The sequence below is a fragment of the Brachybacterium sp. ACRRE genome (genome assembly GCF_022346485.1).
GTDB classification, from domain to species: Bacteria; Actinomycetota; Actinomycetes; order Actinomycetales; family Dermabacteraceae; genus Brachybacterium; species Brachybacterium halotolerans.
The window spans coordinates 1-87,985 of record NZ_JAKRMO010000009.1 but is presented as its reverse complement, the minus strand read 5'-3'; the positions used below and the strand labels follow the sequence as shown (position 1 = coordinate 87,985).

88 protein-coding genes are annotated in these 87,985 nt (G+C 71.5%); 23 read left to right on the top strand and 65 right to left on the bottom strand.

Annotation, left to right across the window (positions count from 1 at the left end; translation table 11 throughout):
- Positions 1-73 precede the first annotated feature (73 nt).
- The gene (locus MHY49_RS04540) at positions 74-391 is read left to right on the top strand and encodes an exodeoxyribonuclease VII small subunit (protein WP_239202901.1); all 318 of its coding nucleotides are present in this window, start codon (positions 74-76) and stop codon (positions 389-391) included.
- 78 nt (positions 392-469) lie between these two features.
- On the opposite strand, the gene MHY49_RS04535 is transcribed toward MHY49_RS04540, so the two are convergent.
- Positions 470-1,201: a DUF4245 family protein gene (locus MHY49_RS04535; RefSeq protein ID WP_239202900.1), complete on the bottom strand. Its 732-nt coding sequence runs from the start codon at positions 1,199-1,201 to the stop codon at positions 470-472.
- Between the two features lie 54 nt (positions 1,202-1,255).
- Here MHY49_RS04535 and MHY49_RS04530 point away from each other — a divergent pair, with 54 nt between their 5' ends.
- Positions 1,256-2,197: a carbohydrate kinase gene (locus tag MHY49_RS04530; RefSeq protein ID WP_239202899.1), complete on the top strand. Its 942-nt coding sequence runs from the start codon at positions 1,256-1,258 to the stop codon at positions 2,195-2,197.
- A gap of 220 nt (positions 2,198-2,417) precedes the next feature.
- Positions 2,418-3,815, top strand: a complete 1,398-nt coding sequence (locus MHY49_RS04525; RefSeq protein WP_239202898.1) for an aspartate ammonia-lyase — start codon at positions 2,418-2,420, stop codon at positions 3,813-3,815.
- A 337-nt stretch (positions 3,816-4,152) separates the two neighbouring features.
- Here MHY49_RS04525 and MHY49_RS04520 read toward each other — a convergent pair whose 3' ends face one another.
- The 3 genes from MHY49_RS04520 to MHY49_RS04510 all read right to left on the bottom strand — a co-directional run bounded on the left by MHY49_RS04520 (position 4,153) and on the right by MHY49_RS04510 (position 8,114).
- Positions 4,153-4,959, bottom strand: a complete 807-nt coding sequence (locus MHY49_RS04520; RefSeq protein WP_239202897.1) for an endonuclease domain-containing protein — start codon at positions 4,957-4,959, stop codon at positions 4,153-4,155.
- A gap of 580 nt (positions 4,960-5,539) precedes the next feature.
- On the bottom strand, positions 5,540-7,054 hold the full coding sequence (locus MHY49_RS04515) for a PhoH family protein (RefSeq protein ID WP_239202896.1): 1,515 nt from the start codon (positions 7,052-7,054) through the stop codon (positions 5,540-5,542).
- A gap of 301 nt (positions 7,055-7,355) precedes the next feature.
- Entirely contained in the window at positions 7,356-8,114 is a 759-nt protein-coding gene (locus MHY49_RS04510) for an isoprenyl transferase (protein ID WP_239202895.1), read from the bottom strand.
- A 180-nt stretch (positions 8,115-8,294) separates the two neighbouring features.
- Here MHY49_RS04510 and MHY49_RS04505 point away from each other — a divergent pair, with 180 nt between their 5' ends.
- Entirely contained in the window at positions 8,295-9,122 is an 828-nt protein-coding gene (locus tag MHY49_RS04505) for a hemolysin III family protein (RefSeq protein ID WP_239202894.1), read from the top strand.
- Positions 9,123-9,206: 84 nt separating this feature from the next.
- Here the strand turns inward: MHY49_RS04505 and MHY49_RS04500 are convergent, their stop codons facing one another.
- Together MHY49_RS04500 and mca are read right to left on the bottom strand one after the other, a co-directional pair.
- Positions 9,207-9,629, bottom strand: coding sequence for a hypothetical protein (locus MHY49_RS04500; protein ID WP_239202893.1), 423 nt, complete (start codon positions 9,627-9,629; stop codon positions 9,207-9,209).
- A gap of 11 nt (positions 9,630-9,640) precedes the next feature.
- Positions 9,641-10,489, bottom strand: coding sequence for a mycothiol conjugate amidase Mca (mca, locus tag MHY49_RS04495; RefSeq protein ID WP_239202903.1), 849 nt, complete (start codon positions 10,487-10,489; stop codon positions 9,641-9,643).
- A 289-nt stretch (positions 10,490-10,778) separates the two neighbouring features.
- Here mca and MHY49_RS04490 point away from each other — a divergent pair, with 289 nt between their 5' ends.
- Complete coding sequence (locus tag MHY49_RS04490) at positions 10,779-11,195, top strand: DUF4307 domain-containing protein (RefSeq protein WP_152351838.1); 417 nt, start codon at positions 10,779-10,781, stop codon at positions 11,193-11,195.
- 235 nt (positions 11,196-11,430) lie between these two features.
- Positions 11,431-11,922 (top strand): transcription elongation factor GreA, encoded by a 492-nt coding sequence (gene greA, locus MHY49_RS04485; protein ID WP_239202892.1) that lies wholly within the window; start codon positions 11,431-11,433, stop codon positions 11,920-11,922.
- A gap of 130 nt (positions 11,923-12,052) precedes the next feature.
- On the opposite strand, the gene MHY49_RS04480 is transcribed toward greA, so the two are convergent.
- Positions 12,053-13,375 (bottom strand): AI-2E family transporter, encoded by a 1,323-nt coding sequence (locus tag MHY49_RS04480; RefSeq protein WP_239202891.1) that lies wholly within the window; start codon positions 13,373-13,375, stop codon positions 12,053-12,055.
- A gap of 217 nt (positions 13,376-13,592) precedes the next feature.
- Here MHY49_RS04480 and MHY49_RS04475 point away from each other — a divergent pair, with 217 nt between their 5' ends.
- Together MHY49_RS04475 and MHY49_RS04470 are read left to right on the top strand one after the other, a co-directional pair.
- Entirely contained in the window at positions 13,593-14,432 is an 840-nt protein-coding gene (locus MHY49_RS04475) for an ABC transporter ATP-binding protein (RefSeq protein WP_239202890.1), read from the top strand.
- Positions 14,417-16,198: a hypothetical protein gene (locus MHY49_RS04470; RefSeq protein WP_239202889.1), complete on the top strand. Its 1,782-nt coding sequence runs from the start codon at positions 14,417-14,419 to the stop codon at positions 16,196-16,198. Before MHY49_RS04475 ends, MHY49_RS04470 begins: the two co-directional genes overlap by 16 nt.
- A 15-nt stretch (positions 16,199-16,213) precedes the next feature.
- On the opposite strand, the gene MHY49_RS04465 is transcribed toward MHY49_RS04470, so the two are convergent.
- The 7 genes from MHY49_RS04465 to glmS form a co-directional block, all read right to left on the bottom strand.
- Positions 16,214-16,795, bottom strand: coding sequence for a GNAT family N-acetyltransferase (locus MHY49_RS04465; protein WP_239202888.1), 582 nt, complete (start codon positions 16,793-16,795; stop codon positions 16,214-16,216).
- Entirely contained in the window at positions 16,792-17,499 is a 708-nt protein-coding gene (gene tsaB / locus MHY49_RS04460) for a tRNA (adenosine(37)-N6)-threonylcarbamoyltransferase complex dimerization subunit type 1 TsaB (RefSeq protein ID WP_370645977.1), read from the bottom strand. The genes MHY49_RS04465 and tsaB overlap by 4 nt, the downstream gene beginning before the upstream one ends.
- Positions 17,496-18,143 carry a tRNA (adenosine(37)-N6)-threonylcarbamoyltransferase complex ATPase subunit type 1 TsaE gene (tsaE, locus tag MHY49_RS04455; RefSeq protein WP_239202887.1) on the bottom strand — a complete coding sequence of 216 codons (648 nt, stop codon included), beginning with the start codon at positions 18,141-18,143 and terminating at the stop codon, positions 17,496-17,498. Before tsaE ends, tsaB begins: the two co-directional genes overlap by 4 nt.
- Complete coding sequence (gene alr, locus MHY49_RS04450) at positions 18,143-19,588, bottom strand: alanine racemase (protein ID WP_239202886.1); 1,446 nt, start codon at positions 19,586-19,588, stop codon at positions 18,143-18,145. The genes tsaE and alr overlap by 1 nt, the downstream gene beginning before the upstream one ends.
- Positions 19,585-21,174: an NAD(P)H-hydrate epimerase gene (locus MHY49_RS04445; RefSeq protein WP_239202885.1), complete on the bottom strand. Its 1,590-nt coding sequence runs from the start codon at positions 21,172-21,174 to the stop codon at positions 19,585-19,587. Before MHY49_RS04445 ends, alr begins: the two co-directional genes overlap by 4 nt.
- Positions 21,171-21,605, bottom strand: coding sequence for a holo-ACP synthase (locus tag MHY49_RS04440; protein WP_200501834.1), 435 nt, complete (start codon positions 21,603-21,605; stop codon positions 21,171-21,173). The genes MHY49_RS04445 and MHY49_RS04440 overlap by 4 nt, the downstream gene beginning before the upstream one ends.
- A 102-nt stretch (positions 21,606-21,707) precedes the next feature.
- Entirely contained in the window at positions 21,708-23,576 is a 1,869-nt protein-coding gene (glmS, locus tag MHY49_RS04435) for a glutamine--fructose-6-phosphate transaminase (isomerizing) (RefSeq protein ID WP_239202884.1), read from the bottom strand.
- A gap of 274 nt (positions 23,577-23,850) precedes the next feature.
- Here glmS and coaA point away from each other — a divergent pair, with 274 nt between their 5' ends.
- Positions 23,851-24,807, top strand: a complete 957-nt coding sequence (coaA, locus tag MHY49_RS04430; protein WP_239202883.1) for a type I pantothenate kinase — start codon at positions 23,851-23,853, stop codon at positions 24,805-24,807.
- Positions 24,808-24,878: 71 nt separating this feature from the next.
- Here coaA and glmM read toward each other — a convergent pair whose 3' ends face one another.
- Positions 24,879-26,231: a phosphoglucosamine mutase gene (gene glmM / locus MHY49_RS04425; RefSeq protein ID WP_239202882.1), complete on the bottom strand. Its 1,353-nt coding sequence runs from the start codon at positions 26,229-26,231 to the stop codon at positions 24,879-24,881.
- Positions 26,232-26,397: 166 nt separating this feature from the next.
- Between glmM and MHY49_RS04420 the strand changes: the two genes are divergently transcribed.
- Positions 26,398-29,763: a DEAD/DEAH box helicase gene (locus MHY49_RS04420; protein WP_239202881.1), complete on the top strand. Its 3,366-nt coding sequence runs from the start codon at positions 26,398-26,400 to the stop codon at positions 29,761-29,763.
- Positions 29,764-29,902: 139 nt separating this feature from the next.
- Here the strand turns inward: MHY49_RS04420 and rpsI are convergent, their stop codons facing one another.
- The 3 genes from rpsI to truA form a co-directional block, all read right to left on the bottom strand.
- Complete coding sequence (gene rpsI / locus MHY49_RS04415) at positions 29,903-30,394, bottom strand: 30S ribosomal protein S9 (RefSeq protein WP_152351821.1); 492 nt, start codon at positions 30,392-30,394, stop codon at positions 29,903-29,905.
- 51 nt (positions 30,395-30,445) lie between these two features.
- A complete protein-coding gene (gene rplM, locus MHY49_RS04410) occupies positions 30,446-30,889 on the bottom strand; it encodes a 50S ribosomal protein L13 (protein ID WP_200501839.1) in 444 nt (147 codons plus the stop codon).
- A gap of 417 nt (positions 30,890-31,306) precedes the next feature.
- Positions 31,307-32,161 (bottom strand): tRNA pseudouridine(38-40) synthase TruA, encoded by an 855-nt coding sequence (truA, locus tag MHY49_RS04405; RefSeq protein ID WP_239202880.1) that lies wholly within the window; start codon positions 32,159-32,161, stop codon positions 31,307-31,309.
- 74 nt (positions 32,162-32,235) lie between these two features.
- On the opposite strand from truA, the gene purD reads away from it, so the two are divergent.
- The 3 genes from purD (at position 32,236) to MHY49_RS04390 (ending at position 36,941) form a co-directional block, all read left to right on the top strand.
- Complete coding sequence (purD, locus tag MHY49_RS04400) at positions 32,236-33,564, top strand: phosphoribosylamine--glycine ligase (RefSeq protein ID WP_239202879.1); 1,329 nt, start codon at positions 32,236-32,238, stop codon at positions 33,562-33,564.
- Positions 33,561-34,526: a phosphoribosylaminoimidazolesuccinocarboxamide synthase gene (locus tag MHY49_RS04395; protein ID WP_239202878.1), complete on the top strand. Its 966-nt coding sequence runs from the start codon at positions 33,561-33,563 to the stop codon at positions 34,524-34,526. Before purD ends, MHY49_RS04395 begins: the two co-directional genes overlap by 4 nt.
- Positions 34,527-34,796: 270 nt before the next feature.
- Complete coding sequence (locus tag MHY49_RS04390; RefSeq protein WP_239202877.1) at positions 34,797-36,941, top strand: HNH endonuclease signature motif containing protein; 2,145 nt, start codon at positions 34,797-34,799, stop codon at positions 36,939-36,941.
- 159 nt (positions 36,942-37,100) lie between these two features.
- On the opposite strand, the gene MHY49_RS04385 is transcribed toward MHY49_RS04390, so the two are convergent.
- The gene (locus MHY49_RS04385; protein WP_239202876.1) at positions 37,101-37,820 is read right to left on the bottom strand and encodes an MBL fold metallo-hydrolase; all 720 of its coding nucleotides are present in this window, start codon (positions 37,818-37,820) and stop codon (positions 37,101-37,103) included.
- A gap of 154 nt (positions 37,821-37,974) precedes the next feature.
- On the opposite strand from MHY49_RS04385, the gene purS reads away from it, so the two are divergent.
- Together purS and purQ are read left to right on the top strand one after the other, a co-directional pair.
- The gene (gene purS, locus MHY49_RS04380; RefSeq protein WP_152351815.1) at positions 37,975-38,232 is read left to right on the top strand and encodes a phosphoribosylformylglycinamidine synthase subunit PurS; all 258 of its coding nucleotides are present in this window, start codon (positions 37,975-37,977) and stop codon (positions 38,230-38,232) included.
- Positions 38,232-38,957 (top strand): phosphoribosylformylglycinamidine synthase subunit PurQ, encoded by a 726-nt coding sequence (purQ, locus tag MHY49_RS04375; RefSeq protein WP_239202875.1) that lies wholly within the window; start codon positions 38,232-38,234, stop codon positions 38,955-38,957. Before purS ends, purQ begins: the two co-directional genes overlap by 1 nt.
- Before the next feature lie 118 nt (positions 38,958-39,075).
- Here the strand turns inward: purQ and MHY49_RS04370 are convergent, their stop codons facing one another.
- Positions 39,076-39,393: a transcriptional regulator gene (locus tag MHY49_RS04370; protein ID WP_200501845.1), complete on the bottom strand. Its 318-nt coding sequence runs from the start codon at positions 39,391-39,393 to the stop codon at positions 39,076-39,078.
- Positions 39,390-39,911, bottom strand: a complete 522-nt coding sequence (locus MHY49_RS04365) for a hypothetical protein (RefSeq protein WP_239202874.1) — start codon at positions 39,909-39,911, stop codon at positions 39,390-39,392. The genes MHY49_RS04370 and MHY49_RS04365 overlap by 4 nt, the downstream gene beginning before the upstream one ends.
- Before the next feature lie 198 nt (positions 39,912-40,109).
- Here MHY49_RS04365 and MHY49_RS04360 point away from each other — a divergent pair, with 198 nt between their 5' ends.
- Entirely contained in the window at positions 40,110-41,072 is a 963-nt protein-coding gene (locus MHY49_RS04360; RefSeq protein ID WP_239202873.1) for a nucleoside hydrolase, read from the top strand.
- Between the two features lie 86 nt (positions 41,073-41,158).
- On the opposite strand, the gene MHY49_RS04355 is transcribed toward MHY49_RS04360, so the two are convergent.
- The 4 genes from MHY49_RS04355 to MHY49_RS04340 form a co-directional block, all read right to left on the bottom strand.
- Entirely contained in the window at positions 41,159-42,415 is a 1,257-nt protein-coding gene (locus MHY49_RS04355; protein WP_239202872.1) for a class I SAM-dependent methyltransferase, read from the bottom strand.
- A gap of 74 nt (positions 42,416-42,489) precedes the next feature.
- On the bottom strand, positions 42,490-43,536 hold the full coding sequence (locus tag MHY49_RS04350) for a MaoC/PaaZ C-terminal domain-containing protein (RefSeq protein ID WP_239202871.1): 1,047 nt from the start codon (positions 43,534-43,536) through the stop codon (positions 42,490-42,492).
- Positions 43,533-44,873 carry a 3-oxoacyl-ACP reductase gene (locus tag MHY49_RS04345; RefSeq protein ID WP_239202870.1) on the bottom strand — a complete coding sequence of 447 codons (1,341 nt, stop codon included), beginning with the start codon at positions 44,871-44,873 and terminating at the stop codon, positions 43,533-43,535. The genes MHY49_RS04350 and MHY49_RS04345 overlap by 4 nt, the downstream gene beginning before the upstream one ends.
- A gap of 28 nt (positions 44,874-44,901) precedes the next feature.
- Entirely contained in the window at positions 44,902-46,293 is a 1,392-nt protein-coding gene (locus tag MHY49_RS04340; protein ID WP_239202867.1) for an acetyl-CoA C-acetyltransferase, read from the bottom strand.
- A 121-nt stretch (positions 46,294-46,414) separates the two neighbouring features.
- Between MHY49_RS04340 and MHY49_RS04335 the strand changes: the two genes are divergently transcribed.
- The 6 genes from MHY49_RS04335 (at position 46,415) to rbsK (ending at position 55,240) form a co-directional block, all read left to right on the top strand.
- The gene (locus MHY49_RS04335) at positions 46,415-47,122 is read left to right on the top strand and encodes a TetR/AcrR family transcriptional regulator (protein ID WP_239202865.1); all 708 of its coding nucleotides are present in this window, start codon (positions 46,415-46,417) and stop codon (positions 47,120-47,122) included.
- A complete protein-coding gene (locus tag MHY49_RS04330) occupies positions 47,119-49,356 on the top strand; it encodes an acyl-CoA dehydrogenase (RefSeq protein WP_239202864.1) in 2,238 nt (745 codons plus the stop codon). The genes MHY49_RS04335 and MHY49_RS04330 overlap by 4 nt, the downstream gene beginning before the upstream one ends.
- A 118-nt stretch (positions 49,357-49,474) precedes the next feature.
- Positions 49,475-51,829, top strand: coding sequence for a phosphoribosylformylglycinamidine synthase subunit PurL (purL, locus tag MHY49_RS04325; protein ID WP_239202862.1), 2,355 nt, complete (start codon positions 49,475-49,477; stop codon positions 51,827-51,829).
- 98 nt (positions 51,830-51,927) lie between these two features.
- Positions 51,928-52,860 carry a sugar-binding domain-containing protein gene (locus MHY49_RS04320; RefSeq protein ID WP_239202860.1) on the top strand — a complete coding sequence of 311 codons (933 nt, stop codon included), beginning with the start codon at positions 51,928-51,930 and terminating at the stop codon, positions 52,858-52,860.
- Positions 52,861-52,956: 96 nt separating this feature from the next.
- Positions 52,957-54,342, top strand: a complete 1,386-nt coding sequence (gene fucP / locus MHY49_RS04315) for an L-fucose:H+ symporter permease (RefSeq protein ID WP_239202858.1) — start codon at positions 52,957-52,959, stop codon at positions 54,340-54,342.
- Between the two features lies 1 nt (position 54,343).
- The gene (gene rbsK / locus MHY49_RS04310; protein WP_239202850.1) at positions 54,344-55,240 is read left to right on the top strand and encodes a ribokinase; all 897 of its coding nucleotides are present in this window, start codon (positions 54,344-54,346) and stop codon (positions 55,238-55,240) included.
- Positions 55,241-55,330: 90 nt separating this feature from the next.
- On the opposite strand, the gene MHY49_RS04305 is transcribed toward rbsK, so the two are convergent.
- From MHY49_RS04305 to ngcE, 35 genes are all read right to left on the bottom strand, one after another.
- Positions 55,331-56,818: a peptidoglycan recognition protein gene (locus MHY49_RS04305; protein WP_239202834.1), complete on the bottom strand. Its 1,488-nt coding sequence runs from the start codon at positions 56,816-56,818 to the stop codon at positions 55,331-55,333.
- A 178-nt stretch (positions 56,819-56,996) separates the two neighbouring features.
- Positions 56,997-57,689 carry a 50S ribosomal protein L17 gene (gene rplQ / locus MHY49_RS04300; RefSeq protein WP_239202833.1) on the bottom strand — a complete coding sequence of 231 codons (693 nt, stop codon included), beginning with the start codon at positions 57,687-57,689 and terminating at the stop codon, positions 56,997-56,999.
- A 33-nt stretch (positions 57,690-57,722) separates the two neighbouring features.
- On the bottom strand, positions 57,723-58,718 hold the full coding sequence (locus MHY49_RS04295) for a DNA-directed RNA polymerase subunit alpha (protein WP_200501859.1): 996 nt from the start codon (positions 58,716-58,718) through the stop codon (positions 57,723-57,725).
- A gap of 112 nt (positions 58,719-58,830) precedes the next feature.
- The gene (rpsK, locus tag MHY49_RS04290; protein ID WP_109274700.1) at positions 58,831-59,235 is read right to left on the bottom strand and encodes a 30S ribosomal protein S11; all 405 of its coding nucleotides are present in this window, start codon (positions 59,233-59,235) and stop codon (positions 58,831-58,833) included.
- 86 nt (positions 59,236-59,321) lie between these two features.
- The gene (gene rpsM / locus MHY49_RS04285; RefSeq protein ID WP_200501860.1) at positions 59,322-59,696 is read right to left on the bottom strand and encodes a 30S ribosomal protein S13; all 375 of its coding nucleotides are present in this window, start codon (positions 59,694-59,696) and stop codon (positions 59,322-59,324) included.
- 275 nt (positions 59,697-59,971) lie between these two features.
- On the bottom strand, positions 59,972-60,085 hold the full coding sequence (gene rpmJ, locus MHY49_RS04280) for a 50S ribosomal protein L36 (RefSeq protein WP_087105259.1): 114 nt from the start codon (positions 60,083-60,085) through the stop codon (positions 59,972-59,974).
- A gap of 73 nt (positions 60,086-60,158) precedes the next feature.
- The gene (gene infA, locus MHY49_RS04275; RefSeq protein ID WP_109274698.1) at positions 60,159-60,380 is read right to left on the bottom strand and encodes a translation initiation factor IF-1; all 222 of its coding nucleotides are present in this window, start codon (positions 60,378-60,380) and stop codon (positions 60,159-60,161) included.
- Positions 60,381-60,595: 215 nt separating this feature from the next.
- Entirely contained in the window at positions 60,596-61,438 is an 843-nt protein-coding gene (map, locus tag MHY49_RS04270; RefSeq protein ID WP_239202831.1) for a type I methionyl aminopeptidase, read from the bottom strand.
- 27 nt (positions 61,439-61,465) lie between these two features.
- Positions 61,466-62,104 carry an adenylate kinase gene (locus tag MHY49_RS04265; RefSeq protein ID WP_239202828.1) on the bottom strand — a complete coding sequence of 213 codons (639 nt, stop codon included), beginning with the start codon at positions 62,102-62,104 and terminating at the stop codon, positions 61,466-61,468.
- Positions 62,101-63,402: a preprotein translocase subunit SecY gene (gene secY / locus MHY49_RS04260; RefSeq protein ID WP_200501863.1), complete on the bottom strand. Its 1,302-nt coding sequence runs from the start codon at positions 63,400-63,402 to the stop codon at positions 62,101-62,103. The genes MHY49_RS04265 and secY overlap by 4 nt, the downstream gene beginning before the upstream one ends.
- A 107-nt stretch (positions 63,403-63,509) precedes the next feature.
- The gene (rplO, locus tag MHY49_RS04255) at positions 63,510-63,965 is read right to left on the bottom strand and encodes a 50S ribosomal protein L15 (protein WP_214651121.1); all 456 of its coding nucleotides are present in this window, start codon (positions 63,963-63,965) and stop codon (positions 63,510-63,512) included.
- Positions 63,966-63,968: 3 nt separating this feature from the next.
- Complete coding sequence (gene rpmD, locus MHY49_RS04250) at positions 63,969-64,148, bottom strand: 50S ribosomal protein L30 (RefSeq protein WP_214651140.1); 180 nt, start codon at positions 64,146-64,148, stop codon at positions 63,969-63,971.
- The gene (gene rpsE, locus MHY49_RS04245) at positions 64,148-64,846 is read right to left on the bottom strand and encodes a 30S ribosomal protein S5 (RefSeq protein WP_152351794.1); all 699 of its coding nucleotides are present in this window, start codon (positions 64,844-64,846) and stop codon (positions 64,148-64,150) included. Before rpsE ends, rpmD begins: the two co-directional genes overlap by 1 nt.
- Positions 64,847-64,882: 36 nt before the next feature.
- Positions 64,883-65,269, bottom strand: a complete 387-nt coding sequence (rplR, locus tag MHY49_RS04240) for a 50S ribosomal protein L18 (protein WP_152351793.1) — start codon at positions 65,267-65,269, stop codon at positions 64,883-64,885.
- 2 nt (positions 65,270-65,271) lie between these two features.
- Entirely contained in the window at positions 65,272-65,814 is a 543-nt protein-coding gene (rplF, locus tag MHY49_RS04235) for a 50S ribosomal protein L6 (RefSeq protein ID WP_152351792.1), read from the bottom strand.
- A gap of 21 nt (positions 65,815-65,835) precedes the next feature.
- Entirely contained in the window at positions 65,836-66,234 is a 399-nt protein-coding gene (gene rpsH, locus MHY49_RS04230) for a 30S ribosomal protein S8 (RefSeq protein WP_200501864.1), read from the bottom strand.
- A gap of 76 nt (positions 66,235-66,310) precedes the next feature.
- Positions 66,311-66,496: a type Z 30S ribosomal protein S14 gene (locus tag MHY49_RS04225; RefSeq protein ID WP_152351790.1), complete on the bottom strand. Its 186-nt coding sequence runs from the start codon at positions 66,494-66,496 to the stop codon at positions 66,311-66,313.
- Position 66,497: 1 nt separating this feature from the next.
- A complete protein-coding gene (rplE, locus tag MHY49_RS04220; protein ID WP_200501865.1) occupies positions 66,498-67,067 on the bottom strand; it encodes a 50S ribosomal protein L5 in 570 nt (189 codons plus the stop codon).
- On the bottom strand, positions 67,067-67,453 hold the full coding sequence (gene rplX / locus MHY49_RS04215) for a 50S ribosomal protein L24 (RefSeq protein WP_152351788.1): 387 nt from the start codon (positions 67,451-67,453) through the stop codon (positions 67,067-67,069). The genes rplE and rplX overlap by 1 nt, the downstream gene beginning before the upstream one ends.
- 1 nt (position 67,454) lies before the next feature.
- Complete coding sequence (gene rplN, locus MHY49_RS04210) at positions 67,455-67,823, bottom strand: 50S ribosomal protein L14 (protein WP_152351787.1); 369 nt, start codon at positions 67,821-67,823, stop codon at positions 67,455-67,457.
- Between the two features lie 506 nt (positions 67,824-68,329).
- A complete protein-coding gene (locus tag MHY49_RS04205; protein ID WP_239202827.1) occupies positions 68,330-70,090 on the bottom strand; it encodes an MFS transporter in 1,761 nt (586 codons plus the stop codon).
- Positions 70,091-70,560: 470 nt separating this feature from the next.
- Positions 70,561-70,869 (bottom strand): 30S ribosomal protein S17, encoded by a 309-nt coding sequence (gene rpsQ / locus MHY49_RS04200; protein WP_152351786.1) that lies wholly within the window; start codon positions 70,867-70,869, stop codon positions 70,561-70,563.
- A 20-nt stretch (positions 70,870-70,889) separates the two neighbouring features.
- Entirely contained in the window at positions 70,890-71,120 is a 231-nt protein-coding gene (gene rpmC, locus MHY49_RS04195) for a 50S ribosomal protein L29 (RefSeq protein WP_152351785.1), read from the bottom strand.
- A complete protein-coding gene (gene rplP, locus MHY49_RS04190) occupies positions 71,120-71,539 on the bottom strand; it encodes a 50S ribosomal protein L16 (RefSeq protein WP_152351784.1) in 420 nt (139 codons plus the stop codon). Before rplP ends, rpmC begins: the two co-directional genes overlap by 1 nt.
- A gap of 5 nt (positions 71,540-71,544) precedes the next feature.
- Positions 71,545-72,378: a 30S ribosomal protein S3 gene (gene rpsC, locus MHY49_RS04185; RefSeq protein ID WP_200501866.1), complete on the bottom strand. Its 834-nt coding sequence runs from the start codon at positions 72,376-72,378 to the stop codon at positions 71,545-71,547.
- A 10-nt stretch (positions 72,379-72,388) separates the two neighbouring features.
- On the bottom strand, positions 72,389-72,742 hold the full coding sequence (gene rplV, locus MHY49_RS04180; protein WP_200501867.1) for a 50S ribosomal protein L22: 354 nt from the start codon (positions 72,740-72,742) through the stop codon (positions 72,389-72,391).
- A gap of 44 nt (positions 72,743-72,786) precedes the next feature.
- Entirely contained in the window at positions 72,787-73,068 is a 282-nt protein-coding gene (rpsS, locus tag MHY49_RS04175; RefSeq protein WP_152351781.1) for a 30S ribosomal protein S19, read from the bottom strand.
- A 15-nt stretch (positions 73,069-73,083) separates the two neighbouring features.
- Positions 73,084-73,920, bottom strand: a complete 837-nt coding sequence (gene rplB, locus MHY49_RS04170) for a 50S ribosomal protein L2 (RefSeq protein WP_200501868.1) — start codon at positions 73,918-73,920, stop codon at positions 73,084-73,086.
- A 46-nt stretch (positions 73,921-73,966) separates the two neighbouring features.
- Positions 73,967-74,269 (bottom strand): 50S ribosomal protein L23, encoded by a 303-nt coding sequence (gene rplW, locus MHY49_RS04165; protein ID WP_200501869.1) that lies wholly within the window; start codon positions 74,267-74,269, stop codon positions 73,967-73,969.
- On the bottom strand, positions 74,266-74,964 hold the full coding sequence (gene rplD, locus MHY49_RS04160; RefSeq protein WP_239202825.1) for a 50S ribosomal protein L4: 699 nt from the start codon (positions 74,962-74,964) through the stop codon (positions 74,266-74,268). The genes rplW and rplD overlap by 4 nt, the downstream gene beginning before the upstream one ends.
- 5 nt (positions 74,965-74,969) lie before the next feature.
- Positions 74,970-75,650 carry a 50S ribosomal protein L3 gene (gene rplC, locus MHY49_RS04155; protein WP_152351777.1) on the bottom strand — a complete coding sequence of 227 codons (681 nt, stop codon included), beginning with the start codon at positions 75,648-75,650 and terminating at the stop codon, positions 74,970-74,972.
- Between the two features lie 11 nt (positions 75,651-75,661).
- Positions 75,662-75,970 (bottom strand): 30S ribosomal protein S10, encoded by a 309-nt coding sequence (gene rpsJ / locus MHY49_RS04150; RefSeq protein WP_050668652.1) that lies wholly within the window; start codon positions 75,968-75,970, stop codon positions 75,662-75,664.
- 612 nt (positions 75,971-76,582) lie between these two features.
- On the bottom strand, positions 76,583-77,515 hold the full coding sequence (locus tag MHY49_RS04145) for a carbohydrate ABC transporter permease (RefSeq protein WP_200501871.1): 933 nt from the start codon (positions 77,513-77,515) through the stop codon (positions 76,583-76,585).
- A complete protein-coding gene (locus MHY49_RS04140; protein ID WP_239202823.1) occupies positions 77,512-78,477 on the bottom strand; it encodes a carbohydrate ABC transporter permease in 966 nt (321 codons plus the stop codon). The genes MHY49_RS04145 and MHY49_RS04140 overlap by 4 nt, the downstream gene beginning before the upstream one ends.
- Complete coding sequence (gene ngcE / locus MHY49_RS04135; RefSeq protein ID WP_239202821.1) at positions 78,477-79,907, bottom strand: N-acetylglucosamine/diacetylchitobiose ABC transporter substrate-binding protein; 1,431 nt, start codon at positions 79,905-79,907, stop codon at positions 78,477-78,479. The genes MHY49_RS04140 and ngcE overlap by 1 nt, the downstream gene beginning before the upstream one ends.
- A gap of 295 nt (positions 79,908-80,202) precedes the next feature.
- On the opposite strand from ngcE, the gene MHY49_RS04130 reads away from it, so the two are divergent.
- On the top strand, positions 80,203-81,129 hold the full coding sequence (locus tag MHY49_RS04130) for a general stress protein (protein ID WP_239202819.1): 927 nt from the start codon (positions 80,203-80,205) through the stop codon (positions 81,127-81,129).
- 301 nt (positions 81,130-81,430) lie between these two features.
- On the opposite strand, the gene tuf is transcribed toward MHY49_RS04130, so the two are convergent.
- From tuf to MHY49_RS19180, 5 genes are all read right to left on the bottom strand, one after another.
- On the bottom strand, positions 81,431-82,618 hold the full coding sequence (gene tuf / locus MHY49_RS04125; RefSeq protein ID WP_200501874.1) for an elongation factor Tu: 1,188 nt from the start codon (positions 82,616-82,618) through the stop codon (positions 81,431-81,433).
- Positions 82,619-82,747: 129 nt separating this feature from the next.
- Entirely contained in the window at positions 82,748-84,895 is a 2,148-nt protein-coding gene (fusA, locus tag MHY49_RS04120; RefSeq protein ID WP_239202817.1) for an elongation factor G, read from the bottom strand.
- 99 nt (positions 84,896-84,994) lie between these two features.
- Positions 84,995-85,465: a 30S ribosomal protein S7 gene (rpsG, locus tag MHY49_RS04115; protein ID WP_109274669.1), complete on the bottom strand. Its 471-nt coding sequence runs from the start codon at positions 85,463-85,465 to the stop codon at positions 84,995-84,997.
- Positions 85,465-85,839, bottom strand: coding sequence for a 30S ribosomal protein S12 (gene rpsL / locus MHY49_RS04110; RefSeq protein WP_152351771.1), 375 nt, complete (start codon positions 85,837-85,839; stop codon positions 85,465-85,467). The genes rpsG and rpsL overlap by 1 nt, the downstream gene beginning before the upstream one ends.
- 503 nt (positions 85,840-86,342) lie before the next feature.
- Positions 86,343-87,644: a transglycosylase family protein gene (locus tag MHY49_RS19180; RefSeq protein ID WP_370645973.1), complete on the bottom strand. Its 1,302-nt coding sequence runs from the start codon at positions 87,642-87,644 to the stop codon at positions 86,343-86,345.
- Positions 87,645-87,985: the final 341 nt, after the last annotated feature.

The window sequence follows — 87,985 nt, the reverse complement described above, 5'->3', positions numbered from 1 at the left end:
ATCTCGCCGAATCCACCGGCCCCACCGGCCCCACCGACGCCACCGACCAGCCCGATGCCCCCGAGGAGAACCGATGAGCACCACGCCCGAGGACCCCGCGACGGACGATCCTTCGACGGACGCTCCCGCCGCGGAGAGCGCCGCGACCGATCCCGCCGCCGACCCGGCATCCGACGCCGCGCAGGAGCTCCCCGAGGACGTCGCCGCCCTCAGCTACGAAGCCGCCCGCGATCAGCTCGTCGAGGTGGTGCGCCGCCTGGAGTCCGGGCAGGGAGGGCTCGAGGAGTCGATCGCCCTGTGGGAGCGCGGCGAGATGCTCGCCCGCCGCTGCCAGCAGTGGCTCGACGGGGCCCGTCAGAAGCTCGAGGAGGCGGTCCAGGCCCGGCGCTGAGCACGGCGGCCGTCCGGCGCTGAGTGGGCGGGCGCACCTCGCCGACGATGTCGCTGCGTCATCGCGACGACCCGACGCTCAGGACCCCGCGGTGCCGCCGTCCTCGATGCTGCGCACGGTCGCCTTCGCCGCGGTGTCGAGCTCGCCGTCGTCGGCGGCGCCGTGGACGATGACGGCCCAGCCGTCGCCCTGGCACGTGATGCCGTGCTCCTCGTCCTCCCCGCTCACGCGCTGGCAGTCCGCGCCCTCGATCGTGACGTCGCCGGTCACGTCGGCCCCGGGCAGCTGCGAGGAGAGGTCCGCCGCGGACATCTCCTCGCTCTCCACGATCGTGACCAGCGAGTTCGAGGGCGAGGTGAAGCGCAGCTCCCACGTCGGCCGATCGCCCGCCGTGTAGTCCGCGGCACGAGGAGTCCAGCTGCTGCCGAGCGCGGGCTGCGCGACAGCGAACGGCGCCTGCTCCTGGGCGCGCTGCGCGCTCGCGCCGACATCCAGGCGGGAGGTCTCGGGGATCTCGCGGTCCACGCTGCGCCCCACGCCGAAGAAGATCACGCCGACCACGGCCACGCAGCCGAGCGTGAGGCCGAGCGCCCAGGCGATGTTGCGCATCGAGGCGTCGCCCTTGCTCATCGAGTACGGCGAGCGCTTGCGCGGCGCAGGAGCCGGCGCGGCCGCGGGAGCGGACGAGGGCGTGGCGTCGGCGCCTTCCTTCTCGACACCCTCGGCGCCCTCGGCACCCTCGGCGCTCTCGGGCACGGGCTCGGGCCTGTGCTCGGAGGCCTGGGCGCTCGGATCCTTCGGTGTCGGCATGCACGCATTGTCGCGCGTTCGCCCCGTGCCGCGAAAAATGCCAAGATCTATGCCGTGAAGGCCACTTTTCTCACCGTCGGAGAATCGCTCACGGACATCGTCCTGCGCCCGGGCGAGCCGCCCGCCGAGTACCCCGGCGGGTCGCCCATGAACGTCGCGGTCGCGCTGGGCCGGCTCGGGCACGTCTCGCACCTGCTCACCCGCATCGGCGACGACGCCCGCGGGCGGGACATCCGCGAGCACGTCGAGTCCTCGCGCGTCGTGCTCACCCCGGGCAGCATCGACGATCGTCCCACCTCGACCGCGCAGGCGCGGGTCGGGGCCGACGGCGCGGCCCAGTACACCTTCGACCTGGTCTGGGATCCGGACCCCTCCGGTCTCCCCTCCGGCCTCGACGCCGTCCACACCTCGTCGATCGCCGCCGTGCTCGCCCCGGGCAGCTGTGTGGTCGCGGACGTCCTCGACGCATACCGCGACTCCGCGACGCTCAGCTACGACCCGAACATCCGGCCCGACCTCATGGGCGAGCCCGCGACGGTGCGTCCGCTGATCGAGGCGCTCATCGGCCGCTGCGACATCGTGAAGTCGAGCGATGAGGACATCGCCTGGCTCTACGGCACCGATGACGTCGAGGACGTCGCCGCCTCCTGGCGCGACCTCGGCCCCAGTGTCGTAGCGATGACCCGCGGCGGGGACGGAGCGGTCGGCTTCGGGCCCGACGGTCGGATACCGGTGGATCCCGTGCGCGTCGACGTCGCCGACACCGTGGGCGCGGGCGACACCTACTCCGCGGGGATCCTCGACGCCCTCGCATCCCGCGATCTGCTGGGCGCGCGTCGGCGAGAGGCCCTGGCCGCGGCCGACACCGCGGTGCTGCAGGACGTCCTCGGTCATGCCGCCGCCCTCTCCGCCGTCACCGTCTCGCGGCCCGGCGCGAACCCGCCCTGGGCCGACGAGCTCGAGGACCGGACCGACGGCAGCCCCCTGCCCCGCTGACCGCGCACCGCCGGTCGCCCGTCGCCGGTCGCCGGTCGCCGGTCGCCGGTCGCCGGACTCACCGATTGCGCTGCACCCACCGATCTCACTGATCACCGCGTCACCCGAACGCCCCATCGGCCACCGCGCCGTCACCTCGGTCGGATACGGTCCGAGGGTCACCATCGATCACCTCGCGGGGCCCGGCCCTCGCAGCACCGACGAACGAAGGAGTTCCTCCATGACCCAGCCCGAGTACCGCATCGAGCACGACACCATGGGTGAGGTGCGCGTCCCGGTCGACGCCCTGTACGGCGCCCAGACGCAGCGCGCCGTCGAGAACTTCCCGATCTCCGGCCAGGGGCTCGAGCCCGCCCACATCCACGCGCTCGCCCAGGTGAAGAAGGCTGCGGCCCGCGCGAACGAGGATCTCGGCGTGCTCGACGCCGCGATCGCGGACGCCATCATCTCCGCGGCCGACGAGGTGATCGCCGGCTCGCACGACGACCAGTTCCCGATCGACACGTACCAGACCGGCTCGGGCACGAGCTCGAACATGAACATGAACGAGGTGCTCGCGACGATCGCGTCGACGGCGTCGGGCCAGAAGGTCCACCCCAACGACCACGTCAACGCCTCCCAGTCCTCGAACGACGTCTTCCCGACCTCGGTGCACGTGGCCGTGACCAGCTCGGTCGTGAAGACCCTGCTGCCCGCCCTCGAGCACCTCGCCGCCTCTCTCGAGGCGAAGGCCGAGGCGTGGAAGAGCGTCGTGAAGTCGGGCCGCACGCACCTCATGGACGCCACCCCGGTGACCCTGGGCCAGGAGTTCGGCGGCTACGCGGCCCAGATCCGCTACGGCATCGAGCGCGTGCAGGCCGCGCTCCCCCGCACGGCGGAGGTCCCCCAGGGCGGCACCGCCGTCGGCACCGGCATCAACACTCCCGCCGGCTTCCCGCAGAAGGTCATCGCGAACCTCGCCGAGCAGACCGGGCTGCCGCTGACGGAGGCCCGCGACCACTTCGAGGCGCAGTCCGCGCGCGACGGCCTGGTCGAGATGTCCGGCGCGCTGCGCACCATCGCCGTCTCGCTCACGAAGATCTGCAACGACCTGCGCTGGATGGGCTCGGGCCCGAACACGGGCCTCGGGGAGATCGCGATCCCCGACCTGCAGCCCGGCTCCTCGATCATGCCCGGCAAGGTCAACCCCGTGATCCCCGAGGCCGTGCTGCAGGTGTGCGCGAAGGTCATCGGCAACGACGCGTCCGTCGCCTGGGGCGGCGCGCAGGGCTCCTTCGAGCTGAACGTGCAGATCCCCCTGATGGGCACGAGCCTGCTCGAGTCGATCCGCCTGCTCGCGAACGCCTCGAAGGTGCTCGCCGACAAGACGGTCGACGGGCTCATCGCGAACGAGGAGAAGGCCCGCTTCTACGCCGAGGCATCCCCCTCGATCGTCACCCCGCTGAACAAGCTGATCGGCTACGAGAGCGCCGCGAAGATCGCCAAGCACGCCGTGAAGGAGCAGGTCTCCGTGCGCGAGGCGACCATCGCCCTCGGCTTCGTCGAGCGCGGCGAGCTCACCGAGCAGCAGCTCGACGACGCCCTCGACGTGCTCTCGATGACTGCCCCGAAGGCCTGATCCGCCCAGAGGCCGGACCGACGCCGGAAGCTGCATCGACGCCGGGCGCCCATGTTCGTCAGAGGGCCCGCACTCCGTCGCGGAGTGCGGGCCCTCTGGTCTGCTCGGTGAACGCCGGAGACCGGCGACAGGTGTCGGGATCCCGCATGTCGGCCGCTGGGCATGCGGTCGGAGACGGGGCCCGCCCCCCCTCCCGCCGTCCCTCGCCATATCTCCAGGTACCGGTTGCGGACGGGCCGATGGTGAGGAGCCGTGGCGATATTGCCACAGCTCCTCACCATCGGCCCCTCGGTGACAGCGAACCCGTCCTCTCGCAGGGCCCCTCCCCCCGTTCACATCACGCCCGCAGCGGGCGGCGGTGCTCGCGTCGACGCAGCATCGCCAGCAGCATCTGCTGCGTGTTCTCCCAGTCGATGAAGACCTGCTCCCAGGTCAAGCGGGTGACGCGGTAGCCGAGCGCAGCAAGCGCCAAGTCCCGGCGTCGGTCCTCCCGATACTGATCGGGATCATCATGGAACGTCCGACTGTCGCATTCGATCACCCAGTTCGTGCCCACCAGGATGTCGACCCGCACTCCGGGCAGCAGCTGCACCTGGGTCCGCACCGAGACCTGCCGTTGTTCGAACCACCAGCGCACTGCCGTCTCGGTGCCGGACTGTGCGTCGCTCCGGACCCGATGCAGCGGTCCGCCGAATCGATGTGGAAGCCCGGCCAACAGCCCCTCGAGCGCGAATGAGTCGAGGACGTGCTTGTTCAGTGCCGACTCGATGAGGATCGCGGCATCCACCGTGTCCAGGCATCGTGCGGCGTGGTCCAGGGTCCGCCCGATGTCCGGCACCGGCTCCAGGTCCGGCCACGCACGCTGGCTGGGAGTGTGGAGGACGAGGGACTGACGCCGTCGAGGTCGACCTCGACTGTCCGCTTCTGGCGGCAGGACGAGCTCTCCGGTCCGGGGGTCGAGCCGTCGGCGGATAGGCAGCAGCTGAGGCCCATGGGGATCGCCCTCGACGCAACGGGGAGCGAATGCATGGACCCCGTCCACCAGCGGTGTCCAGAGGCCGTGCAGCGCCGCCGCATCGACGCAGGTGGGACGTACACCCTGCTCAAGCACCGCGACGAGGTCCTCCGGTGCCTCCGGTGTCACGTACCACGATCCAGCGGAGCGAAAGGCCCCTCTGCGCCGAAGAACCCTGCGCTCACGCGGGTCTGGATAGAGCCTCCCCAGGTCCCGTTTGTGGATGACGCCCCGTATTCGCATACCCCGATCGGACCAGCAGTCCCACGTGCGCGGCAGTCCGCTCGATCGAATGTGGATGACCGCGCCATGGGGAGGAACGAACGGGAGTTCGCCCCCGACAGAGTGCATCGCCCGAGGCCGCAACAACGACTGCGACTGCGACCGCGACCGCGACGACGCACTCAGCGTGGTCCGCTCCCAGATCCGACGGACGGCCTACGGTGCCGTGTCCCGGGCGGCCCCAGGGGGCATTTCGCGAACGGTCCGGCGGGGGCGTTGTCACGGACGGGCCTGTGGTGAGGAGCCGTGGCGATATTGCCACGGCTCCTCACCACCAGCCTTTCGGTGACACCTCCGAAGCCGTCAACGACCCGCGCACCTGACGCGGCCCGCGGACTCGGCCCCTGCGCCGTGGCCGCGCGACCCCACGCCCCCGCGACGCGCCCGCGCCCGCCGCCGCGACGCGACCGCGACGACGACCGCGACCTCACATCACCGGCGCATCCAGCACGTGCGTGACCAGCTCGGCGACCTTGGAGCGCTCGGAGCGCTGCAGGGTCATGTGGGCGAAGAGCTCGCTGCCCTTGAGGGCCTCGACCACGCTCGCGATGCCGTCGTAGCGGCCCACGCGCAGGTTGTCGCGCTGCGCGACGTCGTGGGTGAGGACCACGCGGGACTTCTGGCCGATGCGCGAGAGCATGGTCAGCAGCACGTTGCGCTCCATGGACTGGGCCTCGTCGACGATCACGAAGGCGTCGTGCAGGGAGCGCCCGCGGATGTGCGTCAGCGGGAGCACCTCGAGCATGCCGCGGCTGAGCACTTCGTCGATCACGTTCTGGCTGACCATCGAGCCCAGGGTGTCGAAGACGGCCTCTCCCCAGGGCCCCATCTTCTCGCCCTGGTCGCCGGGCAGGAAGCCGAGCTCCTGGCCGCCCACCGCGTAGAGCGGGCGGAACACCATGATCTTGCGCTGCGTGCGCTTCTCGAGGACCGCCTCGAGCCCGGCGCACAGGGCGAGCGCGCTCTTGCCCGTGCCGGCGCGGCCGCCCAGGGAGACGATGCCGATGGACTCGTCCAGCAGCAGGTCGATCGCGATGCGCTGCTCGGCGCTGCGTCCGTGGACGCCGAAGACGCCCTGGTCGCCCGGGACGAGCCGCACGCTGCCCTCGCGGGTGACGCGTCCGAGGCCGCTGCCGCGGGGGCTCGTCATGGTGACGCCGGTGTGGACCGGGCGATGGGAGACCTCGGGGATCTCCACGTCGCTGCCGTCGTAGAGCGCGGTCATCTCCTCCTCGCCGACGCTCGCGGTGACCATGCCGGTGTATCCGCGGTCGCGGGCGAGCTCGGCGCGGTACTCCTCGGCGTGGATGCCGCAGGCCGATGCCTTGATGCGCATCGGAAGGTCCTTGGAGACGAGCACGACGCTCTTGCCCTCGAGCTGCAGGTTCTTGGCGACGGCGAGGATGCGGGTGTCGTTGTCGCCGAGCCGGAAGCCGTCGGGCAGCGAGCGGTCGGAGGAGTGGTTGAGCTCGACGTGCACGTGGCCGCCGTCCTCGCCGATCGGCAGCGGGACGGAGAGGTTGCCGTGGCGATCGCGCAGGTCGTCGAGGATCCGCAGCGACTGCCGGGCGAAGAATCCGAGGTCGGGATGGTGGCGCTTGGACTCGAGCTCGGTGATGACGACGATCGGCAGGACGATGTCGTGCTCGGCGAAGCGGACCAGCGCCTGCGGGTCCGAGAGCAGCACGGAGGTGTCCAGCACGTAGGTGAGAGTGCCGACCTCGAGGTCGGGCAGGGCCTCCTGGGCGCCCCCGGGTTCGAGGGATCGCACCACGGCCACCGGATGGCCGCCGTCCCCCTCCGCCCCGAACGGGTCCTGCCCGGCCTCCCGCGCGGCGGGCCGCGCGGTGTCGATCGTGGTCGGGCCCTGCTCGGCGAGGTGCGCCTCGCCCGGATCCTGCGCCGTCGTGCCCTGGGGGGCGGTCGTGGTGGTGTCGGTCATCGGGAGCCTCCGTCCGTGATCAGCCCCGTGCGGTCTGCCGCGTCCCCTCGGAGGGGAAGACTGGGGATGCGGCCCGATCGGAGCGCTTGCCGCGAACCTACTCCGCGCGAGGTGTGACGCGCGGCACGACGCGCCCGGCGGCGTGTGCGCCGCCGCAGCATTCACGAGGCCGTCATCGTCCGTTCGCCGATGGGCCGGTCCGACGGGGCGCGTCCGTCCGCCGACGCGTCCGTCCGCCGACGGCTCCCTCCGCCGATGGGTCCGCCCGACGACGGGTCCGCCCGACGGCGCGGCGCCCGCCTCACGCGCCGAAGCGGCGCTCGCGCTGGCAGTAGTCGCGCAGGGCGCGCAGCAGGTCCACGCGCCGGAAGCCCGGCCAATTGGTCTCGCAGAACCAGAACTCCGAGTGGGCGGACTGCCACATGAGGAACCCGGAGAGCCGCTGCTCGCCCGAGGAGCGGATGATGAGGTCCGGGTCGGGCTGGCCGCGCGTGTAGAGGTGCTCGCCGATGCCCTCCATGGAGATGGCCTCGGCGATCTCATCGGGGCTGCGGCCCTCGGCGCCGAGGTCGCGCACGAGCTCGCGGACCGCGTCGACGATCTCCTCGCGGCCGCCGTAGCCGATCGCGACGTTCACGGTGAGGGACTTCGACGGGGTCGAGCGCTCCTGCACGGCAGCCACGCGCTCCCGGGTCGCCTCGGGCAGGGACTCGACGGATCCGGCCAGGCGCACGGTGTAGCCCGCGCCCGCGATCGACTCGACGGTCTCGGCGATGATCTCGAACAGCAGCGCGAGCTCGTCGGCCCCGCGGCGCAGGTTGTCGGTGGAGAGCATCCACACGGTGACCAGCGGGATCTCGAGCTCCTCGCACCAGGTGAGGAACTCGGTGATCTTCGCTCCGCCCTGGCGATGACCCTCGGCGGTGGTGATGCCCGAGGCCTTGGCCCAGCGCCGGTTCCCGTCGACGATGACGCCGAGGTGCTGGGGCAGCTGGTAGGCGTCGAGCTCCTTGATCAGCCGCTTCTCGTACACGCGGTAGAGGATCCCGTCATCGTCCACGACCAGCTCCCCCTCTCGCGCGTCCCGACTCGTCTGCCCGTCGTGTCCGCGCCCGCACGGCGAGGACGCTCCATTATCGACCATGCGCACCGGTGGTGCGGCAAGGACGCGGCCGCTCTTCACAGCACCGCCACAGACGGCGCACTCCCCACTTACGGAACCGTAGGTTACGCTCACGGCATGGCCCTGGCACCCCACCGCTCCCCCGACTCCGAGACCCATCGCGACAGCGTCTCGGAGGCGGCTCGGCGCCCGATCACTCCGGCCGGGCCGCCGTCGGTCCTCGAGGACGACCAGATCCCGACTGCGTCGACGCATCCCTTCGCCCCGCGCGAGCTGACCCGCCAGATGGCGCGCCGCGCGAAGGAGCTGGGACTGGCCCTGCCCAAGCCCCGCCTTCGCGGCGTGCTGCACATGCTCGCCCTGCCGGCGGCGCTGATCGCCGGGCTGCTGCTGGTCGCGCTCGGCGACGACCTGCCCACCCGGCTCGCGTGCGCGGTCTTCGTGCTGACCTCGTGCCTGCTGTTCGGCGTGAGCGCGACCTACCACCGCGGCACCTGGCGCGCCGAGCACGCGCTCATGCTGCGGCGCTTCGACCACGCCAACATCTTCCTCATCATCGCGGGCACCTACACGCCGATCGCCGCATCGATGCTGCAGCCGCGCTCGGCAGTCACCCTGCTGGTGATCTGCTGGGCGGGCGCCCTGATCGGCGTGGGCTTCCGCATCTTCTGGACCAGTGCGCCGCGCTGGCTCTACGTGCCCGCGTACGTGGCGCTGGGCTGGGTGGCGATCTTCTACATGCCGCAGATCATCGCGGGCGGCGGCTGGGCCGTGGCCTGGCTGATCATCGCCGGCGGCATCGCATACACGCTCGGCGCGCTCGTCTACGGCCTCAAGCGGCCCGACCCGTCACCGGCGTGGTTCGGCTACCACGAGATCTTCCACGCGTTCACGATCGCGGGCTTCGTCTGCCACTTCGTCGCGGTCGCGATCGCGGTCATCTGACCCCGGTGGTCGTCTGACCCCGGTCGTCCGATCCCGGTCGACGACGAGCGACGGGGCCGACGGGATGACGGGATGACGGGCCGCTCAGTCGCGCGGACGACCGCCTTCGCCGCCCTCGGAATCCCCGTCGTCCGACGGCGCCTCCCCGTCGGCAGGCCGGTTCTCATCGGCAGGCGCTGCCCCGTCGGCAGGCCCTGCCCCATCCGCAGGCTCAGTCCCGTCCACAGGCTCGGTCGAGTCCGCAGGCTCGGCCCCGTCGGCAGACCCGGCGCCCTCGCCCCGGCCCTCCTCGGCGAGATGCCCCTCGGCGCGCGAGCGGGCCTGGATGCGGCGCACGCGGCGCGTCATGTCGAGGGCGAGCAGCACGATGGCGGCGGCCAGCACGAACATCACGATGAAGGCCGGCAGGCCCGGCGTGACGGTCGTCGCGGTCATGTCCCCGGAGTCCGAGGGCGCGGCGAGCAGCCGTCCGCCCGACGTCGCGAGCCCGATCGTCCCGGCGCTCATCAGCCCGGCGCTCATCGCAGACCCGCGAACAGGTCGGTCTCGGGCAGGGTCACGCCGATGCGCGAGGTGCGCAGCTCGTAGTCGTCGGTCGCCCAGTGCGACTCGCGCAGGACGTCGTTGGGGATGTGGAAGAAGAAGCCCTCGGGATCCACCTGGGTGGCGTGGGCGCGCAGCGCGGCGTCGCGGATGTCGAGCTGGTCGCTGATGTCCACGCGGGTGGTGACCAGGCGGTCGGCGCCGCTGGGGAAGCGCTGGGCCATCTCCTCGAGCTGCTCGTCCGGGGTGCCGCGTCCGCGCAGGAAGTCGGCGATGCCCTGGAAGCGGCTGCGGGAGAAGCCGTTGATGTAGTACATCTTCGAGACCTCCCACGGCTCGCCGAGCTCGGGCGCGTACTCGGGGTCCGCGGCCCGCTCGAAGGCGAGCACGCTGATCCGGTGGCACTGGATGTGGTCGGGGTGCGGGTAGCCGCCGTTCTCGTCGTACGTGGTGAGCACATGCGGACGCAGTCGGCGGATCGCGGCGACCAGGGGCCGCGCGCCCTCCTCGACGCTCACGCGCGCGAAGCATCCCTCGGGCAGCTCGGGGCGGGGATCGCCCTCGGGCAGGCCCGAGTCGACGAACCCGAGCCACTCGTGGTCCACGCCCAGGACCCTCTGCGCGGCGGCCATCTCGGTGCGGCGCACCGCGGGCAGGTCCGCGAGGATCTCCTCGTCGTCGGCGAGCTTGGGGTTGAGGATGTCGCCGCGCTCCCCGCCGGTGCAGGTGATGACGGTGACCTGCGCGCCCTCGCGCACGTACTTGGCCATCGACCCCGCCCCCTTGCTCGACTCGTCGTCGGGGTGGGCATGCACGGCGACCATGCGCAGCCGGTCGTCGCTCTCGGGCTCGAGGTCGGGCACGTTTCCACCTTCACCGGGTCGGGGTCGGACAGCTCTGGTCCCGTCGGGCGGGACGGGTCTCGTCCCGTCGCTCGGACGGGTCCGCGGGCGGGGCTCAGGGCCTCGCCGCGGGCGGGGCCGACGGCCCGGGATCGGGCGCGTCTCCGCACCAGCCGAGGGTACGCCACCTGCCTGGTCCCGGACTGGGGCGGAGGCCGAGACCCCCGCCACTCGCGCGTCGGGCCCAGGTCCGATCTGGGAGGATGGGCGCATGGACGCGCACGCTCCGAGCACCCCCACGGGATCCACCGATCCGCTCGCCTCCCGCTACGGTGGCCCGCTGGTGCCCCGGCGCACCGCGCGCGTGCTGTTCGTGATCGGGGCCGTCGTGTTCCTCGCCGTGCTCGCCTTCGTCGGCTACCGCTTCGCGGACCAGCCCGTGACCGCGAAGGACGTCGGCTACGACCACGTCGACGACGACACGATCTCGCTGACCTTCCAGCTCACCCGCAGCCCCGGCGTCGACGCCACGTGCACGGTGCAGGCGCTGAACGCGGGTCGTGCGCAGGTGGGCTTCCGCGAGGTGGAGATCCCCGGGGGCCCCGAGCGGCAGGTCGTGCGCACCGTGGACATCGACACCCAGGGCGAGGCGGTCAGCGCCGAGGTCATCAGCTGCCAGAAGGCCTGATCCTCCGCCGGCCGGGATCGCGGCACCGGGGCCCGCGACCGGGCCCGGATCCCAGGTGTCCGACGCGCCGCACCGTTGGGGGCGCCGGTCGCATCCGTTGTACGATGCTCTGATACCGACAGCGCGTCGGTCTTCATCACCCGCACACGGGGCGCATGCGCAACATGTGCCCCGTGAACTGTGTCGGGCGTCCGCCGAGGGCGGCCGCCCGCGACAAGACATCAGGAGTGTTCGCATGAGCAGCCAGCCCACTGGTTCCTGGCTCACCCAGGACGCCTACGACCGCCTCACCGCGGAGCTCGCCGAGCTCGAGGGGCCCCGTCGCACCGAGATCGCCGAGCGCATCGCCGCGGCTCGCGACGAGGGCGACCTCAAGGAGAACGGCGGCTACCACGCGGCCCGCGAGGAGCAGGGGAAGAACGAGGCTCGCATCGCGGAGCTCACCCACCTGCTGAAGAACGCGGTCGTCGGCGAGACCCCGAAGGACGACGGCGTCGTCGAGCCGGGCATGGTCGTGAAGATCTCGATGGCCGGCAAGGACCGCACGTTCCTGCTGGGCAACCGCGAGATCGCGGACGACGGCGAGGACCTCGAGGTCTTCTCGACCGAGTCCCCGCTGGGATCGGCGATCAACGGCTCGAAGGTCGGCGAGAGCATCGACTACGAGGCGCCCAACGGCCGCTCGCTGACGATCGAGATCATCTCCGCGAAGCCCTACCGCGCCTGAGCCATCCGTCGGGCGCCCCGTGCGCCGCGACGGACGACCGGACGACGAAGGCCGGGTCTGCGTGCCGGAACCCCATGGTTCCGACGGCAGACCCGGCCATCTCCGTACCCGGCGGTCCGGTGCGGCGGAGTCACTCCCCTGCGCGGGGCTCCTCGCCGTGCTTCGGGGCCGCGCTGCTCGCGACCTCCTCGGCCGACTCCTCGCGCAGCGCGGCGGCCTGCGCCTTCGAGGACTCGGCCTTCGCGCGGCGCTTCGCCTCGCGGGGGGACTCCTCGTGCTTCTTGGGCTGCGGCGGGGCGGTGAGCTGCGCGTCGACGGTCTCGTCGAGGCCCAGGTCGGGTGAGGGGTCGCGCCCCGTCATGTACAGCAGCGTGGCGTTGACGAAGGCGATCACGGGGATCGCGAACAGGGCGCCCGCGATGCCGGCGATCATCGCGCCCGAGGCGACGCCCAGGAACACGGCCAGCGGGTGCAGCTCGACGGCCTTGCCCATGAGGAAGGGCTGGAGGACGTTGCCCTCGATCTGCTGCACGGCGATGACCACCGCGAGCATGATGATCGCGAAGACCCAGCCCTTGAGCACCAGCACGATGAGGATCGCGATGGCGCCCGAGAGGATCGCACCGACCAGCGGCACGAACGAGAACAGGAACACGAGCAGCCAGATCGGCACGGCGTAGGAGCCCACGCCGAGGGCGATCATGCCGATGCTGATGCCGGTCGCGTCGACCGCGGCGACCATGATCTGCGTGCGCATGTACGCCGACAGCGCCTTCCAGCCGCGGCGGAACGCCTCGTGGGTGGGCACGCGCGCGGCCGGGGGCAGCAGGCCCACCACCCAGCGCCAGATCGTCGAGCCGCCCGAGAGCAGGAAGAACAGGGTGAACAGGGCGATCACGATGCCCGTGACGACGTTGCCCACGGTCGAGACCGTCGAGAAGGCGCCGCTGATCAGGGAGTCCGTGTTCTCCTGCACTTTCGCGAGGATCTCGTCGGTCGCCTTGTTGATCATCGAGTCGTCGAGGTTGAACGTGGTGTTCGACCAGTCGATCAGCGTCTGCACACCGGTGAGGGCCTTGGCGTAGATGTCGCCGGCCTGCGCGAACAGCTGGCGGCTGGCCAGCGTGAACATGCCGATCACCACGATGATCAGGGCCACCAGGGCGACGCCGCTCGCGGCCGCCCGCCCCAGGAAGGTGTGCCGGGTCAGCAGGCCCACCAGCGGGGAGAGCAGCGAGGCGACGAGGATCGCGATCAGCACCGGGATCACGATGGCCGTGATCTTGAGGATGCCCCAGATGATCAGGGCGGCCGCGGCGGTGATCACGATCAGCCGCCAGGACCAGGCCCCCAGGCGTCGGATCCCGATCGGGATCTCCGCGACCTCGCGCGGGGTGCTCGGTGATTCGTCGGCGCCCTCGGCGTCCGCGAATCGGCGACGGGGTGTCGTCATGGGAAGGTTCCCCTCTCGGATGTCGGCACTCGGCCAGGTTGCACTCTATCTGCTCGCTCCCGGCGCACGGGCCCGGCGCTCAGACGATCGGCCGATGCCCGCGCCCCGCACCGCGGTCGATCGTCCCGGTCGCCCGCGGCGTCACCGACTTAGGTCGGGTGCGCGCACCGCCGACGGATGGTCGAGCCTCCCGCGGCCTCCCCCGTAGTCTTCGAGCATGAGCCAGCCCACAGTCCCGGTCCACGAACCGAGTGCCGCCGCGACCGGCGGCGCGAGCCCCGCATCCACCGCCCCGCCCGGCGCAGAGCCCGCTCTGCACGTCGACGGTCTGCGCAAGTCCTTCGACGGCACCGAGGTCGTGCACGGCATCTCGCTGTCGATCCCGCGCGGTGCCTTCTACGGGATCGTCGGCCCCAACGGCGCGGGCAAGACCACGACACTGTCGATGGCGACCGGCCTGCTGCGGCCCGACGGCGGCAGCTCGCACGTGCTGGGCGCCGACATGTGGAGCGAGCCCGAGCGCGCCAAGGCGCAGATGGGGGTGCTGGCCGACGGCCTGCGCACCTTCGACCGCCTCACCGGGCGCGAGCTGCTCACCTACGTCGGCCTGATCCGGGGCATGGACCCCGCGATCGTCGACGAGCGCAGCACCTCGCTGCTGGAGGCCATGGACCTCGCCGGGGAGGACGGCAAGCTCGTCGTCGACTACTCGGCCGGCATGACGAAGAAGATCCTGCTGGCCTGCGCTCTCATCCACGCCCCTCGCCTGCTCGTGCTCGACGAGCCGCTCGAGGCCGTGGACCCGGTCTCCGGGCAGCGGATCCGCCAGATCCTGCGCGCCTTCGTCGCCGGCGGCGGCACCGTGGTGCTCTCGAGCCACGTCATGGAGCTCGTCGAGGAGCTGTGCTCGCACGTCGCGATCATCGCGCGCGGAGAGATCCTCGCCGACGGCACGCTCGAGGAGGTCCGCGCCGGCGGCAGCCTCGTGCAGCGCTTCATGGACCTCGTCGGAGCGGGCGAGGTCGAGGAGGGGAGCCTGTCATGGCTGCAGTCATGAGGACCGACGAGCACGGGGCGCCGGCGGGAGGCCCCTTCGGCGCCGCGGACAGCGCCCGCACCTCCGGGGCCTCCGGGACCTCCGACATCACCACCGCAGGAGGCTCCCTGCACGGCAGCGTGCGCGGCATGGCGCTCGTGCGGCTGCTCATGCGGCTGAAGTGGATCCTGTGGCGCCGCTCGTTCCGCAAGAACGTCGGCAAGATCGTCGGCACCGTCTTCGGCGGCCTCTACGGACTGGGCGGGATGGCCACCCTGGTCGCCCTGGTCGTCGCGACGGTCGTCATGGACGCCGACGGGTCCGTGTTCCCCACCGCCGTCCGCGCGCTGGGCACGGCGCTCGTGCTGGTCTGGCTGCTGCTGCCGCTGTTCGCCTTCGGCGTCGACGACTCCCTGGACCCCCGCAAGCTGGCCCTGTACCCGCGCACCGCACGGGAGCTCCAGCCGGGGATGCTGGCCGCCGGAGCCATCAGCCTGCCCACCCTGTTCACCGTGCTCGGGGTCGCGATCACGAGCGTCGGCGTCATCATCTGGGCGGCGATGCATGCGGCCGGGCCCATCTGGATGGTCCTCGCGATCATCGCCCTGGTCCCCGCCCACCTCGCCGGCATCGTGCTCTGCCTGCTGCTGCCGCGCGCGGTCCTCGCGCACCAGGCCTCGCGCTCCTCCTCGCGGCGCGGCCGCGAGGTGGGCGGCGTGATCGGCATCGTCGTCATGCTGGGCGCCCTCTACGGCATCAGCCTGCTGGGGCAGTCGCTCGACGGCGCGAACATCTCCCTGTGGTCGAGGGTGCTCGCCACCGGGGCGCAGATCGGGGCGTGGACCCCCTTCGGCGCGCTGTTCTCCGTACCCGTCGACCTCGCCCAGGGCGCCGTGCTCCCCGCGCTCGTCCGCGCGGTGATCGGAGCGGCCACCATCGTGCTGGTGTGGCTGTGGTGGCGCCGCAGCATCGACCTGGCGATGCGCGAGGCCCTGGTCGGCGATGCCTCCTCCGGCAGCGCGAAGGTCTCCGCCCTGGTGCCGCGCTTCGTGCGCTCGAGCGCGTTCGGCGCGGTCATGGGCCGCTCCCTGCGCTACTGGCGGCGCGATTCCCGCTACCTCGCCTCGGTCGTGATCATGCCGGTCATGCTCGTCTTCTTCGTGGCGATGGGCCTGATCAACGAGAACAACCGCGTCACGCCGTTCATGGGCGTGCTGCTGGTGGCGGCGATCAGCGGGATCACGCTCGCGAACGAGATCGGCTTCGACGGGCCCGCGGGCTGGGTGAACATCACCGCGGGGGTCCCGGCCCGTGCGAACCTGCGCGGTCGGATCGCCGCGATGGCCGTGTTCACCGTGCCGTTCCTGGTGCTCGCCGCGATCGTGATCCCGATCCTCATGGGCCGACCGGACCTGGTGCCCATGATCCTGCTCGGCGCGCTCGGGCTGATGATGGGCGGCTGGGGCGCGTCGTCCCTGATCGGGACGATCATGCCGTACCCGACGGCCGCTCCCGGCACGAACCCGATGAAGGACCGCTCGTCCTCGAACGCGAGCGCGATGCTCGCGATGGGACTGGCGACGGCCGCCGTGTTCGTCCCGCAGCTTCCTGCGGTCGGCGTCGCGATCTGGGGGCTCGTCGTCGACGGGCCGATGATCCTGATCGGCGCCGGGGTGCTCTCCCTGGTGATCGGGGTCGTGGTGCTGCTGGTGGGCCTGCGGCTCGCCGAGCGTCGGCTCGAGGCGCACTACGTGGACGTCTTCCAGCGGGTGCACCACCACGTGTGATCCCGGGCCCTCCGGTCAGTCCCCCGCGAGCTCGCGGATCATCACGCGGGCGTCGACCGGGCCGTGGGGTCCCGGGTAGTAGCCGGGCCGTCGGCCGATGTCCTGGAAGCCCGCGGCCTCGTAGACGGAGCGAGCGCGCGCGTTGTCCTCGCGCACCTCGAGCACGAGGGCGCGCGCGCCTCCCTCGCGGGTCGCGCGCAGCGACCAGTCGAGCAGGGCACGACCGATGCCGCGGCCGGGCAGGGTGGTGCCGATCGTGTGGAGGTCGGCCGAGTCGCCGAGGAGCATGACGCCCGCGTACCCGACGATCTCGCCGGGGGCGTCGGGCTCGTCGGCGGATCCGCCGCTCGGGGGCCCGCTCCCCCGCTCGACGACGACGAAGCGGCGGGAGGGGTGCGCGATCTCCTCGCGCACCATGTCGAATGTCCAGGCGTCCTCGGGGAACAGCCGCAGCTCGAGCTCGGCGATCGGCAGGGCGTCCTCGAGGGTGGCGATGCGCAGGCGCATCCCCTCGGGCAGCCGCGTCTGCTCGGGGAAGTCCTCGGGCTCCGGTGCGGACGATCGCTCGGCGGCGGGTCCGGGCGCGGGCTCGGTCACCGCCGCCCCAGGGCGCTCTTGCGCGCCGACGGCTTCTTCGCGTCGGGCTCGCGCAGGTAGAGGGGCTCGGTCGAGGACAGGTCCTCCCCCGCGTCGAGCCGGCGCCACGCCTCGCGCAGCAGGGAGCCCGCGTCGACGTGGGCGAGCGCGGAGTTCGGATGCAGGATCTCGCTGTGCAGGAGGGCGCCGGAGCCCGCGACGACGTCGCAGGCCATGAGCTCCTCGGCGACGTCCGCCGGGGCCGAGACGGAGGGACCCTCGACCCGCTCGATGCGCGATCCGGGTGCCGCCGGCGACTGCCCGTCGGTCCGCTCGTAGCGCGCCCAGTAGACCTCGCGGCGCCGAGCGTCGAGCGCGATCGCGAGGCTGCGGGCCTCGGGGGCCTTCTCGGCGGCCTGCAGGGCGAGCGCGTCGAGGGAGCACAGGCCGTGCAGCGGGATGTCCAGGACGAACGCGATCTCGCGCGCGGTCACGAGACCCACGCGCAGGCCCGTGAAGGGGCCCGGGCCGCGTCCGGCGACGACGGCCTCGAGATCGGCGCGTCCACCGCCCGCCCGGCGGAGGGTGTCGTCGATGAGGGCCATGAGCACCTCGTCGTGGTGCCGCGCACGGTCGTCCTGGCCCACGGCCAGCACGCGCCCGCTGTCCCGGTCCCCGACGGCCACGCCGACGGCTCCCGAGGTGTCGATCCCGAGCCACATCATGCCTCGCGCCCTTCCGTGGTCGTGGTGGATGCCGCGCCCCCGAGGGCCTCGCGGACCGCGCGGATCCGCGCGTCGTCCCAGCGCGGCCCGACGAAGGTGAGGGTGAGCGCACGGGGCTCGTCGAACTCCTCGCCGTCGCCGGCGGCGATGTCCTGCTCCGGCTGCGCCGGCTGTGCCTGTTGCGCCTGCTGGAGCGGCTGCGCCGGCTGCGCGTCCTCCGCGCCGGTCGCGCGGGAGAGCTCGACGAGCAGGTGCGAGTCGCTCAGCTGCTCGACGACGTCGCGTCCCCACTCGACGACCATGACCGCGTCCGAGAAATCGGAGTCGAGGTCGAGGTCGTCGATGTCCGCGCCGCCGCCGAGCCGGTAGGCGTCGACGTGCACGAGGGCCGGCCCGCCCGCCTCGCTCGGATGGACCCGGGAGATCACGAAGGTCGGGGACGCGACGGGGCCGCGCACCCCCAGTCCCTCGCCGAGGCCCTGGGTGAAGGTGGTCTTCCCCGCGCCGAGCGGTCCGTCGAGCACGAGCAGGTCGCCCGCACCGAGGCGTCGGGCGAGCCGTCGCGCGAGATCGCGGGTGCTCGCGGCGCCGGTCGTGGTGAAGGTGAGCGACGCGGCGCCCGGTCCGGCCACGGCGCCGCTCATCAGCGCTGCTCCCGCGGCACGCGGTTGGAGACCGAGGTGAGGATCTCGTAGGGGATGGTGCCCGCGGCTGTCGCCCAGTCGTCGGCGGTCGGGACACCGGGATGGTCATCGGGGAGAGTGGGCTCCGCGGCATCGAGGTCCGCGAGGGCGGGGGCCGACGGGGCCTCGTCGCTCGCCTCCGCGGGCTCGGTCTCCTCGGTCGACCCGGTGGACTCGGCCGTCTCCGGCTCCGCGCCGTCCCGGGACTCCGTCGGACCGCCCGTGCCCGCCGCGGCATCCGGCTGCTGCGCGGGCTCCTGCTCCGGCTCCGGCTCTCCCTCAGTCTGCGCGGAGGCGACGAACTGCGGGGTCACGGCGACCTCGGACGCGTCGTCGTCCAGGGGCGCGAGCGCCTGGGCGGCTCCGAACAGCACGACCTCGTCGCCCGCGCGGGCCCGGGACTCCGATCCCAGGTCCACCACGATCTGGTCCATGCTGATCCGCCCGACCTGCTGGGCGCGGTGGTCGCCGTCGTCGGAGCGCACGAGCACGCTGACACCGCCGGAGGCGGCGCGCGGCAGCCCGTCGGCGTAGCCGATCGGCACCAGGCCCAGGCGGGTGGGCGCGGGGGTGGTGAAGCTGTGGCCGTAGCCGACGGTCTGGCCCGCGGGCACGTCCTTGACGAGGGCGAGCCGGCTGGTGAGCGTGAGCGCCGGGCGCAGATCCAGATCGGTCGCGACGGGCGGGTAGCCGTAGAGGCCGATGCCCGGTCGCACGATGTCGCGGTGCAGGTCGCGCCGGGTGAGGGTCGCGGCGGTGTTCGCGAGGTGCTGGAGCGGGATCGGGCCCGCTTCCTCTTCGAGGGCCTCGCAGGCGGAGTCGAAGATCTCGACCTGCTGGTCGGTCATCGGGTCCTCGGGGTCGTCGGCCGCGGAGAGATGCGTCCATGCCCCGCTGAGGCGGATGAACTCGTCCTCCCTGGCGGCGGAGCCGATGGCGGCGAGCTTCGCGGGCAGGGCGCCGTTGCGTCCCATGCCGGTGTCGATCTTCACGTGGACGCGGGCGCGGCGGTCGGCCTGACGGGCGGCGTCGGCGACCATCTTGAGCATCGCGAGGCTGCCCACGGAGATCTCGACGCCCTCGGCGACGACGGCGGGGAGGATCTCGGCGGCGGTGCGCGGCTCGTACAGCCAACTGAAGATCGGCACCTCGATGCCGGCGCGGGAGAGCGCCAGGGCGGAGGCCGGATGGGCGACGCCCAGCCAGGTCGCTCCCCCGGCGACGGCCGCTCGGGCGGCGCTGAGCATGCCGTGCCCGTAGCCGTCGGCCTTGACCACGGCCATCAGCGCGGTGTGCTCGCGCAGCGAATCGGCGATCACACGCGTGTTGTGCGTGATCGCCGAGGTGTCCACGACGGCCCTGTTGGGCACGTGCCGAGGATCCTCTGCGGGGATCGGGATGCTCATGCTCCTCCTGCCTCGTCGGCCGGCGGTCTCCGGTCGGCCCCGGCAAGGATAGTCGCGACGGCGCGCGGGAGGTGCTCGGCGACGTCCAGGGCGGCGATCGGCGCCGCTCCTCCGAGGGCCGCGTCACGGGCCGCGCGGCCGTGCACGAGGGCCGCGAGCGCGGCGGCGTGCGGTCCGGGCAGACCCGCCGCGAGCAGGGATCCGAGCACTCCGCCGAGCACGTCGCCAGCGCCCGCGGTGGCGAGCTGCGAGGTCGCGTCGTCCTGGCTCAGCAGGGGCTCCGAAGGATCCGACGGGGCGATGATCGTCACAGCTCCCTTGAGCAGGACGGTCGCCCCGGTGGCCTCGGCGAGCGCGCGGGCGAGATCCGGCGCGGGTTGCTCGGGGTCGGTGCCCAGCGCCCGCGCGAGCCGCGCGGCCTCCCCGGCGTGCGGGGTGAGCACGACGCCGGGGTGGAACCCGTTGAGCGCGCCGTCCCCATTCCCGTCTCCCCCGCGGTCCCCGTCGCCCGTGCCCACGGCGCCGAGGGCCCCCGCGTCGACGACGCCGGGCAGTCGCGTCCGCTCGTGGGGCCGGTGCCCGGTGCGCAGGTCCTCGAGGGCGCGCGCGAGGCGCGGATCGTCCTCGGGAACGCCGGAGCCGACCACGCGGGCCTGGTGCTTCCCCTCGCCCCCGACGACCTCGGGCCGACGGGCGAGCACGAGGTCGAGCACGCTGCGCGGGGCGTCCAGGCGCACCATGCCCGCTCCCGCCCGGGCGGCGCCGCTGACCGAGAGCACCGCGGCACCGGGATAGGTCTCCGAGCCGGCGGCGATCTCGACGACGCCGCGCGAGTACTTGTCGTCCCCGCGGCCCGGCGTGGGCCAGAGCGCCGCGGCGTCGGCCGTCTCCAGGCGCTCGAGGGCGGGGCGCTCGGGCAGGTGCGGGCCCAGGCCGATGTCCACGAGGTGCACGGTCCCGGCGAGGTCGGCGCCGCCGGGCAGCAGCAGACCCGTCTTCACGGCCCCGAAGGTGACGGTCTCGCGGGCCGCGAGCGCACCGGGATCGGCGGCGCCGGTCGTCGCGTCGATGCCGCTCGGCACGTCGACCGCGAGAACGGGAGCATGGAAGTCGCGCACCGCATCCAGCAGCTCGCGCAGCGCGGGCGAGAGCTCGGGACGCCCTCCGATGCCGGTGATCGCATCGAGTACGAGGGAGATCGGGCCCCGCGCGGGGAGCTCGTCGAGGCGCGTGAAGACACGCCCGCCGCTCGCGCGCAGCGCCACGGCCCCGTCCTCGTGGTGGCGTCCGAGGACGGCGAGCGCGTCGGCGGCGACCCCGCGGCGACGCAGCAGGGCGGCGGCGAACAGGCCGTCGCCGCCGTTGTCCCCCGCCCCGGCCAGCACGAGCACGCGCGCGCCGGCGGCGGTCCGGGCCCCCGTCGGCCCCGCGTCCCTCTGTCCCGCACTGCCCTCGCGACCCCCGCGCAGATGCACGAGAGCCCGCTGCGCGAGCGCGAACGCCGCGCGCTGCATGAGCGGCTCCCCCGCCCCGAGCAGCGGCGCCTCGGCGGCGCGCACCTGATCGGCGGTGAACGCGCGGATCATGCGGGCACCGTCCGGGGTGCGGTGCCGCGCTCGGCGACGACCACGGCGGTCGCGACATCGGCGTCGTGGGAGAGGGAGAGGTGCAGGTGGGCGACGCCCTGGCGCTCGGCGGCGGCGAGGGTCGCCCCGGTGAGGACCAGGTAGGGCCGGCCGGCCGCGGTGCGCTCGACGGTCACGTCCTGCCACGAGTAGTCGCCGGGGGCGCCGAGCGCCTTGCCCACCGCCTCCTTCGCGGCGACGCGGGCCGCACGCGAGGCGGGCGAGAGCCCGCGCTCGGACGGCGCGAGCAGACGATCGAGCAGGGCGGGCGTGCGAGCGGCGAGGGCGTCGAGGCGGGCGATGCCCACGACATCGACGCCCACGCCGACGACGACGCCGTCCTCGCGCGGCGCGAAGGCGCGCGAGGACGGCGGGAGCTGTGCGGGGGTCACCCCGGCAGTATCACATCGAAACGTGCGCGGGAGCGGAGCGGGCGCCGTGCGGGCGCAGTGCGGGAGCAGTGCAGCAGCAGAGCGGGAGCCCGGCCCCGCGCCTCACTCGACGGTGACGGACTTCGCGAGGTTCCTCGGCTGGTCGACGTCCAGGCCCTTGGCGGCGGCGAGCTCGCACGCGAAGATCTGCAGCGGGATCACCGTGAGCAGGGGCGCGAACAGGGTCCGGGTCGCGGGCACGCGCAGCACCACGTCGGAGTACGGGAGCACGTCGTCGTCGCCGTCCTCGGCGATCACGAGGGTGCGGGCCCCGCGGGCGCGCACCTCCTGGATGTTCGAGACGACCTTCGAGTGCAGGGAGTCGCGGCCGCGCGGCGAGGGCACGATCACGAAGACCGGCTGCCCCTCCTCCACGAGGGCGATCGGCCCGTGCTTGAGCTCGCCGGCGGCGAAGCCCTCGGCGTGGATGTAGGCGATCTCCTTGAGCTTGAGCGCGCCCTCGAGGGCGGTCGGGTAGCCGACGTGCCGGCCCAGGAACAGCACGCTGGAGACGTCGGCCATGGCGCGGGCGAGGTCGCCCACCTGCTCGGCGTCGTCGAGGACGCGCTGCACCTGCGCGGGCAGCTGGTCGAGGTCCTCCATGAGCGCGGCGATCTCGTCGGGGTAGAGGTTCCCGCGCACCTGCGCGAGGTAGAGGCCCAGCAGGTAGCAGGCCGTGATCTGCCCCAGGTACGCCTTGGTGGAGGCGACAGCGATCTCGGGGCCGACGTGCAGGTAGAGCGCGGCGTCGGCCTCGCGCGGGATGGTCGAGCCGTGCGTGTTGCAGATGGCCACGACCTTGGCCCCCTGCTCCTGCGCGTGGCGCATGGCCATCAGGGTGTCCATGGTCTCGCCGGACTGGGAGATCGCGACCACGAGGGTCTTCTCGGTGACGATCGGATCGCGGTAGCGGAACTCGTGGGCGAGCTCGACCTCGGTGGGGATGCGGCACCAGTGCTCGATCGCGTACTTGGCGACGTTGCCGGCGTTCGCGGCAGTGCCGCAGGCGACGACGATGATCTTGTCGACGCTGCGCAGCACCGAGGGGTCGATGCTCATCTCGTCGAGGTGGAGCTTCCCGGACTCGATGCGTCCGCGCAGGGTGTCGGCGACGGCGGTGGCCTGCTCGTGGATCTCCTTGGCCATGAAGGAGTCGTGGCCGCCCTTCTGCGCCGCGGTCACGTCCCACTCGATGGTGAAGCGCTTGGGCTCGGGCACGAGCTCGCCCTCGAAGGTGGTGACGACGACCTCGTCCGCGGTGACGGTGACGATCTGGTCCTGGCCGATCTCGAGGGCCTCGCGGGTGGAGTCCACGAAGGCGGCGACGTCGGAGCCCAGGAAGTTCTCGCCCTCTCCGAGGCCGACGACGAGCGGGGAGTTGCGGCGGGCGGCGACCACGCGGTCGGGGGCGTCGCGATGCACCGCGAGGAGCGTGAAGGCGCCCTCGAGGCGGGCGACGGCCGCGCGCATCGCGTCGGTGAGGTCACCGGTGCCCTGCATCTCGCGGGCGACCAGGTGCGCCGCGACCTCGGAGTCGGTCTCGGAGCGGAACGCGAAGCCCTCGGCCTCGAGCTCGGCGCGCAGGGCCGCGAAGTTCTCGATGATGCCGTTGTGCACGAGGGCGAGCTCGTCGTGCTTCCCGCCCAGGTGGGGGTGGGCGTTGCCGTCGGTGGGGGCGCCGTGCGTGGCCCAGCGGGTGTGGCCGATCGCGACCGGGGAGGTGGTGTCCTCCTCGCCCGCGAGCGCGTCGCGCAGGTTCTGCAGCTTCCCGGCGCGCTTGGCGACACGGACCGAGCCGTCGTCGATCACCGCGATGCCCGCGGAGTCGTAGCCGCGGTACTCGAGGCGCGCGAGGCCCTGGAGGGCGACCTCGAGGGGACGGGGAGAGGGGGAGGCGGGGGCGGAGCCCACGTAGCCGACGATTCCACACATGGCCCCGACGCTAGCGGGCGCGGACCCCTCGGCGCCCCCTGCGGCGCGGGTCCGAGGGAGGCCTCGCTCACCTTCGCCGGGGCCCGTGCACGGCCCTGACGGGGAGTGCTCACGACCTGTCAGATTCGCGCACCGACCCCTGCGCGGTCCTGAGCGGAACGGTCATGCGGTGCCGCTCGTCCGCGTCCGTCGGGTCCCCGTGCCCCACCGTTCGCCTCCGCGACCCGGCCATTCGCGCCCGCGGGCCCCGCGGCCGATGGAACAATGGCTGACCATGAGATCCCATGCGGTCCACGGATCGTTCACCCCCTTCGACGAGATCCGCCGCGAGGACTGGGCCCGGTTGTCGGACCAGACGCCCCTCCCCCTGACCGCCGAGGACGCCGAGAAGCTGCGGGGGCTGGGCGACAAGCTGGACCTCGCGGAGATCGACGCGGTCTACCGCCCCATCACGCACCTGCTCAACATCCAGGTCGGCTCCGCGCAGGAGCTGCGACGGGCGCGCAGCGGCTTCCTCCACCAGGGCCTGCAGCGCACGCCCTACGTGATCGGCGTGGCGGGCTCCGTCGCGGTCGGCAAGTCCACGACCGGTCGCCTGCTGCGCGAGCTCATGGCGCGCCGGCCCGACACCCCGAACGTGCAGCTGGTGACGACCGACGGGTTCCTGCTGCCGACGGCGGAGCTCGAGGCCCGCGGCATCCTGCATCGCAAGGGCTTCCCCGAGAGCTACGACCGCAAGGCACTGCTGCGCTTCGTCGCGGAGGTCAAGGCGGGCACCGAGCGCGTCGAGGCGCCCGTCTACTCCCACCTCGTCTACGACATCGTGCCCGATCAGAAGGTGGTCGTGGAGCGTCCCGACGTGCTCATCATCGAAGGCCTCAACGTGCTGCAGCCTCCGCGGCCGCGCAGCGACGGCCGCCTGGGCGTCGCGGTCTCCGACTACTTCGACTTCTCCGTCTACGTCGACGCGCGCACCGAGGACATCCGCCGCTGGTACATCGAGCGCTTCCTGCGTCTGCGGCAGACCGCCTTCTCCGATCCGCGCTCCTACTTCCACCGCTACTCGCGCCTGACCGACCAGGAGGCGCGCGCGACCGCGGAGCAGATCTGGGACGACGTCAACGGTCCGAACCTCGTGGAGAACGTCGCCCCCACGCGCGGCCGGGCGGACCTCGTGCTGCGCAAGGACGCCGAGCACCGCGTGCGCAGCGTCCTGCTGCGCAGGGTCTGAGAGCCGCGGGAGGACGGAGAGGGGGCCGACGGGACAACCCGACGGCCCCCTCCCTCGGGCCCTCAGAGCATTCAGGCCCTCAGTGAGAGGCGCTCGCGCACGACCGCCGCGAGCTTCTCGGCGGCCGTGGTCGCGACCTCGTCGCTCGGGGCCTCGACCATCACGCGCACCACGGGCTCGGTGCCCGAGGGACGCAGCAGCACCCGGCCGCTCTCGCCGAGCTCGGCCTCGGCCGCAGCGACCGCGTCGAGCACGCCCCGGTCGATCGAGGCACGGGCCTTGTCGACCCCCTTGACGTTGATGAGCGCCTGCGGGAGACGGGTCATGACGTCGGCCAGCTCGCGCGCGCTGCGGCCGGTCGTGGCGATGCGCTGCAGCAGGTGCAGGGCGGTCAGCTCGCCGTCGCCGGTGGTGGCGTGCGCGGCCATGATCACGTGCCCGGACTGCTCCCCGCCCAGCGAGTAGCCGCCCAGGTTCATCTCCTCGAGCACGTAGCGGTCCCCCACGGAGGTCTGCCCGAGGGTGATCCCGTGCTCCTTCATGGCGATCTTCAGGCCCAGGTTGCTCATCACGGTGACGACGAGGACGTCGTCGTGCAGCTGCCCGCGCTCCTTGAGGTCCAGGGCGAGGATCGCCATGATCTGGTCGCCGTCGATCTCCCGCCCCGCGGCGTCGACCGCGAGGCAGCGATCGGCGTCGCCGTCGAAGGCCACGCCGACATCCGCCCCGTGCTCGACGACGGCCGCCTGCAGCTTCTCGAGGTGCGTCGAGCCGCAGTCCTCGTTGATCTGCTTGCCGTCGCTGCGATCGCCGATCACGTGCACGGTCGCGCCGGCGCCGCGCAGGGCGGCGGGCGCGGTCTCGGAGGCGGCGCCGTTCGCGCAGTCGGCGACGACGGTGAGTCCGGTCAGCGGGCCGTCGAGCGTCGAGACCAGGTGCTCGACGTACTGCTCGACCGCGCCGCCGTAGTCGCGGATGGTGCCGACCTCGGTGTCCAGGGGCCGCTGCCACTGCTCGCCGAGGCGGGCCTCGATCGCGTCCTCGACCTCGTCGGGCAGTTTGGTGCCGCCGCGCGCGAAGAACTTGATGCCGTTGTCGGCCGAGGGGTTGTGGGAGGCGGAGATCATCACGCCGAGGTCCGCGCCCGAGGTCTTCACGAGATGCGCGAGCCCGGGGGTGGGGAGGATCCCGGCGTCCTCGACGTCGACGCCCGCGGAGGCGAGGCCCGCGCAGACGGCCGCGCTCAGGAAGTCGCCCGACGGGCGGGTGTCGCGGGCCACGATCGCCCGGGCGCGGGCGCCGTCGAAGGCGCCGAAGGTCGCGAGCACGTGGGCGGCGGCGACCGAGAGGTCGACCGCGAGCTCCGCGGTGATGTCCACGTTCGCGGTGCCGCGCACCCCGTCGGTGCCGAACAGTCGTGCCACAGGGGTCTCCTCGGAATGGATGCTGGAAGCCGGGTGCCGGCGCGAGGCGCCGCTCGGGCAGGGTACCGCGATGGGCTCGCGGTCCTCTGGGCGACGCCCCCGACGTGGCGCGTCGCTCGCTGTGGACGGGCGCCGCGGGAGCCCGTGCGGCAGTAGCCTGGAGGGTATGCCCACTGCGGACCTGCTGCCCCACGTGCCGCCCACGGTGATCACCCACCAGGTGGGGAGCCGGGCCGCGGGCCACGGTCTCGCCTACGCCCGCGAGGGCCGCGTCGAGGATCTCATCTGGGACGCCGACAGCGGGACCGTCTCGGCCGACGTCCAGGGCAGCGCGGGCTCCCCCTATCGCACGGTCGTCACCCTCGCCGAGTACGAGGAGGACGCGGTCTCCCGCCGCTTCCTGCCCGCCGAGCCGGGCGGGCTGTGGCGCCCCCGCCGCTCCCGCTGCTCGTGCCCGATCGGCGCGGACTGCAAGCACGTCGCCGCGGTGCTCTACCACCTCGACGACCTCGGCGCGGCCGAGGAGAGGCGCGAGACGCCCGCCGAGTGGCGCAGCGTGCTGCGCCCCCTGCTCACCGAGTCCCCGAGCGAGGAGGTCCCCCAGCCCCTCGCCATCCGCTTCGACCTCGAGGTCTCGCGGGTGGGTCCCGGGGTCTCCCGCCTGCGCCGCGAGGCCGCGACCCCCGCGCTGCTCGCCGAGGGCGGCGACCTCTGGCTGGGCCTGCGGCCGATGACGATGGGGCGCAAGGGCACCTGGATCAAGGGCGGGCTCTCCTGGCGCACCTTCGAGTTCCGGATGGCCGGCCGCGCCTACCACACGGGCCACGCCGAGGCCCTGACCCGCATGTTCGCCTCCGCCACGGCCGAGCGCTCGTACGCGAGCGGTTCGATCGAGCACCTCTGGCTGAACTCCATCGGCTCCCCGCTGATCTGGCAGTCCCTCGCCTACGCCCGCGACGCCGGCGTCGAGTTCCTGCCGGGCGACGGCCTGCGCGCGATCGAGCTGGCGTCCGTCGGCGCGGTCGAGGTGGACCTGCGCATCCCCGAGGGCGGCAGCGACCTCCAGGTCCTCCCCCGCATCACCCTCGAGGGCCAGGACGTCGCGCAGGCCCGGCCGCTGGGCACCGCGGGCGTGATCGCCCTGGACGACCCCTCGGCGCCGACGGACGACGGCTCGCGCCCGCGCGCCACGGGCTTCTCGGCGCGCATCGCGCCCGTCGGCTCCCCGATCCCGACGGCCCTGCAGCGCCTCTTCCAGCGGCCCGAGCCGCTCGTCGTGCCTGGAGAGGACCGCGAGGACTTCCTCGAGGACGCCTACCCGCGCCTGCGCACGGTCACGCGCGTGACCAGCAGCGACGGCAGCGTCGAGATGCCGGCGATCGAGCCCGCGACCCTGCACCTGGCCGCCGCCTACGCCCCCGACGACCGCCTCTCGCTCACCTGGACCTGGCGCTACCACGACCCGGCCCGCACCCTGCCCATGGACCAGCGCCAGGGCGTGCGCCGCGACGTGGCCCACGAGGACGAGGTGCTCGCCCGGGTGCGGTCCCTGTGGCCGACGGCCGGGGGCGACGCCCCCGAGCAGCTGAGCGGCCCGGACACGGCCCGCTTCTCGGAGCACGTGCTCGACGAGCTCGGCGAGCTTCCGCACGTGCGCACCGAGATCGTCGGCACCCGCCACGCCTACCGCGAGCTCGACGGCGCCCCGAAGGTGCGCATCGCCCAGCAGCAGTCCCCCGGCAAGCACGACTGGTTCGACCTGGGCTTCGAGATCACCATCGACGGCCGGCAGATCCCCTTCCCCACCCTGTTCGTCGCGCTCGCGCAGGGCAGGACCCGGATCATGCTCCCGGACAAGACGTACTTCTCCCTGGACAACCCCGCCTTCGACGCCCTGCGCGAGCTCATCGCCGAGGGCGAGGCCCTCGCCGAGTGGGACCCGCAGCAGCAGTCCATCAGCCGCTTCCAGGTCGGCATGTGGGAGGACCTCGAGGAGATCGCGGAGTCCGCCGAGGCGAGCGCGGAGTGGGAGCGCACCGTCGGCGCCCTGCAGGACGCGGGCGACCTGACCCCGCCCCCGCTCCCCCGCGCCCTCACGGCGGACCTGCGCGACTACCAGCGCGACGGATTCTCCTGGCTCGCCTTCCTCTTCCGTCACGGGCTGGGAGGGGTGCTGGCCGACGACATGGGCCTGGGCAAGACCGTGCAGACCCTGGCCCTCATCGCCCACGCGCGCGAGAGCGCTCCGGTCGTCGTCGACGGGGCCGACGGCTCGGTCTCCGACACGCCGCCGCCGTTCCTCGTCGTCGCGCCGTCCTCCGTGCTCCCGGTGTGGCGGGCGGAGGCCGAGCGCTTCGCCCCCGACCTCGACGTGCGGATCGTCGACCGCACGTCCCGCGCCCGCGGCGAGGACCTCGCCGAGACGGTGCGCGGCGCGGACCTCGTGGTCACGAGCTACACCGTGCTGCGCATCGATGACGACGAGTTCGCGCGCGAGCAGTTCCAGGGGCTCGTGCTCGACGAGGCGCAGTTCGTGAAGAACCGCCGTTCGCGCACGCACCAGGCGGCGAAGAACGTGCGCGCCTCCTTCCACCTCGCGATCACCGGCACGCCGATGGAGAACTCCCTGGACGACCTGTGGTCGATCCTCGAGATCGCCGCGCCCGGCCTGCTGGGCCCCGCGATCGGGTTCCGCCAGCGCTTCACCCTGCCCATCGAGAGCGGCGAGCACCCCGAGCGGATGGACGTGCTGCGCTCCCGGCTGCGGCCGTTCATGCTGCGGCGCACCAAGGAGATGGTCGCCTCCGAGCTCCCCGAGAAGCAGGAGCAGGTCGTGAAGGTCGAGCTGGGCCCCGAGCACAGGGCACTCTACGACTCGGTGCTCCAGCGAGAGCGCAAGAAGGTGCTCGGCCTCATCGACACGGACCTCGATCGCAATCGCTTCATCGTCTTCCGCTCCCTGACCCTGCTGCGGATGATGGCGCTGGACCCGTCGATCGTCGATGCCGAGGCCCACGGCGATGTGCCGAGCTCGAAGCTCGAGGCGCTCTTCGACCGCCTCGAGGAGGTCCTGGGCGACGGCCACCGGGTGCTGCTGTTCAGCCAGTTCACCTCCCACCTGCGGCACGTGGCCGACGAGCTCACGATGCGAGGGGTCGACTTCAGCTACCTGGACGGCTCGACCCGCGATCGCGACGCCGCCGTGCGGGAGTTCCGCGAGGGCGATGCGCCGGTCTTCCTCATCTCGCTGAAGGCGGGCGGCTTCGGCCTGACCCTCACGGAGGCCGACTACGTGTTCCTGCTGGATCCGTGGTGGAACCCGGCGGCGGAGAACCAGGCCGTCGATCGCGCCCACCGCATCGGCCAGGAGCGCCAGGTGATGGTGTTCCGGATGGTCGCCGAGGACACGATCGAGGAGAAGGTCCTCGCCCTGCAGCAGCGCAAGGCAGCCCTCTTCGACTCCCTGACCGACGGCGGGAAGGCGTTCCGCTCGGGGATCACCGCGCAGGACATCCGCGAACTGCTCGAGTAGGGGCCGGCGCGGCGCTCCCCGCGTTCCCCCACCCACCCGCGACGCGAAGAACCCCGCCACCAGCAGGTGACGGGGTTCTTCGGTGCGGAGCCGGCAGCAGGGCCGGGGCTCTCCGCGTCGATCGCGGTGATCGGGTCGATCAGCGCTTCGAGTACTGCGGGGCCTTGCGGGCCTTCTTGAGACCGGCCTTCTTGCGCTCGATGACGCGGGCGTCGCGGCTCAGGAAGCCGGCCTTCTTGAGCGCGGGACGGTTGTTGTCCCGGTCGATCTCGTTGAGCGCGCGGGCCACGCCCAGGCGCAGGGCGCCGGCCTGGCCGGAGGCGCCGCCGCCGTTGATGCGGGCGACGACGTCGAAGCGGCCCTGGAGGTCGAGCACCTTGAAGGGCTCGTTGACCTCCTGCTGGTGCACCTTGTTCGGGAAGTACTCCTCGAGGCTGCGGCCGTTCACGGTCCAGGTGCCGGTGCCGGGCACCAGGCGGACGCGGGCGACGGCCTGCTTGCGGCGACCGGTGCCGCCACCGGGGGCGGTGATCGACTGGCCGGTGCCGACAGCCGCCTCAGCGGTGGACTCGGTCGTGAAGTTGGTCGGGGTCTCGTCGAGGGTCTCGACGGTCTCGGTGGTCTCTGTCACGGTTCTCCTCAGTATGTTCCGTGCGGCAGGGCGAGCGCGGGGCGCGCCCGCTTACTGCGCCACCTGGTCGAAGGTGAATTCGGTGGGCTGCTGTGCCTTGTGGGGGTGCTCCGGGCCGGCGTAGACCTTGAGCTTCTTGAGCTGCTGGGTCGCCAGCTTGTTCTTCGGGAGCATCCCGCGGACAGCCTTCTCGACCGCGCGCTCGGGGTAGGTCTCGAGGAGCTCGGAGTAGGGGATGGCGCGGAGGCCGCCCGGGTAGCCGGAGTGGCGGTATGCCAGCTTGGCCTCGCGCTTGTTGCCGGTCAGGGCAACCTTGTCAGCGTTGATGATGATGACGAAGTCGCCTGCATCCACGTGGGGTGCGAAGACCGGCTTGTGCTTTCCCCGCAGGAGCTGAGCAGCCTGGGAAGCGAGCCGGCCGAGGACGACATCCGTTGCGTCGATGACGTACCAGGAGCGCTCGACATCGTCGGGCTTCGGGGTGAACGTACGCACTCGTGCCTTCTTCTCTCGTCGTGTGTGCCCCGCATGGATCAGGGGCGCGCGGATGCACGCCCCCCGGGGGCACGATTCGATCTGGACCGTGGACACGCTTCCTTCGGTTAAAGCATGGCCGTCTCGTCGCGCCTGGATCCCGCCCCGTCGGTCGCGGGCCGCGGTGATGAAGCGCGGATCGCTGCTGACGGTGAGACCCTCGATGTGTGTGAGGACCCCTGCTCGCGCCGGCGTGAGCTTCGGCTGCGGTTCGGGTGCACATCTGGGCACGACGACTCGCCATGATAGCCGGGCGGATGAGGGCCGGTCAATGCCGCGCGTGCCTGCCGACCTGCGAGAACGCTCGCTGTGGTCGATTCCACTCCGAGCTGTCGCCCGCGCGGCCGCCGGGCCGTCTCCCGCGCAGCCGCCGGGCCGTCATCCGCGCAGCCGTCGGGCCGCCTCCGCCTGCGCGGCGAGATCGCCGTCGGCCGGGTACTCAACGCTCTCGAGAGTGAGCCCCTCCGGCGGTGCCATCGGGGCGGCCCCGGGCGCCGTGCGGGTCGCCGCCTCGCGGGTGCGGGCGCGGAGGATCTCGAGCGGCCAGTCGGTGCCCCGTCGACCCTCGCCGACGGCGAGCATCGCGCCCACCAGGGAGCGCACCATGTGGTGGCAGAAGGCATCGGCCCGGACGGTCGCGACCACCAGGTGCTGGTCGCGCCGGCCCTCGCCGGGTCGCTGCCAGGAGAGCTCGCGCAGGGTGCGGATCGTGGTCGCGCCCTCGCGGGGGCGGCAGAAGGACAGGAAGTCATGCTCCCCGAGGAGGGCCGCGCTCGCCTCCCCCATGGCGTCGACGTCGAGCGCGCGCCGATGGCGCAGCACGTCGCGCCGCAGCGGGTCGTGGACGAGCGGCCCGTCTGAGATGCGGTAGCGGTACACCCTGGCGAGCGCCCCGAAGCGCGCGTCGAAGGCCTCGGGGACCTCGCGCGCGGAGCGGACGACGACGTCCGCCGGCAGCACTCCTCTCAGGCGCGCGACGAGGGCGTCGGCCGGAGCGCGGTCGCTGCGCCCGGGAAGCGCCGCGACCGCCCGGTCCGGGAGGTCGAGGTGGGTGACCTGCCCCTGGGCGTGGACCCCTGCATCGGTGCGCCCGGCGACAGTGACCTGCACCTCCGTGCGCGTCACGCGCTGCAGCGCCTCCTCGAGCACCCCCTGCACGGTGCGCTGCCCGGGCTGGGCGGCCCAGCCGTGGAAGTCGGTGCCGTCGTAGGCGAGATCGAGGCGCAGACGCATGGGAGCGAGCGTAGTCGTCCCGCTCCCCGGCACCGCCCCGGGCCGGTCACCGGTCGGCCGGTAGGGTGTGCCGCGTGAAGATCCTCGTCATCGGCTCCGGGGGCCGCGAGCACGCCATCGTGCGCCGCCTCTCCCGCGACTCCCCTGCCCCGGTCCTCCACGCCGCTCCCGGGAACCCCGGCATCGGCGACCACGCGACCTGCCACGACGTCGCGCTCGACGACCACGAGGGCCTCCTGGCCCTCGCCCGCGAGCTCGAGGTCGACCTGGTCGTCGTGGGTCCCGAGGCGCCGCTGGTGGCGGGCCTCGCGGACGTGCTGCGCGAGGACGGCATCGCCGTCTTCGGCCCGTCCGCGCAGGCGGCCCGCCTCGAGGGGTCGAAGACCTGGGCGAAGGAGATCATGGAGGCCGCGGGCGTGCCCACGGCCCGCTCCGTGTCCGTCTCCTCCGGCGACGAGGTGCTCGCGGGCCTGGACCGGGTGAACCCGCTGCGCGACGTGCCCTTCGTGGTGAAGGCCGACGGCCTCGCCGCGGGCAAGGGCGTCGTGGTCACCGACGACATCGAGCACTCGATCGCGCACGGCCGCGCCGTCATCGGCGCCGGCGGATCCGTCGTCGTCGAGGAGTACCTCGACGGCCCCGAGGTCTCCCTCTTCTGCGTGAGCGACGGAACGCGCGTGGTGCCGCTCGCGCCCGCGCAGGACTTCAAGCGCGCGCTCGACGGCGACGAGGGTCCGAACACGGGCGGCATGGGCGCCTACTCGCCCCTGCCCTGGGCTGATGCGGACCTGGCCCGCGAGGTCGTCGCGACCGTCGCCCAGCCCACGATCGACGAGCTCGCCCGACGCGGCACGCCCTTCGTCGGCATCCTCTACTGCGGCCTCGCGCTGACCGCTCGCGGCGTGCGCGTGGTGGAGTTCAACGCGCGCTTCGGCGACCCGGAGACGCAGGTCGTCCTCGAGCGCCTCACCAGCCCCTTCGGCGAGCTGCTGCTCGCGGCCGCGCGCGGCGACCTGGGCGCCGTCGCCGAGCCCACCTGGTCCGACGACGCCGCGGTGACCGTGGTCCTCGCGGCCCCCGGCTATCCCCGTCGCCCCCGGACCGGTGACCACATCTCCGGCTTCGACGAGGCGGCCGCGCAGGGCGCGGTCGTGATCCACGCCGGCACCGACGTCGACCCCGAGGGCCACCTGGTGAGCTCCGGCGGGCGCGTGCTCTCGGTCGTCGGCGTCGGGCCGACGCTCGAGGCCGCGAGGACGATCGCCTACGCGGGCATCGACCGGATCGACCTGCCCGGCTCGCACCACCGCACCGACATCGCGCAGCAGGCCGCCGCGGACGAGGCGGGCAGGTCTGAGGGCGCCGCGGACGAGGCGGCCGGGTCAGAGGCGGCGGGAGCATGAACCCGTCGGCCTCGGAGGTCCCGTCGGCCCCGGACCACGCCCCGCGCTCCGCGCCGCTGATCACCGCCCCGGTCCTGCCGGGCTGGGACCACGTGGTGAGCGGCAAGGTCCGCGAGCTCTACGTGCCCGCGGGCGAGGACCTCGCCGAGGCTCGCGAGGTGCTCGTGGTCGCGACCGACCGCATCAGCGCGTACGACTTCTCCCTCGCCCCCGGCATCCCCGACAAGGGACGCGTGCTCACAGGGATCTCGCTGTTCTGGTTCGAGCAGCTGGCGGACATCGTCCCGAACCATGTGCTCTCGGCCGAGGACGTCCCCGAGCAGGTGCGCGGCCGCGCTCTGCGCTGCCGCGCGCTGGACATGGTCCCGCTCGAGTGCGTGGTGCGCGGCTACCTCACGGGCTCGGGCCGCGCGGACTACGAGCGCGACGGCGCCGTGGGCGGCCACGCGCTGCCTGCGGGCCTCGTGGAGGCCTCGCGCCTGCCGCGCCCTCTGTTCACCCCGTCGACCAAGGCCGAGCAGGGGGAGCATGACGAGAACATCACCGTCGACCAGGCGCGCGAGCGCCTGGGCGGCGAGCTCGTGGACCGGCTGGACGAGCTCACGCGCGCCGTCTATGTGCGCGCGCAGCAGATCGCGGCCGAGCGCGGGATCCTGCTCGCGGACACGAAGCTCGAGTTCGGCTTCTCGCGGGCCGACGGGACGCTCACGCTCGGCGACGAGGTGCTCACCCCTGATTCCTCGCGCTTCTGGTCGGCCGACGCCTACCGCGAGGGCCTCGCCCAGCCCAGCCTCGACAAGCAGTTCGTGCGCGACTGGCTGACCTCCGACGCCTCCGGCTGGGACCGGACCTCCGGCCAGGAGCCCCCGGAGCTGCCGGCCGACGTGGTCGCGCAGACCCGCGACCGCTACGTCGAGGCGTTCGAGCGCCTGACCGGCCGGGAGTTCGCCTCCGAGGGATGAGGAATGGGAGGTGAGCGAGAGGCGCGCCAGTCAGACCGCCGCCCGCTTCACCTCCTCGTCCCGCACGCCCCGAATCGCTCGACTCCCACGTCGTTCCGTTCCCAGGTCGCCCTCCCCTGACGCCGCTCCAGCAACTTCAGGTATGTGACGTAGTTCACATTTCGCATCCCCGTCCTCGGCGCTTCGTATGTCGGTGCCCCCGAGGAGCATGGGTGCATGGACGAGGAAGACCGGAGCGCGGCGACCGCGCGGGCGCCGAGGAGCAGCGGGATGACCACCGCCCCCTCGGCCTCGGTCACGGCCGACGGTCGGGTGCTCCTGCATCCCCGTCCCGTCGCCTCGACCGAGGTCCCCTTGACCGACTTTCCGCAGACCGCTGACGCGGGCGCCTCCACCCACGAGCGGGTCCTCGACCTCGGTGCCGTCGCCGACGCGCTCGGCCGGGTCGCGCTCTCGACCGACGCGTCCTTCACGGGCACCGGATCCGGCCTCGATGCCGCAGCGCTCTCGCAGATCCTCTCCGTGATCGACCGCGCGCACTCGGCGCTCTCCGCGCTCGAGATGCGGACCATGACCGCACTCGACACCGCCGTGCGCGGTCAGGACATCGCCGAGGGCGCGCCCGCCCGCGACCAGGGCCGCCGCACCGCCGACGAGGTCCGGATGGCATCGCGCATCTCCCCCGCCCTGGCCTCCCGCCGCCTGCGCGCCGGGGAGCGCCTGGTCCGGGAGATGCCGCGCATGTTCGAGGCCCTCGCGACCGGTGCGATCACCTCCGAGTCCGCCTACGCGATCGGCCGTGCGGCCGGTCCGGTCCAGCCGGATCTCCGCTGCGAGGTCGACGAGGTCCTGGACCAGCACCTGCCTGACCTCGAGGGCGCGAGCACCTCGCGCTGGTCCCGGGAGGTCGATGCGCTCGCACAGACCCTCGATCCGCGGGGCGCTCCGCGCCGCCGCCGTCGCGCCGAGCAGGAGCGATCCGTGACCGTGCGCGCCGGAGCGCACGGGATGGGCACCGTGACGGCGCATCTCTCGGGGCTCGACTGCCAGGCGATCCGTCGGCGGCTCTCGCTCGAGGCGGAGAAGATGCGCGCCGCCGGCGATGACCGCACGCACGGCCAGCTCATGGCCGATCTGCTCTCCGACACGATCCTGGGCCGCCACGGCACCGTGGATCCGGTGACGCTGCAGATCGGCGTCGTCATCTCCGAGCGCGCCCTCTTCTCCCCCGCGCACGGCGAGCCCGCCATGATCGAGGGCTACGGAGTGATCGACGCCGGCCAGGTGCGCGACCACGTGCTCGGCCAGGACATCGATACCCGACGCGAGCGGGCGCATCATTCCCTGCTCGGCGATCCGCAGCAGGCCGAGTCCGAGCAGCCGACCCTCGACGAGGACCTCCCACTGCCGGACGCGATCGCGGACCTCACGGACCTCGAGACGCCCGCGCAGCGCCGCACGCAGCAGGTCGACGCGATCACGGCGCACCTGCGCGCGGCGCGGGGCGCCGCGCCCGCGGAGGATCTGCGGGCCCAGGGCCCGCCGGGGTCGGAGTCGTCGGCGACAGAGCCGTCGAACGACCGCCCCTCCCCCTCCGACGCTTCGCATCCGGACGCGGGCCGCTCCGGCACCGACGCCGCCGGGCTCAGCCCCGGCGAGCGATACCGGCGCGCGCTCCAGCTGCTGGAGGCCGAGGAGGGGATGGCCGACGAGCTGCGCCGGCTGTACACGCACCCCACCACCGGCGAGCTGGTGGCGATGGAGTCGCGCTCACGCGCCTTCCCACAGGGTCTCGCTCGCTACATGCGCATCCGCGAGATCCTCTGCGGCGGGCCGTACTGCGACGCCTCGATCCGGCATGCGGACCACATCCGCCCCCACGCCGAGGGCGGGCTGACCAGCGCGCTCAACGGACAGGCGCTGTGCGCGCACTGCAACCTGACCAAGGAGACGCTGGGCAGCGCCGAGCATGTTCCCGCCGAGGACGGCAGCCACCGCGTCACCTGGACCTCCCGCCTCGGCGCCACGGCGACCGTGACACCCGGCGCCCAGACCGGGCTTCCGATGTCGCGGATCGCCGTGCAGGCGCACGCGCTGGACGCGGATCCCCGGCCCTGGTTCGATCGCGCCGTGGTCGACGGCCATTCCCGCGGGAAAGGCCGCTCTCACCTGCGCCTTCTCATCGAGGAGCCCGAGCTCGAGCCCGTCGAGGGCCTCATCGCGCGCGATCCCTGCGCGGGGCGCTCCGCCTCCGACGAGGACCGCATGCACCAGGCGGCGATGGACGCCTTCGGCCCGGCCTTCTCCGGCTGCGATGACGACTGGGACGAGCTCGACATCCTCGATGAGCTCGACCGGCTCGACGCTCTCGGCCGGCCCGACGACGACCTGGGAAGCCTCCGCTCGTCGGCCTGAGCGCCCAGCAGTCGGGTCCGGTGCCCAGCACGGCGGTCCGACGGCGCGACGCCGAGTGAACGACGCGACGCCGACTGAACGGCGCGACGCCGACAGAGGAACAGGGCCTGCTCCCGCACCGCGTCCCAGTCTCCGTCCCAGTCCCACCCCGAGAACCGGTCACCCCGCTGCGGTGACCTCCACGACCCGATCGCCCTCGGGCCAGTCGCGGACCTCGGTGCCCTCGGGCGCGAGGTTCGTGGACTGGGCGATGAAGATCGTCCGCCCCTGCGGGCTGACGACGCTGTCATGCACCGGAAGCGCAAGCACCGGACGCACCGCACGCAGGAAATCGATGGTCTCCTGCATCTTCGACCAGGGGGCGACCACGGCGAAGGCGAGCACGTCGATGCCCGCGAACTCCGGCACCACCTCGAGGGAATCACCGGTCACGCCGAGCCGCGGCTCGCCCGGAGCGGAGATGACGAGGCCCGAGTTGCCGACGCGGGGGATGTCCGGGTGGATGATCGCGTGCTCTCCGCCGACGGCCCCCACCTCGACCTCGCCGACCGTCTCCACGGCCCCGGCGGGCAGTTCGACGAGCTGATCGGCACCGAGCGCACCCTCGAACGCGCCTCCCGGCAGCTCCCGCTCCCCGCGCAGCCCCGCCGCGGTCTGCGGCTCCGCCAGCACGCGCGCCTCGGGCGAGGCCTCGAGCACGCGCGCGAGCAGCGCGGGAGCGACATGGTCGGCGTGCTGGTGGGTGATGGCGACCGCGTCGTACGGCCCCGCGGCCAGCACCGCGTCCGGATCGCTGAACGAACCGGGGTCCACGAGCAGCCGCAGGCCCCCGGTCTCGACCGCGAGGCAGGAATGTCCCAGGTGACGGATCTTCATCATGTGCTCCTTCGACGTTCTGGCGGACGCCCCGCGGACACCATGCGCGTCCGCGGCCCGTGCGCCTCTAGGATGAAGGCTCGCACACCGCCGCGCGGGCGCGCACGTGCGCGCTCTCGCTGGTCCGCCGGAGCCCGCCACCCCGACAGGAGAACCCATGCCACGCGTCGTGGTCCACGTCATGCCGAAGCCCGAGATCCTGGACCCGCAGGGCAAGGCGGTCGCCGCCGCCCTCCCCCGGCTGGGCTTCGAGGGGATCGCCTCCGTGCGACAGGGCAAGCGCTTCGAGCTCGAGCTCGAGGGGCCGGCCGACGAGGCCGCGCTCGCGCGGGTCCGCGAAGCCGCCGAGACGCTGCTGTCGAACCCCGTCATCGAGGACGTCGTCGCCGTCGAGACCGTCGAGGAGCAGGCCTGATGCGCATCGGCGTCGTCACCTTCCCGGGCACCCTGGACGACCGCGACGCGCTGCGCGCGATCGCGCAGGTGGGCGGCGAGCCCGTCGCGCTCTGGCACGGCGAGGACTCCCTGCGGGACGTCGACGCGGTGGTCCTGCCCGGGGGCTTCTCCTACGGCGACTACCTGCGCGCGGGCGCCATCAGCCGCTTCGCCCCGGTCATGGACCGCGTGGTCGACGCCGCGAACGGCGGCATGCCGGTCCTCGGCATCTGCAACGGCTTCCAGATCCTCTGCGAGACGCACCTGCTGCCCGGCTCGATGATCAAGAACGCCCACCGCGCCTTCATATGCCGCGACCAGCCGCTGCGCGTGGAGAGCACGGCGAGCGCGTGGACCTCGGAGTTCGCCGAGGGCGAGGTCATCCGCATCCCCCTGAAGAACCAGGACGGCCAGTACGTGGCCGATGAGCGCACCCTCGCCCAGCTCGAGGAGGAGGGCCGCGTGGTCTTCCGCTACGTCGCCGGCGCCACCCACGGGCCCGAGGGCTTCGAGGAGAACCCCAACGGCTCGCGGCACGGCATCGCCGGGGTCCGCAACGAGCGCGGGAACGTCGTCGGCCTCATGCCGCATCCCGAGCACGCCGTCGAACCCGGCTTCGGGCCCGACGAGCCCGGCCGCGGCACCCGCACCGGGACCGACGGCCGTCGCTTCTTCACCTCGGTGCTGGGGTCGCTGGTCGCCTGAGCGCACGAGTGCCGCCGCGACCGCCTGCGTGAGGTCGCGAGCGAGGAAGGGCGCCGACGGATCCCACGATCCGTCGGCGCCCTCCTGTCTCTCCCTGACTCCCCCGGCTCTCCCCGGTTCACTCCCCGGGCGACCCCGCGATCGCCCGCAGGTTCGCCAGGTGATCGCGCCAGCGACGCAGCCCGTCCTTGGTGAGCGAGAGGGTGGTGCGCGGGCGCTTGCCCACGAATCCCTTCGCGGCCTTCACGAATCCCGAACCCTCGAGCTCGGCGATCTGCTTGGAGAGCACCGAGTCGCTGACCTGCAGCTCGTCGCGCAGCTCGCCGAAGGCGATGGACTCGACGGAGGCGAGCGCCGCGACGATCGAGAACCGCACCGGGTGCGCGAGCTCGGACTCGAGGCGGAAGCGGGGGTGGTCCTTCGCGGTCGCGCTCATCGCGCCCGCACCTCCCCGCGCCCGGCTCCCTGACGGCTCCGCGCCTTCAGGGCCGCCGCCTCACCGGTGACGGCGACGACGAACAGGACGAAGAACAGCGGGGCGATGACGAAGGCGAGCGTCGTGGTCGCGAGGAACATCCCGGCGATCCAGAGCACGCCCCAGACCGCCATCAGCGCGATCCAGCGACGGCCGAGCCCGCGGCGCCAGCGGTCGCGGAAGATCCACAGCGGGACCATCGCGACCCCCACCCAGACCAGGGAGAACACGAGCACGAGCAGGTTCGGGGCGACGTCGGCCGACTCGGGCACCAGCGCCGCCAGATGCAGCCCGATCACGGCGAAGGCGCCGATCACGCACAGCATGCCGAAGGTGATGAAGGCCGCCGGGATCGCGGCCGGAAGGGTGCGGGAGCGACCCTCGGCCTCGGCGAGGAGCCGACGGGCCCGGTGGTCGTCGGGCGCGCCCGACGCGCCGCTCGGGACGGTGTCCGGGTTCCTGTCGTTCGTGGTGCTCATGGCTGGTTCCTCTCGTCTCGGTCCTCCCGCGCCCTGGGTCGGGGCTGCGGCGTCATCGCTCGGGGTCTCTCGACCACCGATGCGTACATCACATCAAGTACTTTCCATTTCGTCAAGCACTTTCTTGCGATCACTTCGTGGGTGCGCGCCGTTCAGGTCCCCACAGGACTCCCGGGATGCGGCCCGTACGATGACCCCGTGACCTCCCCTCGCATCCCGCTCCTGCTCGACTGCGACACCGGCATCGACGACGCCATCGCCCTGACGTACCTGGCCAGCAGGCCGGAGGTCGAGCTCGCGGGCATCGTCTCGACGGCGGGGAACGTGACCACGGAGCACGTGCTCGGCAACAATCTCGCGCTCGCCGACATGCTCGGGCTCGACGTCCCGATCGCGCGTGGGGCCGACGCCCCGCTCGCCCAGGAGCTGATGACGGCCGAGGACACCCACGGCCCCACGGGCATGGGCCACGCGCGGCTGCCCGCGACGACCCGCGCGGTCGATGCCCGCAGCGGGGCGCAGCTCTGGGTCGACGCCGCTCGCGCGCATCCCGGTGAGCTCGTCGGCCTGGTCCTCGGCCCGCACACGAACCTCGCGCTCGCCCTGGAGATCGAACCCGAGCTGCCGAGCCTGCTCTCGCGACTGCACATCATGGGCGGCGCGATCAACCACCGCGGCAACACCCTGCCCACCACCGAGTGGAACATCGCCGTGGACCCCGAGGCCGCCCAGCGCGTGCTCGCAGCCTTCGCCTCGGCGCCGCGGAGACCGGTCCTCGCGCCCCTCGACGCGACCGAGTCCGTGCGCTTCACGCAGGAGACCCTCGACGCCCTGCGGACGATCTCCGACCACCCGGTGATCACGGCGCTCGCAGAGGCTCTGCGCTGGTACTTCGAGTTCCATGAGGCCGACGGCTTCGGCTGGATGGCGCACGTGCACGATCCGCTGGTCGCGGCGCACGCCCTCGTGCCGGAGCTCGCGCGGACCACTCCGCTCGCCGTCGACGTCGAGCTCGAGGGCACGCTGACCCGGGGCCAGACGGTCGGCGACTGGCTGGGCCGCTGGAACAGGGAGCCGAACGTCGATGTGATGACCGAGGTCGACGCGGACTGCTTCGTCGCGCACCTGCTGGCGGTGCTCCGGGCGCGCTTCGGTGCCTGAACCGCGGGGATGCTCCCCGCGCTCGGACCAGCCGCGCCCGGACCAGCCGCGCCCGGATCAGCCGCGGCGGCTCCCCTGCGCCCCGATCAGCCGCGGGTGGCCTGCAGCACGGTGAAGCGCCGGTCCCGGGCGCGCTGGCGGACGGGGCCGACGCGATGCTCGACCTCGCTGCGGTAGCGCAGATGGGAGTTGTGGACGAACCACAGCTCGCCACCGGCGCGCAGCACGCGGGCGACCGCGTCGAGAAGTCCGTGCACGAGCGTCGCGTCCACGGCGGTGCCGTCGTGGAACGGCGGATTCAGCAGAACGAGGTCCGCGCTGCCCGCCGCCTGCGCCGCGAGCGAGGACTCCCAGAGCACGCGCACGCCGGGTCCTGCAGCCACGTCCGCATCCGCCTCGAGCGTCGCGCGCGTCGAGGCGACGGCGTCGAGGTCATCGTCGGTCGCGAGCACTCGCGCGTCGGGGAACGCGCGCCGCAGGTAGACGGTCATCAGTCCGTTGCCGCACCCCAGGTCGACGGCGGCGAGAGCGTCGGTGCCCGCGACGCCCGGCGCGTCTGCCGTGCCCGGCGCATCCGGCGCGTCTCCCACGTCCGCCGCGTCCGCCGCCCTGGGGACCTCACCCGCGACCACCGCGCGGTCGAGGGCCTCGAGCAGCAGCAGGCTGCCCGCATCGGCCGACGCTCCCCCGAAAACCCCGCCGACGCCGCGCAGCGGGACCCGTGCCTTCTCGCCGCGGATGCGGATGTCGGCGCCGCCCTCGAGGACGGTCGCCGACCGGTCCTCGGCGCGCGGACCGCGGCCGACCAGCGCCCGGGACTTGCCGATGCCGCGGGTCGCGTGGACCTCGTCGAACGCGCCGGCCAGGACCTCGTTCTGGGCGCGCGTCATGTGCTTGACGCGGCCTCCCGCGACGAGAGCGGGAACGCCGGCGCGGGCGAGGGCGTGCGCCCGGTGGTCCAGGGCGGCGAGCGCTTTGGGCAGGCGCGCCAGGGCGACCTGCGGGGCGCTCCCCTCGAGCAGTCCGCCGAGGTCCTGGGGCGTCCCGTCGAGTCCCGCGATCACGAGCCGCCCCTCCCGGCGCGCCGCCGGGTGCGCCTCGGCGAGCGCGAGCGCCCGCTGCGCGGAGGCCTCGTGCACGAGGACCCGGAAGGCTCCGCCCGCGATCTCCTCCAGGGCGGCGGAGCTCAGGGCACCCGTCGCGTCGTCCAGGACCACCAGGTCCCCGCGGTCCAGCGGCCCCAGCTCCGCCCGGGCGCTCTCGAGGATGACGCGATCGGTCTGATCTGCACGGTCGTCGCCGGGAGCGGACGGGGCAGAGGGTGCGGGAGAGGTGGAGTCCATCCGGTCAGTCTGTCGCCTCGGTGGACCCGGGTCCACTCCCGCGACCCGGCCGCCGGCGGGAGGTGCTCAGGCACTCATCCGCGGTCGGCCGGACTCACCTCGAGGGTGAAGTGCCGACGGGCGGGCTTCCCGCTGCGCGCCGACTTCCAGCCCACGCAGCGGGTGGTGCCGTCCTCGTCGTCCTCGTAGCGCACGAGCACGGTGCCGGGCAGCGTCACGGGCGCCTCGAAGCGCACGTCCCACTGCAGGGGCCGGGTGAGGTCGGGACGCGTCTCGGTGAAGGCGCGCGAGGCGGTGAACATCCCGTGGGCGATCGCGCGGGGGAACCCGAAGGCGCGTGCCGAGAGCGCGGACATGTGGATCGGGTTCGCATCGCCCGAGACCTCCGCATAGCGGCGTCCCGTCCCCGCATCGAGGTGCCAGCGCCCCGTCGGGGTCGGCGGCACGAAGTCGCGGCGCGAGCGGCCGGAGGACCCGTCGCCCGATCCCGACCGGCTCCCCGATCCCGACGCGCCGCCGAAACCGGATCCCTCGCCGGAACCCGAGCCCCCGCCCTTGGCCAGGTACGTCGAGACGTCGGTCGCGACGATCTCGCCGTCCGCGGAGAGGAACGTCGTCACCGCCTCGAAGGTCCGACCCCGGCGGTGGGGCCGCAGATCGCGGGTGCGGCACTCGACGTCCACGAGCTCCCCGACCCGCACCGGCCGATGCTGCAGCAGGCGGTTCTCGGTGTGCACGAGTCCGAGCAGACCGACGGGGAAGTCCGAGCGGGCCATCAGCGAGAGGCTCACCGGGAAGGCGAGCACGTGCAGCACGCCCGGGTGGACCAGGTCGGTCGCCGCACCGCCCATCAGGTGATCGAAGGCCGCGGCCCGCGCCGGGTCGATCCGCACCCGGCGCACGCGGTGGGCGACCTCGGGCAGCTCGTGCGAGCGCCGAGCGCCCGGCCGGCGGCTGAGCGCCGCCGCATAGACGGCGGGGAAGGACGGGACGTCGGCGAGGTCCCGGATGCGCTCCCCCTGCTGCAGAGCGTCCTTCCCCTCCCGCGCGGTGCTCTCCGTGCCCTTCGAGCGGTCCGCGCTCTTCGAGCCGCCCGTGCTCCTCGTGTCGTGCGTGCTCATCGGCCCACCAGGTTCTGGCCGCACACGCGCACCGTCTGGCCGCGCACGCCGCCCGCGCCGGGCGAGGCGAGGAAGCCGATGGTCTCGGCGACGTCCAGCGGGAGGCCGCCCTGCTGCAGGGAGTTCGCACGCCGGGCGACCTCGCGCTGCAGCGGCGGGATCTTCGCGGTCATGTCCGTCTCGATGAAGCCCGGCGCGACGGCGTTCGCGGTCCCGCGCTCGCCGAGCCGGTGCGAGAGGGCGTCGACGAAGGCCATCACGCCGGCCTTCGAGGTCGCGTAGTTCGCCTGTCCGCGGTTGCCCGCGATGCCGCTCGTCGAGGCGAGCGAGACCACCCGGAGATCCGGGCCGACGACGGACTGATCGGTGGACAGCAGCGCCTCGGCGAGCGCGATCTGGCTCGAGATGTTCACGGCGATGACGGCGTCCCAGCGGTCCGGCGTCATGTTCGCGAACATCTTGTCGCGGGTGATGCCCGCGTTCAGCACGAGCACGTCGAGCACGATGCCGCGCTCGCGCAGGAAGGCGATGACGCGGTCGCCGGCCTGGGGCGAGGTCACGTCGAGCTGCAGCGGGGTCGCGCGCAGATCGTTCGCCACGGCGCTCAGCTCGCTGCCGGAGGCGGGCACGTCCAGGAGCACGAGCTCGGCGCCCAGATCTGCCAGGGTGCGCGAGATGGCCGCGCCGATGCCGCGCGCGGCGCCGGTGACCAGGGCGGTGCGGCCCGCGAGGGGCCGCTCCCAGTCCTCGGGGAGGGCGCCGTCCTCGCTCGCGACGCCCACGAGCTGCCCGTCGACGAAGGCGCTGCGGGCCGAGAGCAGGAAGCGCAGGGTGCTCACCACTCCGGGCGCGGTCAGCGGCACGCCGTCGGCGACCTGGATGCCGTTGGCGGTGCCGCCCTTGCGCATCTCGTGGCCGAGCGTGCGCACGAACCCCTCGACGCCGCCGCGCGCGGCGTCCCGGGCGAGGTCCTCGCCCGTCGGCGGACGCGAGATGGTCACCACCCGTGATCCGGGCAGCAGGGAGCGCATGGCGCCCGCGAGCGGCAGCACGATCGTGCCGAGGTCGGCGGGCTTCGCCAGGTCGTCGAGCACCACGACCACGGAGCCGACGGTCGAGGTCTCCTCGAAGCGTCGGCGCACGTCGGCGCCCCAGTCCAGGAGCAGAGCCGCGACCTCGTCGGCCCCGGGCGATCCGCCGAGGACGACGACGGGGCCGAGGACCGGCTGCGGTCGGTCGGCGTGGCGCGGGAGGCGCGGCGGGTTCGGCAGCCCCGTCCGCTTGACGAGCGGTCGCCCCAGGGCGGAGCGGGTGAATCGGGTGTAGGCGTCGGTCATCGACGCTCTCCTCTCTGTGCGGGGCGGGTCACTCGCCGTCGGACTCGAGCAGGACCACGGTCCCCTGCCCGCCGGCGGCGCACACGGAGACCAGGCCCCGCTGGACGGCGCCCTTCTCGCGGGCGCGGGCGTGCAGGAGCTTCGCGAGGGTCGCGATGATGCGGCCGCCGGTCGCGGCGAAGGGGTGGCCGGCGGCCAGGGAGGATCCGGCGATGTTCAGCCGACTGCGGTCCACGATGCCGAAGGCGCCGTCGCGGCCGAGGCGCTCGCGCCCGAACTCCTCGGACTCCCAGGCGGCGAGGGTGGTCAGGACCGTCGAGGCGAAGGCCTCGTGGATCTCGATCAGGTCGAGGTCGTCGAGGGTCAGACCGTGCGCGTCGAGCAGGGCGGGGACGGCGTAGGCGGGGGCCATGAGCAGCCCCTCGTCACCGTGCACGTAGTCGACGGCGGCGACGCGCGTGTCCACGATCCGCGCGAGCGGCGCGTGCCCGTGCTCGGCCGCCCACTCGCGGCTGGAGACCAGCACGCTCGAGGCGCCGTCGGACAGCGGCGTGGAGTTGCCGGCGGTCATCGTCGGCTCGGCCACGGCGGGGTTCGAGGTGCCGAAGACGGGCTTCAGCTTCGCGAGCTTCTCCATCGAGGAGTCGGGGCGCAGGTTCTCGTCGCGCCCCAGCCCGCGGTATCCCGTGACCAGGTCGTCGAGGAGGCCCGCCTGGTAGGCGGCGGCGAGGTTGCGGTGGCTGGCGAGCGCGAGCTCGTCCTGCGCCTCACGGGTGATGCCCCACTGGGAGGTGGTGATGGCCTGGTGCTCGCCCATCGACATGCCGGTGCGCGGCTCGGCGTTGCGCGGAGGCAGCGGGGCGAGGTCGCCGGGGCGGAGCGCCGCGAGGGTCTTCGCGCGCTGCATCGGCGTGCGGGCGCGGCTCAGGCGGTGGAGCAGGCGGCGCAGGCGCACGGAGACCTCGATGGGGGCGTCGGACGCGGAGTCGACGCCGCAGGCGACGCCCACGTCGATCTGCCCGAGCCGGATCCGGTTGCTGACGTGCATCACCGTCTCCAGGCCCGTCGCGCACGCCTTCGACATGTCGATGGCGGGGGTGCGCGCGTCCAGCGGCGTGCCCAGCACGCACTCGCGCGTGAGGTTGAGGTCCCCGGCGAGCTTGAGCACGGCACCGCCGGCGACCTCGCCGAGCTGCGCGCCCTGGAGGCCGAAGCGGGCGACGAGACCGTCGAGCGCGGCGGTGAGCATGTCCTGCTCGGAGACGCCCGCATAGGCGCCTCCGGAGCGGGCGAAGGGCAGGCGGTTGCCGCCGAGGACGACGGCGTCGCGCGGGGATCCGGCGGACCCGGATCGGGCGGAGCCGGAGCGGGTGGCGTCGCTGCGGGCGGAGTCGGTCGGGGACGCGGGAGCGTCGGTCACGGGACACCTCTTCGGGTCTGCGAGTCGGGAGCGGCGCCGTCGCGGGCGGACGAGTGTCCGCACCGCTGCGCCTCGACGAAGACTTTACATGCAACCGCCGGTACTTGATACCTTTGGTTTCGTGAACGCAAGGATGCACGCGGCCGAGGCCGCCACGACGCTCCCGACGGTCCCGCCCGCCGGGGGCTCCCCCTCGGCCGCCTCCCCGTCGACCGACTCCCCGTCGGCCTCGGCGGAGAGCGACGGGCGCACGGCCCGCTGGGCGCGCCATCGCGAGCAGCGCCGGGCCGATCTGCTCGACGTCGCCCGCCACCTCATCCACGAGCGCGGGCCCGACGTGACCATGGAGGAGATCGCGTCGGCCTCGGGCACCTCGAAGTCCATCATCTACCGCTACTTCTCCGACAAGGCCCATCTGCAGCGGGCACTGGGCCTGCACATCCTCAGCGCGATGCAGAAGCGCCTCACCGAGGAGGTGCGGGAGCTCGCGAGCTCCGCGGCGAGCGCGGGCGAGCGCGGCGTCTCCCCCGAGGACCACCTGCGGGCGATGATCTCCACCTACGTCGACACCGCGCAGCGCTCCCCGCACGTCTACGCGTTCGTCACCCGGCCCAGCGACGGGCTGAACCATTTCCTGGACTCCGCGACGCGCCTCGCCGCCGCCGCGCTCCCCGCGGGCCACCCCGCTCCCGGCATCTGGGCGGCCGGCGCCGTCGGCTTCGTCGAGCGCGCCGTGGACCGCTGGATGCGCGGCGAGGACGACTCCCGTCCCAGTGCCGACGATCTCTCCGACCACCTCGTGACATGGCTGATGAAGGGCATGCGATGACCACCTCGACCCGGAACCACACCCAGAACCCCATCGATCCCGCGGATCCCGCCCAGGGCCCGACGCAGGGCGCGGCGACCGGCCCGACGCCGCGCTCGACCGCGGGGCGCGCGGCGGCGCGGTCCGCCACGCCGACGGGGCCGATCCCGGTCCCCCGCGACGGCGACCCGCGCCTCGACGTCGACGCCGTGACCCGGGCGCTGCTCGGGAAGTGGGCGGAGACCCGCCTCGAGGCCCGCGAGCGCGCGGCGCGCCCGGAGATGCACCGGCCGCTGGACGCGACCGTCGCCGAGCACCGTGAACGGGTGTTCGGGCAGCTGCGGACACTCGCCGAGGAGCAGGTCTCGCTGCCCATGCTCCCCGAGCACCTGGGCGGCCCCAACGACAACGGGGCGAACGTCGCGGGCTTCGAGGAGCTCGTCGTCGCCGACCCGTCCCTGCAGATCAAGGCCGGCGTGCAGTGGGGACTGTTCACCTCGGCGATCGTCCAGCTCGGCGACGAGGACCAGCAGCGGCGCTGGGTGCCCGGGGCCATGAGCCTGGAGATCCCCGGCGCGTTCGCGATGACGGAGATCGGCCACGGCTCGGACGTGCAGTCGCTGGGGACCACCGCGACCTTCGACCCCGAGGGCGGGGACGACGGGGAATGGGTCATCCACACGCCCTTCCGCGCCGCCACCAAGGACTACCTCGGCAACGCGGCGGTCCACGCGCGGGCCGCGACCGTGTTCGCGCGCCTGATCACGCGCGGCGTGGACCACGGGGTGCACTGCTTCTACGTGCCCGTGCGCGACGAGGCGGGCGAGATGCTCCCCGGCGTGCGCAGCGAGGACGACGGCGAGAAGGGCGGCCTGAACGGGATCGACAACGGACGCCTCGCCTTCGACCACGTCCGCGTGCCCCGCACGAACCTGCTGAACCGCTACGGGGACGTCGCCCCCGACGGCGCCTACTCCTCCCCCATCGAGTCGCCCGGGCGGCGCTTCTTCACCATGCTCGGCACGCTCGTCCAGGGCAGGGTCTCGCTCGACGGCTCGGCGAACCGGGCGAGCCAGCTCGCGCTCACGATCGCGCTGACCTACGCCTCCCAGCGCCGGCAGTTCACGGCCGCCTCGCCCACCCAGGAGACGGTGCTGCTGGACTACCAGAGCCACCTCGCGCGCCTGCTCCCGAAGCTCGCCGCGACCTATGCGGGGGCCTTCGCCCACGAGCAGCTGCTGCAGGCCTTCGACGACGTCTTCTCGGGCCGCGGGGACACCCCCGAGGGCCGCGAGGACCTCGAGACCCTCGCGGCCGCCCTCAAGCCCACCTCCACCCGGCTCGCCCTGGACACCATCCAGGAGTGCCGCGAGGCCTGCGGCGGGCAGGGCTTCATGGCCGAGAACCAGCTGGTGGGCCTCCACCAGGACCTCGACGTGTACGCGACCTTCGAGGGCGACAACACCGTGCTGCTGCAGCTGGTCGCCAAGCGCCTGCTCGCCGACTACACGAGCGAGCTGCGCAGCATCGACCGCGCCGGCATCGGCCGCTTCATCGCGCAGCGGGCCGACGTCCTCGCCCACCGCCACACCCCCTGGGGGCGTCTCGTGCAGACCGCCTCGGACGCGGGCAACGCCCGCCGGTCCTCCGAGACGCTGCGGCAGGCGGACGTCCAGGAGCACCTGCTGGCCGAGCGCGCTCGGGTGAAGGTCGAGGAGGTCGCGCTCGCGCTGCGCCCCGGCGCCCGGATGGATCCGGCCGACGCCGCCGCCCTCGTGAACAAGCACCAGGTGGAGATGCTCGATGCGGCGCGCGCGCACGCGGACCTCGTGCGCTGGCGGGCCTTCACCGCGGGCATCGACTCCCTCGAGGACGAGGGATCGCGCGAGATCCTCACCGACGTGCGCGACCTCTTCGGCCTCTCCCTCCTGCAGGACGATCTGGCCTGGTACCTGCTCAACGGCCAGCTCTCCGCGCAGCGCGGCCGGCAGGTCTCGGCAGACATCAAGCGCCTGCTGTGGCGCCTGCGCCCGCACGTGCTGGACCTCGTCGACGCCTTCGACGTGCGGCCGGGGCACGTGCGCGCCCCCATCGCGCTGGGCGCGGAGCAGGAGCGCCAGGACGAGGCGGCGGCCTTCTTCCGCGCGCAGCGCGCGTCGGCCGATGCGCCGGTGAGCGAGAAGGCGCTGCGCGCGAAGGAGAAGGCAGAGAAGAAGGCCCGGGACAAGCAGGCGCCCAAGGGCGCCCGGCGCTGAGGCGAGCCGCGCAGGAGACCGATCCCGTGCGGTGGGCGGGCGCGCCCGCCGCACGGGCGCGCCCGTAGACTGGCCGGGTTCCCTCCACCGTGCGCGACGAACGGACGCAGACGAAGCGATGACCGCCCCAGCACCCCTCTCCGAGCACCACGACCCGCATGACCCGCTCGATGCGGCCGATGCCCGCTCCGACATCGACACCGTCGAGGATGCGGTCACGACGCCCGCGCAGGAGCAGCCCTTCGCGGCGCTCGGCCTGAAGGACGACGAGTACGCGCGCATCCGCGAGATCCTGGGCCGCCGTCCCACCAACGCCGAGCTCGCCATGTACTCGGTCATGTGGTCCGAGCACTGCTCGTACAAGTCCTCGAAGATCCACCTCAAGACCTTCGGCGACCACATCACGCCCGCCATGACGGAGCACCTGCTGGTGGGCATGGGGGAGAACGCGGGCGTCGTCGACATCGGCGACGGCTGGGCCGTGACCTTCAAGGTCGAGTCCCACAACCACCCCTCCTACGTCGAGCCCCACCAGGGCGCGGCCACGGGCGTCGGCGGCATCGTGCGCGACATCATCGCCATGGGCGCGCGTCCCGTCGCCGTCATGGATCAGCTGCGCTTCGGCGCGATCGACCACCCGGACACCGCGCGCGTGGTGCACGGCGTGGTCTCCGGCGTGGGCGGCTACGGCAACTCCCTGGGCCTGCCCAACATCGGCGGCGAGACGGTGTTCGACGCCGCCTACCAGACGAACCCGCTCGTGAACGCGCTGGCCGTGGGCGTGCTGCGCCACGAGGACATCCACCTGGCCTCGGCCACCGGCACCGGCAACAAGGTGGTGCTGTTCGGCGCCCGCACCGGCGGCGACGGCATCGGCGGCGCCTCGATCCTCGCCTCGGAGACCTTCGAGGAGGGCGGCCCCGTCAAGCGCCCGAGCGTGCAGGTGGGCGACCCCTTCATGGAGAAGGTCCTCATCGAGTGCTGCCTCGAGCTGTTCCACGGCGGGGTCGTCGAGGGCATCCAGGACCTCGGCGCAGCCGGCATCTCGTGCGCGACCAGCGAACTCGCCTCCAACGGCGGCTCCGGCATGCACGTGGACCTCGAGAACGTGCTGCTGCGCGACCCCACCCTGAACGCCGGCGAGATCCTCATGAGCGAGTCGCAGGAGCGCATGATGGCGGTGGTGACGCCCGAGAACCTCGAGGCCTTCCTCGCGATCACCGCGAAGTGGGACGTGGAGACGGCGGTGATCGGCGAGGTCACGGGCGACGGCCGCCTCACCATCGACCACCACGGCCGCCGCATCGTCGACGTCGATCCGGTGACGGTCGCGCACGGCGGCCCGACCTACGACAGGCCGTTCGCCCGCCCCGACTGGCAGGACGCGCTGCAGGACGACCGCGCCGAGGACCTGGCGCGGCCCGCCTCGCCCGAGGAGATCGGCGCCGCCCTGCGAGCGCTCGTCGCCTCCCCGAACCTCGCCTCCTCCCACTGGGTCACCGACCAGTACGACCGCTACGTGGGCGGGCAGACGGCGCTCGCCATGCCCGACGACGCGGGCGTGCTGCGCGTGGACGAGACCACGCACCGCGGGGTCGCGATCGCGACCGATGCGAACGGCCGGTACACGAAGCTCGACCCCCGCACGGGTGCGCGCCTCGCCCTCGCGGAGGCCTACCGCAACGTCGCGACCGTGGGCGCACGGCCGCTCGCGGTGACCGACTGCCTGAACTTCGGCTCCCCCGAGGACCCGGGCCCCATGTGGCAGCTGGTCGAGGCGATCCACGGGCTCGCCGAGGCGTGCGAGACGCTCGGCGTCCCCGTGACCGGCGGCAACGTCTCCCTGTATAACTCGACGGGAGAGGCGGGGCGCATCGACTCCGCGATCCACCCGACGCCCGTCGTCGGCGTGCTCGGCGTGATGGACGACGTCACCGCGCGCACGCCCTCGGGCTGGCACGAGGCCGGTCAGTCCGTCGTGCTGCTGGGCGCCACGCGCGAGGAGCTCTCGGGCTCGGCGTGGGCGCAGGTCGCGCACGACCACCTGGGCGGGATGCCCCCGCAGGTCGACCTCGAGGCCGAGCGGGCGCTCGCCGAGGTGCTGATCGGCGCCGGCACCAGCGGTCTCGCGGCCGCCGCGCACGATCTCTCCGAGGGCGGCCTCGTCCAGGCGCTCGTCGAGTCGACCACCCGCTTCGGCGTCGGCGCGCAGGTCGACCTCGCGGACGTGCTCGCGCGCGACGGGATCGACCTGTTCACGGCGCTGGTCTCCGAGTCCCAGGCCCGCGCCCTCGTGGCCGTCGACGCAGCGCGCGAGAGCGAGCTGCTCGACCTCGCGCGCGAGCACGGCGTGCCGGCGCTGGTCATCGGCACCACCGGCGGCGAGGACCTCTCGATCGCCTCCCTCGCGGCGCTCCCCCTCGCCGAGCTGCGCTCCCTGCGCGAGGGGACGCTGCCGCAGCACTTCGGCTGAGCACGATGCACGGGGCCGACGGCAGGGCTTCCGACAGCGGGGGCTCGTCCGGCGGGGTCTCGACCGGACGGGTCTCGTCCGGCGGGGAGCAGCCGCCGTTGAGCGCCCGTGACGCCCTCGCCCTGGATGCGGCCAAGCTCGCCCACGGCCGCGGTCTCTCCCAGCAGCGGATCGCCGAGGCCCTGCACGTCTCCCGTCCGCAGGTCTCGAAGCTGCTGGCGACCGCGCGCGCGAAGGGATTCGTGCGCACCCTCGTGCTCGACCCGCGGGAGTCCGACCGCGCCCTCACCCAGGGCCTGCGCGAGCGCTTCGGCCTGGGCGACGTGCGCCTCGTCGTGCCCGCGGGCCGCGGACCCGCCGATCTGGACCATGCCCTGGGCGTCGGAGCCGCCGAGATGCTCGACGCCGCCGGCGCCCTGGAGGACGCGGCGCTCGCGGTGTGGTGGTCGAGCGCCGTGCGCGCGACCCTCGAGTCGGCGCTCGGGCGCCTGCGTGCGCGCCCCGGCTCCCTCGTCGTGCTCGGCGGCCAGGGACGGGCCGACGGCCCCGACCCCGCGTTCGAGGCCTTCGCCGCCCGCACCGCGTTCCCCGTCCACCGCGGGCCCGCGGACTCCGTCCACGCATCGCTCGCCGCGCGGATCGCCCGCGAGGAGGAGGCGGACGCCCGGGCGCACGAGGCGCTCGTGCGCGAGGCCGGCGTCCTCCTGTTCGGCGCCGCAGCCGCGGATCCGCGGGCGCTGGCCCGTCCCGACCTCCTCACGGACGAGGAGCGCGCGCAGATCCGGGAGCACGCGGTCGGCCGGATCTGCGGGCGCTTCCTCGACACCGACGGGCGCATCGTCGCACCCACGCTGAGCCAGCGCACCGCGGGCCCCACCCTCACCGACCTGCGCAGGAGGGGCCACGCGGTGCTCGTCGCAGGCGGCGCGGAGCAGGTCGGCGTGATCCGGGCCGCGCTCGCCCGGCGCTACGCGCACCACCTGGTCACGGACCTCGCCACGGCCAGGCAGCTGCTGGCGGACGAGGGCTGACGGCCCCGCCCCCGCATCGGCACATATGTGCCGCTTCGTCGTTGCACCGGTGGGCAGGGGACACCTTCACTGAGGTGTCCGAACAAAGGAGTTGGAATGACCACCGCGAAGACCGCCGTGGGCGAGGAGGGCGTGCCCAACACGTCCTGGGGCATCATCAAGGATCGCTCCCGTCAGCTGAAGGACGGCTACCTCGACCGCACGCCGCTGTTCCAGTTCATCCTGCTGTCGATCTGCTTCCCCATGTGGGGCATGGCGGCCAGCATGAACGACATCCTGATCACCCAGTTCAAGGCCGTCTTCACGCTCTCGGACTTCGCCTCCGCCTTCGTGCAGTCCGCGTTCTACGGCGGCTACTTCCTGGTCGCGATCCCCGCCAGCCGAGTGATCCGCCGCACCAGCTACAAGACGGGGCTGCTGATCGGTCTCAGCGTCTACGTGCTGGGCTGCGTGCTGTTCTTCCCCGCCTCGCAGGTCGCGACGTACTCGGTGTTCCTGTGCTCGCTGTTCGCGATCGCCATCGGGCTCTCGTTCCTGGAGACCTCGGCGAACACCTACTCCTCGATGATCGGCCCCCGGCGCCGCGCGACGCTGCGGCTGAACATCTCCCAGACCTTCACCGCCTTCGGCTTCCTGGGCGGCGCGCTGCTGGGCAAGTTCCTCGTCTTCACCGACGGCGACGCGCTGCACGAGCGCGTCGCGAACGCCTCCTCGCAGTCCGAGCGCCTGGCGATCACCTCGGAGGCGCTCGGCCGCACGCTCGAGCCCTACAAGGTGATCCTCGTGCTGCTGCTCGTGCTCGTGGCGCTCATCGCGATCACCCAGTACCCCCACTCTAAGCCGCTGCGGGACGACGCGACCGAGCAGAAGGCCTCCATCGGCGAGACCCTCGCGTACCTGCTGCGCAACCGGATCTTCTGCGCGGGCATCGTGACCCAGTTCCTGTACGTGGGCATGCAGACCGCCCTGTGGTCCTTCACGATCCGCCTGGCCCTGGTCCTCGACGACTCCCTCAACGAGCGCGCGGCCGCCTCGTACCTGATCGCCGCGTTCATCGCCTTCTTCGTCGGCAAGTTCGTGGCGAACCTGCTGATGACGCGCTTCGACGAGGACCTCGTGCTCATCGTCTACTCGGCGCTCGGCATGCTCACGATCCTCTACGTTGTCACGGCCCCGAACTTCACCTCGGTGTACGCGGCGATCGTCGCCTCCGCGCTGCTGGGCCCGTGCTGGGCGACGATCTTCGCCCGCAACCTCGACGTCATCGAGGACAAGCGCTTCACCGAGACCGGTGGGGCGATCATCGTCATGTCGATCATCGGCGGCGCCGTGATCCCCGCCGTGCAGGGGCTGATCTCCGACACCACGGGCTCGATGCGCTTCAGCTTCATCGTGAACCTGTTCTGCTTCGCCGCGGTGCTCGTGTACTTCCTGATCCTGCGTCGGCGCGGCCGTCGGACGACGACCGGCGAGGAGAACTGAGATGGCGCACGAGGCGAGGATCGCCGTCGTCGGCTCGAACATGGTGGACCTCATCTCCTACATCCACCGGATGCCGGGCGAGGGCGAGACGGTCGAGGCGCCGGACTTCCGCATGGGCTGCGGGGGCAAGGGAGCGAACCAGGCGGTGGCCGCGGCGCGGCTCGGATCCGAGGTCGTGATGGTCACGCGCGTGGGAGACGACGTCTTCGCCGAGACCACGCTGAAGAACTTCGAGGAGAACCGCATCGGCACCGAGCACGTGCTGCGCACACGGGCCTCCTCCGGGGTCGCCCCGATCTTCGTGGACCCCGAGTCGCGCAACTCGATCCTCATCATCAAGGGGGCGAACGCTCTGCTCACCCCGCAGGACGTCGAGGACGCCCGGGACGCGATCGCCCGCTGCGAGCTCATCGTCCTCCAGCTCGAGATCCCGTTCGAGACCGTCGCGGCCGCGATGGCCCTGGGTGCCGAGCTCGGCATCCCCGTGCTGCTGAACCCGGCCCCCGCCTCCCCCGACCTGGACCTCTCCCGCATCACCGGGGTCGAGTTCCTGGTGCCCAACGAGTCGGAGCTCGAGCTGCTCACCGGCATGCCGGTCGACGGCATCGAGGACATCCAGCGCGCCGCCGAGGTGCTGCTCGCCGCGGGGATCCGCAACGTCATCGTCACCCTGGGCGCGCGCGGCGCCCTGTGGATCCACGAGGGCGGTCGCGAGCTCATCGACGCCCCTGCGGTGCAGGCCGTCGACACCACGGGCGCCGGAGACGCGTTCATCGGCTGCTTCGCGACGCAGTGGGTGCGCACGCGCGACGTCGCCGGGGCGATCCGCGCCGGGACCGCCTACGCGGCGGACTCCGTCACCCGTCAGGGCACGCAGTCCTCCTACGCGTGGGCCTGACGTCCTGTGCGCGCGCCTGACGCCCGAGCGCGGGCCTGACGCCCACGCGCGGGCCCGGCCCCGGGTCGCCCCGGCGCACGTGCGATCCGCTCAGGAACGGGTGAAGGTCTCCTTGCCGTCCTCGCGCACGGCCTGGCCGTTCGAGAAGTCCTGGATGCGGCGGCCGTCCACGACCCGCGAGGCGGCGAGCGGGAGACCCCATGCCGTCGTCCAGGTGCGGAACTGGGTCGCCCTGGCATCCTTCGCGCCGGACGCGCTGGAGACGACGAAGCCCTTGGTCAGCCGCGTGACGTAGTAGGCCCCCTCGACGTGGACGAGCTGGGTGACGGTGCCCAGCGTCTTCTCCCCCGGGCTCGCGAAGGCGTCCAGGTGGAGGCGCCACGCGCTCGAGATCGCGGAGGTCGTCGCGCTGCGCATCCCGGAGAGCTTCGGGTAGAAGGCGTTCCCCGGGCACTCGGTCGCATTCACGTCCCGGTGGCCGAAGATGCGCCGCAGGTGCGCCGTCTCGCCCTCGTCGTACAGGCTGCCGCCGCCGGTCACGGTGGAGACCCAGTCGAACTGCTGGCTCGCGTTCGTGCGAAAGGCGCCGAGCAGCTTCCAGGCGGCGACCTTCTGCACCGCGGAGATCGCGGCGCTGGGCGGAGCGCTCGAGGTGAAGGTGCCCATCACGCTGACCCCGCAGCTGAAGGTGTTGAAGCCGTAGGCGTGCGCTCCGATGATGTGCTTGTGCAGCCCGCCGTGGCGTCCCTCGTAGATCGTGCCGTAGCGGTCGACGAGCAGGTTGTAGCCGATGTCCGCCCAGCCCAGGGTCTTCGTGTGGTAGCTGAGGATGCCGCGCAGGAGCTGGGGCGCGTCGGCCTTCGCGTAGGAGTTCGAGCCCGCGGTGTGGTGGACGACCACGGCCCGCAGCTCGCTCGCGGAGCTCACCGAGCCCACGAGCGACTCGTCGGCGCCCCAGGCGCTGCGGCGCACGATCGTGGGGGCGCCGGGGCCGAGCTCCACGGCGTCGCCCGCGGCGACCGCCCGGGTGCTCATGCGCGTCAGGGCCGACGGGGCGGCGCCGTCCTTCTCCTCCTCGCGCGGGGAGGTGGTGAGGACATGGGCGGTGAGCTCGTCGCTGACGTCCTCGCCGTCGCGGACCGCGACCAGCTCGATCTCGTCGGCCGCGCCCAGCCAGGCGGGCTCCGCGGCGCCGAGGGACGTCCCGTCCTCGGGATCCTCGGCGATCTCGAGCGGGAACCAGGAGGTCCATTCCGCACCGCTCGCGCGGCCGCGCACCCGCAGGACGTCGGGCTCCGCGCCGCTCCAGCTGGCGCCGACCATCGTGGCGGCGGCGTCCGCGATCACGCGGGCTCGGGCGCCCTGGTCGCTCGCGCGTCGTGGCAGGTCCGCGAGGGGCACGTCGCGCGTGCGGGTCTCGCCGCCCGTGACCGAGGGGTCGGCGTGGACCGGCGCGGCGAGGGCCAGCGCGCCGCCGCCGGCGAGCGCGAGGGGAAGGGTGAGGGCGCCGGCGCGCAGCAGTCCGCGGCGGTCGATGCCCGGTGTCTTGGGCTCAGGGGTCGTGGGACGCGGGGTCATGGCAGGTCTCCTGGGGGGAAGGGATCCGGCTCGGACACCGCCCACGCTAGCGGACCCGGACGACGCGGCGCCGCCCCTGGGACGACCGCGGTCGGGCGCGGGATGACGAAGGGCCCGCCGAGCAGCTGCTCGGCGGGCCCTTCGTGCGTCGGACGACGCGGACTCCTCGGGGCCTGGATCAGGCCTCCTCGGACTCCTCGTCGGCGTTCTTCACCGCGTTGACGAAGCCGGCCTTCTCGGCGGCCTCGGCGGTGCGGAACCAGACCTCGGCGACGGTGCGGCCGTACCAGGGCGAGTCCGGGGCGTGGAACTTCATCGAGTCCTCGTTGCCCTTGATGTCGAAGCCCTCGGGCGGGTTCTCCCCGCGGAAGGAGTCCTCGCCGTAGGGCGCCTCGGTCGTGGCGTCGGCCGCGGGAGTCTCCGCGGCGGCGTCGTCGGCCTTCGCGTCGTCGGCCTTCGCAGCGCCCTTGGCGGCGCCCTCGGCCTCCTTCACGACGGCCTGCTTGGGCGAGTACGCCTCGCTGACCAGCTCGATGACGGCCATGGGGGCGTTGTCGCCCTTGCGGGGGCCGACCTTGGTGATGCGGGTGTAGCCGCCGGGACGCTCGGAGAACGTCGGGGCGATCTCCTCGAAGAGCACGTGCACGACGCCGCGGTCGCGGATGGTGCGCATGACGCGACGGCGCGCGGCCAGGTCGCCCTTCTTCGCGAAGGTCACCAGACGCTCGGCGTACGGGCGCAGCCGCTTCGCCTTGGTCTCGGTGGTGGTGATGGACTTGTGACGGAACAGCTCGGTCGCGAGGCTCGCGAGGATCATCCGCTCGTGGGCGGGGGATCCACCGAGGCGAGCACCCTTGGTGGGAGCAGGCATGGTCGTTCTCCTAGAAGATGGAAAGACGGAAGGTCAGTACTGGTCGCCGTAGTCGTCGTCGTAGGTCGCGATGGCCGACGGATCGAAGCCGGCCGGCGAGTCCTTGAGCGACAGACCGAGGTCGGCGAGCTTCGCCTTGACCTCGTCGATGGACTTCTGCCCGAAGTTGCGGATGTCCAGCAGATCGGCCTCGGAGCGGGAGGTGAGCTCACCGACGGTGTGCACGCCCTCGCGCATGAGGCAGTTGTACGAGCGGACCGTGAGGTTCAGGTCGCTGATCGGCAGGGCGAGGTCCTGCGCGAGCGCCTGGTCCGTCGGCGAGGGGCCGATGTCGATGCCCTCGGCCTCGTTGTTCAGCTCGTGGGCCAGGCCGAACAGCTCGACCAGGGTCTTCCCGGCCGACGCCACGGCGTCGCGCGGGGAGATGGCCGGCTTGGTCTCGACGTCCACGATCAGACGGTCGAAGTCGGTGCGCTGCTCGACGCGGGTCGCCTCGACCTTGTAGGTCACCTTGAGCACGGGCGAGTAGATCGAGTCGACCGGCACGCGGCCGATCTCGGCGTCCACGCCCTTGTTCTGCGCGGCGGAGACGTAGCCGCGGCCGCGCTCGACGACCAGCTCGATCTCCAGGCGGCCCTTCGACGAGAGGGTCGCGATGTGCAGATCCGGGTTGTGGATCTCGACGCCGGCCGGCGGGGTGATGTCGGCGGCGGTCACGTCGCCCTCACCCTCCTTGCGCAGGTACATCACGACGGGCTCGTCGTTCTCCGAGGAGACGACCAGGCCCTTGATGTTCAGGATGACCTCGGTGATGTCCTCCTTGACCCCGGGGACGGTGCTGAACTCGTGCAGCACGCCGTCGATGCGGATCGAGGTGACCGCGGCACCGGGGATCGAGGACAGGAGGGTGCGGCGCAGCGAATTGCCGAGCGTGTAGCCGAACCCGGGCTCGAGCGGCTCGATGACGAACCGGGAGCGGTACTCCGACACGACCTCTTCGGTCAGCGTGGGGCGCTGTGCAATGAGCACGGTGTGTCCTTTCTGCGAGCGTCCGCCATATGACGCTCATGAGGGGTGGATGACCACGGGTCGTCGTCCCTGCGCCCTCCCTCAGCGGGAGCGCGCCGGAACGACGGCTGCATCAGACGCGACGACGCTTCGGGGGGCGGGTGCCGTTGTGTGCCTGGGGGGTGACGTCCTGGATGGAGCCGACCTCGAGGCCGGTCGCGGTGAGCGAGCGGATCGCGGTCTCGCGGCCCGAGCCCGGGCCCTTCACGAAGACGTCGACCTTCTTCAGGCCGTGCTCCTGCGCGCGGCGGGCGGCGGCCTCGGCGGCCATCTGCGCGGCGTAGGGCGTGGACTTGCGCGAGCCCTTGAAGCCGACCTGGCCCGCGGAGGCCCAGGAGATCACGGCGCCGGTGGGGTCGGTGATGGAGACGATGGTGTTGTTGAACGTGCTCTTGATGTGAGCCTGGCCGTTCACGATGTTCTTGTTGGACTTGCGGCGCGGCTTGCGCGCCGCCGCCTGGCGGGTCTTCGTAGCCATGAGGCGGAGCTCCTCGGTTCAGTTCAGGTGATCGATGCGCCGTGAAGAGGCGGCGCGGAGTTGCTGCAGGGCGCGCGGGGCGCTGATCAGCGGGCCTTCTTCTTGCCGGCCACGGTGCGCTTGGGGCCCTTGCGGGTGCGCGCGTTGGTCTTCGTGCGCTGGCCGTGCACGGGCAGGCCACGACGGTGGCGCAGGCCCTGGTAGCTGCCGATCTCGACCTTGCGGCGGATGTCCGCGGCGATCTCGCGGCGCAGATCGCCCTCGTGCTGGTAGTTCGCCTCGATGTGATCGCGCAGCTTGACGAGGTCCTCGTCGCTGAGGTCGCGCACACGGATGCTCGGGTCCACGCCGGTGGCGGCGATGGTCTCGAGGGCGCGGGTGCGCCCGATGCCGAAGATGTACGTCAGGGCGACCTCGACGCGCTTGTCGCGCGGCAGGTCAACGCCAACCAGACGTGCCATGGTGCAGTTCTCCTACTGTCTCGGAGGCCTGAGACGACACCTCGCACCCGTGGTGCGCCGCAGCCTCCGTCTGCGGGTGTCCGTCGGGGTCTCCCCCGTCGGCGGTGTCGGCTCTTCTGTTGTGTCGGGGCCGTGGCCCCGTGCCCCGGATGCTCCGGGGCTCCCGGTTCACCGGGGTGCCCGCGCGCCTCCCTCGTCGATCCGCAGGATCGCGGATCTCGGGATGCGGCGCGGGCGCGGCTGCTCGCGCGGCCAGGGATTCTCGGGGGACCCGATCAGCCCTGACGCTGCTTGTGCCGCGGGTTCTTGCAGATGACCATGACCACGCTGTGGCGACGGATCACCTTGCAGCTGTCACAGATCGGCTTCACGCTCGGCTTGACCTTCATGACTTCCTTCTCGCGGGTTCAGGGGAATCTCTTCCCCACCCGGCGGTCCGCGCACGGATGCGCGGCGCCGGGATCACTTGTAGCGGTAGACGATGCGGCCCTTGTCGAGGTCATAGGGGCTGAGCTCGACGACCACGCGGTCCTCGGGCAGGATGCGGATGTAGTGCTGCCGCATCTTCCCGGAGATGTGCGCAAGCACCTTGTGCCCGTTGTCCAGCTCGACCCGGAAGCGCGCGTTGGCGAGCGCCTCCTTGACCGTGCCTTCGACCTCGATCACGCCGTCCTTCTTGGCCATGCCTCCCCTATCTCCTCGCCGCCGCGGTCGCGGGGCGGGGTTTCGCGTCGGTCTCCGGGCGCATCGCACACGGGCCGGGCGGACCCGGATCCGGTGAGAGGCGCCTGGGCGCGCCCGAACGCGAACGGAGCACACCCGATCGACCATCCTACCGTCGAAGTCGCGCAGGACCGAGGGGCGGAGGGGATGAACCCCGTCACGCCGCGGGCTCGGGCTCAGGCCGCGAGCGGGTCGGGCGCGGCGGCCACTCCCCGGGCGGCGAGCTCGGAGGCCCCGCCGTCGGCGGCGGTGAGCACCACGAGGCCCTGCTCGGTGACCGCGGTCGAGTGCTCGACATGGGCGGCGCGGCCGCCGCCGGTCGCGCGCACCGTCCAGTCGTCGGCGAGCATCTCCCACTCCGCCGAGCCCTGGACGAGCATCGGCTCGATCGCCAGGCACATGCCGGGGACGATCCTCGGCCCGCGGTCGCGGGTGCGGAAGTTCATGACGTCGGGCGCCTGGTGCATGGCCGTGCCGATGCCGTGGCCGCCGAACTCCTCGAGGTGGCTGAGCTCCCCGAGCGCCTCGGCGTCCACATAGTCCTCGATGGCGGCGCCGATCTCCCCGACGCGGCGTGCGCCCGCGAGCGCGACGATCCCCTGCCACATGGCCTCCCGGGTCACCTCGACGAGGTGGCGGTCGGCCTCGGAGCGGTAGTCCCCAACCACATGGGTCCGGGCGGCGTCGGAGTGCCAGCCCTCGACGATGCAGCCGCCGTCGATCGAGACGACGTCGCCCTCCTCGAGCACCTGCGCACCCGGGATGCCGTGGACGATCACCTCGTTCACGCTGATGCACACGGTGGCGGGATACCCCTGGTACCCCTTGAAGTTCGGCAGTGCGCCCTCGTCGCGGATCATCTCCTCGGCGAGGCGGTCGAGGTCGCCGGTGGTGATGCCCGGACGGATGTGCGCGGCGAGCATGTCGTGCACGCGCGCGAGCAGCAGGCCGCTGCGCCGCATGAGGGCGATCTGCTCCCCCGTCTTGATCTCAGGACGTTCGCGGCGCAGCAGGCCCATGGGATCGACCCCGTTCCCGTGCGCGGATCAGCGGGTGCCGAGGACGCTCAGCAGCTCCTCGGTGACCTCGTCGATCGAGCGCATGCCGTTCACGCGGTGCAGGATGCCCCGTCGCTCGTAGACGTCGACGAGCGGCGTGGTCTGCTCGGCGTAGACCTCGAGGCGGCGACGGATGGTCTCCTCGGTGTCGTCGGAGCGGCCCTGCTCGGCGCCGCGGGCGACGAGGCGCTGGATCACGGCGTCGTAGTCGACCTCGAGCATGAGCACCGCGTCGACGCCGCCCTCGCCGCCGTCCTCCAGGATGCCGTCGAGGGCCTCGACCTGGTCAAGGGTGCGGGGGTAGCCGTCGAGCAGGAACCCCTCGCGGGCGTCCTCCTCGGACAGGCGCGAGCGGACCATGTCGTTGGTGACGGAGTCGGGCACGTACTCGCCCTTGTCCATGTACGACTTCGCGAGCTTCCCGAGCTCGGTCTCCTGGGAGACGTTCGCGCGGAAGATGTCTCCCGTGGAGATCGCGGGGATCGAGAGGGCGTCGGCGATCCGGCCGGCCTGGGTGCCCTTGCCCGCACCGGGTGCGCCGATGATCAGCAGGCGGCGGGCACCGGCCGCGGCGGCCGACGTCTCCGGGGAGGAGCCCTGCGCGCTCGTGGTGGGCTGATCGGTCATCGGAGGATCCCTTCGTAGTGGTGCTGCTGGAGCTTCGCGTCGACCTGCTTCACGGTGTCGAGTCCGACGCCGATGATGATGAGCAGGGACGCGCCGCCGAGCGGGAAGTTCTGGTTGGCGCCCAGGTAGACGAGCGCGAACAGCGGGATCAGGGAGATCACCGCGAGGTACAGGGCGCCGGGCGTCTGGATGCGGTTGATGACGTACTGCAGGTAGCGCTCGGTGGGCTTGCCCGCGCGCACGCCCGGCACGAAGCCGCCGTACTTCTTCATGTTGTCGGCGATCTCCTCCGCGTTGAAGGTGATCGAGGTGTAGAAGAACGCGAAGAAGATGATCAGCAGGACGTACACGGTCGCGTAGATCCAGGAGAAGCTCGCGCCCATCACGAGGTGGGCGTTGACCCACTGCACCCATCCGGCCGACGGGTCGCCGAAGGACGAGATCAGCTGCGGGAGCGCGAGGATGGAGCTCGCGAAGATCACCGGGATGACGCCGGCCTGGTTGACCTTGACCGGGATGTAGGTGGAGGTGCCGCCGTACATGCGCCGTCCCACCATGCGCTTGGCGTACTGGACGGGGATGCGGCGCTGGGACTGCTCGACGAAGACGACGCCCACCATCACGACGAGCGCGACGAGGATGATCAGCGAGAAGGTCATCCAGCCCTGCAGCTGCCAGATCTGGCCCATGGAGGACGGGAACGCGGCGGCGATCGAGGTGAAGATCAGCAGCGACATGCCGTTGCCGATGCCGCGCTCGGTGATGAGCTCGCCCATCCACATGATCAGCACGGTGCCGACGGTCATCGTGAGCACCATGAGGACCAGGGTGAAGATCGCCTGGTCGGGGATCACCTGGAGGTTGCAGCCGACGAAGAAGCTGCCGGTGCGCACCATCGTGATGATCGTGGTGGCCTGCAGCACGGCGAGGCCGATGGTGAGGTAGCGCGTGTACTGGGTGAGCTTGGCGGTGCCCGCCTGGCCCTCCTTGTGCAGCTCCTCGAAGCGGGGGATCACCACGCGCAGCAGCTGGATGATGATCGAGGCGGTGATGTACGGCATCACGCCCAGGGAGAACACCGACATCTGCAGCAGCGCGCCGCCCGAGAACAGGTTCACCATCCCCAGGACGCTGCCGCTGCCCGTCGAGGCCTGCTCGGCGCACACGGTGACGTTGGTGTAGTCGAACCCGGGGGTGGGCACGAAGACACCGAGCCGATAGATCGCCATCAGAGCCAGGGTGAAGAAGATCTTCGCCCGCAGCTCGGGGGTGCGAAACGCTCGGACGAACGCGTTCACGTGACTCCCTTCTCAGGGGCCCGTCGATGGGGCCCGGACATGCCGACAGGGCACCGCAGGAAGAGTATTTCCCCCTGCGGCGCCCCGTCAAAGAAGCGCGAGCGCGCTCACGCGGTGCGGGCCGTCCCGCCAGCCGCCGTGATCTTCTGCTCCGCCGAGGCGGAGAACTTCTGCGCGGTGACGTCGAGCTTCACGCTGACGTCGCCCGTCCCCAGCACCTTCACGGGCTGGTTCTTGCGCACGGCGCCCTTGGCGACGAGATCCTCGACCGTGACCGTGCCGCCCTCGGGGAACAGCTCGGACAGGGTCGCCAGGTTCACGACCTGGTACTCGACGCGGAAGGGGTTGGTGAAGCCGCGCAGCTTCGGGAGCCGCATGTGCAGGGGCATCTGGCCGCCCTCGAAGCCCGCGGGCACCTGGTAGCGGGCCTTGGTGCCCTTGGTGCCGCGGCCGGCGGTCTTGCCCTTCGAGGCCTCACCACGGCCGACGCGCGTGCGCGCGGTCTTGGAACCGGGCGCGGGGCGCAGGTCGTGGAGCTTCATCGGGTTCTGCGAATCAGTCATGTGTCAGTCCACCTCTTCGACCGTCACCAGGTGGGTGACGGCGCGGATCATGCCGCGGATCTCAGGGCGGTCCTCCTTCACCACCGTGTCGCCGATGCGCTTGAGGCCGAGGCCGCGCAGGGTCGCACGCTGGATCTGGTTCTCGCCGATGAGGGATCGGGTCTGGGTCACCTTCAGCTGCATCACGCACCCACCTTCTCGGAGGCCTTGGCCTCGCGAGCGGCGGCGCGGCCTGCGGCCTGGGCGCGCAGCAGCGGGGCGGGGACGACGTCCTCGACCGGGAGACCGCGACGGGCCGCGACGGCCTCCGGCTCCTCAAGCTGCTTGAGCGCGTCGATGGTCGCACGCACGATGTTGATCTGGTTGCTCGACCCGAGCGACTTCGAGAGCACGTCGTTCACTCCCGCGCACTCGAGGACGGCGCGGACCGGGCCGCCGGCGATCACACCGGTGCCGGGGGCGGCGGGACGCAGCAGGACGGTGCCCGCCGCGTCGTGGCCCTGGACCTGGTGCACGACGGTGCCCTGGATGCGCGGGACGCGGAAGAAGTTCTTCTTCGCCTCCTCGACACCCTTGGAGATCGCCGAGGGGACCTCCTTGGCCTTGCCGTAGCCGACGCCGACGGTGCCGTCGCCATCGCCCACCACCACGAGAGCGGTGAAGGAGAAGCGACGGCCGCCCTTGACGACCTTCGAGACGCGGTTGATGTTCACCACGCGCTCGAGGAACGCGGACTTCTCCGCGTCCTGCTGGCGACCGCGGCCCTCGCCGCGACGCCCACCGCGCCCGCGGTCGTTGCCGCCGCTGCGCGAATCGTTGTTGGAGTTCTCGCCCCGACGGCCGGAGGCCGCGGGACCGCTGTTCCGCTGCTGTGCAGCCATATCAGTTCCTCTTCTCGTCCTGTGTCCGGGGGGCGATCACAGTGCCAGGCCGGCCTCGCGAGCGCCGTCCGCGACGGCGGCCACGCGGCCGTGGTACTTGTTGCCACCGCGGTCGAAGACGACCGCGTCGATGCCGGCGGCCTTGGCGCGCTCGGCGACGAGGGTCCCGACGGTGCGGGCCTTGTCCGACTTGGTGCCCTCGGCCCCGCGCAGGTCCTGCTCCATGGTGGAGGCCGACGCCAGGGTGATGCCCTTGGCGTCGTCCACGACCTGGACGAACATGTGGCGCTGCGAGCGGGTGACCACCAGACGGGGGCGCTCGGCGGAGCCGACGATGCGGCGGCGCACGCGCAGGTGGCGACGGCCCCGGGCGCGCAGCCGGCTGCCGCGGGAGCCGGTCGTGTGCTTCTCTGCGTAACCCATGATCACTTACCAGCCTTTCCGGCCTTGCGCAGCACGACCTCGTCCGCGTAGCGCACGCCCTTGCCCTTGTACGGCTCGGGCGGGCGGATGCCGCGGATCTTCGCTGCGACCTGGCCCACCTGCTGCTTGTCGATGCCGGCCACCGCGAACTTGGTGGGCGACTCGACGGAGAAGGAGATCCCCTGGGGAGCCTTCACGATGACGGGGTGGGAGAAGCCGAGCGCGAACTCGAGGTCGGTGCCCTTCGCGGTCACACGGTAGCCCGTGCCCACGATCTCCAGCTTCTTCTCGTACCCCTCGGTCACGCCGAGGAGGATGTTGTTGACCAGCGTGCGGGTGAGGCCGTGCAGCGCACGGTTCTCCTGCTCGTCGTCAGGACGGCGCACGACGAGCTCGCCGGCGTCGTTGCGCTCGATGGTCAGGGGCTCAGGCACGGTGTGCGAGAGCTCGCCCTTGGGGCCCGTCGCGGTGACGGTGCGGCCATCGATGGTGACGTTCTGGACGGCTGCCGGCACGGGGACCGGTCGGAATCCGATGCGGGACATATCGGTGTGCTCCTCTCCCGCTCACCAGATGTAGGCGAGGACTTCCCCACCCACACCCTTCTTGGCAGCCTGCTTGTCGGTCAGGAGGCCGGAGGACGTGGACAGGATGGCCACGCCCAGGCCGCCGAGGACCTTGGGCAGATTGGTGGACTTGGCGTACACGCGAAGGCCCGGCTTCGAGATGCGGCGGACGCCGGAGATGGCGCGCTCGCGGCTCTGGCCGTACTTGAGCTCGAGGACGAGGTTCTTGCCCACCTCGGCCTCTTCCTCGTGCCAGCCGAGGATGTAGCCCTCGGACTTCAGGATGTTCGCGATGCCGCTCTTCAGCTTCGAGTACGGCATGGTGACGGTGTCGTGGTAGGCGCCGGAGGCGTTCCTGACACGCGTCAGCATGTCCGCGATCGGGTCGGTCATGGTCATGTCTTAGTGCTTCTTCCTCACCTGGTTTCCTGCAACGGCGCCGTGGCGCTCTTCGCAGGACCTGTGGTGATAGTCCTTACCAGCTGCTCTTCGTGACGCCGGGGAGCTCACCGCGGTGAGCCATCTCGCGCAGGCACACGCGGCAGAGCCCGAACTTGCGGTACACCGAGTGCGGACGACCGCACCGCTGGCACCGGGTGTAGGCGCGCACGCCGAACTTCGGCTTGCGCTCCTGCTTCTTGATCAGCGCTGTCTTTGCCATGTCAGTTCTCCTTGAAGGGGAAGCCGAGCAGCTTGAGCAGGGCGCGTCCCTCGTCGTCGGTCTTCGCGGTGGTCACGACCGTGATGTCCATGCCGCGGACCCGGTCGATCTCGTCCTGGTCGATCTCGTGGAACATGACCTGCTCCGTGAGACCGAAGGTGTAGTTGCCGCTGCCGTCGAACTGCTTGGGCGACAGGCCGCGGAAGTCGCGGATGCGCGGGAGGGCCGTGGACAGCAGACGGTCCAGGAACTCCCACATGCGGTCGCCGCGCAGCGTCACGTGGGCGCCGATCGGCATGCCCTCGCGCAGCTTGAACTGCGCGATGGACTTGCGGGCCTTGGTCACCTGGGGCTTCTGACCGGTGATGGTGGCGAGGTCGCGGATCGCGCCGTCGATCACCTTCGAGTCGCGAGCGGCGTCGCCGACGCCCATGTTCACGACGATCTTGGTCAGGCCGGGGACCAGCATGACGTTCTCGTAGCCGAACTGCTCGGAGAGCTTGGCCTTGATCTCGTCACGGTAGGTGGTCTTCAGGCGCGGGGTGGGCGCCTCGGTCGTCACGGTGCTCATCAGATGTCCTTCCCGGAGCGCTTGGCGTAGCGCACACGGACCTGCTTGGTGCGGCCGTTCTCGAGCTCGAGGGTCTCCACGCGGTAGCCGACCTTGGTGGGACGGTTGTCCTCGGGGTCGACGAGCGCCACGTTCGAGACGTGGATCGGAGCCTCGCGCTGCTCGATGCCGCCGGCGCCGCCCTGCTGGGTCGGACGCAGGTGGTGGGTGCGGCGGTTGACGCCCTCCACCAGCACGCGCTGCGTGTCGGTGAACACCTCGAGCACACGGCCCTGCTTGCCCTTGTCGCCCGGCTCGAGCCCGCGCTTGGCGGCCTTGTCGCCATCGCTCGTGCGGCCGGTGATGACCTGGACCAGGTCACCCTTCTTGATCTTCATGCCTGCCATGTCACAGCACCTCCGGCGCCAGCGAGATGATCTTCATGAACCGCTTGTCGCGCAGCTCGCGGCCCACGGGGCCGAAGATGCGGGTGCCTCGCGGCTCGCCGTCCGTCTTGAGGATCACGGCGGCATTCTCATCGAAACGGATGTAGGAACCGTCGGCGCGACGGCGCTCCTTGGTGGTGCGCACGACGACGGCCTTGACGACATCGCCCTTCTTGACGTTGCCACCGGGGATGGCGTCCTTGACGGTCGCCACGATGGTGTCGCCGATGCTTGCGTAACGGCGACCGGAGCCACCGAGAACGCGGATGCAGAGGATCTCCTTCGCACCCGTGTTGTCGGCGACCTTCAGTCGCGACTCCTGCTGAATCACTCAGTACTCCTGTCGTCTCGCCGGTTCTCGCCACCCGGGACGGGGAGCCAGCCTTGCGGAACGGATATGGACCGTTGCCCGGATACCCGGCCACAGGGCCGGATGACGGTGCGGAGCGCGGCGGGCATCAAAAAACCCTCCGGCGGACTCGGACACACCCGGGGCTCACGAGGGGCCGATGGTGCGCGGTCTCCGACGGGGGATGGACGCTGCGGTCCGCATCCTCCGTGCACGCCCGAGGGCATGCACGAGATCAGCAACCGTTCAAGTGTAGGTGCTGGGCGGGGTCCGGCGGAAGGGCGGGGCCGACGGCGGGCCTGTGTCCTTGCTCATGCGCGGCCGTCGTCCATGCGCAGTCGTCGCCCATCCGCGGGCCCTGCTCATGCGCCGAGGCGCGGAGGCGCCGGGACGCGCACGGGCCCGGCCGACGAGACGTCCGTCGGCCGGGCCCGTGGGCGGAGCACCGCTCCCCCGCGTCCTTCAGGGGGCATCGGTCTCCGGTTCGGTCAGGAGCCGGCTCCGACGCGATCCGCGCCCGAGGCGCCGCTGCCGTCGCGGTCCTCGTCCTCGAGCTGCGCGTCCGCGTCGGACGGGAGCCCCGCGCCGGGCACGTCCATCGCGGCCTCGATCTCCGCCTCCAGCTCGGGATCGACCACGATGGGCATCTCCGAGGTGTTCAGCAGGGGGTTCTCGTCCTGGTGGGCGACGAGGTCCCGGGCCTCCTCCTCGGACTCGACCGAGGGGAAGGACCCCAGCAGCGGCCGCTTCGCGCTCTCGCGCATGAAGATCACGGCGATGCCCGCGACCAGGCCGAAGAACATGATCCAGAGAGCGGGCATGTAGCTGTTCCCGGTCCAGTTGATCAGCTGCTGCGAGATCATCGGCGTGGTGCCGCCGAACAGCGAGACGGAGATGTTGTAGGCGATGCCCATCGCCCCGTAGCGGGCGGCGGTCGGGAACAGCGCGGGCAGCGCCGCGGCCGAGGGCCCGATGAACATGGCGACCGGCAGCGCGACGATCACCATCGCGACCTGGATCTCCAGGAACGAACTCTGGTGCATGAGCCAGAAGGCCGGGAGCATGAGCACCACCGCGGTCGCGGAGCCCGTGAAGTAGACGGCGCGGCGGCCGAAGCGGTCGGACGCCTTCCCGGCGAGCGGGATCATCGCGCACAGGATGAGCAGCGCGGGGATCGTGGTCGCGGCGCTCGTCATCTCGTTGTATCCGAACTGGGTGCCCAGGTAGGTGGGCATGTAGCTCGTGAGCGCGTAGCCGGCGGTGTTCGTCGCCGCCACGATCGCGACGGCGATCAGCAGCTCGCGCCAGTGGTAGCGGATGATGCCGACCGGACCCTTGCGGGCGTGCAGCGAGCTCACGTCCTCGTGGGACGTCTCGGCCTCGGCCTCCTGCTCGGCCTCGGTGGCCTCGAAGGCGGGCGTCTCGGGGATGCGGGCACGGAACCAGATGGCGACGGCGCCCAGAGGGATCGCGATGAGGAACGGCACGCGCCATCCCCAGGCGAGCATGGCGTCGGGGCCCCAGACGGACGAGGTGATGAGGTGGGTCAGGGCCACCGAGCCCGCGCCCAGCGCGAACCCGAAGTACGAGCCCACGTCGAGCATGGAGGCGTAGAAGCCGCGCTTCTTGTCGGGCGCGTACTCCGAGACGTACGTCGTGGCGCCCGCGTACTCGCCGCCCGTCGAGAAGCCCTGGACGAGCTTGAGGGCGTAGAGGAGGAAGGCGGCCCAGACGCCGATCTGCGCATGGGTGGGCAGGACGCCGATGAGGGCGGTCGCGATCGCCATCATCGCCATCGTGAAGAAGAGGACCTTCTGGCGGCCGATCTTGTCGCCGAGCGGGCCCAGCACGAGGCCGCCGAAGGGGCGCACCAGGAAGCTCACGGCGAAGCCCAGGAGGGTGAGGATGGTGTCGAGCGACTTGCTGCCCGTGTGGAAGAACAGCTCGGAAAGCATCAGCGTCATGTAGCCGTAGACGCCGAAGTCGAACCACTCCATGATGTTGCCGACGACGGTGCCGCCGATCGCGGTGCGCACCTTCGAGCCCTTGACCACGAGGACGTCGTCGACCTCGAGTCGCGGCTGCTTGGGCTTGCGGCCGAGGAGCCGGCGGCCCGGGCGGCGCGCCCTGCCCTGAGGATCACCGCCGGAGAGGGCCTCGGACTGCGCGCCGGCCTCGGGGCCGTGCTGGGGGTCGGCGCCGAGCGGGGACTCGGCGCCGGACAGAGGTGAGGGCTCTGAAGAGGACATGGACCTGCCTTCGTGGGGCTGAGGTGCCGAGGGGCCGTCGCTCTGCCACGAGAGCGGCGACGCTTCCTTCCTCGTGCCCCGAGGGAGATCCGAGGGCTGGCCGACGGAGATCCCGGGGAGCGGGCACGGCGCACTAGGAAAACAGGTTTTGCGGGCGATGTCAGGTCCATGACCTGGATCGATGCTCGAAAGCGGGGGTTGACCAGTGCATACGCTGATGTCTCACACGGCGTGTCGCGCTTCACATCCGGAGGGTTCGCGGGGGCATCGCGCAGGGTGCTCCGCGGAGTGCTGCAGGACTCTCCGCGGGGTGCTCCGGGGGCGCACGGAGGCGTGCTGCAGGCTCGTTCCGAGGGGTGCTGGGGATCGCCGTCAGCCGCTCTCGGGCATGCGAGAGGCCGGCCGCCCCCGGGTGGGGGCGACCGGCCTCATCGGCGCATGACGCCGGTGATCCGCGAGGGATCAGAGGGTCACTTGGCCTTCTCGATGATCTCGACCAGGCGCCAGTGCTTCGACGCCGAGAGCGGGCGCGTCTCCATGAGGAGGACCTGGTCGCCGATGCCGGCGGTGTTCTCCTCGTCGTGCGCCTTGAACTTCTTGGTCTTGGTCATGACCTTGCCGTACAGGGAGTGCTTCACGCGCTCCTCGACCTCGACGACGATGGTCTTGTCCATCTTGTCGGAGACGACGTACCCGCGCAGGGTCTTGCGGTAGGGACGGTCGTGCGAGGAGGCGTGGTGCCCCTCGACGGCTGCGTCCTCGTGGACGTTGTCGTTCATGTGTTCTCCTCGCTTCGCGGTCACTCGGCGGTCGGGGCCTGGCGGATCCCCAGCTCGCGCTCACGCAGGATCGTGTAGATCCGCGCGATGTCCTTCTTGACGGACCGCAGGCGGCCGGAGCTCTCCAGCTGGCCGGTCGCGGACTGGAAGCGGAGCTTGAACAGCTCGTCCTTGGCCTTCGACAGCTCGTCGGCCAGCTTCTGGTCGTCCAGCTTGTCGAGCTCCTCGGCGGTGAGCTTGGTCGCTGCCATCAGATGTCACCACCCTCTCGGCTCAGGATGCGGCACTTCATCGGCAGCTTGTGAGCTGCCAGGCGCAGCGCCTCACGAGCCACCTCATCGGACACACCGGCGACCTCGAACATGACGCGGCCCGGCTTGACGTTGGCGACCCACCACTCCACGGAGCCCTTGCCCGAGCCCATGCGGACCTCGGCAGGCTTCTTGGTGAGCGGTCGATCGGGGTAGATGTTGATGAACACCTTGCCGCCGCGCTTCATGTAGCGGGTCATGGCGATACGCGCGGCCTCGATCTGGCGGTTCGTGACGTACGCCGGCGCGAGCGCCTGGATGCCGTACTCGCCGAACGCGAGATCGTTGCCGCCCTTGGACATGCCGCTGCGGGTGGGGTGGTGCTGCTTGCGGTGCTTGGTCCTGCGGGGGATCAGCATGTCCCTCAGGCCTCCGTTCCGGACTCAGCGGGCGCAGCGCTCTGCTCGGCAGCGGCAGGAGCGGCCTGCTCGGCCTGCTCGGGACGCTGCTGACGGGCGGCGGCGTTGCGCTCGTTGCGACGGCCGCGCGGACGCTCGGCACGCGGGCCCCGACCGGAGCGGGGACCCTGCGAGGCGGCCTGCTGGGCCGCGAGCTCCTTGGCGGTGACGTCGCCCTTGTAGATCCACACCTTCACGCCGATGCGGCCGAAGGCGGTGCGGGCCTCGTAGAAGCCGTAGTCGATGTTCGCGCGAAGGGTGTGCAGAGGCACGCGACCCTCGCGGTAGAACTCGCTGCGGCTCATCTCGGCGCCGCCGAGGCGGCCGGAGACCGCCACGCGGATGCCCTTGGCGCCGGCGCGCTGCGCGGACTGCATGCCCTTGCGCATCGCACGGCGGAAGGACACTCGAGCGGCGAGCTGCTCGGCGATGCCCTGCGCGACCAGCTGGGAGTCGGCCTCGGGGTTCTTGACCTCGAGGATGTTCAGCTGGATCTGCTTGCCGGTGAGCTTCTCGAGCTCGCCGCGGAGGCGCTCGGCCTCCGCACCGCGGCGCCCGATCACGATGCCCGGGCGGGCGGTGTGCAGGTCGACGCGGACACGGTCACGGGTGCGCTCGATCTCGACCTTGGAGATGCCGGCGCGCTCGAGCCCCTCGGACATGAGCTTGCGGATCGCGACGTCTTCCTTCACGTAGTCGCGGTACCGCTGCCCCTCCTTGGTGGAGTCGGCGAACCACCGGCTGGTGTGCTCCGTGGTGATCCCGAGGCGGAACCCATTGGGATTGACCTTCTGGCCCATACGGGACTCCTTACTTGTTCACGGGAGCGACCACCACGGTGACGTGGCTGGTGCGCTTCTTGATCTGGAAGGCACGACCCTGAGCACGCGGCTGGAACCGCTTCATGGTCGGACCCTCGTCGACGTACGCGGCGGAGACGACGAGCTCCCGCTCGTCGAAACGCTCCCCCGCCTGATCGGCCTTCACCCTGGCGTTGGCGATCGCGGACTGCACGAGCTTCAGGACGGGCTCGGAGGCCACCTGCGGTGCGAACCGCAGGATGTCCTGAGCCTCGACCGTGCTCTTGCCACGAATCAGGTCCACAACGCGCCGGGCCTTCATGGGCGACATGCGGAGATACCGCACCTGCGCCTTGGCTTCCATTGCTGTCCTCTCTTCGAGAGAAGTGCTGTCGTCACTGACTCGCATCAGCGACGACGGCCCTTCCGGTCGTCCTTCTCGTGGCCCTTGAAAGTCCGCGTGGGGGCGAACTCGCCGAGCTTGTGGCCCACCATCGACTCGGTGACGAACACCGTGACGTGCTTGCGGCCGTCATGCACTGCGAAGGTGTGGCCGAGGAAGTCCGGCGTGATGACCGAACGACGCGACCAGGTCTTGATGACGTTCTTGGTGCCCTTCTCGTTGGCGACGTCGACCTTCTTCTGAAGGTGGTCGTCGATGAACGGGCCCTTGGCAATACTGCGAGGCATACTTCTGGCTCCCTATCAGCGCTTCTTGCCCGTGCGGCGACGACGGACGATGAGCTTCTCGCTCTCCTTGTTCGGACGCCGGGTGCGGCCCTCGGGCTGGCCCCAGGGCGACACCGGGTGACGACCACCGGAGGTGCGGCCCTCGCCGCCGCCGTGCGGGTGGTCGACCGGGTTCATGACCACGCCGCGCACGTGCGGGCGCTTGCCCTTCCAGCGCATGCGGCCGGCCTTGCCCCAGTTGATGTTCGACTGCTCGGCGTTGCCGACCTCGCCGATGGTCGCGCGGCAGTCCGCGTCGACGTTGCGGATCTCGCCGGAGGGCATGCGCAGCTGCGCGAAGCGGCCCTCCTTGGCGACCAGCTGCACGGAGGCGCCGGCCGAGCGGGCGATCTTCGCGCCGCCGCCGGGGCGCAGCTCGATGGCGTGCACCACGGTGCCCAGCGGGATATTGCGCAGGGGCAGGTTGTTGCCCGGCTTGATGTCCGCGCCGGCGCCGTTCTCGATCCAGTCGCCCTGACGGAGCTTCGCCGGGGCGAGGATGTAGCGCTTCTCGCCGTCCGCGTAGTGCAGCAGCGCGATGCGAGCGGTGCGGTTGGGGTCGTACTCGATGTGGGCGACCTTGGCGTTCACGCCGTCCTTGTCGGCGCGGCGGAAGTCGATCACGCGGTACGCGCGCTTGTGGCCACCGCCGCGGTGACGCGAGGTGACGCGGCCGTTGGAGTTGCGGCCGCCGCTCTTGGAGAGCGGGCGGACCAGCGACTTCTCGGGCTCACTGCGAGTGATCTCGACGAAGTCGGCGACGCTCGAGCCGCGACGGCCCGGCGTGGTCGGCTTGTGCTTGCGAATTCCCATGGTGGGTTTCCCTCTGACTCTCTTCGGATCCTCGGCGATCGGTCGCTCAGGCGACCGACCCTCCGAAGATGTCGATGGTTCCGTCGGTCAGGGTGATGACAGCGCGCTTGGTGTCCTTGCGCTTGCCGAGCCCGTAGCGGGTGCGGCGCGCCTTGCCCTGGCGGTTGATCGTGTTCACCGAGGCGACCTTCACGTCGAAGATCTTCTCGATCGCGATCTTGATCTCGGTCTTGTTGGCGCGGGGGTCCACCTCGAAGGTGTACTTGCCCTCGTCCATCAGCCCGTAGCTCTTCTCGGAGACGATCGGGGCCAGGACGATGTCCCGCGGGTCCTTGTTCAGCGTGGTCACTTGGACTCCTCCTCGACGCCCGCGTTCTTCGCCGCGGCGAAGGAGGACGTGGGCAGGGACAGGGTGGCGCGCGCGACGAAGTCCTCGAGACCGCCGGAGGTGAACACGACGTCGTCGCTGAGCATGACGTCGTAGGTGTTCAGCTGGTCGGCGAACAGGACATGCGCCGTGGGCAGGTTGCGGGTGCTCAGGGCGCCCAGCTCGTCGTCGCGACGGATCACGACGAGGACGTGCTCGCGCTCGGAGATGCGGCCCAGCGCGGAGCGCGCGGCCTTGGTGGAGGGCGCGTCGCCCTCGAGCAGCGAGCTCAGGACGTGGACGCGGCCGTTGCGCGCCCGGTCCGAGAGGGCACCGCGCAGCGCGGCGGCCTTCATCTTCTTGGGGGTGCGCTGGCTGTAGTCGCGCGGGACCGGCCCGTGGACGATGCCGCCGCCGGCGAACTGAGGAGCGCGGATCGAGCCCTGACGAGCCCGGCCGGTGCCCTTCTGCTTGTACGGCTTCTTGCCGCCGCCGGCCACCTCACCGCGGGTCTTCGCCTTGTGCGTGCCCTGGCGGGCGGCCGCGAGCTGGGCGACGACGACCTGGTGGATGAGCGGGACGTTGGTGTGCACGTCGAAGATCGACGCGGGGAGCTCGGCCGTGCCGGACTTCTTCCCGGCCGGGTCGAGGACGTCGACGGTCAGGTTCTCTGCCATCGGGCTCAGGCCTCCTTCACGGGGCTCTTGACGGCCGAGCGGACCAGCACGAGACCGCCCTTGGGGCCGGGGACGGCACCCTTGACGAGCACGAGGCCCTTCTCGACGTCGACCGCATGCACGGTCAGGTTCTGGACACTGGTGCGGACGTTGCCCATGCGGCCGGCCATGCGCAGGCCCTTGAACACGCGACCAGGGGTGGAGGCGCCGCCGATCGAGCCGGGCTTGCGGTGGTTGCGGTGCGCACCGTGGGAGGCGCTGACACCGGCGAACCCGTGGCGCTTCATGACGCCCGCGGTGCCCTTGCCCTTGGTGGTGCCGACGATGTCGACCTTCTGGCCGGCCTCGAACACGGAGGCGTCGAGCTCCTGGCCCACGGTGTAGTCCGCGGCATCGGAGGTGCGCAGCTCCGCGAGGTGGCGGCGCGGGGTCACGCCGGCCTTCTCGAAGTGGCCCTTGAGCGGCTTGCTCACCTTGCGGGGATCGATCTGGCCGTACGCGATCTGGACCGCGTCGTAGCCGTCGTTCTCCACGGAGCGCACCTGGGTGACGACGTTGGAGTCGGTCTGGACGACAGTGACCGGCACGAGCTTGCCGTTCTCGTCCCAGACCTGGGTCATGCCGAGCTTGGTGCCGAGCACGCCGGCGACGGCGCGGGCAGCCTGCCCTGTCAGTTCGTTGCTCATATCGGCCTGCCTCAGAGCTTGATCTCGATGTTGACGTCCGCCGGCAGATCGAGGCGCATCAGCGAGTCCACGGCCTTGGGCGTGGGATCGACGATGTCGATCAGACGCTTGTGCGTGCGCATCTCGAAGTGCTCGCGGGAGTCCTTGTACTTGTGGGGCGAACGGATCACGCAGAACACGTTCTTCTCGGTCGGCAGCGGCACGGGGCCGACAACGGTCGCACCCGCACGGCTCACCGTGTCGACGATCTTGCGCGCCGAGCTATCGATGACCTCGTGGTCGTACGACTTCAGCCTGATGCGGATCTTCTGTCCCGCCATGGCGTCCTGTCTCTCTCTCGTCTGGACATTCATGCAGTCGGCACCGGTACCCGAGGACGGGCGTGTCGCACTCCCTAGGGGACGAAGCCCCATGGGCGAGTGACCGTTGCCGGCTGGTCCGTGCTCTCCCTCTTCACGATGCGCTCTCGACGCGGTGGCGCCGTTCGCATCCTGGGGCTGGGCCTCATCCGGTGATCATTCGCCGCGTCGCGCAGAGCGCGGGAGCGGAGAACGGAACCGGGCATGTCGGCCCGCACAGACAACTCCCCCAGTCTGCCATCCCGCATGCTCCGCGTCGAGGGCAGGACAGGTGGAGCGAGTCACACGGCACAGCCCGCGGCGCGGTCCGGCCGGCGATCGCGCGGACGGCGCGCGGACAGTGCACGGGCCTCGCACCGGCCTTGCACCGGCCTTGCACCGGCCTCGCACCGGCCTCGCACCGATCCTGCGTCGTCTTCCCACGAACGGTCGAAGGACCCGGCGGTGCCGCGTGCCCACGTCGCAGACGGGCCGATGGTGGGGAGCCGTGGCGATATCGCCACGGCTCCCCACCATCGGCCCGTCCGGAACAGGGCGCCCGGGCCCAGTTCCCGGGGCCCGCGTCCCGTGCTCCTACTTGTTCGTGCTCGGTCCGACGCCGCCCTGGAGCTGGCGCTGGAAGATCACGTAGACGATCAGCACCGGGAGGATGGTGATCGTGACGGAGGCGAACATCGCCGACCAGTCCGTCTGATATCCCTGCTGGGCCTGCATGTTCGCGAGGCCCTGGGCCAGCACGTACTTGTCGGGGTCGGTGTTCAGCACGATCGGCAGCAGGAACTGGTTCCACAGGCCCAGGAAGTTGAAGATCGTGATGGACACCAGGCCCGGCTTCGCCATCGGCAGCATCACCTGGAAGAAGGTGCGGAAGTCCCCCGCACCGTCGATCTGCGCCGCCTCGCCGATCTCGTCCGGCAGCTGCCGGAAGAAGGCGTAGAGGAAGAACACCGTGAACGGCAGGGCGAAGCCCACGTAGCTCAGGATCAGTCCCAGGTAGTTCCCCTGCAGCCCCATGGACTTCAGGATGAAGAACAGCGGGACCACGGCGAGGAACAGAGGGAAGGTCAGGCCGGCGATCAGCGCGTAGTAGATGATCGTGCGGCCCGGGAACGTGTACCTCGCCAGGACGTAGGCGCACATCGCCCCCAGCAGCATGACCAGCACGAGCGAGGCGCCGACCACGATCACCGTGTTCAGGAAGTAGCGGCCGATGCCGGCCGTCGTCCACGCCCGTGCGAAGTTGTCGAAGTTCCAGGTCTTCGGGAAGCTGAACGGCGAGGCGAGGATCGAGCGCGAGTCCTTGAAGGAGCTGAACACGGTCCACAGCAGGGGCAGGATGACCACGAGGGCCCACAGCGCGAGGATCACGTGGGACACGGCGGCGAAGACCCGGTCGCCCCCGGAGGCACGTCGTCGACGCGGCTCGACCGGCACCGCTCCCCCGGAGCCGGACGACGCGGACGTCCGCCCGGCGGCGTCGGCGTCTGCGGTCCTCACGGCGCTCATCGTTCCCTCCTGCGGCTGGACAGCAGCACGATCGCCGCCATGATCATCGTGAACAGCGCCATCACCACGCCCATGGCGGAGGCGAGGCCGAAGTTCGACTTCTGGAACGCCGTCTCGTAGAGGTACCTCGAGACCACCTCGGTGCTCTTCGAGGTGCCGCCGTTGGGCGTCATGACGTTGACGAACACGAACATGTCCAGCGCCATGATCCCCATGTACACAAGGGCGGTCGAGATGTTCTCGCGGATCATCGGCAGGACGACCTGCACCGACAGGCGCAGCCGACCCGCGCCGTCCAGTCGGGCGGCCTCGATGACCTCCGAGGGCACGGCCTTGATCGCGGCCACGAACAGCACCATGTAGAACCCGACCATGTTCCACACGACGGCCACGACGATGGCCGCCATGGCGACCCGGGGATCACCGAGCCAGGCGATCTGCGAGTCGATCCCCACCAGACCGAGGAGGCCGTTCAGGAGGCCGCCGCCCGGGGCGTAGATGAAGGCGAAGAGGATGCCGATGACGACCGCGGGGATGACGTACGGGAAGAAGCTGATCACGCGGTACACGCTCGCGCCGCGGATGCCCTTGACCTCGCCCCGGCTGTCGCCGCCGATCGTCACGAGCACCGCGAGGGCGTAGGCCAGCGTGATCGTGATGAGCGGCAGCACGACCATCAGGACCGCGTTGTGCCACAGGGCCCGACGGAAGTTGTCGTCCGCGAACAGCGTCGCGTAGTTCTTCAGACCGATGAAGTCCTGGGAGGCGGAGACGCCGCGCCAGTCGGTCAGCGAGTAGTAGAAGGCCTGCACGAACGGCGAGACCACGAACAGGACGTACACGAGCAGGGGCAGTCCCAGGAAGATGGCGAAGAAGACCACCCGCTCGAGCGTGAGGCGCTGGCGCCGACCGCGGGAGCGGGGAGCTTCCGCGGTCGGCGCCGTCGTGGGGACCGCGACCATCACTCGACGTCGAACTTCTTGATCGAGTCGTCCTCGCGCACCTTGTCGAGCATCTTCTGCTGCTTCTCGCGCAGCTCGTCGGCGCCGATCGCGCCGGAGAGGAACTCGGTCCACTGGGTCACGGTGTCGGGGCCCAGGTTGTACCAGTCCACGAAGTTGAAGGTGAAGGTGTTGTCCCCCGCCCCCTCGATCATGGAGAGCACGGACTTCAGCGCCGTCGAGGCGTCGTCCCCGGTGGGCGCGGCATCCTTCACGACGGTGGGCGAACCGGTGAGCGTGGTGAAGTTCGTGGCCTGCTCCTTGGAGAGCATCACGCGCAGGAACTCCATGCCACCGGCGGTGTTCTTGCCCTTGGACGGGACCAGGAACGGCTCGCCCGCGGTGCCGTGGACGGCCTCGTACGGGAGCTTCGCACCGCTGCTCAGCAGCGGTGCCGGGGCACCCGTCATCTCGTAGTCGTCGGGGGTGACCTCGCGCTGCTCGTTCTCGATCCACGAGCCCGAGGGATAGATGACCGACTTGCCGGTCACCCAGTCCGTCTGCGCCTGGGTGTGCTTGATCCCCTCGCCGCCCTTGGCGAAGAAGCCGGCCTTAACCGCGTCCTCCATCGCCGCGAAGGCCTTGACGACGGTGTCCTGCTCGAAGGCCTTGGCATCCAGGGAGTCGAGCTTCTTCTGGACGTCCAGGCCGCCCTCCTTGATCGCCATCGTCAGGGCGAGCTCCTGGTAGTAGTTCGAGGCGTTCTGGCCGCCGTAGGAGAAGAGGGCGATCTTGTCCTTCTTCGCCTCCTCGCCGAGGGCCATCAGGTCGTCCCAGGTCTTGGGGGCCGACCATCCCTTGTCCTCGAACTGCTTGGCCGAGTACCAGATCGCGTAGACCGTGTAGACGTAGTTCAGTGCGAGGAAGGTGCCCGAGTACGTGCCGGGATCCGTGGCGCCCGGCAGCAGGGTGTCCTTGATCGCGGTGCCGTCCACTCCCTTCGCGTCGAGCAGCGGCTGGAGGTCGGCGAGCTGGTCCTGGTTGACGAGGGCCTCGACGCTCATGGACTGGGCGCCGGAGTTGTCGAAGAGGTCCGGCGGGTTGCCGCCGACGAAGCGCGGCTGCAGCTCGGGCTGGATGTTCACCGTCGAGGTGACCTTGGGGGTGATGTCCGAGTGCAGCTTCTCGAAGGCCTTGCCGGCGTCCTTCGCGTAGTCGTCGCCGTAGCCGCCGTCGAAGATGACGACGTCCACGCTCGAGCCGGACTTCACGCCGAACGGGTTGTCGTCGGACTTGTCGCCGCCGCCGTCGGCCGCATCGCCGCCGGACGAGGAGTCGTCGCCTCCCCCGCCGCCCGCGCAGGCCGAGAGCGCGACCGCGCCGCCGCCGGCGCCCGCGAGGGCGAGGAAGCTGCGCCGCGAGGCCGCCAGGCGCTCGAGGGGTGTCATCATGTCGGAAGAGTCCTGAGAGGAGTCCATGGTCTCCTGCTTTCGTCATCGAGTGGACAGGGTGTCGTTGGACCGTCATGACGAGGCGACGTCGTCGTCGGCGCACCTCGTGCCATGATCATAATGCGCGGCTTGCGTGGATCTGATCGAATAACCGCTCAGTCGGTCACGAACACGTAACGGGACCGGTCGTCGCCGGTCTCGGAGCCACCACGCGGGGCGCGCACCCCGTCGCCATCCAGCGGACGTCCAGGCGATACCTCGGTGCCGCCCTGATCCGTCCTCTAGGCTCGCGTGCATGACACAGCCTCAGCAGCAGCCCTCACCACTGACGGCGCGGCTCTACAAGCTCGAGTATCCCCGCTCGCTCGGCACCTACAGCACCTACGCCGAGGTGCAGGCCGTGGTGGATGCTCTCGCGGATGCCGAGTTCCCGGTCGAGAACACGATGATCGTGGGCACCGACCTCAAGCTCATGGAGCGGGTCACGGGTCGGCGCACGTGGGGCAAGGTCCTGCTGAACGGCGCGCTGAGCGGCGTCTGGATGGGTCTGTTCATCGGACTGCTGCTCGCCCTGTTCTCCGGCCATCTGGTGCAGACGGTGATCTCGGGCGTGCTGTTCGGGGTCGTCTTCTTCACCATCTGGTCGGCGATCAGCTACGCGGCGACCGGTGGGAACCGCGACTTCACCTCGATGACCGCGACGATCCCCATGCAGTACGAGCTGATGGTCGAGCACAGCCACGCGCAGGCGGCGCGCAGCATCCTGCTCGCGGCGGGCGCGACCCCTCCCGGTCCCGCCGCACCGCAGACCACCGGCCGCGGCACGAACGGCGCTCCCGTCGTGCCCGCCGCCGCTGGCACCCAGCAGCCCGCACGCCCGCCGCACGGCGAATACGGCGCGCAGAGCGCCGCCGGCGCGCACGGCGGCACCGGTCCCCAGCAGGCACGGGGCACCGCCGCCCCGTCGGCCGCGTACACGGGCCAGGGCTCCGGGACCGACCACGCGGCGTCGGCCCCTGCAGACGCGAGCGGCGCGCCCGCCCCCTCCGCGGGGAACCGCCCCGAGTACGGCAGGCCCGCTGCGCCCGCGCCCACCCGCAGCGCCTCCGCCGCGAGCCCGTCGCGACCGCAGTACGGCAGGCCCGCGTCGGCCCCGACCGCGGATCCGGAGCAGACCGACGAGGACGATGCCGGCGCGCCCACCCAGGATCCGCGGCGCTGAGCCGCTGAGGTCCTGCGCCGGCACCCACGGCGCCGATCGCGATCATCGCTCCCCGCGCGGGACATGATCCACGCACGACGGCCCGCCCACCGCTGATGCACGCGGTGGGCGGGCCTTCCTATTCCGCATCCCCCTCGGATGCGCACCGCGCGTTCCCGGTCCCGTCGCCATGCGGCCGCACCTCCCCCGGCCGGGCATGACGAAGGCCCCGGATCCTCCCGCCGTGCGGCGGATGGATCCGGGGCCTTCGAGCTCTCCCCTGGGGGATCAGCTCACGTCTGCGGGCTCGCGCCCGCGATCATCACTTGATGATCTTGGTGACGCGGCCGGAGCCGACGGTGCGGCCACCCTCGCGGATGGCGAAGCCGAGGCCGTCCTCCATGGCGATGGGCTGGATGAGCTCCACCGACATCTCGGTGTTGTCGCCGGGCATGACCATCTCGGTGCCCTCGGGCAGCGTGATGACGCCGGTGACGTCCGTGGTGCGGAAGTAGAACTGCGGACGGTAGTTCGAGTAGAACGGGTTGTGACGGCCGCCCTCGTCCTTGGACAGGATGTAGACCTGCGCCTCGAAGTTGGTGTGCGGGGTGATCGAACCCGGCTTCACGACGACCTGACCGCGCTCGACGTCCTCGCGCTTGGTGCCGCGCAGGAGCAGACCGCAGTTCTCGCCGGCCCACGCCTCGTCCATCTGCTTGTGGAACATCTCGATGCCGGTGACCGTGGTCTTCTGCGCCGGGCGGATGCCGACGATCTCGACCTCGGAGTTGATCGGCAGCTTGCCGCGCTCCACCTTGCCGGTCACGACGGTGCCGCGGCCCTGGATGGTGAAGACGTCCTCGACGGGCATGAGGAAGGGCTTGTCGAGATCGCGGACCGGGTCCGGGATGTTGTCGTCGGCCGCGGCCATCAGGTCCTGGACGGACTTGACCCACTTCTCGTCGCCCTCGAGGGCCTTGAGAGCGGACACGCGGATGACGGGGGCGTCCTCGTCGAACTCCTGCGAGCCGAGCAGCTCACGGACCTCCATCTCGACGAGCTCGAGGATCTCCTCGTCGTCGACCATGTCGGACTTGTTGAGCGCGACCAGCAGGTAGGGGACGCCGACCTGACGGGCGAGCAGCACGTGCTCGCGGGTCTGGGCCATGGGGCCGTCGGTCGCCGCGACCACGAGGATCGCGCCGTCCATCTGGGCCGCACCGGTGATCATGTTCTTGATGTAGTCGGCGTGGCCGGGGGCGTCGACGTGCGCGTAGTGGCGCTTCTCGGTCTCGTACTCGATGTGCGAGATGTTGATCGTGATGCCGCGCTGCTTCTCCTCCGGCGCGTTGTCGATCTGGTCGAAGTCCCGCTTCTCGTTGAGATCCGGGTACTGGTCGTACAGGACCTTCGAGATCGCAGCGGTCAGCGTGGTCTTGCCATGGTCGACGTGACCGATGGTGCCGATGTTGACGTGCGGCTTGGTCCGCTCGAACTTGGCCTTGGCCATTGTGGTGTCCTCCTAGGACTGTCTCATCTGGGTACTACTGGTTCGGGACGGCGGGCGCCCGGCCTGCGGGCCTCCGCCGCGGGGTCGGAGGAGAGGCGGATCGAGTGTACCCGTCTCCCCTCCGCTGCCTCACTCGCCCCGGGTCTTCGCGACGATCTCGTCCGAGATGGTCTTCGGGACCTCCGCGTAGCTGTCGAACTGCATCGAGTACACCGCGCGACCCTGGGTCTTGGACCGCAGGTCGCCGACGTAGCCGAACATCTCCGACAGCGGGACGAGAGCACGGACGATCTTGACCCCGCTCGCGTCCTCCATCGACTGGACCTGCCCGCGACGCGAGTTCAGGTCGCCGATGACATCTCCCATGTACTCCTCGGGAGTCCGGACCTCGACCGCCATGAGCGGCTCGAGGATGACCGGGTTCGCGAGGCGCAGGGCCTCCTTGGTCGCCATGGAGCCGGCGATCTTGAAGGCCATCTCCGAGGAGTCGACGTCGTGGTACGCACCGTCGATCAGCTGCGCCCGGACGTTCACGACCGGGTAGCCGGCGAGGACGCCGGACTGCAGCGCATCCTGGATGCCCGCGTCGATGGACGGGATGTACTCACGCGGGATGCGACCACCGGTGACGAGGTTCTCGAACTCGTAGAACACGCCCTCCTCCGCGTCCTCGAGGGGCGCGTAGGTGATCTGCACCTTGCCGAACTGGCCGGAGCCGCCGGTCTGCTTCTTGTGCGTGTAGTCGAACTTCTCGACCGTCCGCTTGATGGTCTCGCGGTACGCGACCTGCGGCTTGCCGATGTTCGCCTCGACCTTGAACTCGCGGCGCATGCGGTCCACGAGGATGTCGAGGTGCAGCTCGCCCATGCCGCGGATGACCGTCTGGCCGGTCTCGTCGTCCAGCTCGACCTGGTAGGTCGGGTCCTCCTTGAGGAACTTCTGGAGCGCCGCGGAGAGCTTCTCCTGGTCGCCCTTGGTCTTGGGCTCGATGGCCACGGAGATCACGGGCTCGGGGAAGGTCATCGACTCCAGGGCGATCGGGTTCTGCAGATCGCTCAGGGTGTCGCCGGTGGTGGTGTCCTTCAGGCCGATGAACGCGTAGATGTGGCCGGCGAAGGCCTCCTCCACGGGGTTCTCCTGGTTGGAGTGCATCTGGAAGAGCTTCCCGACGCGCTCCTTCTTGCCCGAGGTCGAGTTCATGACCTGGTCGCCGCTCTTGACGTGACCGGAGTACACGCGCACGTAGGTGAGCGTGCCGAAGAACGGGTGGGTCGCGAGCTTGAAGGCCAGGGCCGAGAAGGGCTCGTCGGTCGACGGGCGGCGGGTGAGCTCCTTGGACTCGTCCTTGACGTCGTGGCCGACCATCGGCGGGACGTCGAGGGGCGAGGGGAGGTAGTCCACGACCGCGTCGAGCATGGGCTGCACGCCCTTGTTCTTGTACGCGGAGCCGGCGAAGACCGGGTAGGCCTCCGAGTTCACCGTGAGGTGACGGATGCCGGCCTTGAGCTGGTCGACGGTGAGGTCGCCCTCCTCGAGGTAGGCCTCCATGAGCTCCTCGGTGCTCTCGGCGACGTCCTCGACGAGCTTGGCCCGGTACTCGTCGACGGTGTCCTGGAGCTCCGCGGGGATCGGGACCTCGGCCTGGTACTGGCCCAGTGCCGGATCGCCCTTCTTCTTGCCGAACTCCGGAGCATCCTCGGGGAACGTCTCCGGCCACTCGTAGGCCTTCATCTCGACCAGGTCGACGACGCCGCGGAAGTCGTTCTCCGCGCCGATCGGGACCTGCATCACCAGCGGCTTGGCGCCGAGGCGCTCGACGATGGTGCGCACGGTGAAGAAGAAGTCCGCGCCCAGCTTGTCCATCTTGTTGACGAAGCAGATGCGGGGCACGTCGTACTTGTCGGCCTGGCGCCACACCGTCTCGGACTGGGGCTCCACGCCCTCCTTGCCGTCGAACACGGCCACGGCGCCGTCGAGGACGCGCAGCGAGCGCTCCACCTCGACGGTGAAGTCGACGTGACCGGGGGTGTCGATGATGTTGATCTGGCTGTCGTGCCAGTAGCAGGTCGTCGCGGCCGACGTGATGGTGATGCCGCGCTCCTTCTCCTGCTCCATCCAGTCCATCGTGCCGGCGCCGTCGTGCGTCTCGCCGATCTTGTAGTTGACACCGGTGTAGTAGAGGATGCGCTCGGTCGTGGTGGTCTTACCGGCATCGATGTGGGCCATGATGCCGATGTTTCGGACCTTGGTGAGGTCGCTGAGCACTGCGAGTGCCACTGACTTGGGCCTTTCTGGAGGGCTGCTGGTCTGGAGTGCGGTGGGAGGCGGGGCCCGCCCGCCGCGGATCCTGGGATCCGGCGGGCGGGCCCTGCCGTCTCACCAGCGGTAGTGCGCGAAGGCCTTGTTGGACTCGGCCATCTTGTGCGTGTCCTCCCGGCGCTTGACCGCGGCGCCGAGACCGTTGGACGCGTCGAGCAGCTCGTTCATGAGCCGCTCGGTCATCGTGTGCTCGCGGCGGGCGCGCGAGTAGCTGACGAGCCAGCGCAGGGCCAGCGTCGTCGAACGGCCGGGCTTGACCTCGACGGGGACCTGGTAGGTCGCACCGCCGACGCGGCGCGAACGCACCTCGAGGCTGGGCTTGACGTTGTCCAGGGCCTTCTTGAGGGTCGCGACCGGGTCCTGGCCGTTCTTCTCGCGGCAGCCCTCGAGGGCGCCGTAGACGATCGACTCGGCGACGGTCTTCTTGCCGTCGAGGAGGACCTTGTTGATGAGCTGGGTGACCAGCGGGGAGCCGTAGACCGGGTCCACCACGAGCTGGCGCTTGGGAGCTGCTCCCTTACGAGGCATTACTTCTTCTCCTTCTTCGCGCCGTACCGCGAGCGGGCCTGCTGGCGACCCTTGACGCCCTGGGTGTCCAGGGAGCCGCGGACGATCTTGTAGCGGACACCCGGGAGGTCCTTCACACGGCCGCCGCGCACGAGCACGATCGAGTGCTCCTGCAGGTTGTGGCCGACGCCGGGGATGTACGCCGTCACCTCGATGCCGGTGGACAGGCGCACGCGCGCGATCTTGCGCAGCGCCGAGTTCGGCTTCTTGGGGGTCTGGGTGTAGACGCGCGTGCAGACGCCGCGGCGCTGGGGCGAACCCTTGAGCGCCGGGGTCTTCGAAGCGGAGGACTTGACCGTCCGCCCCTTGCGCACCAACTGCTGAATAGTGGGCACTTCGACTCTTCCTGTTCTGCCGACGGGAGTGTTGGTCCCCCCGGATCTCCATCTTGTGGCCGCGGATGCGGCCGGCGACCCGTCGTGCGCTCCCCTGCTTCCCGGGAGTGGGCACGGCGACCCGCGCGGACGACGTGCGCCGTCCGTGCGTCGGAGCACCGTGATCGCGCGCCGCGGACGAGGGCGGGGATGCGCCCGTCGCCCGGATTCGGGCATGCCACGAGGATCCGCTCCTCGCGGGGGACACCCGGGCGTTCGAGTCGACAGCCCGGGAGAAGTCCCGATCACGACCAGAGGGCACTCCGGACGCTCTTGACAGTCTACTGACGCCGCGTGCAGGGGGTCAAAGGACTGGGTGCCTTCGGATGCACATCACATGCCCGCCCGAGGGCGGCGGCACCCGAGGACGCGGCGAGCGCACCACGGGTCTCCGTGATGCGCTCGCTGTGCGTGCGTGACGCGGGATCGCGCGCCGTGCACCCGATCGGGCTCCGGGCGTCGGATCAGCCGATGCCGAGCTTCGAGGTGCAGCCGGGCCATGCGCCCCAGCCCTGGGCGGCCTGGACCTTCTTGGCGACCGCGATCTGCTGCGCGCGGGAGGCCTTGTCGGCCGAGGGGGCGTAGGCCCCGCCGCCGAACGCCTTCCAGGTCTGATCGGTGAACTGCAGACCGCCCTTGAAGCCGTTGCCGGTGTTGATGGACCAGTTGCCGCCGGACTCGCACTGGGCGATCGTGTCCCAGACGGAGCCGCTGGAGACCGAGGGGGCCTTCGCGCTCGAGGAGGACTTCGAGGAGCTCGTGGACTTCTTCGAGTCGGAGGAGGCCTGGGACTTCTTCTCCGAGCTCTTCGAGGACGAGGACTTCGAGGCCGTGGACTTCGAGGCCGAGGCGTCGGCATCGCTCGAGGAGTCGTCGGCCTTCGCGGAGGAGCTTGAGGAGTCGTCCGAGTCGCTCGAGGTCTCCTCGGGCTCGGGGGCCTTCTTGGTGCCCTCGAGGACGACCTCGTCGACCGGACCCTTCGTGACCTTCTCGTCCAGGACCTTCGTCTTGGTGACCTCGCCGTCGACGATCGTCTCGCGGACCTTCGTCTCCTTGGTGCCCTTCTGGCCCTCGGTCTGCACCTTCGTGGTGCCCTCGGTCAGCTCGTCGGACTTCTTGGTCTTGGTCGCGAAGTCGACGGACTCCTTCTTCGTCGACTCCTTCTCGCGCACGCGCTGGACGGTGACGGTCATGCCGTCGGTCAGCTCCTCGTCGCGACCGGGCTTCGCGGTGTCGGTGTCCTCGATGTTCTTCAGGACCTCCTCCATGCCCTCGCCGACGGTGTCGGAGTAGACGGTGAAGGTCTTGTGGCCGTACTGGCCCTTGAAGGTCACGGACTTCGCGGTCTGCACCTCGACCGAGGTGCCCTCGGCGCTGAGCGTGGTCTCCGGGTCGGGGCTCACATGCGCCTTCTTGGTGTCGACGTCGAGCTCCGCGAGGGCGTCGGCCACGGTGTCGCCGGTCGTGAGGACCTCGTGCGCCTTCCCGTCCACCGTGACGGTGACGGGGTTGCGGTGGACGACCTGGATGTCGATGCCGTCGGTGACGACGGAATCGATGGAGGGGGTCACGAGGTCCGTCGAGCGCACGGTGACGCCCTGCGCCTCGAGGAGCGCGCCCACCGTCGGGCTGAAGGTGCGCACGGTGCTGTGCTCGCCGTACACGTCCACGCCGGCCTCGTTGGAGACCGCGTACGCGGTGCCGCCGCCGCCGGCGACCAGCAGCCCTGCCACGGCCGCAGAGATGATCCACGGAGTCTTCTTCACGTCGTCCTACCCACCTGTGTCTCGTCGATTCGTCGTGCGCTCCCCCTGGGGAAGTGCGCGACGACCGCGCGGTGGGGGTGAAGAGGACGACGGGGCCCTGGGGCCTGCCGGACCGTCCGGGATCCATGTTCCCGGGCGCGCGGGGAGTATGCGAGGGGTCTGAACGGAACTTGAGAGCGTTCGGAGCGTCCCTTTACCGGCCCATGACCGTGGGCGTCAGGCCGGTCACCCGAACGGGGACCGTCGGCGCCGCTGTACGTGGCCGGGGCCACCACAGGGAGCGGGACGCGCGGGCGGCCGGGGCACGGGACGGGGACAGGACGACGCGCGAGGCGGGGCGG

Bases quoted from the DNA above. Each gene is read 5' to 3' on its own strand.
- MHY49_RS04305 (WP_239202834.1), bottom strand. From the start codon at position 56,818: ATGACCCCGCGTCCCACGACCCCTGAGCCCAAGACACCGGGCATCGAC.
- rpsG (WP_109274669.1), bottom strand. From the start codon at position 85,465: ATGCCTCGTAAGGGAGCAGCTCCCAAGCGCCAGCTCGTGGTGGACCCG.
- MHY49_RS04525 (WP_239202898.1), top strand. From the start codon at position 2,418: ATGACCCAGCCCGAGTACCGCATCGAGCACGACACCATGGGTGAGGTG.
- rpsK (WP_109274700.1), bottom strand. From the start codon at position 59,235: ATGGCTACGAAGACCCGCCAGGCGGCGGCGCGCAAGCCGCGCCGCAAG.
- mca (WP_239202903.1), bottom strand. From the start codon at position 10,489: ATGGTCGCCGTGCATGCCCACCCCGACGACGAGTCGAGCAAGGGGGCG.
- purL (WP_239202862.1), top strand. From the start codon at position 49,475: ATGACCGCCCCAGCACCCCTCTCCGAGCACCACGACCCGCATGACCCG.
- MHY49_RS04345 (WP_239202870.1), bottom strand. From the start codon at position 44,873: ATGACCGACGCCTACACCCGATTCACCCGCTCCGCCCTGGGGCGACCG.
- MHY49_RS04355 (WP_239202872.1), bottom strand. From the start codon at position 42,415: ATGGACTCCACCTCTCCCGCACCCTCTGCCCCGTCCGCTCCCGGCGAC.
- alr (WP_239202886.1), bottom strand. From the start codon at position 19,588: ATGAGCATCCCGATCCCCGCAGAGGATCCTCGGCACGTGCCCAACAGG.
- rpmJ (WP_087105259.1), bottom strand. From the start codon at position 60,085: ATGAAGGTCAAGCCGAGCGTGAAGCCGATCTGTGACAGCTGCAAGGTG.
- MHY49_RS04490 (WP_152351838.1), top strand. From the start codon at position 10,779: ATGGACGCGCACGCTCCGAGCACCCCCACGGGATCCACCGATCCGCTC.
- MHY49_RS04385 (WP_239202876.1), bottom strand. From the start codon at position 37,820: ATGATGAAGATCCGTCACCTGGGACATTCCTGCCTCGCGGTCGAGACC.
- rbsK (WP_239202850.1), top strand. From the start codon at position 54,344: ATGGCGCACGAGGCGAGGATCGCCGTCGTCGGCTCGAACATGGTGGAC.
- MHY49_RS04540 (WP_239202901.1), top strand. From the start codon at position 74: ATGAGCACCACGCCCGAGGACCCCGCGACGGACGATCCTTCGACGGAC.
- MHY49_RS04130 (WP_239202819.1), top strand. From the start codon at position 80,203: ATGACACAGCCTCAGCAGCAGCCCTCACCACTGACGGCGCGGCTCTAC.
- rpsQ (WP_152351786.1), bottom strand. From the start codon at position 70,869: ATGAACGACAACGTCCACGAGGACGCAGCCGTCGAGGGGCACCACGCC.
- MHY49_RS04140 (WP_239202823.1), bottom strand. From the start codon at position 78,477: ATGGTCGCGGTCCCCACGACGGCGCCGACCGCGGAAGCTCCCCGCTCC.
- rpmD (WP_214651140.1), bottom strand. From the start codon at position 64,148: ATGCAGCTGAAGGTGACCCAGACCCGATCCCTCATCGGCGAGAACCAG.
- rpmC (WP_152351785.1), bottom strand. From the start codon at position 71,120: ATGGCAGCGACCAAGCTCACCGCCGAGGAGCTCGACAAGCTGGACGAC.
- rplE (WP_200501865.1), bottom strand. From the start codon at position 67,067: ATGAGCACCGTGACGACCGAGGCGCCCACCCCGCGCCTGAAGACCACC.
- MHY49_RS04225 (WP_152351790.1), bottom strand. From the start codon at position 66,496: ATGGCAAAGACAGCGCTGATCAAGAAGCAGGAGCGCAAGCCGAAGTTC.
- MHY49_RS04420 (WP_239202881.1), top strand. From the start codon at position 26,398: ATGCCCACTGCGGACCTGCTGCCCCACGTGCCGCCCACGGTGATCACC.
- MHY49_RS04470 (WP_239202889.1), top strand. From the start codon at position 14,417: ATGGCTGCAGTCATGAGGACCGACGAGCACGGGGCGCCGGCGGGAGGC.
- MHY49_RS04350 (WP_239202871.1), bottom strand. From the start codon at position 43,536: ATGAGCACGCACGACACGAGGAGCACGGGCGGCTCGAAGAGCGCGGAC.
- purQ (WP_239202875.1), top strand. From the start codon at position 38,232: ATGCGCATCGGCGTCGTCACCTTCCCGGGCACCCTGGACGACCGCGAC.
- MHY49_RS04480 (WP_239202891.1), bottom strand. From the start codon at position 13,375: ATGACGACACCCCGTCGCCGATTCGCGGACGCCGAGGGCGCCGACGAA.
- rpsH (WP_200501864.1), bottom strand. From the start codon at position 66,234: ATGACCATGACCGACCCGATCGCGGACATGCTGACGCGTGTCAGGAAC.
- purS (WP_152351815.1), top strand. From the start codon at position 37,975: ATGCCACGCGTCGTGGTCCACGTCATGCCGAAGCCCGAGATCCTGGAC.
- rplC (WP_152351777.1), bottom strand. From the start codon at position 75,650: ATGAGCAACGAACTGACAGGGCAGGCTGCCCGCGCCGTCGCCGGCGTG.
- infA (WP_109274698.1), bottom strand. From the start codon at position 60,380: ATGGCCAAGAAGGACGGCGTGATCGAGGTCGAAGGCACGGTCAAGGAG.
- rplQ (WP_239202833.1), bottom strand. From the start codon at position 57,689: ATGCCTGCTCCCACCAAGGGTGCTCGCCTCGGTGGATCCCCCGCCCAC.
- rplF (WP_152351792.1), bottom strand. From the start codon at position 65,814: ATGTCCCGCATCGGATTCCGACCGGTCCCCGTGCCGGCAGCCGTCCAG.
- map (WP_239202831.1), bottom strand. From the start codon at position 61,438: ATGGGCCTGCTGCGCCGCGAACGTCCTGAGATCAAGACGGGGGAGCAG.
- ngcE (WP_239202821.1), bottom strand. From the start codon at position 79,907: ATGATGACACCCCTCGAGCGCCTGGCGGCCTCGCGGCGCAGCTTCCTC.
- glmS (WP_239202884.1), bottom strand. From the start codon at position 23,576: ATGTGTGGAATCGTCGGCTACGTGGGCTCCGCCCCCGCCTCCCCCTCT.
- rplX (WP_152351788.1), bottom strand. From the start codon at position 67,453: ATGGCAGGCATGAAGATCAAGAAGGGTGACCTGGTCCAGGTCATCACC.
- tuf (WP_200501874.1), bottom strand. From the start codon at position 82,618: ATGGCCAAGGCCAAGTTCGAGCGGACCAAGCCGCACGTCAACATCGGC.
- rplD (WP_239202825.1), bottom strand. From the start codon at position 74,964: ATGGCAGAGAACCTGACCGTCGACGTCCTCGACCCGGCCGGGAAGAAG.
- rpsE (WP_152351794.1), bottom strand. From the start codon at position 64,846: ATGGCTGCACAGCAGCGGAACAGCGGTCCCGCGGCCTCCGGCCGTCGG.
- rpsJ (WP_050668652.1), bottom strand. From the start codon at position 75,970: ATGGCGGGACAGAAGATCCGCATCAGGCTGAAGTCGTACGACCACGAG.
- MHY49_RS04330 (WP_239202864.1), top strand. From the start codon at position 47,119: ATGACCACCTCGACCCGGAACCACACCCAGAACCCCATCGATCCCGCG.
- rplO (WP_214651121.1), bottom strand. From the start codon at position 63,965: ATGACTGATTCGCAGAACCCGATGAAGCTCCACGACCTGCGCCCCGCG.
- fucP (WP_239202858.1), top strand. From the start codon at position 52,957: ATGACCACCGCGAAGACCGCCGTGGGCGAGGAGGGCGTGCCCAACACG.
- MHY49_RS04445 (WP_239202885.1), bottom strand. From the start codon at position 21,174: ATGATCCGCGCGTTCACCGCCGATCAGGTGCGCGCCGCCGAGGCGCCG.
- rpsC (WP_200501866.1), bottom strand. From the start codon at position 72,378: ATGGGCCAGAAGGTCAATCCCAATGGGTTCCGCCTCGGGATCACCACG.
- coaA (WP_239202883.1), top strand. From the start codon at position 23,851: ATGAGATCCCATGCGGTCCACGGATCGTTCACCCCCTTCGACGAGATC.
- tsaE (WP_239202887.1), bottom strand. From the start codon at position 18,143: ATGAGCGGCGCCGTGGCCGGACCGGGCGCCGCGTCGCTCACCTTCACC.
- MHY49_RS04475 (WP_239202890.1), top strand. From the start codon at position 13,593: ATGAGCCAGCCCACAGTCCCGGTCCACGAACCGAGTGCCGCCGCGACC.
- rpsS (WP_152351781.1), bottom strand. From the start codon at position 73,068: ATGCCTCGCAGTATTGCCAAGGGCCCGTTCATCGACGACCACCTTCAG.
- rplR (WP_152351793.1), bottom strand. From the start codon at position 65,269: ATGGGTTACGCAGAGAAGCACACGACCGGCTCCCGCGGCAGCCGGCTG.
- MHY49_RS04395 (WP_239202878.1), top strand. From the start codon at position 33,561: ATGAACCCGTCGGCCTCGGAGGTCCCGTCGGCCCCGGACCACGCCCCG.
- MHY49_RS04265 (WP_239202828.1), bottom strand. From the start codon at position 62,104: ATGACCGATCAGCCCACCACGAGCGCGCAGGGCTCCTCCCCGGAGACG.
- MHY49_RS04500 (WP_239202893.1), bottom strand. From the start codon at position 9,629: ATGAGCGCCGGGACGATCGGGCTCGCGACGTCGGGCGGACGGCTGCTC.
- MHY49_RS04365 (WP_239202874.1), bottom strand. From the start codon at position 39,911: ATGAGCACCACGAACGACAGGAACCCGGACACCGTCCCGAGCGGCGCG.
- rplV (WP_200501867.1), bottom strand. From the start codon at position 72,742: ATGGAAGCCAAGGCGCAGGTGCGGTATCTCCGCATGTCGCCCATGAAG.
- MHY49_RS04370 (WP_200501845.1), bottom strand. From the start codon at position 39,393: ATGAGCGCGACCGCGAAGGACCACCCCCGCTTCCGCCTCGAGTCCGAG.
- rplB (WP_200501868.1), bottom strand. From the start codon at position 73,920: ATGGGAATTCGCAAGCACAAGCCGACCACGCCGGGCCGTCGCGGCTCG.
- greA (WP_239202892.1), top strand. From the start codon at position 11,431: ATGAGCAGCCAGCCCACTGGTTCCTGGCTCACCCAGGACGCCTACGAC.
- rplP (WP_152351784.1), bottom strand. From the start codon at position 71,539: ATGCTGATCCCCCGCAGGACCAAGCACCGCAAGCAGCACCACCCCACC.
- MHY49_RS04145 (WP_200501871.1), bottom strand. From the start codon at position 77,515: ATGAGCGCCGTGAGGACCGCAGACGCCGACGCCGCCGGGCGGACGTCC.
- MHY49_RS04535 (WP_239202900.1), bottom strand. From the start codon at position 1,201: ATGCCGACACCGAAGGATCCGAGCGCCCAGGCCTCCGAGCACAGGCCC.
- MHY49_RS04505 (WP_239202894.1), top strand. From the start codon at position 8,295: ATGGCCCTGGCACCCCACCGCTCCCCCGACTCCGAGACCCATCGCGAC.
- MHY49_RS04390 (WP_239202877.1), top strand. From the start codon at position 34,797: ATGACCACCGCCCCCTCGGCCTCGGTCACGGCCGACGGTCGGGTGCTC.
- MHY49_RS04515 (WP_239202896.1), bottom strand. From the start codon at position 7,054: ATGACCGACACCACCACGACCGCCCCCCAGGGCACGACGGCGCAGGAT.
- tsaB (WP_370645977.1), bottom strand. From the start codon at position 17,499: ATGATGTGGCTCGGGATCGACACCTCGGGAGCCGTCGGCGTGGCCGTC.
- rpsM (WP_200501860.1), bottom strand. From the start codon at position 59,696: ATGGCACGTCTGGTTGGCGTTGACCTGCCGCGCGACAAGCGCGTCGAG.
- truA (WP_239202880.1), bottom strand. From the start codon at position 32,161: ATGCGTCTGCGCCTCGATCTCGCCTACGACGGCACCGACTTCCACGGC.
- MHY49_RS04205 (WP_239202827.1), bottom strand. From the start codon at position 70,090: ATGTCCTCTTCAGAGCCCTCACCTCTGTCCGGCGCCGAGTCCCCGCTC.